The sequence below is a fragment of the Sphingomonas faeni genome (assembly GCF_023195535.1).
Classification (GTDB): Bacteria; Pseudomonadota; Alphaproteobacteria; order Sphingomonadales; family Sphingomonadaceae; genus Sphingomonas; species Sphingomonas faeni_B.
The window spans coordinates 171,213-259,643 of the sequence record NZ_JALPNF010000005.1 but is presented as its reverse complement, the minus strand read 5'-3'; the positions used below and the strand labels follow the sequence as shown (position 1 = coordinate 259,643).

At 66.3% G+C, this 88,431-nt stretch carries 69 protein-coding genes; 27 read left to right on the top strand and 42 right to left on the bottom strand.

The annotated features are described in order from the left end of the window. Window positions 1-51: 51 nt before the first annotated feature. The 6 genes from SPHN_RS12175 to SPHN_RS12150 form a co-directional block, all read right to left on the bottom strand. The gene (locus SPHN_RS12175) at window positions 52-2,193 is read right to left on the bottom strand and encodes a TonB-dependent receptor (RefSeq protein WP_248523665.1); all 2,142 of its coding nucleotides are present in this window, start codon (window positions 2,191-2,193) and stop codon (window positions 52-54) included. 159 nt (window positions 2,194-2,352) lie between these two features. Next, window positions 2,353-3,450: a LuxR C-terminal-related transcriptional regulator gene (locus tag SPHN_RS12170; RefSeq protein WP_248523663.1), complete on the bottom strand. Its 1,098-nt coding sequence runs from the start codon at window positions 3,448-3,450 to the stop codon at window positions 2,353-2,355. A 442-nt stretch (window positions 3,451-3,892) separates the two neighbouring features. Next, entirely contained in the window at window positions 3,893-5,224 is a 1,332-nt protein-coding gene (locus tag SPHN_RS12165) for an MFS transporter (protein ID WP_248523661.1), read from the bottom strand. Window positions 5,225-5,408: 184 nt separating this feature from the next. Beyond that, window positions 5,409-7,223 (bottom strand): alpha-amylase family glycosyl hydrolase, encoded by a 1,815-nt coding sequence (locus tag SPHN_RS12160; protein ID WP_248523659.1) that lies wholly within the window; start codon window positions 7,221-7,223, stop codon window positions 5,409-5,411. A gap of 14 nt (window positions 7,224-7,237) precedes the next feature. Beyond that, window positions 7,238-9,739 (bottom strand): TonB-dependent receptor domain-containing protein, encoded by a 2,502-nt coding sequence (locus SPHN_RS12155; protein ID WP_248523657.1) that lies wholly within the window; start codon window positions 9,737-9,739, stop codon window positions 7,238-7,240. Window positions 9,740-9,837: 98 nt separating this feature from the next. Further along, window positions 9,838-10,821, bottom strand: coding sequence for a LacI family DNA-binding transcriptional regulator (locus tag SPHN_RS12150; RefSeq protein WP_248523655.1), 984 nt, complete (start codon window positions 10,819-10,821; stop codon window positions 9,838-9,840). A 540-nt stretch (window positions 10,822-11,361) separates the two neighbouring features. Between SPHN_RS12150 and SPHN_RS12145 the strand changes: the two genes are divergently transcribed. From SPHN_RS12145 to SPHN_RS12135, 3 genes are read left to right on the top strand one after another with little or no spacing between them, the layout of a single operon-like run. After that, the gene (locus tag SPHN_RS12145; protein WP_248523653.1) at window positions 11,362-13,119 is read left to right on the top strand and encodes a type I secretion system permease/ATPase; all 1,758 of its coding nucleotides are present in this window, start codon (window positions 11,362-11,364) and stop codon (window positions 13,117-13,119) included. Further along, entirely contained in the window at window positions 13,116-14,489 is a 1,374-nt protein-coding gene (locus tag SPHN_RS12140) for an HlyD family type I secretion periplasmic adaptor subunit (RefSeq protein WP_248523651.1), read from the top strand. Before SPHN_RS12145 ends, SPHN_RS12140 begins: the two co-directional genes overlap by 4 nt. Then, the gene (locus SPHN_RS12135; RefSeq protein ID WP_248523649.1) at window positions 14,479-16,080 is read left to right on the top strand and encodes a TolC family outer membrane protein; all 1,602 of its coding nucleotides are present in this window, start codon (window positions 14,479-14,481) and stop codon (window positions 16,078-16,080) included. The genes SPHN_RS12140 and SPHN_RS12135 overlap by 11 nt, the downstream gene beginning before the upstream one ends. A 30-nt stretch (window positions 16,081-16,110) precedes the next feature. Here the strand turns inward: SPHN_RS12135 and pelF are convergent, their stop codons facing one another. The 18 genes from pelF to SPHN_RS12045 all read right to left on the bottom strand — a co-directional run bounded on the left by pelF (window position 16,111) and on the right by SPHN_RS12045 (window position 43,395). Continuing rightward, window positions 16,111-17,622, bottom strand: coding sequence for a GT4 family glycosyltransferase PelF (gene pelF, locus SPHN_RS12130; protein ID WP_248523647.1), 1,512 nt, complete (start codon window positions 17,620-17,622; stop codon window positions 16,111-16,113). Next, window positions 17,619-18,533: a hypothetical protein gene (locus SPHN_RS12125; protein WP_248523645.1), complete on the bottom strand. Its 915-nt coding sequence runs from the start codon at window positions 18,531-18,533 to the stop codon at window positions 17,619-17,621. Before SPHN_RS12125 ends, pelF begins: the two co-directional genes overlap by 4 nt. Further along, the gene (locus tag SPHN_RS12120) at window positions 18,530-19,498 is read right to left on the bottom strand and encodes a hypothetical protein (protein WP_248523643.1); all 969 of its coding nucleotides are present in this window, start codon (window positions 19,496-19,498) and stop codon (window positions 18,530-18,532) included. The genes SPHN_RS12125 and SPHN_RS12120 overlap by 4 nt, the downstream gene beginning before the upstream one ends. Continuing rightward, on the bottom strand, window positions 19,495-20,970 hold the full coding sequence (locus tag SPHN_RS12115) for a hypothetical protein (protein WP_248523641.1): 1,476 nt from the start codon (window positions 20,968-20,970) through the stop codon (window positions 19,495-19,497). Before SPHN_RS12115 ends, SPHN_RS12120 begins: the two co-directional genes overlap by 4 nt. Continuing rightward, window positions 20,967-22,688 carry a tetratricopeptide repeat protein gene (locus SPHN_RS12110; protein ID WP_248523640.1) on the bottom strand — a complete coding sequence of 574 codons (1,722 nt, stop codon included), beginning with the start codon at window positions 22,686-22,688 and terminating at the stop codon, window positions 20,967-20,969. Before SPHN_RS12110 ends, SPHN_RS12115 begins: the two co-directional genes overlap by 4 nt. Then, a complete protein-coding gene (locus SPHN_RS12105) occupies window positions 22,685-23,563 on the bottom strand; it encodes an endo alpha-1,4 polygalactosaminidase (protein WP_248523638.1) in 879 nt (292 codons plus the stop codon). The genes SPHN_RS12110 and SPHN_RS12105 overlap by 4 nt, the downstream gene beginning before the upstream one ends. A 14-nt stretch (window positions 23,564-23,577) precedes the next feature. After that, entirely contained in the window at window positions 23,578-24,975 is a 1,398-nt protein-coding gene (gene pelG / locus SPHN_RS12100) for an exopolysaccharide Pel transporter PelG (RefSeq protein ID WP_282580548.1), read from the bottom strand. A gap of 24 nt (window positions 24,976-24,999) precedes the next feature. After that, complete coding sequence (locus SPHN_RS12095; protein WP_248523635.1) at window positions 25,000-28,395, bottom strand: M10 family metallopeptidase C-terminal domain-containing protein; 3,396 nt, start codon at window positions 28,393-28,395, stop codon at window positions 25,000-25,002. 325 nt (window positions 28,396-28,720) lie between these two features. Beyond that, on the bottom strand, window positions 28,721-30,541 hold the full coding sequence (locus tag SPHN_RS12090; protein WP_248523633.1) for a carboxypeptidase regulatory-like domain-containing protein: 1,821 nt from the start codon (window positions 30,539-30,541) through the stop codon (window positions 28,721-28,723). Then, window positions 30,538-32,637: a DUF4175 domain-containing protein gene (locus SPHN_RS12085; protein WP_248523631.1), complete on the bottom strand. Its 2,100-nt coding sequence runs from the start codon at window positions 32,635-32,637 to the stop codon at window positions 30,538-30,540. The genes SPHN_RS12090 and SPHN_RS12085 overlap by 4 nt, the downstream gene beginning before the upstream one ends. Beyond that, window positions 32,634-33,761, bottom strand: a complete 1,128-nt coding sequence (locus SPHN_RS12080; RefSeq protein ID WP_248523629.1) for a BatA domain-containing protein — start codon at window positions 33,759-33,761, stop codon at window positions 32,634-32,636. Before SPHN_RS12080 ends, SPHN_RS12085 begins: the two co-directional genes overlap by 4 nt. Continuing rightward, entirely contained in the window at window positions 33,758-34,672 is a 915-nt protein-coding gene (locus tag SPHN_RS12075) for a DUF58 domain-containing protein (RefSeq protein WP_248523627.1), read from the bottom strand. Before SPHN_RS12075 ends, SPHN_RS12080 begins: the two co-directional genes overlap by 4 nt. Beyond that, window positions 34,665-35,681 carry an AAA family ATPase gene (locus tag SPHN_RS12070; RefSeq protein WP_432715087.1) on the bottom strand — a complete coding sequence of 339 codons (1,017 nt, stop codon included), beginning with the start codon at window positions 35,679-35,681 and terminating at the stop codon, window positions 34,665-34,667. The genes SPHN_RS12075 and SPHN_RS12070 overlap by 8 nt, the downstream gene beginning before the upstream one ends. A gap of 34 nt (window positions 35,682-35,715) precedes the next feature. Beyond that, window positions 35,716-36,414 carry a DUF4159 domain-containing protein gene (locus tag SPHN_RS12065; RefSeq protein ID WP_248523623.1) on the bottom strand — a complete coding sequence of 233 codons (699 nt, stop codon included), beginning with the start codon at window positions 36,412-36,414 and terminating at the stop codon, window positions 35,716-35,718. Window positions 36,415-36,487: 73 nt separating this feature from the next. Further along, window positions 36,488-37,822: a TldD/PmbA family protein gene (locus SPHN_RS12060; RefSeq protein WP_248523621.1), complete on the bottom strand. Its 1,335-nt coding sequence runs from the start codon at window positions 37,820-37,822 to the stop codon at window positions 36,488-36,490. Window positions 37,823-37,837: 15 nt separating this feature from the next. Beyond that, window positions 37,838-39,472, bottom strand: a complete 1,635-nt coding sequence (locus SPHN_RS12055; RefSeq protein WP_248523619.1) for a TldD/PmbA family protein — start codon at window positions 39,470-39,472, stop codon at window positions 37,838-37,840. Between the two features lie 284 nt (window positions 39,473-39,756). After that, window positions 39,757-41,562 (bottom strand): DUF885 domain-containing protein, encoded by a 1,806-nt coding sequence (locus SPHN_RS12050; RefSeq protein ID WP_248523618.1) that lies wholly within the window; start codon window positions 41,560-41,562, stop codon window positions 39,757-39,759. Between the two features lie 240 nt (window positions 41,563-41,802). Beyond that, window positions 41,803-43,395, bottom strand: a complete 1,593-nt coding sequence (locus tag SPHN_RS12045) for a L,D-transpeptidase family protein (RefSeq protein ID WP_248523616.1) — start codon at window positions 43,393-43,395, stop codon at window positions 41,803-41,805. A 334-nt stretch (window positions 43,396-43,729) separates the two neighbouring features. Between SPHN_RS12045 and SPHN_RS12040 the strand changes: the two genes are divergently transcribed. Beyond that, a complete protein-coding gene (locus tag SPHN_RS12040) occupies window positions 43,730-45,160 on the top strand; it encodes a L,D-transpeptidase family protein (protein ID WP_248523614.1) in 1,431 nt (476 codons plus the stop codon). 158 nt (window positions 45,161-45,318) lie between these two features. On the opposite strand, the gene SPHN_RS12035 is transcribed toward SPHN_RS12040, so the two are convergent. Beyond that, complete coding sequence (locus tag SPHN_RS12035; protein WP_248523612.1) at window positions 45,319-45,837, bottom strand: hypothetical protein; 519 nt, start codon at window positions 45,835-45,837, stop codon at window positions 45,319-45,321. A 402-nt stretch (window positions 45,838-46,239) separates the two neighbouring features. Between SPHN_RS12035 and SPHN_RS12030 the strand changes: the two genes are divergently transcribed. After that, window positions 46,240-47,817: a hypothetical protein gene (locus SPHN_RS12030; protein WP_248523610.1), complete on the top strand. Its 1,578-nt coding sequence runs from the start codon at window positions 46,240-46,242 to the stop codon at window positions 47,815-47,817. A 179-nt stretch (window positions 47,818-47,996) separates the two neighbouring features. Here SPHN_RS12030 and SPHN_RS12025 read toward each other — a convergent pair whose 3' ends face one another. The 4 genes from SPHN_RS12025 to glpK all read right to left on the bottom strand — a co-directional run bounded on the left by SPHN_RS12025 (window position 47,997) and on the right by glpK (window position 52,011). Continuing rightward, window positions 47,997-48,770 (bottom strand): metallophosphoesterase family protein, encoded by a 774-nt coding sequence (locus SPHN_RS12025; protein WP_282580547.1) that lies wholly within the window; start codon window positions 48,768-48,770, stop codon window positions 47,997-47,999. Then, a complete protein-coding gene (locus tag SPHN_RS12020) occupies window positions 48,770-49,579 on the bottom strand; it encodes a hypothetical protein (RefSeq protein WP_248523606.1) in 810 nt (269 codons plus the stop codon). The genes SPHN_RS12025 and SPHN_RS12020 overlap by 1 nt, the downstream gene beginning before the upstream one ends. 480 nt (window positions 49,580-50,059) lie before the next feature. Continuing rightward, complete coding sequence (locus SPHN_RS12015; protein ID WP_248523604.1) at window positions 50,060-50,398, bottom strand: hypothetical protein; 339 nt, start codon at window positions 50,396-50,398, stop codon at window positions 50,060-50,062. A 125-nt stretch (window positions 50,399-50,523) separates the two neighbouring features. Next, complete coding sequence (gene glpK, locus SPHN_RS12010) at window positions 50,524-52,011, bottom strand: glycerol kinase GlpK (RefSeq protein ID WP_248523602.1); 1,488 nt, start codon at window positions 52,009-52,011, stop codon at window positions 50,524-50,526. A 252-nt stretch (window positions 52,012-52,263) separates the two neighbouring features. Here glpK and SPHN_RS12005 point away from each other — a divergent pair, with 252 nt between their 5' ends. From SPHN_RS12005 to SPHN_RS11995, 3 genes are all read left to right on the top strand, one after another. Then, window positions 52,264-52,854, top strand: coding sequence for a cell wall hydrolase (locus SPHN_RS12005; RefSeq protein ID WP_248523600.1), 591 nt, complete (start codon window positions 52,264-52,266; stop codon window positions 52,852-52,854). Window positions 52,855-52,918: 64 nt separating this feature from the next. After that, entirely contained in the window at window positions 52,919-53,488 is a 570-nt protein-coding gene (locus SPHN_RS12000; RefSeq protein WP_248523598.1) for a septal ring lytic transglycosylase RlpA family protein, read from the top strand. Window positions 53,489-53,829: 341 nt separating this feature from the next. Next, window positions 53,830-54,816, top strand: coding sequence for an AraC family transcriptional regulator (locus tag SPHN_RS11995; protein WP_248523596.1), 987 nt, complete (start codon window positions 53,830-53,832; stop codon window positions 54,814-54,816). A 10-nt stretch (window positions 54,817-54,826) separates the two neighbouring features. On the opposite strand, the gene SPHN_RS11990 is transcribed toward SPHN_RS11995, so the two are convergent. From SPHN_RS11990 to SPHN_RS11955, 8 genes are all read right to left on the bottom strand, one after another. After that, window positions 54,827-55,591 (bottom strand): FliA/WhiG family RNA polymerase sigma factor, encoded by a 765-nt coding sequence (locus tag SPHN_RS11990; RefSeq protein ID WP_248523594.1) that lies wholly within the window; start codon window positions 55,589-55,591, stop codon window positions 54,827-54,829. Next, window positions 55,588-57,648 (bottom strand): flagellar biosynthesis protein FlhA, encoded by a 2,061-nt coding sequence (gene flhA, locus SPHN_RS11985; RefSeq protein WP_248523592.1) that lies wholly within the window; start codon window positions 57,646-57,648, stop codon window positions 55,588-55,590. Before flhA ends, SPHN_RS11990 begins: the two co-directional genes overlap by 4 nt. Before the next feature lie 3 nt (window positions 57,649-57,651). Then, window positions 57,652-58,497, bottom strand: coding sequence for a lytic transglycosylase domain-containing protein (locus SPHN_RS11980; protein ID WP_248523590.1), 846 nt, complete (start codon window positions 58,495-58,497; stop codon window positions 57,652-57,654). Window positions 58,498-58,734: 237 nt separating this feature from the next. After that, window positions 58,735-59,052, bottom strand: coding sequence for a flagellar protein FlgN (locus tag SPHN_RS11975; protein ID WP_187504363.1), 318 nt, complete (start codon window positions 59,050-59,052; stop codon window positions 58,735-58,737). Continuing rightward, window positions 59,039-59,353: a flagellar biosynthesis anti-sigma factor FlgM gene (gene flgM, locus SPHN_RS11970; protein WP_248523588.1), complete on the bottom strand. Its 315-nt coding sequence runs from the start codon at window positions 59,351-59,353 to the stop codon at window positions 59,039-59,041. The genes SPHN_RS11975 and flgM overlap by 14 nt, the downstream gene beginning before the upstream one ends. Before the next feature lie 99 nt (window positions 59,354-59,452). Next, window positions 59,453-59,947 (bottom strand): flagella basal body P-ring formation protein FlgA, encoded by a 495-nt coding sequence (locus tag SPHN_RS11965; RefSeq protein WP_248523586.1) that lies wholly within the window; start codon window positions 59,945-59,947, stop codon window positions 59,453-59,455. Further along, complete coding sequence (locus SPHN_RS11960) at window positions 59,944-60,465, bottom strand: hypothetical protein (RefSeq protein WP_248523584.1); 522 nt, start codon at window positions 60,463-60,465, stop codon at window positions 59,944-59,946. The genes SPHN_RS11965 and SPHN_RS11960 overlap by 4 nt, the downstream gene beginning before the upstream one ends. Beyond that, entirely contained in the window at window positions 60,462-61,136 is a 675-nt protein-coding gene (locus SPHN_RS11955; RefSeq protein WP_248523582.1) for a motility protein A, read from the bottom strand. Before SPHN_RS11955 ends, SPHN_RS11960 begins: the two co-directional genes overlap by 4 nt. Before the next feature lie 410 nt (window positions 61,137-61,546). Here SPHN_RS11955 and SPHN_RS11950 point away from each other — a divergent pair, with 410 nt between their 5' ends. From SPHN_RS11950 to SPHN_RS11890, 13 genes are all read left to right on the top strand, one after another. Continuing rightward, window positions 61,547-61,885 (top strand): flagellar basal body rod protein FlgB, encoded by a 339-nt coding sequence (locus SPHN_RS11950; RefSeq protein WP_332797311.1) that lies wholly within the window; start codon window positions 61,547-61,549, stop codon window positions 61,883-61,885. 1 nt (window position 61,886) lies between these two features. Next, window positions 61,887-62,297 carry a flagellar basal body rod protein FlgC gene (gene flgC, locus SPHN_RS11945; RefSeq protein ID WP_056485088.1) on the top strand — a complete coding sequence of 137 codons (411 nt, stop codon included), beginning with the start codon at window positions 61,887-61,889 and terminating at the stop codon, window positions 62,295-62,297. A gap of 2 nt (window positions 62,298-62,299) precedes the next feature. Further along, window positions 62,300-62,986 carry a flagellar hook assembly protein FlgD gene (locus SPHN_RS11940; RefSeq protein ID WP_248523578.1) on the top strand — a complete coding sequence of 229 codons (687 nt, stop codon included), beginning with the start codon at window positions 62,300-62,302 and terminating at the stop codon, window positions 62,984-62,986. A gap of 30 nt (window positions 62,987-63,016) precedes the next feature. After that, a complete protein-coding gene (locus SPHN_RS11935; RefSeq protein ID WP_248523576.1) occupies window positions 63,017-64,288 on the top strand; it encodes a flagellar hook protein FlgE in 1,272 nt (423 codons plus the stop codon). 26 nt (window positions 64,289-64,314) lie between these two features. Then, on the top strand, window positions 64,315-65,067 hold the full coding sequence (gene flgF / locus SPHN_RS11930) for a flagellar basal-body rod protein FlgF (RefSeq protein ID WP_248523574.1): 753 nt from the start codon (window positions 64,315-64,317) through the stop codon (window positions 65,065-65,067). A 13-nt stretch (window positions 65,068-65,080) separates the two neighbouring features. After that, the gene (flgG, locus tag SPHN_RS11925) at window positions 65,081-65,869 is read left to right on the top strand and encodes a flagellar basal-body rod protein FlgG (RefSeq protein WP_187504693.1); all 789 of its coding nucleotides are present in this window, start codon (window positions 65,081-65,083) and stop codon (window positions 65,867-65,869) included. 14 nt (window positions 65,870-65,883) lie between these two features. Then, the gene (locus SPHN_RS11920) at window positions 65,884-66,567 is read left to right on the top strand and encodes a flagellar basal body L-ring protein FlgH (RefSeq protein WP_248523572.1); all 684 of its coding nucleotides are present in this window, start codon (window positions 65,884-65,886) and stop codon (window positions 66,565-66,567) included. 239 nt (window positions 66,568-66,806) lie between these two features. Then, window positions 66,807-67,913, top strand: a complete 1,107-nt coding sequence (locus SPHN_RS11915; protein WP_432715084.1) for a flagellar basal body P-ring protein FlgI — start codon at window positions 66,807-66,809, stop codon at window positions 67,911-67,913. Then, window positions 67,910-68,272 carry a rod-binding protein gene (locus tag SPHN_RS11910; RefSeq protein WP_432715083.1) on the top strand — a complete coding sequence of 121 codons (363 nt, stop codon included), beginning with the start codon at window positions 67,910-67,912 and terminating at the stop codon, window positions 68,270-68,272. The genes SPHN_RS11915 and SPHN_RS11910 overlap by 4 nt, the downstream gene beginning before the upstream one ends. Then, window positions 68,269-69,615, top strand: a complete 1,347-nt coding sequence (gene flgK, locus SPHN_RS11905; RefSeq protein WP_248523570.1) for a flagellar hook-associated protein FlgK — start codon at window positions 68,269-68,271, stop codon at window positions 69,613-69,615. The genes SPHN_RS11910 and flgK overlap by 4 nt, the downstream gene beginning before the upstream one ends. A 5-nt stretch (window positions 69,616-69,620) precedes the next feature. Beyond that, window positions 69,621-70,541, top strand: a complete 921-nt coding sequence (locus SPHN_RS11900; protein ID WP_248523568.1) for a flagellin — start codon at window positions 69,621-69,623, stop codon at window positions 70,539-70,541. A 122-nt stretch (window positions 70,542-70,663) separates the two neighbouring features. Beyond that, window positions 70,664-71,527 (top strand): flagellar motor stator protein MotA, encoded by an 864-nt coding sequence (gene motA, locus SPHN_RS11895; protein WP_187504688.1) that lies wholly within the window; start codon window positions 70,664-70,666, stop codon window positions 71,525-71,527. A gap of 15 nt (window positions 71,528-71,542) precedes the next feature. Then, window positions 71,543-72,445: a flagellar motor protein MotB gene (locus SPHN_RS11890; RefSeq protein ID WP_248523566.1), complete on the top strand. Its 903-nt coding sequence runs from the start codon at window positions 71,543-71,545 to the stop codon at window positions 72,443-72,445. A 106-nt stretch (window positions 72,446-72,551) separates the two neighbouring features. Here SPHN_RS11890 and SPHN_RS11885 read toward each other — a convergent pair whose 3' ends face one another. After that, window positions 72,552-73,052: a MucR family transcriptional regulator gene (locus SPHN_RS11885; RefSeq protein ID WP_248523564.1), complete on the bottom strand. Its 501-nt coding sequence runs from the start codon at window positions 73,050-73,052 to the stop codon at window positions 72,552-72,554. 283 nt (window positions 73,053-73,335) lie between these two features. Here SPHN_RS11885 and SPHN_RS11880 point away from each other — a divergent pair, with 283 nt between their 5' ends. Continuing rightward, window positions 73,336-75,648, top strand: coding sequence for a glycoside hydrolase family 3 C-terminal domain-containing protein (locus tag SPHN_RS11880; RefSeq protein ID WP_248523562.1), 2,313 nt, complete (start codon window positions 73,336-73,338; stop codon window positions 75,646-75,648). Window positions 75,649-75,826: 178 nt separating this feature from the next. On the opposite strand, the gene SPHN_RS11875 is transcribed toward SPHN_RS11880, so the two are convergent. The 3 genes from SPHN_RS11875 to SPHN_RS11865 form a co-directional block, all read right to left on the bottom strand. Then, entirely contained in the window at window positions 75,827-76,912 is a 1,086-nt protein-coding gene (locus SPHN_RS11875; RefSeq protein WP_248523560.1) for a sialidase family protein, read from the bottom strand. Window positions 76,913-76,918: 6 nt separating this feature from the next. Further along, complete coding sequence (locus tag SPHN_RS11870; RefSeq protein WP_248523558.1) at window positions 76,919-78,733, bottom strand: DUF885 domain-containing protein; 1,815 nt, start codon at window positions 78,731-78,733, stop codon at window positions 76,919-76,921. A 422-nt stretch (window positions 78,734-79,155) separates the two neighbouring features. Then, window positions 79,156-80,229, bottom strand: a complete 1,074-nt coding sequence (locus tag SPHN_RS11865; RefSeq protein ID WP_282580546.1) for a mannose-1-phosphate guanylyltransferase/mannose-6-phosphate isomerase — start codon at window positions 80,227-80,229, stop codon at window positions 79,156-79,158. A 156-nt stretch (window positions 80,230-80,385) separates the two neighbouring features. Here SPHN_RS11865 and SPHN_RS11860 point away from each other — a divergent pair, with 156 nt between their 5' ends. From SPHN_RS11860 to SPHN_RS11840, 5 genes are all read left to right on the top strand, one after another. After that, entirely contained in the window at window positions 80,386-81,774 is a 1,389-nt protein-coding gene (locus tag SPHN_RS11860; protein WP_248523556.1) for a TIGR03013 family XrtA/PEP-CTERM system glycosyltransferase, read from the top strand. A 19-nt stretch (window positions 81,775-81,793) separates the two neighbouring features. Then, a complete protein-coding gene (gene prsK / locus SPHN_RS11855; protein ID WP_248523554.1) occupies window positions 81,794-83,833 on the top strand; it encodes an XrtA/PEP-CTERM system histidine kinase PrsK in 2,040 nt (679 codons plus the stop codon). Further along, on the top strand, window positions 83,830-85,224 hold the full coding sequence (prsR, locus tag SPHN_RS11850) for a PEP-CTERM-box response regulator transcription factor (protein ID WP_248523552.1): 1,395 nt from the start codon (window positions 83,830-83,832) through the stop codon (window positions 85,222-85,224). Before prsK ends, prsR begins: the two co-directional genes overlap by 4 nt. Further along, window positions 85,217-87,217 (top strand): tetratricopeptide repeat protein, encoded by a 2,001-nt coding sequence (locus SPHN_RS11845; RefSeq protein WP_248523550.1) that lies wholly within the window; start codon window positions 85,217-85,219, stop codon window positions 87,215-87,217. Before prsR ends, SPHN_RS11845 begins: the two co-directional genes overlap by 8 nt. 92 nt (window positions 87,218-87,309) lie before the next feature. Then, window positions 87,310-88,113 carry an ATP-binding protein gene (locus SPHN_RS11840; RefSeq protein WP_248523548.1) on the top strand — a complete coding sequence of 268 codons (804 nt, stop codon included), beginning with the start codon at window positions 87,310-87,312 and terminating at the stop codon, window positions 88,111-88,113. 69 nt (window positions 88,114-88,182) lie between these two features. Here the strand turns inward: SPHN_RS11840 and SPHN_RS11835 are convergent, their stop codons facing one another. Further along, window positions 88,183-88,431: a hypothetical protein gene (locus tag SPHN_RS11835; RefSeq protein ID WP_248523546.1), complete on the bottom strand. Its 249-nt coding sequence runs from the start codon at window positions 88,429-88,431 to the stop codon at window positions 88,183-88,185.

The window sequence follows — 88,431 nt, the reverse complement described above, 5'->3', positions numbered from 1 at the left end:
GCTGCTCGAGCCTATCGGCAACATCCCGCCTGCCGAAGCCGAACACCAATATTATGCTGCCGCAGACAACATCGATATGGCGGCGTGACTCACAACCCAAGGCCTCCGGCAGACCCGGGGCGGTTCAGTCGGGCCCTGCGTATCGCTGTAGTAGGTAACGTAATCGGTATTGCCGACGTTCTGAACGCTCAGCATCACGCGGCCTACCGATAGCTCATAGGCGACATACGCGTCGAACAGCCGATAACCGACGAAGTCGTTGGCGATCGGCTGTCCCTCGAAGCGGCGGGACAGGTAATAGCGGCCCTGGACACGCGCACTGAAACGGCCGCGGCTGTAATCCAGGTTGAGGTTCAGGCGATCCGGCGAGATGTTGGCGCCGTCCAGATCGGCATCGAGAATGCCATCGGCGTTGGTGTCGGTGCGCCCGTTGAGATGGCTGAAACCGGTGCCGACCTTCAGGCCGGGCAGCGGGGTGCGAACAGCGAGGTTCAGTTCCAGACCCTCGATGTCGATCGGCTGTCGTGCAACGTTGAAGAAGCCATCGCTGCTGCGGACGAGCACCTGACCCAGATCGCTCGACGACCAATAATAGGTCGCGCTGGCGTCCAGCGGCCCTTGGTTCACTTCGACGCCGATCTCGCGGTTGTTCGAGATCACGGGGGTCAGATCGAGAAAGTCGGCGATCCGGACATTAGGCTGGCTGATACCGCGCAGGACACGACCAATATCGGCGATCGTGTAGCCCTCGGCATAGCTGCCATAGGTGCGGATACCCTTGACCGGCTCCAGCACGAAACCGCCGTTCCACAGCGCGCGGTTGAAGGATGGCTTGCCGCCGATAACGGCCCGAGAACCGGCACTCGCAAGCGTCGTATAGTCGGGGATATCGAGCCGCACGGTCTCGTACCGCACCCCTCCTGCGACCCTGACGATGCCGTCGAACAGTTTGAGGTTGGCCTGGCCGAACGGCGCGAGGCTGCGAAAATCCGTCCGCGGCACCCAGGTGCGGCCGGTCTGCATCAGATCCTGCTTGGTGCGATCGATCAGCGCGTCGAATCCGGCGGTCAGCGTCAGCGCCTCGAGCCCCGATACCGCGCGTTCATAGCTGATCTTGCCACCGAGCTTGCGCGAGACGTTGCGCGACTGGTCGAACAGCGTGCCGACCGGAGCGATCCTTGCATCCTGGAAGGTCGCGAGGATACCGCCGGCGAACGTGTCGCTGGTCCGGTTGTAGAAGCCCTGGAGCGTGAACGCCCCGCCCATCAGATTGCCGTCGGTCAGCGATGCCGATACCATCTCCGCCAGGCCGGTAGAGGGTTGGCCGGGCGTCTCCCCTTTCCGGCTGGTGGCAGGGATGCCCAGCGTCCGGTTGCCATCGACCGCGACATAGTGGGTGTTGCCTGCCAGCTTGAAGCGGTTGGCGATCACCTCGAACCGGGCGGTGTCGGACAGATCGACGCCGACCCGGCCAAAGAAGGCCAGGCTGTCCGTATCCTGAATTTCGCTCTGATTGCCGTCGAGGCCGATGCGCCGTCCGCGGCCATCGACGAAGACGCCACGCCGCTCGAAGGCGATGCCGCCGGTCGCGTCGAACCGGCCGCTGCGCATGTTGACCAGGCCGGCGACCTTCCCGCCGAGCGATGATCCTGCGAAATCGCCGCCGCTGTTACCCTGAAGCAGCGTGCGGCCGCTCCAGCCGTTTTGCGTCGGTGCGCTCGCGGTGACCTGGTTCACGACGCCGCCGGTCGCGCCAATGCCCTGCAGCGCGTTGGAGCCGTAGATCACTTCGATCCGGTCGATGAAGAAGGGGTCGATGGTATAGCCGTTGCGCGCGCCGTCGCGGATCGGCGTGCTCTGCGGAATGCCGTTGATCGCATAGAGTGGCGAGCGACCACGCAGCGTTTCGCCGAAGCCGGTGATCTTTTCACGTGTGGGCGAGAAGGCCGGCAGCAGCGCCGATATCGCGTCGACGACCGAGCCGGAGACCGCGACCTGACGCGACAGTGTCTCGCGGTCGATCACGTCCACGGTCAGGGGCAGGGCGCTGGCCGGCAGGTTCGTGCGCGCAGCCGTGACTACGATATCTTTCCGCCGGGGGTCGTCCGCGCCATCGCCGGCCTGTATCTCCTGTGCGCTCGCTATGCCTGTCGCCATGACACTGGCGGCGATCATGCCCAATGCGATCTTCATTCTATTCCCCTTTGCGGAGGCGGTAGAAGCAGATCTCCATAATTGCAATCGGTTCGCAATAGCAGATGACTTGCGCAGTTAGGGCCTGATCATCGCCGGCACCACAGTAATGAACATCTTTTCGAACGCGTCGAGCCACCGAAGCGGAGGGCGGCTTACCTACGGTAGCGCAGGACGAGCCGCCCCACCGTCAAACCCGCGGGCACGGCCCCAGGCGGCCGCGGCCACCCTTCGGTTTACGCCAATCTTGCTATAGACGCGGGCAACGTGATTGCGGACGGTGTTGCCGCTGACGTTCAGCGCACGGGCCATCGTCTTGTCGTCCATTCCCTCACAGATCAGTGTGAGTACCTCGCGCTCGCGCGCCGTGAGGTCGTTCAGTCCGGATCGAGCGCTGCCGTGCGATGGTTCGGACCGAAGCGTCAGATTGTCCAATATCGCATGGCTGAGCCACTTAGATTCCGACATCGTAGCTTCGATCGCGGCAGCCAGATTGCGTTCGTCAATCCGACGATTGGTGACGTCGTGAAACGTCCATAGGGTATAGGTCTGCTGGGCAAGCGTGACGTTGGCGTGTGAGACGTGGCATTCCAAGAGTTGTCCGCTCTTGGCGCGGACGAAGCCGGACGCGATCCCCGATGGCCAGATATCGATGTCGTCGATCGAACGACCAACCAAATCGTCCGACAGACACCCGATCAGCGAGCAGAGGCTTTCGTTTGCCATGCTCACCGAGTTATCGGCCGCATCGACGATCATCATACACGCCGACGAGTTCGCGAATGCAGCTTCGACGCTCGTTCGATATTGATCGTGGCGCCGTTCGGTCTCCTGCCACGCGTCTATATCGGTAAGGGCGAACAGCATACAGGGTTGGCCGGCGACGGTCACGGGCTGGCCTGTCACGATCACGCGCCGGCTTGTTTTGTCAGGCATCGTCAGGTTCGCGGGGGTCTGCGGTATCGTTTGCGCATTGACGAGCGCGCTTTTCACCAGGTCGCAGTTCACGACATTTTTGAAGATGTCGCGCTCGTACACGGATCGGTGCAGCCAATCGTCTTCCAAGCTGCTGGTGAGCGCGAGGAAACTACGATTGACCATGACATAGCGGAGGCTGCGCACGCTGCAGACGATGGCAGGCGCCGGGTTCGACTCGATGGTGCATTGAAGGCGGGTGGTGCGATCAGGCGCGGTCCACACGGTTTCCGTAAGGGCGTGGCGGGGTCGTGTGAAGATATCCAGGCAGTCGTTCGTCATTGTCGTTCCTCGTCGCGACGAAGATACGGTTCATTTGTTCGATAGATGAATGACAAAATCGTCATTAAAGGACTGACCCATTTTGATACTGGAAGTACGTACAGATCCCGCACATGTTGGACAGATTACGATGTAGGTCATGGTTGCTTGCTCAATGCCAATCCGATTGAGTCAGGTGTATATCTCATTCGAAATGGGCGTAAGCAATGGGTAATCTTGCTGCTCTGACATAGGATGCAGAAAGAATTTGTTTTTCTGTTGTGCAACACAAATACTTCAGCGTGTCGATATGAGTGAATGATCGTATGTTGTGGGTCGGACTGCGGTTGCTTGTAAGGCAAATTGAAGGAGATTGTACCGGTATAACACAACGGGAAAGCCGGTAGTATTTTCGCGGCCGATGCTAGTTATTCGGTTCCTGCGCCGCTTGCTGGCTATTTTCCTATGCTGTCGGTTTCGCGCGAGGATGACTCATCGTGACCCGGGTCGTCGCAACGGCGCCGAGGATCATCAACGCACCGCCGAGATACAGGATGTTGCGCGGTTCTCCGCCCAGCAGCGAGTGGTAGAACAGCGGCACGGTCAGGCTCTCGATGATCATCGGGATGACGATGAACATGTTGAAGATGCCCATATAGACGCCGTTGCGCTCGGGCGGGATCATGTCGATCAGCATGACGTACGGATTGCCCATCATGCTCGCCCAGCCGATGCCGATGCCCAGCATCGCGACGAACAATGCCGCCTCGGTGCGAAGGCCCGGGATGGCCAGCATCGCCACGCCCGACGCGAGCAGGCACGCGGCGTGTGCGCTCTTGGCTCCCCAGCGGCGTGCCAGCGGGACCAGTGCGATCGCCGCGACGAACGCGACGGCGTTGTAGAACGCGCCGAGCTGGCCGACCGTCAGCACGGTATCGCGGAACGCTTCGCTCTTGGCATCGGTCGCGCCGTGCAGCGACCGCGCGACGGCGAAAGTGATGAACTGCCAATAGGCGAACATCGCATACCATTGGCACAGCATCGCCAGCGCCAGCTGCCGCATCGGCCGCGGCATCTCGACCAGCGCGGTCTTGAGGTCGCGCAGCGTGCCACCGAGCGTCAGCGGCTCCTTCGCCAGCCGCGCCTGCTCTTTGGCGAGCAGCGGCAGTTCGGGGACGCGGACGACCGACCAGACGATCGTCGCGAGCGACAGCACCGCACCGATCAGGAACGCGATCCGCGTAATGTCTGGGATCCCGTTGCCGTCCACGGCGTCCTTGTTGAAGCCGATCCACACCAGCAACGACGGCGCCAGGTACGAGAGCGTCTGCGCAAGGCCGGTGAAGGCGGACTGCGTCAGGAAGCCGGCGGCGCGCTGATCGTCGGGCAGGCGGTCGCCGACATAGGCGCGGTACGGCTCCATCGTCACGTTGTTGGCCGCATCGAGCACCCACAACAGGCTGGCGGCAACCCACAGTGTCGGGCTGTACGGCATCGCCAGCAGGCACAGGCTGCACAGCACCGCGCCGATCAGGAAATAGGGGGTGCGGCGGCCGATCCGGGTCGAGGTCCGATCGCTCATCGCACCGATCAGCGGCTGGATCAGCAGCCCGGTCATCGGCCCGGCGAGCCACAGCAGCGGCAGGCTCGCCTCGTCCGCGCCGAGATAGCCATAGATCGGCGCCATGTTGGCCTGTTGCAGCCCGAACGAGAATTGCAGCCCGAGGAACCCGAGGTTCATCTCGATGAGGCGCATCAGCGATAGGCGGGGCTTGGTCATGCGGCCGAGGTTCATCAAAATGCCCCTTGTACGAGCTGGTCCGGCGCGAACCGATCGATCCTCCCCCGCCAGGGGGAGGTGGCTGGCACCTGCCAGACGGAGGGGGAGGACACGAAACAGCGGTTCCTCCTTACCTCCCCCTCCGTCAGGCTATGCCTGCCACCTCCCCCTTGCGGGGGAGGATTGCGAAATTGCACGCTCATGCTAGGCGACCTGCCCAGACGACGCCCCAGGGTCTTACCGTCAGCGTGGGACCGCAAAGCTGTCCCGACAGGCGATCCTGCCAGCCCGCCAAGCCATCGACTTGCAATGCAGCGTCGGAGAAGTTCAGGTACACGCGGTCGCTGCCACAGCCGATTGCGAGCAGGGCAGGAGAGCCCGAAGCGATCGCGCTCGGCGACCCCGCACCGCCACTCGCGATCCGCGCCGCCCGCAGCGCTTCCAGATCGCCACCGATCCGCCGCGCGGCCGAGCCATCGAGCGCCGTCCAATCCATGTCCGGCCTATGCAGCCAGCGCCCTTCATGCGCGCGCTCCGGATCGCTCAGATAACTCGTATCGTTCAGCAGCCCAGCCTCGTCGCCCATATAGGTCGTCGCCAGCCCGCCACTCGCGATCGACAGCGCATTGAGCAGCGCGATCCGCCGAAACGCCATCTCACGCGCATCGTCGTCCGCCGCCGCTTCGAGCCCAGCCAGCGACGCCATCGTCCCGTTCGAGCCATGCAGCACCGACCCGTCGGACTGGAACGGCGCACCCCGCGCCCAGCTGCCGTCGCCGCCTTCGAGGAACCGCGCCGCCACCTTCAACCGCGCGACCGGGTCCGGATCGATGCCGGCAAGATCGCCGATCACCGCGCCCCAGCCGATATCGTCGTGACACCGCGCATAGCTCAGCCAGTTGGCGCCGCGCGGCAGGCCGCCGCTCGCCTCGACGATCGCGTGGGGCAGGGTGGTGGACTGCTCGGCCAACGCGACCCAGCCCGCCACCATCAGCGAATTATTGTAGACCAGATGGCATTCGGGCTCGAACCCGCCATCCCAGTCGCTGCCCTCGTCGGCCCCGAAATACGGCGGCACCAGCGCGGTCGGGACGATCGCCTCCGCCTTCAGCAACGTCGTCGGCGCGACGATGTCGAGTGCAGCCCTGAGCGCGCGGACGATGAAATGCGCCTCCGGACGGTTGCGGCAATCGGTGCCGAGCTGCTTCCACAGGAACGCGATCGAATCGAGCCGGAACGCTTCGAAACCGTGGTTCGCCAGCCGCAGCATCGTATCGACGATCGCCAGTATGACCTCGGGATTGGACCAGTTCAGATCCCATTGGAACGGGTAGAAGGTCGTCCAGACCTGCCCGCCCATTGCCGGCACGTTGGTGAAGTTGCCCGGCGCCGTGGTCGGGAACACCTCGGGTAATGCGGTCTCGTACGCCTGAGCCTCGTCCTCGCTCAGCACGTGATAGAAAGCGCGATAATGCGGATCGCCGGCGAGCGCCGCCTTAGCCCAGGCGTGATCATCCGCCGTATGGTTGAGCGCAAGATCGACGCACAGGCTGATCCGCCCCTCGCGCAGCCGCGCGGCAAGCCGCTCGACATCGCCCATCGTCCCCAGCCGCGGCTCGATCGCGAGATAATCCGCGACCGCGAAACCGCCGTCGCTGTCGCCCTCGCGCGCCTTCAGCAGCGCGAGCAAATGAAGATAGCGGACCCCGAGCGATTCGAGATGGTCGACCCGGTCGATCAGCCCGCCGACCGTGCCGGCGAACCGGTCGACATAGGTCGAATAGCCCAGCATGTCGGGCGCGACGAACCAGTCGGGGTCGGCCAGCCGCGCTTCGTCCAGCGCGGCCATCGCGTCCGGCCGTTCGCTCGCCCGGTCGCGGAGGATCGTCTCCATCCGCGGCCAGAGCGCCGCCAGCCGATCGCTGCCGTACAGCCGTTCGAGCTGGCGTTTGAGTAGGGGGGCGAGCGCTTCCAGACGGTGCTCGGTGGAGGTCCCAGTCGAAGATTTGGTCACGCTCACCCGCCCGATCAGAAGCCGACGCGGACCGCGGCGGAGATCGTCCGGCCGGTGATCGAGCGCGCACGGACGATGCCGTTGGTCGGGATCGCGCCTTCCTCGGCCTCGGTGATGCCCTTCACGTCGAACAGGTTGTTGCCGTTGACCGACAGCGTGACGTTCTCCGCCGGGCGTACCGAGACGAACGCGTTGACCTGCGTATAACCGGGCATCTTCAGCACGTTGTTGTCCTGCGCGAAGCTGTCGGTGGTGCCGATCACGTTCGCGCCGACGGTAAGCCGGCCGACATCGACCTGCGGGGTCGCCTGGAAGATGAACTTGGCCTGGCGACGTGGGCGATTGCCTTCGACCGCGGGGTTGAGCACGTCCTTGGTGATCTCCGCATCGGTGTACGTCCCGCCCGCCGACAGCGAGAACGGTCCGCGTGCGATCCGGCCCTCGAGCTCGACGCCCTTGGCTTCATATTCGCGGTTGAAGAAGCGCTGCGTCGTCGCCTCGAAATTCTGCTCCTCGGTTTGTGCCCAGAAGCCGGTGGCGTAGAGCGAAATGCCGTTCTGGCGGAACTTGAAACCGCCTTCGAGCTGGCGGACGAAATCGACCGCGGCGCCTTCGTCGGTCAGCCCGCCCGTCGTCGTGTTGATCGACGGGCCGAACAACAGACGATCGGCATTGGCGCGTCCGCCGCGGCTATAGCGGGCGAACACCGCGGTGCTGTCGGTCAGGCGATAGTTCGCGCCGCCCGAATAGGACAGGTAATCGTAATTATAGTTGAGCGGCGACCGGACGTTGGGGATCACCGCGACCTGGCGCTCGGCGGCCGAGATCACGCCGTCGCCGTTGATGTCGAAGGTCGTGATGCCGCTGCCGAAGCCTGCGCCCAGATCGGCGCCGGCGACGCTGCCGCGGGCCCGACCGAAATCATAGCGCAGCGAGCCGTCGATGTTGAACCGGCCGATCTCCAGACCGAGCTGCGCGAACGGGGCATAGGTCGTGTAGTCGAGATCGTACGACCGGCGGCAGCAATTGCCGAAGCCGCTCGCCGAATAGCCGGGGACGCCGTTCTGCGTGACCGGAACGCCCGCCGCGGTGCGGATGTCGACCAGTTCCGAACGGCCGTCATCGGCGACGGTCTGGACGAACGAGTTCCACAGCCAGTCGCTCTTGATGTCCTGGCGCGAGGCATAGAAGCCGCCGGTGATCGCCAGCGTCCCCGAACCGAGTGGGACGGACCCGTTGAGGCGGATGTCGTTGGTGATGTTGTTGAGGCTCTTCAGGTCGACGTCGAACAGCACGACGTTCGCGAGCAGGCCGTTGCCGTTGAGCGACGCCGGGTTGGTGATCCGCTGGCCGTTTTGCGATCCGCTGGCGTAGAACAGCTGTGCGCCGGCACCACCGAGGCCGTTGGCGATCGTCTGCGCGGAATCCACGGCGGACGGGAAGGGCGAGGTGAAGCCGCCCGAGATATCCGAATAGCGGAACCGCTCGACGATGTTCCAGCCGTCGGCGACCGGGATCTGCGTCTCGAGGCCTGCCGAATAGACGACGGGATGCTGGCCGTCGCGGATCGAGCGCGTGACGAGCTTGTTGTCGCCGTCGAGCGTCTGCACGGTGCGGATGTTGCCGCTGTGCAGCGTGCCGTTGTTGATCGAGAAATTGGGGAGGTTGCTGTAGGTCGGGTCGCTGTTCGTGCCGCTCACCTGCACCGGGTTCGGGAGATAGCCGATCGCGCGGTCGTCGAGATACTTGCCGTACAGCCGGACATAGCCGCCATTGCCGAACGACTTGGTGATGTTCGCCTTGAACTGGCCGCCCTTGACGCCGTCATAGCCGACCTGCCGCTGGCCGTCGCCGATCCGGTAGAAGCCGCCGAAATGATAGGTGAGGGTGTCGGACAGCTTGCCGCCCTGGTCGAAATCGACGCGGAATTCGCGGTAGTCGAGCCCGCTGGTCAGCTGGAACGCGCCGCCTTCCTGCTCGCCGGTCTTCGAGATGAAGTTGATGACGCCGCCGGGCGAGTTCGACGCGAAGGTCGAGGCCGAGCCGCCGCGCACCGACTCGATCGTCCGCACGTTGAAATCGGCGCGCAGGAAATTGTCCGCGTTGCCGAAGGTGATGTCGCCGAACTCGAGGATCGGCAGGCCATCTTCCTGCAACTGGAGGAACTTCGAGCCGCCCGATGCGACCGGTAGGCCGCGGACCGAGATGTTCGCGTTGCCGTCGCCGCCCGAGGCCTCGACGCGGATGCCGGGCAGGTTGCGGAGCAGCTCGCCCGAGGTGCGCGGTGCGAGCTGGACCAGCGCATCCGAATTGATCGAGCTGGTGGTAATCGAGGTGTTCAGCCGGTTGGTGCCGCGCGCGACCGCGGTCACGACGATGTCGTCCTGCGGTGCGTCAGCCGGAGCGCCGGCAGGGGCGGCAGCCGGATCGACCTGCGGATCGGCGGTCTGCGCCGAAGCCATGGTTGTGAACGAAGCGGCGGCGATGCCAGCCAGCAAAACGTGACGTACTTTCATGCGATCCTCCCTGCGGGCCGGCTTTCTGTGAAGCCGAGAATCGCCTCCTACGATTCCTGCAATCGATTGCAACAAGTTTTCACAATCGATTGCAGGATTCATCCGGACTGTCGCGGAATCAACACAGGTGGCACGATCGCGGACTCGGCCGGCTCCCCGGCGATCCGCTTCAGCAGGCGGTCGACCATCAGTTCGGCACCGATCGCCAGGTCCTGGCGGATCGTCGTCAGCGAGGGCGAGGTATGCGCGGCAAGCGTCACGTCGTCATAGCCGACCACCGCAGTCGTGCCGGGAATGTCGATCCCGGCCTCGGCCAGCGCGCGCAGCACGCTCATCGCGGCAACGTCCGATGCGGCGAAGATCGCATCGGGAACGGCACCACGCGCGAGATGCTCCGCCACCGCGGCATTAACCGCTTCGGGCATCATCGGCGTCGCCAGCACGTCATGCGGCACGCCTGCATCGTGCGCCGCCGCCGCGAACCCGGCCAGCCGGTCCGCGAATTCGGGCGGGGCAGGGTCGCCGACGAACAGGAGCCGCTGACGGCCCTGCGCGATCAAATGCTCCGCCGCCATCCGCCCCCCCGCGACATTGTCCGATCCGATCGTCAGATGATGCTGGCCGGGGCGATGCGCGCCCCACACGACCAGCGGACGATAGCGTTGCGCGACCCGCTCGATCACGCCGAACTGGTCCGACTGCCCGACCAGCAACAGCCCGTCGATCCGCCCACTGTCGACCACGCGCTCCAGCCAGTCGTCGGCATCGGGAATGACCCGCGACAACAGGATGTCATAGCCGCGCTCGACCAGCAGATCGGCGAGGAACCCGAGCAGCGACAGGAAGAACGGGTCGGTCAGGTGCTGCGTCTTCGCGTGGCCGAGCGGCAGGACCAAGCCGATCGCGCCGGTGCTCTTCAGCCGCAGGTTGCGCGCGAGCTGGTTGGGCCGCACGTCATGCTCGCGCGCCAGCGCTCGGATGCGCTCGCGGGTCCCTGTATTGACGGAAGGATGCCCAGCCAAGGCGCGCGAAACCGTCGCAGTCGAAACACCCGCAAGAGCGGCTAGGTCGGCGAGTTTCATTGTTTGGGAATCCACGTCGATACAGTTGATGGGCACCTCGTACGGTCAGCGCCCGAATGCCGCAATTGCGAGAGACATGGCGCGCGTCGTGCCTGACGGTCGATTTGTCACTGAAGGCTGGCGGGCCGTAGAAGATTGCAGAGTAATCGGTGTACCGAGCGTTGCGCGCTGTCGATCGGTCGCGCCGGATCGTGAAGTCGAAGAGAAATTTGCCGTCCGGCGAGCGTTGGGCTGCAAAGTGGCCGCAAGCGACGTTTGTCGACCGCGCCAAGGCGAAAACTTTCGCTATCCGTCGAGATACCACAAGGTTCGCGTATCTCTCAATCGTGGCAGAGATGAATGAGCGCCTGAATTTGGGAGGCGGGCAACAACCGGCCGGCAAACGACGACCGTTTCTTTGATCCGCGGTGTAATGTCGGATGGACCGATGACGTCGGATGGACGGATGACGTCGAAGGCGCCGTGCTGCTGGCGAACGTGCTGACGGTCGCAAGTGCCGGAGAAACCCTTCGTTTAAACTTTCGCCGCTAAGCAGACGTCATGCCGACGTTCTCTTCAGCGCCCACGACGGCACGGTCCGATCACCGCCAGAATGCCTTGGCTGGCGCCGTGCGGGGTTGTCGCCGCCACCTGCTGTTCGCGGCGCTGTTCTCGGGGCTGGTCAACATCCTTTACCTCGTGCCGTCGATTTTCATGCTGCAGGTCTATGACCGCGTCGTGCCGACGCGCGGTGGCGCGACGCTGTTGCTGCTGACGTTGATCCTGGTGCTCGCGCTGGTCGTGTTCGCGATCCTCGATGCGGTCCGAATGCGGTTGCTGTTACGCGCGAGCATGCGGCTCGAGCGTCGGGCGGCGCCCGGCATATTGCTGCGGATTCTCGGCACTGACGGCGCGACGATCGGGCAGCGCAGCCAGGCTATGCGCGATTTCGATACGGTGCGGGGTACGCTGACCGGGCCCACGATCATCGCGCTGTTCGATGCGCCCTGGGCACCGATCTATATCGGCATCGCGTTTCTGCTTCACCCTTGGATCGGCGTGCTGGCGCTGCTCAGCGCGCTGCTGCTCGGCGGGATCGCGATCCTCAGCGACAAAGTGACCGCCGGTGCTGCCCGCGACACGCACGCGCGCGCCGTGCTGGCGGCGCGCGAACAGGACGTGTCGATTCACGGATCGGAAGTCGCCCGCGTCATGGGGATGCGCAATGCGCTGATCACCCGGCACCTGCTGGAGCGCGCCGAACTCGTCCGCCGCCAGTCCGCACTTGCCGGTACATCGGGGCAGTTTCTCGCGGTCACCAAGTTCCTGCGCCTTTTGCTCCAATCGCTCGCGCTGGCGCTCGGGGCTCTGCTGGCGATCCGGCAGGATATTTCGGGCGGTGCGATCTTCGCTGCCTCGCTGTTGCTCGGGCGTGCGCTGCAGCCTGTCGAACAGATCCTCGGCGCGATGAAGCCGCTCGCCGCTGCGCGCAACGCGTACCGCGATCTCGATGCGTTCTGTGCGATGCCGGGGCCGTCGATCGATGCGACGACGCTCCCCGCGCCGATCGGTCGGATCGACGTCCGCGGCGTTACCGTGCGCGCGGAAGGCAGCGACCGTGCGCTGCTGACGGACATCAGTTTCGCGGTCGCGCCGGGCGAGATCGTCGCGCTGGTCGGTCCGAGCGGTGCGGGCAAGTCGACCTTGCTGCGCGTGCTGTCGGGGGCGCTGTCGCCGGATACGGGCGAGGTCCGGATCGACGGTGCGAACCTGTCGGACTGGAACCGCGAGCAACTTGGCCGCCACGTCGGCTATATGCCGCAATCGCCGTCGCTGTTCCCGACTTCGGTCCACACCAACATCTCGCGGTTCCAGTCGGTATTGGCGGGCGAGAGCGAACAGCTTGACGCGGCGGTGGTAGAGGCGGCGCAGGTGGCGGGCGCACATGAGGTGATCCTCGGCCTGCCGCAGGGCTATGCGACGATGCTCGGCATGGCGGACGGATCGGGGCTGTCGGCCGGGCAGAACCAGTCGGTCGCGTTGGCGCGCGCGTTGTTCGGCACGCCGACGATCCTGTTCCTCGACGAGCCCAATGCGCATCTCGACAGCGATGGCGAAGCGCGGCTGGTGACGACGCTGGCAGCACTGCGCGCGCGCGGGGCGACCGTGATCGTGTCGACGCATCGGACCGGGCTGCTTCAGGTGGTCGACAAGATCATGGTGCTGCGTGGTGGCACGGTCCAGCTGTTCGACGAACGGGCGAAGGTGGTGCGTCCTGCCAACGTCGCGCCCGCGGCTGCGACCGGAGGCGCACGATGATTCCCGCCGAACTGGCCAGCCCGGTACCCGCCGCGGGCGGCGCAAGCCTTGCCGATCGCCTGCGCCTCGATGATTCTCCGCGTCATGCAATTCTCATCGGTGGACTGGTCGCGATCCTGTTCTTCGTGGTCGGGCTCGGCTGGGCGGCGTTCGCGCGGCTCGATGCAGCGGCAGCGGGTGAGGGGCAGGTGGTCGTCGCCGGCAATCGCCAGACCGTCCAGCACCGTGAGGGCGGGATCGTCGCGGCGATGGCGGTCCGCGACGGCCAGCACGTCCGCGCCGGGGAAATCCTGTTTCGGCTCGAAGGCGCGGAAGTCACCGCGAGCGAGCGCGCGCTCGCCGCCAGTGTCATCGACCTCCAGGCGCAACGCGCGCGGCTCGAAGCGGACGTCCGCGGCGGCGCGATCGTCTGGCCCGCCGAGTTTGCGTCCGCGCAGGGAGATGATCTGCGCCTCATCGAGCGGGCGAAGTCGCTCCAGATCGCACAACGCACGGCGCGTTCGGCAGCGCTCGCCGCCAACGGTGCGGTGTTCCGCCAGCAGGCGGCGACCGTCGCGCAACAGACGGCCGGCTTCAACGCACAGGCTCAGGCAACCGCCCGCCAGCGCGCATCGCTCCGCCAACAGCTCGAGAGCACACGTGCACTTGCCGACCAGGGCTATGTCTCGCGCAATACCGTGCGGGCGATCGAGCGCTCGATCCAGCAGCTCGAGGGGACCGATGCGGACTATGTCTCGCGCTCGGCGGCGGCACGCGAGCAGATCGGCCAGACGCAGGCGGAGGGTGTCCAGACTCGCCGCAAATATGTCGAGGACAGCGCGACGCTGCTCCGCGACACGCAGTTCCAGTTGAACGAGGTGATACCCAAATTCGCCGCCGCGCGCGAACAGCTGGCGCGCACGATCATCCGTGCGCCGGTGACGGGCCGTGTGGTTGGCCTGCGCGTCTTCTCCGTGGGGGGCGTGATTCAGCCGGGTCAGGCGATCCTCGACATCGTCCCCGACGCCGCGCCTTTGGTGGTCCGCGCGAACTTCTCGCCAGGCGACATCGACGGCGTGTTCGCTGGTCGCGAAGCCGAGGTGAAGTTCCTGTCGCTGCACGAACGCGACCTGCCGATCCTGCTCGGTACGGTCCGGACAGTGTCCGCGGATTCGCTCCGTGACGAGCAGACCGGCCACAGCTATTTCAGCGCCGAGATCACCGTGCCGCGCGACCAGATCGCCAAGATCGAGGCGGTGCGCGGCCGCGATACCGGAATCCGCGCGGGCGTGCCGGTCACCGTCCTCGTCAAGCTGCGCTCGCGTACCGCCCTCGATTATCTCCTCGATCCGTTGACCGAGGCTTTTTCACGGTCTCTTCATGAACGCTGATATTCTTCGCCTCGCTGCTGCGGTGGTGCTGTCGCCGACCGCCGCAGCGGTTGCGCAGACGGCCCCGGAAGCGCAGTCCGCGGCGCCCGAAACGCTGGGTCAGGCGATTGCCGACGCCTACCGCAGCAATCCGTCGCTGGAGGGGCAACGCGCGCAGCTTCGCGCGCTGGACGAGCAGATCGTCCAGGCGGGGGCGGCGTATAGACTGACCGCGGGCGTCACCATGACGCTGCAATACCAGTCGCAGGACCAGCGCGGTGTGCTCGGCGATTTCGATACGGCGCGGGGCCGCACGGTCGGCGCATCGCTGACCGCCTCGCAGATCCTGCTCAACGGCGGGCGCACTGCGGCGCAGGTGTCCGCAGCGGAGGCGACCGTGCTGGCGGGACGCGAACGGCTGCGCGAAGCGGAAAACGCGATCCTGCTCGAAGTCGTCGATGCGTTCGTGTCGGTGCGGCGCGACCAGGCACTGGTGGCGATCCAGCAGCGCTCGCTCGACTCCTACGGACGGCAGGTCACGCAGGCGATCGCGCGTGAACGCGGTGGCGACCTGACCCGTACCGACATCGCGCAGGCACAGGCCCAACGCGAGATCATCCGCGCGCAACTGGCGCAGGCGACCGTTAACCTTCAGGCGAGCCGGGGGCGGTTCGCGGCCGTGGTCGGGCGTAATCCGGGCACGTTGCTCGTGCCGCCGACGCTGCCCGGCCTGCCGCACTCGCTCGATGCGGCATTCGCGGTGGTCGAGAAGGAGAGCCCGAGCCTGTGGCAGGCGATCCTGGCGACCAAGGCGGGCGACGCGAGGATCGCTGCACAACGCGCCGAGCGCGCGCCGATCGTCGCGCTGTCGGGCAGCTATGGCTATGCGAGTCCGTATTCTTATCGCCTGCGCGATGCCGGGGCGCAGGCGACCGGCGGGGTCACGCTGACGATGCCGCTGCTGACCGGCGGCGTGATCGGATCGCGCGTCCGCGCCGCAGTCGCCGAACGCCAGCAGCTCGGGTTCGAGGTCGAGACGGCGCGGCGTGCCGCACTTGCCAACGCACAGAACGCCTGGAACCAGGCGGTCGCCGGCGGCGAGCAGATGGCGGCGGGTCGCCTCGCGACCGAGGCGGCGGAGTCGGCGCTAACCGGCGTCCAGCGTGGCTTCGCCGAGGGGTTTCGCTCCAATTTCGAGGTGCTGGATTCGGAGCAGCGGCTGCTGACCGCGCAACTCGTCTTCGTCAACGCGACATACGGCGCCTATGCGGCGGAAGCGCGCCTGCTCGCGACGCTTGGACGCCTTGAAGCGGCAGCGATCGACCACGCTGTGCCGAGCTATGATCCTGCGCAGAACACGCAGCGCGTGCGGGCAAGGACGTTCGGGCCGTTCGATCCGGTCCTCGCACCGATCGACCGCGCGCAGGTTCCGAGTGCCGCGGCCCGACCTGCACCGCAGCTTGCGCCCGCGACCGACGCCAGGATCAGGCCGGCGCTGTTACAGGCGTTGCCCGGACCGGTCGGCACGGCCTTGCCGATCGAAAGCCCGCCGGTGCTGGCCGGACCAGCGGCGAGCGACCTGACCGATATGGTGGTGACCGGCGGGACCTGAGCTGGCGGTCATGTCGCCAAGCCAACGCACCTACCGCGCGATCAACGACTCGTAGAGATCGGCATAGGCGCCGATGATCGTGTCGTGATCATAATCGCGCCGTACGCGCTCGCGCATCGTCTCGCCCATGGCCGATCGCATCGCCGGATCGCCGGCGATCGCCAGGATCCCCGCGGCCGTCGCGGCCGGATTGACCAGCGGCGTGATGATACCGCCATGCCCCGCGTCCGCGCCGCCGCGCCCTTCGATCATCTCGCGGCAGCTGCCGACATCGGGTGCCACCACCGGGATTCCGCACGCGCCGCCCTCCAGGATCACCAGCGGCTGCGCTTCCGACAGGCTGGTGAGCACGAGCAGGTCGATCTTGGCCATCCAGTCCTCGATCCGCACGCGCCCGGCAAAGCGGAAGACCGACGACAATTCCAGGTCCTCGACCAGTCGCGTGCATTCGACGGCATATTCGGGATCCTCGTCCTCGGGGCCGAGCACGACGAAGCGGATGTCGGGACGTTCGGCATGTGCGATCGCGGCGGCGCGAATGAACGTCTTGACGTCCTTGATAGGGACCACCCGGCCAAGCAGCGCGACCAGCGGATGCGCTATATCGCGCTGGTCCGGCAGGGCCGCGAAACGCTTCGAATCGATGCCGTTCGGAATCACGCGGACGCGGTCGGCGGTTGCCCCCAGCCGGCGCTGGACCGCCGTATTCTCGCCGTACAATGCGACGATCGGATCGCAGCTGTCGTAGCAGGCGGTGGCATAGCTGGTGAACGCGCGCACCCACAGGTCGCGCAGGTCGCGGACGCTGCGTTCCAGTTCCAGCCCGGTGTCGACCTGGTCGCCGATCCAGTCCGCCATCATCACTTCGATCTGACGTTCAAGCAGGTAGATTCCGTGCTCGGTGATGAACGCCGGGCGCCCGGTCTGGCGCGCGGCGCGGGCGGCGAGCAGGCCGGCGAAACCGGTCGAGATCGTGTGGTACGCTTTCGCCCGCGGCAACGGCGTTGTCAGGACTGCGAGCAGCCCGCCGAGCAGCACCCGCATCGCCCAGAAATAATGATGGAACGACGCCTTGGGCAACATCGCCTGGTAATGGCGCTTGAGCCGCGCAAACACTGCGGGATGCGACAGGATATCGCCGGGCGCGAGCGGCCGGGCGTTGCGGCCGATCATGTCGATCAGCGTCGCAAGCCGGTCCGCGCCACCGATCGCGACGAACGCGACGAGTGCGTCGGCGATCGGCACCGCGATCCGGTCGGGAATCGCGCGCGGTATGGCAGGCTCGGGGGCCAAGCCGATCTCGACCACCGCGACGACGTTCGGCGGCGGCGTAAGCTGGAACGGGAGGAGTCCGGCGCCCGGCTTGATCGCGGCAATCACGAACCGGACGTCGGGCAGGTGGGTGATCAGATCCTGCAACCAGCCGGATACGCCGCCAATCACATAGGGATAGGCGCCCTCGACGATCAGGCAGATGTCGGCGTCGGGGATGTCCGGCGACACCGGGCGGGACCGTTCGGGCAGTGCCGAAGGCTGGATCATGCCGCCGCTCCCGTCAGCCACCAGGCGGCCAGCGTCGTCGCACCGCGATGTGTCGGTTCCATTGCAGCATCGTTCCGCTGCGACGCAGCCTCGATCGCCGTCGCCATCCGGTCGATCGCCGTGTAATCGCCTGCGGCCCACAGTGCTTCCATCAGCAACGCATCGCGCGTTCCAGAGCGAGGATCGTCCGTCCTGAAGGGGACTGCGGCCACCATCGTCGCAACCGCGTCCTCGCGAAGGTGGAGACGCTGCGAATCGGACAACAGCACATCCGAGCGGGCATGGTCCCCGAGGAGCCTGGCCAGTTCCGTCGCGGCGTCCGGGTCGGTGCCATCGGCAATCCGCGCCGACAGCCGCGCGCGTGCCAGCACCAGGTTCTCCGCGACCCGCGCCGATGCCGCTGCCGCCAGTGCACGGATCGTCTGGTCGCCATCGGTCAATGCCAGCGCGATGAGCGGCGACAGAGCCGGCTCGAACGATCGCACCACGGTTTCCAGCGCACGCCGCCGCTCGGCCACCGCACCGTGACGCATGATCGTAACCAGTGAACTCAGCGTATCCGGCGTCGCATGATGAACCCGCCCGTCGAGCATCCGAGCCACCGCCAGGCGCGCGCCACGCTGCGCGGAACGCCCGGCGACCGGACCGAACATCTCGTCGTCGCTGCGCAGCCGGCTGAGTCGAGACGGGCCTTCGAACAGCACCGCGACGAGCAGCCCCGGTGGCCCCAACACGCCGAGCATCGCCGCCGCAAAGTTGGTCGCCGCACCGCTGCGAAGCCACAGGGTAAACCCAAGCACGCTGAACACGACATGCGCCGCAAGCCCCCACCCGGCCGCAATGTCGGACATCCAGCATGCCGTCAGCACCAGCGTCTCGAGAACCGAAAGCGCGACGAGACGCCGCGTCATGCGACCAGCCCGGCGGATCTCACCGGTCGCTGCGTCACGTGCGCCCTATCGGCCAGCAGCGGCGTCAACCACGTGACGATCTCGGCGAGTTCGGCGGTACGGCTGGCGTTCAACGTGTCGAACGGCAATGCGTGGAGGACCAGGCAACCAACGACTTCGCCGGTCTTGCGATCGGGCAACGCGATCGCGGCGACGCCGATACCGTCGAGCACCTGCCGGTCGCTGCGCCTGGCGACGTGCAATATCCCGGGTTGGCGTTGCGCCCGCTCCATCAGCGCCGCCGGCAGCGTGTCGCGGCGCCCTGCGGTGACCGGCCCGCGGATCCACGCGCGTGCTTCGTTGCCGGTAACCCGGTAGCAGGTGAAGTCTGGAGTCCGCGCGGCGAGGGCGATCAGTTCGCCGATCGCGGCACGTCGTGCGGTCGGGTCCTGCGAACACAGCCGCGTTGCCGTATCGATCGCATGGCCCACGGTATGCGCTTCGGTCGCGATCTGAACCTGCAACTGGCGGTTGGTCTGCGACAATGTGGCGAACGCTTCGGTCAGGCGAGCCAGGTTGCGTGTCGCGACACGACCGCGCTTTTCCAGCCGATCGTGCCGTCCGGTCCGCGCGATCGTCACTTCTCCGATCACGCCGGCGACGACGAACCACATCAGCGGCTGCAGCGACAGGTGAAACAGATGGTCGAGGTAATCGCGCTCGCCCGGGTCGTCGTGAACATGCGTGAGCCACAGTGCCGATGCGATGGCGGCGGCGAGGACACCGGGGCCGGTGCCATAGGCGAGCGACAGGGTCAGCACCGGCAGCCAATACGGGTTGGGCTGGACGCGCGCGAAGCCGGTTCCGCCCGTCAGCCACAAGTCGAGCGCGATTAGCGCGGCAAAGGCGATCGCCATCTCCGCGGCAAGGCACGCGCGGCGGCGCCACCGGGTCCGCCACTTGGGCGCATGGTCGTCGTGCGTCACTGCGTATTCCCAAGGCTGCGCGTCAGCAGCGCCCGTGCGTAAAGCTGGCGGCCCGCAAAACCGGGACGTGCTATCGAGGTGATGCCGCCGCTGCCCTCGACCCGCCACGCGACCGCGATCGGGGCCGCGATGCCAAGGCTGGCGGTTGGGCCGTCGCCGCCGAACCGGTCGACGGTCCAGCCGGCCAGCGCGGTCATCTGCACCGTGCCGAGCGCACCGCTGACCAGCCCCTGGACGGTATGGTTCTCCCGCGTGGCGAGCGGAATGAGGGCGAGCTCGCCAACGCCCATCTGCATCCGCTGGACATATTCCGCCTCGAACCGATAGGTCAGGCCGAGTGCGGGAAACTGGCGTCGGATCAGGTAATCCAGCCCTCCGTTCGCGACGATGGTGTCGCTAGCGCCGCGGCTGCCGGCAAGTCCGTAACGGTTCGCGCCGACATCCGCCTGCGCGGCCAGCCCCGGTGTCAGGCGATAGGTGACGCCGATCAACGCGCGCGAGAGATACCCGCCAGCCAGGACCTGCGCCGGGGTCGAGTAGTCCGGCATGTGCCGGGTCAGCGTCACGCGGAACTGTGCGTCGGCGGACCCTGCGACGGCCTTCGCACCGCCCCCGGTAACGCCGTTGTCGAGCGCGGCCGAGGCGAGCAGCTGCACGCGGACCGCGCCGTCGAACGCCGCTGCCAGCGAGGCATCGACCACGGTGTCGCCTGTTCGCACGGTCTGTACGTCCGTGCCGACACGACTGGCGACATGGCGGAGGCCACCACCGACGACGAGGGTGTCGGCGACCGCCGCGTCGATTCGCGCGGCGAACTCGGCCTGCGACAGGTCGCTGCCGTCGCGCGCGGTGAGGCCGATGCTTGCCGTTCCTGGTGCGGCGGCGATCGCACGTCGTGCGGTCAGGTCGTCCGCCGCGAGCGCACGGTAATCGCGTGCCGCCCCGCGCACGTCGCCATCGGCAAGTCGCGTGTCGGCGAGCATCCGGGCGGCACGCCGGTCGGTAGGATAGCGTTTCGCCAAGGCCGTTGCTGCGCGCCGTGCTTGCCCCGAATATCCGGCTGCGGCGTCAGCCTCGATTGCGGTCAGCGCGGCATCGGACGCGATGTCATCCACGTTTTCGGCGAGCGCGTCGTTCGAAGCCGGCGGTGAGAAGGTGAGCGCGACGGCCGGGCCCGCCTGCCGCCACGTCATCGTCCAGCCGGTGGCGGGACGCAGCACGAGGCTGTCGTCGTTCCAGCGCAGATCGCCGATCGCATCGCCCGCGGCGTCACGGAACGCGGCGATGCGGTCGGGCGTCACCGGCCTGTCGAACCGCGCGACCAGTTCTCCGTCGCGCTCGTCGATGCGGACGACGGCATCGTCGGGCCAGGCGAGCACGGCCTCGGGTACGACGATCCTGGTGTCTGCGAAGACGGTGCGGGGAACGGTCAGCGCCGGCGCGTCCGTCAGGTAGAGGAGCAGCGCGATCATTGCGCCAATACCGTTCGCGCACGTCCGGCCTGGCCCTGCGCGATCAGCAGGCGCGCGTGCAGCGCGGCGAGCGACCGATCGCGCGGCGTTTCGGCGCGCAGCGTCTCGACCAGTGCGACGGCTTCGGTCCGGCGACCGAGCTTTTCGAGTATGTCCACACGGATCTTGCTGTCCGCGGGCGTCTGGGCGAGCGCGCGGTCCAGCCATGGGCGTGCCGCACGGTCTCCCCCGATCCGTGCCTGCACGTCGGCCATCAGCCGCAGCGCGGGCAGATCGGTCGGTGCCGTCTCCAGATACTCGTCGAGCCATTTGGCGGCGCCCTTCGCATCGCCCGCGTTCCACGCCGTCCAGGCAAGGTCGAGCTGATCGCGTGGCGCGGCGATCCCCGACGCGACGCGACGTTTCGCGATCGCCGCCGCTTGTGCCGGTTCGATCCTGGCGGGGGCCGCAGCGGACAGCGCCCCGACCTGCGCCGGATCGAGCGCGCGACCGTCCAGCATCGATGTCAGCACCGCGCGACCGGCGGCATCATTGCCAGCCGTGCGGGCCAGCGACAGCCGCATCAGCATCACGTCGGTCTGGCTCGCGAGCGGATGCCGCGACAGGAACGCTAGCGCCTCGCCCGGCCGGTCGCGCTCGGCATAACGCGCCAGCCACGCGTGTTGCTGGGTCGCGTTGCCCCGCAGGCTCTGCTGTTTCAGCCAGGCGAGATCGTCGGATTCCGGCCGCGGACCCATCAAGTACAGCGCGCGCTGTGCCACCGGCGCGGTCGGTGGCTGCCCGGCCGCCGCCCGCCGTAGCACTGCCATGGCATCGGCACGGAAACCCGCCGCGAGAAGCCGTTCCGCCGCCCGCTCGGGTTGCGCGCCCGCCGCGGCCGCGCGCGCCAGCAACTCTGTCCGAAGACCCTCGCGGTCGCCTGCCGCAGTAAGGATCGCCTCGCGCGCCGCCGGACGCTGCTCGACAGGCAAATCGTCGACGGCCCTCAAGCCCGCTGCGCTATCCTTCGCGCGTGCCGCGACCCGGATCGCCAGCCAGGGATCCACCGCACGCCAGTTCGCGGTCGTCGCCTTGTCGAGCAGCGCGATCTGGTCATTGCGGCCAGCTTTGTCGGCGCGCCTGGCCAGATCTAGCGCCAGCGCGGCATCGGGCGGCGGCACGACGTGGTTCGCCGCGGCCACGATCACGAGGTCGGGCCGATCGATCGCATAGGCGGCGGCGATGATATCCGCAGCCGGCACCGATCTCCGCGTCTGCACCGCCTGCGCGACGAGCGTCGATGCATCCGCGGTCCGCCCGGTTTGGCGAAGAAGATCGACACGTAACCGCCACGTCGCCGCAGCTTGGCCATCGGGCCGTGCCGCAAGATAGTCGAGAGCCACGGCCGGCCGCTTCGCGGCGACCAGATCATGGGCGACCTGCAACGTCGAGACCGCCTGCCCCTCGGCGATCAGCTGCGTGGTCAGCGCGGCGAGCGTCGCTGCATCGGTGGTCGCGATCTGCGCCGCGATCGCCGGATGCGCGGGTGGCAGCACCGGCGGCGATACCGGCGCCATGGGCATCGAACTGCTCGCCACCGGCACAGGCTGTGCGCGACGCTCGGCGTGAAGGATCTCGCGGTCGTTCGGCAACAGCATCGGCCCGCCCGCGAGAAGACCGAGTCCGGCGAGGGCAGGCAGGACGATCGCGAGCCGTCCGCGTCGACGGTCGATCCTCACCCGGCTGGTTCCGGTCTCAGTCGGTCGAGCGCCAGCGTCGCGACATAGGGGCTGAACCCCGCCGCGCGTTCGCGCGCATACAGCCCGGCAACCTGCTTCGTATCGGCCGGATCCCAGTAATCGAGCGTCGTCAGCGTCAGCGCCGGGTTTCGCGCCTGAGCCGCGCGCAGGCGACCGGCTTGCCACGCCCAGTCCGAATCGCTGAGCAATTCATACCGTTTGGTGGTGAAGTTCCACCGCGACGCCATCGCCTCGCCGAGCAGGTAATCGATCTTCGGCGCGACCTCGGGCAGCAATGCGTATCCACGGTTGAGCATGATGCGGATCTTCGGGAAGCGCGCCCGTACGGCGGCGATCAGCGATACGCCTGCCGCTACCATGCCCGTATTGGCCGCCGGATCCTGCCGTTCCATCGCTTCGGCGTTATCGATCGTATCGATGAAGATTCCGTCATAGCCGAGCGCCAGGATCGCTGGGACGAGCCGGTCGAGCACTGCCGCGCGCCACGCCGGATGACGCAGGTCGGCGAGCCGCGCGTCGGGCCAGTTGGGATTGGCGGCCCTGAGCGCGCCGGCCTTTTCGAGCTCGGCGAAATACGGCCGGCTGCGCTCGACTTCCCCGAAGCTGACATAGCCGAGCAGAATGCTGCCGCGGCCGCGCAGTGGTGCGATCGGGCGGGCGTGATGCGGCTCCAGCACGAGCAGCGCGCACGCCCTCGCCAAGACGGGATCGGTCGTTGCGCCGTAATCGACACCCCAACGCAGCGCCGTGTTCGCGCGCGGCTTGGCGGCGGCATCCGACCGCGACCGGACGCCGAGCGTCAGGGCCGTTGCACCCAGCGCCAGCACCCGCTGGAGGATCGTCCGGCGCCGCATATCCGTCATTCCCGTCACAACAGACGCCCTCCATGCCCCACCACCGAGGGATTGTTGCCGACGAACAGCAGATAGGTGAGGTTGACCGTGGCTTCGGCGACCAGCGCCATGCCGACCGACGCACCGACCACCGCGCCGGCCATATAGCCCCACCCGAACGCGGCAAACCCCGCATCCCATTGCAGCAGCGTCGCGACGCCGCTGCCGATCGCGAAGGTGGTCCAGGTCAGCAGGACCCGCCCGAACAGGTCGTAATAGGCCAGCACGACGGTCGTCGCGATCACCACGAGGTGGAAGACGGTGCCGAGCGAGGTCTGGCGGAACGCGAAGATCGCCCGAGCGTCCGCGCCTATCAGTTCGAACAGCGGTACCGCAAAGACCCAGGCGAGCGCCGCGACGAGCGCCTGCACGAGCAGCATGATCCGCAGCCCGTCGAACAACGTCCGCACGAGGTCGCCGCGCGCTTCCTCGATCCGTTGCAGAGTCGACGTGCCGGTACACCGGACGATCATGTCGCCGAACGCGCGATCGAACCGCGTCTCGGTGACGATCAGCAACAGCGTCAGGCCGGGCACCATCGTCAGCAGCCCGAGAAAGCTGCCCTGGTCGTTGATCGGATTGAGCCGCAACAGGCCGATCGCGCGGATGCTGTCGGGACCGGTCCACAACAGCCATTTGTCGATCCAGATCGCGGCGACCCCGGCAACGCCTGCTGCAGCGACGATCCACGCAAGCCGGGGCGCCATTGCATCACGTGTCGGTAAGACGGGCGGGGCGGAGAAGTGTCGACGGATCACCACCATGATCGCGGCCAGCGTCAGGCCGATACCGCCGGCGATGACCGCGAGCAACGTGACGACGTCGGGCTTCGGCAAGATCCACAATGTCAGCGTCGAACAGCCGATGCCGAGCAGATAGGCGAGGGGGATGGCGCGGTAACGGCGCAGCGCGGTGAGCAGGGGCGCGGCGATCCAGACCTGTGTGAGCCAGGCGAGGATCAGGGTCGCGAGCGCGGCTTCACCAAGCGGAAGCCCGGCGAGGTATCCGAACACGGTGGCGCCGACGGCCAGCGCGATCGCGCCGCCCACGGCGAGTGCGACCAGCATGATCCCCGACACGCCGCCCGCATCGCGTGCGAAGATCCGATCCGCCACCATCCGCGTCGCGAGGACGCCCACCGGCGCGGCCGCCAGTGCGGACAGGCTGAACGCATAGACCAGGATCGTCTGGACGGTCCGCGCGCCGCGCGCACCGAGATGCGCGCCCGACCAGTGGTTGAGCATCGCCATCGCGACCGCGGTGATCAGCCACGGCCCGGCGCTGATCACCGTACCGAACGCAGCGGCGCCGACGATCCCGCCGACGCCGCCCTCACGCGCGGTTTTCGCCAATTGGAAGCCTATGCCCGCCATAACACTGCCGGCCTATGCCGCGGACTACATGAAGAAATCGTTCGCACTCAGGACATGATGGCCGGTCAGTGCGATCGAGAAATCGGCACCCGAACCGCTGTCGGTGTTGCCCTCGACGACCGTGAATTCCTTCCCGCCGATCATCTGGTAGCTGTAGCGTAGCTGCCCCGGTGCGGTGAACTTTCCGGTCGTGCCGATGAAGCTGAACGCCTGATCGCCGCGTGCGAACAGCGAACTGTTCGCATCGATCATCGACAGGTCGATCTTGTCCTGCCCGACGATGAAGTCGGTGATGACGTCGCGCGACGACGACGCCAGGCTGTCGCCCTTCACCTCGAAGCGGAAGATGTCCGCGCCGGCGCCGCCGGTCATAGTGTCCATGTCGTCGCCGCCGACCAGGATGTCGTTGCCGTCCCCGCCATTGAGCACGTCCTTGCCGTTGCCACCGATCAACGTGTCGTTACCCGCACCGCCGTTGAGCGTGTCGTTGCCAAGCCCGCCGGTCAGCTTGTCGTTGCCGCCGAGCCCGTTGAGCACGTCGTTGCCCCAGCCGCCGTCGAGCACGTCCTGCTCGCCCGTGCCGTTGATCGTCTCGGAGAACATCGTGCCCGTCTTGGTGATGCCGATCACGTCGGTGACGCCGATCGTCAGCGTCTGCGTGTCGATCGCGCCGCGCGCGTCGGTCGCGACCACGGTGACGCCGTAGATATTGTCACGGTTGGCATCGGTCGGCGCTTCGTAATCGGGCGCGGTGACGAACTTGAGCACGCCGGTGGTCGCGTCGATCGTGAAGTTCGCGCCGTCGCTGCCCGCACCGATCGAATATTTGATCGAATCGCCCCAGACGATGTTCGCGTCGGTCGCGGTGATCGTGGTCAGCGCGGTGCCGTTCTCGGCGATCGTCAGCGCGCCGGTCGTGCCGCCGCCGAACGAGGTCAGCACCGGATCGACATTGGCCTGGTGGCCGATCTTGACGTCGTGCACGCCGATCGCGCCGAGATCGATCGTCAGGATCTCGCCGATCTGGCTGGCGATCGTGCCGCCGCTCAGCGTCGTCCAGTCGGTACCCGGTGCCTTGAGATCGACGGTGACCTTGCCTTCGCCCTCGACCGTGAACGCCAGGTCGCGGCCATCGCCGCTCAGCGTCGTCAGCGTCGCGCGCATCGGCAGCGCAGTGATGTGCGTCACGTCGTCGGCGACCGCGCCCATCGTGATCGCATAGGTGCCGCCCGCCTTGGGCAGGAACACCGTGTCCGCGTCATAGGCGTACCAGTTGGCGACACCTTTAATCACCTGGCCGCTGCTCTGGCCATCGACGTCGAGCGAAAAGGTGCCAGTGGTCGCGCCGACCGTCGCGGTGATCGTGTTGCCGACCACGCTGGACGTGATCGTCGCGTTCTGGAACGCGCTGACCCGGCCCGCCAGATCGGCGAGCGTCACGAACTCGACGCCGGCGGCGGCGGCCTGCGCGATGAAGGTCGTGAACATCTGCTTGGTATACAGGCTGGTCGCGCCGTCGGCGGCCCACATCGTCGGGCCGTAGTCGTGCCACGGCCACACGATCACGGGCGCGTCGGCATTGGCGGTCAGCGCGCCGAATTCCTTCGCCCAGATCGCGCTTGCCTCGGCGACGGTCTTCTTCTGGAACTCGATCAGCGAGAAGTCGAACGACGTGTTCGGCGCGATATACACCTTGTCGTCGGTCGCGTTCTGCGGCGTCATATAGCCGAGTGCGTTGGGATACCCCGCGCCGACGCCCGAATAGCCGCCGCTGAGATACGTCACGTATTTCAGGATTTCCTGGCTCGTCGCGATCTGCTCGGGTGCGCCTGGTACCGCAGCGCCACCGACCGTCACGGTCTTGCCGAGATACGCGCTCAGCTGCTTTTCGAGTTCCGCCCGCGACTGGCCGAACTCGAACGCGATCTGCGCGTCGGTCAGCAGGTTGGTGTCCTCGGGGTGCGTGTAGCTGTGCGAGCCGACTTCGTTGCCGGCATCGAGCAGCGCCTTGTAGACCGGCAGCGAGACCGCCCAGTCGGTCGCCTGGCCATTCGCCGCGTCGTTGCCGATGTTGACGTAATAGCTGCCGACGAAATTATAGTTGGTCTTCCATTCGGTCAGGATCGGCATCAGCTTGTCGTAGATGCCGGGCGCGGTGCCGGCCGGATTGACCTCGTCGGTCTGCTGGCTCTGGTCCATGTCGACGCGCGACGCGAACAGCCCGGTCTGGCGGGTCATCTGCAACCCGACCGACAGGCCGTTGCCGTGCACCGAATAATCGATCGCCTTCTGCAGCAGATTGTCGTCGGCCATCACCGCTTCGCTCGAGAACAGCACGTTGCGCCCGCCGGTCTGCGTCGCGATCGCGGCGGCATAGGTCTGGCCGTTGACGGTTTCGGTCGCGATCGTCGTGCCGGTGCCGCTGACGCTGGTGAACGCATTCCAGCCGATGCCGGTATATTGGCGGATGACCTGGCCGTCGGTGTAGCCGTCGAGCACGAGGTTCGATGCGTCGCTCGCCTTGACGGTGACGTCGGCGGGGAAGCCGCCGGTCACGCGCGTCGCGTCGAACAACAGCTTCATCCGCGAGTAGGAATCGCCCGCGAGCGCCGCATTGTCGGCACCGTTGGTCATGAACTCGCCGGCTGCGACCAGGCCGATGCCGAACTGCTTGGTCGCCTGCTCCAGCGTCTGTGCGATCAGGTCGGCCTTGCCGGCCTCGACGTTGCGGAACGACGGGAAGACGATCGTGTCGTATTTCGCGAGCGTCGCCAGATTGGTCAGGTCGCCCTCGGTCAGGATGTCGAACGGCACGCCGGCCTGCATCGCCTGGCTCTGCGCGGCCATGAACAGCTGCGAATAGGCGGTCTTGCTGAAATAGGCGTTGGCGGTCGAATCGGACCAGACGATCGCGATCCGCTGCGCGGGGTCGGCGACCACGCCGGTGTCGTTGAAGACGGTGAAGGCGGGGGCCGAGTAATTGCCCGGCAGGAACGCGGTGTCGTTGACGTCGTAGATCGTGTCGATCGCCTGCGGATTGCCGATCGCCGCCTTGGGCACCTTGAACTCGACGGTGGTGCGATCCGCCGACCACGCCGCCTGCAGGCCGCTGGCGATCAGCGTCTCCCCCGCCGCACCGCTGTACAGCGAGACGGTACCGTCGGCGGCGAAGTTCACGTTGTATTCCGCGCCCCCCGCAAACCCGAACACCTGGTAGCCGGTGGTCGCGTTGCGATCGGTGTTGAGCCACGCGGTGGTGTTCGCGCCGATCGCGGTGGGGGCGGTCATCGCGAACGCGAAGTCGGCGCCGTCGCTGCGCGCATAGATCGCGTACCCGTCGCCAAGGCCGCGGTCGATCCGGTCACCGGCGGCCCATTCGTTCAGGTTGCCGTCAAGCATTACCGGTGTTGCGTTCGCCATCATTCGTCCCCGTTTCCGCCCTGGGCTTCATGAGGGCGCTAAGGCTGCCCTTTCACGAAGCACGGCCGCTCCGTAGCGAATATAACCGCCCCTTCGAACAGCTTAGATGCCGGGTTTGCAGCCGACTTGTATCAACGCGGCACGGGATGGCTGTGACGATACCGGTAGCCATGGCGGGCTTTTCGCGGAGGCCGAATTGGAGGAACGGTCGTCGTCGGGACGATGCCGGGGGTAAAGCAATGCGAGCGCCATGAACGAGTGACCGAAGCTGGCGAGCAGCGAACGCGCTTGGAGCGTCCGCGAGTGGGTCACATCGCACATCACGCTACCGGCTGTGTCTCGATGGCTGCATGTCAGTTCGGCCGATCCGCGCGCGTTCGAGCCACCAGAGCAACCCGGCGACGATGAGCCAGCCGATGAACCACGGCCAGGATGGTCCGCGGCTGTCCGCGGCGTTCCTCACGCGCGCACCACTGTCGTCGCCAGCCAGGCGCAGTGTCGCGTCGCGTCGATCGATCGCGCGGACGCCGGGCACCGCGTCGGCGGGATAGACGTAGAAGGGGCGTGCCGCCGTGCCTGAGACGCGATGCCAGCCGGCAATGGTCGGCCAATAGCCTGCGCATCCGGCCGCGCCGGTCGCGGGATCGACCAGTGCCCGGCCTGCGACGCCCTGGGGATCGGTAACGACGATCGAGCCTGCGCCGCAGATCGTCGTGCGCTGGCTCGCGAACGCGGGCGTTTCGATCTGCGCCACCGGACCGGTCTGGCGACGCGCGACGTTGGAGGCGAGGTCGCTCCAGAGTTCGGCCTGGAGGTCGCCGTGACCGCTGGTGACCAGCGCGAAGCTGTCCTGGAGGCTGATCAGCGCGACCTTCCCGCGTCCGCTCGCGCGCGATGCCGCGACGACCGTGCCGCCGATGTCGCGAAGGACCGGTGTGCCGCCCACGATCGTCACCGCCTGTCGCGTGAGCACCGGCACCGTGTCGCGCGCGCCGGCCATCGAGGCGGGGGCGTCCTGCGTCCCCGGACCGCGGCGGGCGGCGAGCGCTTCGTCATTGGGCGCGCTGGCACGCAACGTCACCGGCGCAACGTCGGCCGTACCGCGTGCGGTCAGCCCGAGAACCTGCCAGCCGCGTGGTACCGGCCCGGTTATCCGCACGATCAGCCCCATGCCGCCCCGTACTGCCGCCGCGACCGCCTGCCGCCCGCCTGCGCCGAGCCCGTCCCAGGCGCGATCGTCGAGGATCATCGCATCGATCTTCGCGAGCGCCGCTATCGACAGGTCGGGCGGCGTGTCGGCGAGCGAGGCGCCACCACCCACGCCAACCCGGACCTGTGGCGCCAGCGCCGCATCGGTCGCCCAGCGGCGAAGATATTTCACTTCCGGGCCCGGCGCGCCGGCCAGGATCAGCACGCGCGATCGCGGCGACGCGGCGATCCAGACCGGGACCGCGGCCTCCTCGACCAGCGTGCGGGACGGGTCGCGCAGACGCAGGGTGAAGAGCGCCGTTCCCGCAGCCCGTACGGTACCGGAAAGCGCGATCTCGCCGCTCGGCCCGATCGGTTGCGTGTCGACGATCCGCGATGCCGGATCGAGCAGCTCGGCCGTCCCGCCGCCTAGCGCTCCGGCGCGGCCCGTCACCGCGAACCGTGCGCCGGCCGCGACCGATGCGGGCGGTCGCAGCGCGATCAGGCCGCGTGGCTCGCCTGTCGGTTCGAAGCGCAGCATGCGTCCTGCGGTCTCTTGCCGATCGCGCGGTTCAAGGCCGGAACCGACGATCCGCAACACGCCGACCTCGGGATATCGCCGGAGCGCGGTGCCGAGATCGGGCAGCCGCTCGGCACCCGCCACGCCCGATGCCTCGGGCAATGCGATCAGCCGCTCGTCCGCTCCGGTCGCGATGAGACGGGGCGCCTTGGCCGTCGCTATGACGAGCGTGCCGGTCGTCTTGCCGGCCATCGCGGGGGGGAACAGCGTACAGTAGAGCAACCCGCCAGCGATCGGCTGCAGCGCCAGCAACGCAGCCAGTCGCCAGCGTCGTGCGCGTGACGATGCGGGGGCACGGCGTTGCCAGAGGAAAAGCCGTATCCAGCCAAGCAGGACCGCGAGCGTCAGGATGGCGGTAACGCTTTGTGCGAGGGTCATGGCAGCGCGTCCAGATACCGGCGGCCGATCGCGTCGCCGGCGTGGCGGCGAGTCAGGCCGGGCGCCGGCCTCGGCAGCGCGCTCCACAACGTGCCGCGCAGTTTCTCGCGACAGGCGGCGCAGGCCGGATCGCGACGCAGCGTATCGATCGCGGCGGCCAGCGCGAGCGGATCGGGCACGCGCGCTTGGTTGGCGCGGAGCCAGCGCGCCAACGCGTCGAGCCCCCCCGCGTCGTTGCGCGCGTCGAGTGCGGCCCAGATCGCGGAGGCCGTCGCGTCGACCGGGGCCGCCGCGGTCGACGCGAGCCCGCGCGCGGCCATGTCGGCGCGGTCTCCCGTCAGCCTGCGCGCGAGATCGACCGGGGGCAGCTGCGATCCGGTGCGTGCGAGGAAGATACGGGTCGCCTGCTGGACCTGCTTGATGAAGCGCAGCGCCTTGTACGCGAACGGCAGCGCACGTCTGGGTTCGCTGAGGCGGAGCGCGGTCTCGGACTGGCGCATGTTGTCGAGCGCTTGTCGCAACGTCGCCCGCGTACCGGGATCGAGCAGCGTCGCAGCTTCGGATTCGTCATGCGTGTGGCCGTAGGTTTCGACGATCGCGCTGTCCTGGCCGAACTGCGGCGCTGCCGTGGGGGGCTCGCCCGCATGCTGGTCTGCGGTCGGGGCAGTGCCGTCTTCCGCGTCGCTGGTGGGCATCGCGGCGGTCGCGCCACCGCCGACCTCCTCGCCCATGAACTGGCCATAGCGCATGCGTAACAGGCGCTGGTCGTCGGCGATCGTGTTCGAGCGCGCGAGGAAGCGGTCGGGCGCTGGGCGTGGACGCTCGGCGAGCAACGCCTCGGCATCGATGATGACTTGTCGTTGGCTGCTGAAATAGGCCGGCATCGTGCGGCGGGTCATCGCTTCGAGCCCACTCTCGGCACCGCTGGCGGGCGGACGGCGGAGGATCACGCCGGGGCCGACGACGCGGTGCGGCGAAGGCATGCGGGCGTCGGCGACGGTGAGCTGTGCAACCAGATCGCCGGGTTCGGTGAAGCCGGCTCCGCCAAGCGCGATGGTCGTGGCGAAGATGCGGCGGCGCGGGTCGCCGGTGGCACGAACCGGCACGATGCGCTCGCTGAAGCGGACATTCTCGCCCTCGCCCTGCGCAACGACGATGCGGAGCGACGCGACCGGTTGCACGCCGTAATCGTCCGATGCCTCGAATGTCAGCGACCAGCTGCGCTGACCTGGCGACATCTGGACGAGCGTCTCGGCGGGCGAGACGAGGCGGATGCGCGGCGGCTGGTCGACGACCATGTCGATGCGGTGGAGCGGCGGTACGGGTTGGCCACCCTGCGCGACCACGCGGTAGAGGAACGCCCGGTCCGCGATGCGGGTGGCTGTCCATGTCGCGCTGGACCGTGTGAGCGGGGTCCGTGTCCCGTCGAGGACGACGAGCGACGCAGCAACCGGATCGGGCGTGAACGCGAGCGTCCATTCGAGCCGCGACCCCGCCGGTACGCGCGCGTCGAGCGTGCCGAGCGCGCGCGCGGGAAGGCCGGTATAGGCGGGCGGGACGATCGTCAGGCGCTGTGCCCTCAGCGCGGGAATGCCGGGTCTCGCCGCGCCCTCATTGGCCGGCGACAGCGGACCGCCGGGCGTGTTTCGGTCGGGCCAGAGCGCGATCGCGGCGATCGCGGCGGCTGCGACGATCCACAGCGCGATCGCCATTCGGTGCGATCGGGCGCGATACAGGTCGGGCGCAGGTTCGGCGGCCAGCCTCGCCGCTACCCGGGCGCGTTGCAGGCGTTGAAACGACGTCAGCGCGGCCGGATCGGCGAAGAGCAGGTCGCTACTGTCCTCGGCGTCGCGTCGCGCGGCATCGATCGCGGCGATCAGCCAGCGGCGGTCGTAGCGGCGCGCGCGGCTACGGGCGATCAGGACGATCGCGATGGCGCCGAGCAACGCCAACCCGACGCTCGTCGCCGTGCCGGCCAGGCGCCAACCCAATGCCGCGATGACGAGCACGATCGGCGTGCCGAGCAGCAGGTCGTCGCGGATCGATCGCGTCCGTGCGGGCTTGGCCCACTCGGTCACCGGCGTCTCGAGGCTCATGGTGCGATCGCCCGCCTCGCGCGGGTCGCGAGCCAGCGCTCGACCAGCCACGCGGCGGCGATGGCGAGTGCGAACCAGGGTCGCAGATCGCGCGACTGGCTTGCCGGGGGCATCCCGCCGGGCAGTGGCCGGTACGCACTCGCCGCGACGCGCGCTGGTGGTGGCGCAGGCGCGAGCAGGTGCGCGAGGGTCTTCGGGAAGTCGGGCTCTATCAGCGCGGGCATCGCGATCGGGTCGAGCGATCGCAGCAGTCGCAGGACGTGGCCCTTGCCCTGCGCCCGCGCTTCGACCAGCGGCGCGCCGGTTTCGTCCTGCCATGCGGGGACGGTGGGGGCTGCCGCGATCACCGTATCGCTGCCGACGAGTGCGGTGCCGCCTTGCGCGATCCAGCGCTCGACGGTGGCGGGCAGGGGACCGCGTGCCAGCCAGATCAGCGCCGTTGTCCTCGGCGGAAGCGCGCGCCCAAGATCGCCGACGTCGATGGCGAGATCGAGCGCACCGGTTGCCGCCCGGATGTAGCGGGCGCCTGTCGTATGCGCGGTATCGGTGCGCAGGGCGACGCGAAGCGGTGACGGCACGGGTCTGCTCGCTGCCATCGCGCCGGGCACGACCTGCCAGCGGACCCGATGCGACACGCGCGGACGTTCGGCATCCGCGCCGTCGAGCGTCGTGGGGACGACGACGGTAAGCGGCGCCGCCGCCGCGGTCTGGGTGTCGAGTTGGCGGATCAGGCTGCCGATCGGAGCCGCGCCTTGCGGAGCGGGTGTGTCGATCGCGGGGAAGCCGGGTGCGAGCCATATCGCGCGCGCCTTCGCGTCGCGGGCCACGGTCGCCGGCGCGATGCCCGGGGCGACTGCAACTACGGGCGTCGCATCCTGCGTGTTCAGGAGCGCCGGTCTGGCGAGAAAGACTGCCAGCAGCACGAGCAACAGGATGCGGACCGCCAACAACGGCAGTTCGTCGAACTTCGGCCGGTGGCGCGGCCGTGGTTTCTGACGCAGCCAGCGCAGCGCGGCAAAGTCAGTCGGGCGTTGCTCCGTCCGGCGCGCCAAGTGGAGGACCAGCGGGAGCAGGACCGCACCGAGCGCGGCGAGGCCAAGCGGCAGCAGCAGCGTCGGTGTCATTCCCCGCCCGCCCGGTTGCCGGTGCGGCTGAACAACCGCTGCAACGGCGTGTCGAGCGGCTGGTCCAGGACGAGCTCGGCGTGGCGGACGCCGGCCGCATCGAGCGCGGCGTGGAGTCCCGCCTGGGCTGCGCCGAAGCGGTCGAGATAGTCGGTACGCAGGGCGGCACCGTCGCCGAGCAATTCCTCGCCCGTCTCGGGGTCGCGAAACCGGTAGCCGCCGTCATAGTCGAAATCGCGCTCGCCGACGGTCAGGATCTGGATCCCGATCACTTCGCGCCCCGCCGCCGACAGGCGACGTGCGAGATCGAGGCAGGCAGGATCGAACCAGTCCGACAGGATGACGACCAGATCGCGCTGCCCGATGCGTTCCCACAGCGGCGCCAACGCGGGTTCTTCGGGAAAGCCGCCGCTCGCCGCCAATCCGTGGAGGTCGAGGTGGAGGCGGTCGCGGTGTCGCGTGCCACTCGCCGGGCGGGTCAAGGCGAGACCCGTATCGCGTAACGCGGCGAACGCGAACCGGTCGCCTTGCGCCAACGCCAGTTCGGCCAGCGCTGCGGTCAGGCTCTTGCCCGCATCGAGTCGCGAGAAACTGGCGCGGCGCGTGTCGGATTGCGCCATCGACGCGCTAGCATCGAGCAGGATCCATAGTGCGACGGGGCTTTCCCGCTCGGCCTCGCGGACGAAGAACCGGTCCGACCGCGCGTAGAGTTTCCAGTCGATCTGGCGCGGTTCGTCGCCGAATTCATAGGGTCGGTATTGTGCGAATTCGAGGCCGGTGCCGCGGCTGTGGCTGGCATGCAGACCGATGCCGCGATCCCCCACCGCACGGCGGGCGACCAACGACAGCCCTTTCAACCTGTGCCGGACGTCGGCCGGTATGAGGACGGGCGGTATCAGCGTTTCAGGCACCCGGTCCTCTCACCGCGCCAACGAGCCGGGCAACGACCTGGTCCGGGCTGACACCCTCGGCCTCGGCGGCGAACGACAGGATCAGGCGGTGGCGCAACACCGGTGCGGCGAGCGCCAGGATGTCGTCGCGGGTTGCGGCCAGCCGCCCCTGGAGCAGCGCACGCGCCTTGGCGGCGAGCACCAGCGACTGGCCGGCGCGCGGCCCCGCACCCCAGCGGACATAAGTGCGGATCGCGTCCGGCATGCCCTCGCCCGGCCGGCTCGCACGGACGATCCGCGTGATCCAGTCGAGCAGGTCTTCGCTCAGATGCACGTCGCGCACCCAGCGGCGCAGCACCAGCACGTCCTGCGCGCCGAGCACGCGCGGCACCTTGGCGGTGCGGCTGCCGGTGGTCTGCGCGATGATCGCGCGCTCCTCCGCCTCGGTCGGATAGTCGACGCGGACGTGAAGCAGGAACCGGTCGAGCTGCGCCTCGGGCAGCGGATAGGTGCCGGCCTGCTCGATCGGGTTCTGCGTCGCCAGCACGAAGAACGGATCGGGCAGCGTGTAGGTGGTGCCGCCATAGCTGACGGTGCGCTCCTGCATCGCCTCCAGCAGCGCGGCCTGCGTCTTTGGCGGCGTGCGGTTGAGTTCGTCGGCGAGCAGCAAATTGGTGAAGATCGGCCCCTGCTGGAAGCGAAAATGGCGCTTGCCGGTGCCGTGATCCTCTTCGAGCAATTCGGTGCCGAGAATGTCGCTCGGCATCAGGTCGGGCGTGAACTGGACGCGGCGGAAATCGAGTTCCAGCGCCTCGCCGAGCGACCGCACCAGCAGCGTCTTGCCGAGACCGGGAACGCCTTCCATCAAACAGTGCCCGCCGGCGATCAGCGCGATCAGCAATTGTTCGACCACCGCCTCCTGACCGACAATCGCCTGGCCGATCGCAGCGCGAAGATCGTCGAGCTTGGCCAGTTGCGCGGCGATCTCGGTCTCGGTGATGTCGGTTGGAGCCATGTCGGTGCGGGTCATATCGGTCATCGGGGCATACTCGAGCAGGTCGGTGTCAGACGGTCAGCGCATACATGACGATGTTGACGCCGAACTTGGTGTTGTCCTGCGCGAGAAAGCGCTTGTTGCGCCAGTCGTAATCCCATTCGCACCCGTAATCCTTGTTGCTGTAGAGCAGGCCGAGCCGGCCATCGATGGTGATGCCCTTGAGATAATCATGGACGAGGTCGTCCCCCCAGCCGTTCAGCTCGAACGTCGTCGCCGGCGGGCCGGTGAATTTGAAGAAGCTCGTGTAGATCGGATGCTTCGGCGGCAGCTTCTGCAGCGCGCGGGGACCGAAGATCTTGGTCATCTGGCGTTCGAAGGACTGCGCGAACAGGCCGTCGATATCGTGATTGCAATCGTCGACCAGCACGAAGCCGCCGCTGCGGACATAGCGTTCGAAGTTGCGCCGTTCGTCGGCCGAAAAATCGACCAGCTTGTGTCCGGCCATGTAGCAGAATGGCGCGGTCAGCATTTTCGGGTCCGCGAGCGCGACGACCCGTTCCTTCGGGTCGACGCGCACGTTTGTGTAATCGATCAGCGAGGTGATGATGTTGGACGGCATCCGCTGGTCGACATCCCAGTCGCCCGATTGATAGCGGAGGCGCGTGAACCAGAAATCATAGGCGCCGGCGGCGGTCGCTGCGCGCGGGAGCACCGCGCTGGCAAGGCCCGCACCCATCAGGCTGAGGAAGTCCTGGCGCGTCATCATGCCGCGCGGTCCGGCCGTATCACGCCACCACCCCGGCCGTTGCCGGAGTGGTGCAGTCGAGGGCCGGGTAGGATCAAACCGCGTCCGACAGCGAGGTGAAGGTGAAGTCGCGTAGTTTCATCGGCGGGATCATCATCACCAGCGAACTCTCGTCGCCCGCCACGCGAACCGGTTTGCCGAGCTCGTCGATGTTGTTGAGCATGATCACCGGGCTCTCGTTGAAGCGGAAGTTCTTCACCGGATATTTGATCTCGCCATTCTCGATGTAGAACGTCCCGTCGCGCGTCAGGCCGGTCAGCAGCACCGTCTGCGGATCGACCATGCGGATATACCAGGTCCGCGATACCAGGATCCCGCGCTCGGTGCCGCGGATCAGATCGGCGGTCGACTTGGTGCCGCCCGCCATCAGCAGATTGCCCGGCGATCCGACTGCGCGCTTGCCCTGCTTCTGCGCCCAGTAGCGCGAATAGTTGAGGTTGACGATCTTGCCGTCCTTGATGATAGGCATCGCCTCGCGCGGGAGACCCTCTTCGTCCCACGGCATCACCGCGGCGCCGGGCGCCCAGGGGTCGGCGGTGAAGTTGACGCGCGGATCATACACCTGCTCACCGACCTTGTTGCCGCCGCCCTTCTTCGACAGGAAGCTGCGCCCCTCGTCTGCCTGGCGTGCATCGAAGAAGTTCATCATGAAGCTGATGAGCCCCGCCGCTGCCGCGGGTTCGAGGATGACGGTATATTTGCCAGGTTCCAGCGCGCGCGCGTCGACTGAAGCCGAGGCCTTGCGGATGCCGGTGCGGATATCGGTGGAGGCGCTGAACGCGGACGAGTCCTGCAGGCTGCGGCCGACCCAGCCCGAGCCGCGACCATCCTCGGAGCGGACCGTGCACGTGTAATCCATCGACGACGCGCGCTGGTAGCCGAAATTGCCCTTGGAATTGGCGAACGCGACATAGCTCTGGCCGTCCTGCAGGAAGCCGGCGGCAATCAGTTTCTCGGCCTTGCACGCGGTGATCGAATCGCCGGCCACCTTCGCGCGATATTCCGGATCGATCGCGGCGGTCGCGGCGCTGAACGTCGGCGACGGCTTGTAGACCTGCTTGGCGACGGCGGGCACGAACTCGGGGTTCTCGGGTGCGAGCCGGGCTAGGTCTTCGGCGCGGCGTACGACGCGTTCGAGCGAGGCGTCGTCGAACTGGTTGATCGTCGCGGTGCCGACGCGCTTGCCGAACGCGACCTGCACGGCGAGATCCGAATTGGTGATCACGCCGCTGGTCGAGATGTTGTTCAGCGCGAACCGGATGTTGCCGTCGATCGAACCCGTCAGCTGCGCGGTGCATTCGTCGGCCTTCGACAGCGCGACGACCTTGGTGAGGATGGCGCGCGCCTGCTCTTCGGTGAGGATGCTCATGACCTGTATCTCCTATCAGCCGAGCGAGCGGGCGGTGTTGATGACGTTGATGCCGTTGAAGCGCGCGGTCGAGGAGCCGTGGCTCACCGTCGACACCTGGCTCGGCTGGCCCTTGCCGTCGAAGAACGAGCCACCCATCCGGTAGTCGCTGGCGTCGCACACGCCGACGCACGCGTTCCAGAATTCCGGGGTGCGGATCTGGTAGGCGACGTCCTCGATCTGCTGCGTGATCTTGCCGTTCTTGATCTCGTAGAACAGCTGCCCGCCGAACTGCGCGTTGTAGCGCTGCTGGTCGATCGAGAAGCTGCCGTCGCCGATGATGTAGATGCCGTTCTCGACACCGCCGATCATGTCGGCGACGCTTTGCTTCTTCTTGCCGGCTTCAAGGCTGACGTTGGGCATGCGCTGGAACTGCACGCTGGCCCAGTTGTCGGCATAGCAGCACCCGTCCGAGGCGGACTTGCCGAGGATGTGCGCCTGATCGCGGATCGCCTCCAGGTCGACGAGCTTGCCGTCGCGGATCAGATCCCATTTCTTGGTCTTCACGCCCTCGTCGTCGAAACCGACCGCGCCGAGGCTGCCATATTGCGTCTTGTCGGCGACGATCGAGACCTCGGGGCTGCCATATTGGTAGCGCTGTTTGACCTTGTCGAGCGTCACGAACGAGGTGCCCGCATAGTTGGCTTCGTAGCCGAGCACGCGGTCGAGCTCGAGCGGGTGGCCGACCGATTCATGGATCGTCAGCCACGTGTGCGAAGGATCGAGGACCAGGTCGTATTTGCCGGGCTTGACGGTCGGTGCCTTCAGCTTGGCCTGCGCCTGCTTGGCGGCGGCGATCGCGTCTTCCTTCATGTCGTAGGACAGGCCGTAGTTCACGACTCCGTTGGGCGACACGAACTTGCCCGAGGCGGCACCGTCGAGATACTCGAACCCCATCCCCATCGGAGCGGACAGGCCTTCGCGGGTGCGGAACTTGCCGGTCGCCTTGTCGATCGCGGTGACGGTCAGCGGCGCCCAGATGCGATGGACGTCCTGGTCGATGTACGATCCGTCGGTCGAGGCGAAATATTTCTGCTCGTTGACCAGGAACAGGATCGAATTGACGAAGCTCGCGCCTGCGTCCGTTGCAGCGGCATTGACGCCGAGCAGCAGGTCGACCTTCTCCTTCAGCGGCACCGCCATCGCGTTCTTCTTGACGGGGGTGCGCCACGACACCTCGCCGACGCCGGGCGTCGGCGCCAGCTGGACCGGTGCGGTCTGCGACTTGGCGTTGGCCTTGGCGATCGCGGTGGCGAGCTTGGCGGCGTTGGCGACCGCATCGACGGTCATCTCGTTGGTGGCGGAGAAGCCCCAGGCACCGTTGGCGATGACGCGGACGCCGACCCCCGTCGATTCGGTGCTGACGACGTTCTCGACGTTCTTTTCACGGGTGATGACGAACTGGCGAAGGTACCGGCCGACGCGAACGTCGCAATAGCTCGCCCCGGCGCTCTTGGCGGCATTCAGCGCGGCATCGGCGAGGCGCTTCTTCACGGCGACGTCGATAGTGGAGACCAGCTCCTCGGCAGCGATCGCGCGCCCGAGAAAGCCCGGCAGCACGCCGCCGCCCAATGCCAAGCCACTTGCGGCTAGGAAATCCCGTCTATGCAACGCCGTTCCCCCAATATTGCCCGCGAGTGTCCTCTGCGTGGCATTGTCCCTTATCCCGGTGACGACGATCGCGTTTCGATCGTAACCTGTCCGACGGGTGGATCATCGCGCGCGTTTCGCCATCCGTCAACACGGTGTTTTACCGAACTGCTACAGTCGGCGTGGCGATCCTGCTCGGCCGAAAACACCCCGTCCGCGACGGTAGCGCGTTTGCAAAAAGACTGTCCCTTGACGCTTTGTTGGTGCTCCCGATCCTTGATCCAATCAGGCCCGATCCTCGCCCGCTAACCCATCCGCTCGCGCGCGACCTTCTCCAGGACCGTCAGCGGCATCGCGCCCATCGTCAGCACGCGGTGGAACTGCTTCGGGTCCCAATCGGCGCCGGCCTTCGTCTTCGCTTCATCGCGCAGGCGGACCCAGACGGTATGACCGATCTTGTAGCTGCAGGCCTGTCCCGGCCAGACCGTATAGCGGTCGATCTCGCCCTGGCTGCGCCCCCGGGCGATGCCGGTGGTGGCGATCAAATAGTCCGTTGCCTTCTCCCGGCTCCAGCGCTTGGCGTGCATGCCCGAATCGACCACCAGGCGCGTGGCGCGAAACAGCAGCGACTGGAGATAGCCGACCTGGCCGAGCGGGTTTCCATCGTACACGCCCATCTCGTCGGCAAGCTGTTCGGCGTAGAGCGCCCAGCCTTCGGAATAGCCGGAATAGAAGCCGCGGCGGCGGATGAGCGGGATGTCCTGGCTTTCCAGCGCCGACATGACCTGGAGATGATGGCCCGGAATCGCTTCGTGATAGCTCAGCGTCGCCAAGCCGAACTTGGGTCGGTCGAACGTATCGCGCAGGTTGATGAAGTAGATCGCCGATCGCGACCCGTCGAGCGAGGCGGACTGATAATAGCCACCCGGCGCGCCGGCCTGGATCGCCTCTGGAACGCGGCGAACCTCGACCGGCGCCTTGGGCAGAACCGCGAACTGCTCGGGCAGGCGCTTCGCCATCGCCGCGATCTGCGCACGGAGCTGCTCTAGCAACGCCTCGCGACCCGCATCGGTGTTGGGATAGAGCTGGTCGGGCCGCTTGTTGAGCGCGACCAGACGCTCGCCGACGCTCCCTTGCGTCAGGCCCTGCGTCTTCAGGATGCCGTCGATGCGCGCGCCGATTTCCGCGACCTGCGACAGGCCCAGCTTGTGGATCTCGTCTCCGGTCAGTTCCACCGTGGTCGCGGCACTCGCCGCGGCGGCGTAATACGCGTCGCCGTCCGGCAGGCGCCAGACGCCCGCGTCGTGCGTCGCCTTGCCGCGCAATTCGGTCACCAGCGCGCGCTGCCGATCGAGCGCGGGAAACACCCGTTCGCGCATCAGTGCCGCGACCGCCTGGCCGCGCTCGGGCGGCAAACCGGCTGCCTTCAGCTTGGCGGCCAGGTCGGTCGCCGGGCCGGTCAGGTCGGGCGCCTTGTCTCGCACCGACGCCAGCTGTTTCAACGTGGTGTCGAGGATATAGTCCGGCGCGAACACGCCCTTTCCGGCATCCTCGCGCTGGCGCTCGGTTTCGGCATCGATCGCGCCGGCAAAAGCTGCCACGCGGGCGACATAGGCATCCGCGTCGGCGGCGCTTTTCACGGCATGCTGGTTGGCCAGGAAGTCGGGAACGTCGCGATAGGCGCCGCTCAACTGGGTCAGCACATAGGGCGCGTACCGACCCGCACTGGCACCGTAAGCGAAGCGCTGCCCCGCAATCATGCGGTCCAGGCTATACTGGACGACGTCGTAATCGATCTTTGCCGCGTCGCCCAGCGCTTCGCGCGACACCGTCTTCAGCGCAGCCAGTTCGGTCTTCGCCCGCGCGAACTGGCGCAACTCGCCGGCGCGCGAGGCATCGCCGAGCTTTGATTTAAGTCCGATCCGCGCGCCGGTGTCGAGACCGAGCGAGGTCGCCTGTTCCGGGCTGTCGTCCAGCCGGGCGTAAAAGAACCTGTCGAGCAAAGCGCGCAGTTTCGCGTCGTCGCGACCGATCGCGGCCCGCGCGATCGCTGGCAGGGCCATCAGGGCGGAGGCAAGGCCGGCGGACGTGATAAAGTGGCGACGATGCATGAACGCTCCAGACCGAAAAAATACGCGCGCCAGTGGCGGTACATCCAAGGTTTGAAGGCCTTGAGCGGTTTTGTCGAGCATGCCCGGGGACGAGCCCGTCAAACCAGATGCACCGACCGGTAATCCGACGCGGATAGGGCGAGCGAATTCCCGTCCGCGCAAGCCCTCAGTCCGTTTCGCTACTTCGACCCGTCGCCTGCGGTGATCCGGCTGGTGGTGCATGATGTCGCAGGACAGGACTCATGGACCGACGTCGATCGCCCCGGCCTCTGCACGCCGCGCCGAGGCTTTGGAGAAGCCGAGCCGTTCCGCGATCGGATCGTTCCACCCATAGGGGTCGGTGCGAAATGCCACCGCGCCGTCGTCGCCCACATAGACGTTGTGATAGAGAAGCCGGACCGGGATGCGCGTCGGCAACGGGACGAAGGTCGTCTCGCCCGTCGCCTGCGCGGTTTGCCAGGCGTCGACGACCCCTTGGTCTTCCGCCAGCATCTGCGCGAAACCCAGTGCGTCCTCGACCCGTACGCAACCATGACTGAGGTGCCGTTGGCTGCGCTCGAACAACGCCGGCGCCGATGTGTCATGCAGGTAGATCGCCTGGTCGTTCGCCATGTCGAACTTGACGAGGCCGAGCGCATTGTCGGTCCCCGGTTGCTGGACGATCCAGCCGTCCTTCAAAACCATGTTGTGCGCCAGCAGATAGTCTTCGCCGACGTTCGCCATCTCGCCGTTCTGGATCGATTTCGGCACGGTCCAGGTTGGATTGGCAACGAGCCTGAAGATCGGGGATGAAAGTGCCGGGGTCTCATGCCCTGGCTCGCCGACCACGACCTTGCGCGAGTCCCTCAACGCGCCATCGCGGTAGTACCGAAGCTGTGCCGCGGCGGTGTTGACGTCGATCCTGGTCGCGGGGGACGTACGTGCCAGCCAGCGGCGCCGTTCGAGCGCGACTGCAAGCGAACGGGCACGATCCCCGGCGCCGAGATTCAGCACTTTCAGCGTTTCCGGACCCACCACACCATCCGCGGCGATACCATAGTCTGTCTGCAAGCCCTTCAGCGCATCGGCGACAGCCTGGGTGTAGAGCAGGGGTGTGGGGTATCGGGATGGCGGCACCTGCACCGTGTCGACGGCCGCGCCGTTTGCCACGAGATATCCGCTCTCCGTCAGTTGATCGACAATGGCCGGTACCCGATCATCCCTGTCGCCGACCCTGATGACGCCCCCCGATAGCGTCGGGGCAGCCCCTTCGCGTGATGCAGCCTGGCTGAAGTTGCGATACGCGTCGGACAACGCACGATATTCCGCGTCCTGCGGTGCCAGCGACTCAAACCATTCGGTCAAACTTCCCGCCTCAAGTGCGGCCCCGAGACCAGCCGGGACGTCCGTTTTCGGGCGGGGAAGGGTATAAACCTCGTACAGCGACGCGGGATCGACACGGCCATTGGCAAGCGCGTCCGCATAATCGAGCGCGGCCTGCGAAAGCGCGACATCCGCTTTTGCCGCGTCTACATCTTCGGGATTGGCGACCTCGAACGAAAGGCGATCGAGGCCATGGCGGCTTCGATCAGCGAGCGCCGCCTCAAAAGCCGCGATATTATCTGCGGACCATAACGCCCGCCATTTTGCCTTGGCGTACAGCGTCCGAAGCTTGGTGTTGGCGACCTCCTGTTCGGGGATCACGACAGCGGTGTCCGCCGGTTGACCTGCCCGACTTGGAGGGGCCGGACTTGCCGCAGCGGGACTTGCAGGGACGTCTTGAGCGTGAACTGGTGCATTCGCCAGCGTGAGTAGCAAGGGTAGCGTGCGTAAGCTTTTTGTCTTGAACGGCATTTTCTATGAACGAGCGAACACGCAATGTGGCTCAGTGCAAAACGCACCACCTTTGTAATTCACGCGCCAAGGTTTGCATCTGGGTTCGCTGTCGAGCGACGGCGAGATACCGAAACAGCGCGGGCAGCACCGATGCTTACGTCGACGAAGCCGTATGTGCATAGGAACCTGCTCCACCTCGATGCCACCATGGCGGCGCTCGTCCGCAACGGATTGTCGTACCGAGTGAACCGTTCATCGGATCGTCATCGTTTGGCGTCCATCTCGACACACCTCGGTCCAGCCGAAGTCGGCGGGTCGGCCAGCTGGCCGTCCGTGTTTGTGGGAGTAACGTGTGCGTTCGATATCGGGAAAAGTGCTCGCCTTGGGCCTGTTGCTGCCAGCGTGCAGCGTGAACGTCGTGCCGGACCAGAACGCGACGTCCGCCGTCGACACAACGGCCATGCCCGCTCAGTGGAACGACACGACTAAGGGGCAATTGCGCAAGGCCATCGACGCACGCGCGGCGCATGGTCTCGATCATATCGATTTTGGTGCAGCCTCCGGACCGACCGTCGATTTCACCCGGCAGGCGCTGCGTTTTGCGAATGCGCTTGCGCGCGGCGCGACGGATCCGACCAAGCTTTATGCCGTCTATACCGTGCCGCGACCGGAACCGGATCTCAAGGCAGGACTGGCGACGGCGCTGCAGGCGGGCGACCTGACCGGATGGTTGGACAGCCTCGCTCCACGCGATGCCAACTACAGCAAGTTGTCGGAGGCCTACCTCAAGCTGAGGCAGCAGCCGGGGGCGCCGACCGTAGACATTTTGGGCACTGGCAAGGCGATCGAACCTGGCGCCACGGACCCGCGCCTGCCGGCAATCGCGCGTGAATTAGCCGTCTTGGAGTATCTCGATATCGATGCCGTGCGGGGCGATCGCTACGAGCCGGCGATAGTCGCGGCGGTGCGTCGGATGCAGGCGGATTACGCGATGAAGCCCGACGGCATCATCGGCAGCGAGGCGCTCGCCATCCTCAACATGTCGGATGTCGATCGATCGCGGGCGATCGCCGTCGCGATGGAGCGATTGCGGTGGCTGGAACGCACACCTCCGGCAACGCGCATCGACGTCAACCTCGCTGCGGCACAGCTCACCTATTGGAAAGACGGCAAGATCTTCGACAGGCGCAAGGTCATCGTCGGCGAGCCGGATACGGAGACTCCCCAACTGGGCTCGCCGATCTTCAGACTGGTGGCCAACCCGACCTGGACGATACCCCGTTCGATCCAGAAAAAGGAGATCGCCAAGAAGGGGGCAGGGTATCTCAAGGCGAATAATATGGTCTGGAAAGATGGCTGGATCGTGCAGCAACCCGGTCCGAAAAATTCGCTCGGCTTGGTGAAGTTCGACATGCAGAACGACCATGCGATCTACCTGCACGACACGCCCGCCAAATCGGTGTTCGGCATGGTGCAGCGTCAGCGTAGCCACGGCTGTGTACGTGTCGACGACGCGCTCGGCTTCGCCGAAATGCTGGCGAAGGACGGGGACGTGCTGGAGCAATGGCATCAAGCGCGGGCGACGGGCAAGGAGACGTTCGTCAAGCTGCCGCGGCAGATTCCCGTTCGTATGTTGTACCAGACGGTGTTGTTCGACGACGCGGGCGAACCGATCATACGAAACGACCCCTATGGATGGGACGACCGCGTTGGATCGGCTCTGGGGTTCAAGGCAGGCAAGGCGCTACGCGTCCAAAGCGGCGCTGCCGACGTCGGTCCTTAAGGGTCGCATGCGTAAAAGTGCGAAACCCGATTAGCGCTGACTATCGCGCATCGTGAACGAGGTGACGAGAAAATCAGCGATCGGACCGCTGGCTGATCCGCTGGCGAGAGGCTGCATCTGCGCGTGCCTCCCGCCAGCATGATTTCAGCTACCCGCGGTTATGCGACCGCGACCTTCGTACGGGTCGCGCTGTGGCCGCCCGAGCGGTGCAGGATGTCGGCTGCGGCATCGGGGCTCACGCTTGCCGCGCTGGTATCGACCGACACGAACACGCCACCCTCTTTGATGCGGCCTTCGTAATAGCTGGCATCGACGCGGCTGACGCCGTGGTCGGTCATCACCTTTTCCAGACCACCGACAGCGCCGCCCAGCGCTGCGCCGGTAACGGCCGCGGCCGGGATCGCGGCCGATGCAATTGCCCCGGCGGCCACCAGCGGGCCGACGCCAGGGATTGCGAGCGCGGCGATACCGAGCAGCGTGCCGATACCCGCGCCGGCTGCAACCTTGCCGACGAACTCTTGCGTGTCGCCGTTGCCGTCGGTCGTGGTGTTCTTGCCGTCGAGTTGGGCGACGATGGAGATGGCGCTGTCGGAAACGCCTGCGCTGCGAAGCTCGGACACGGCACGCTCTGCGTCGGCGTGGTTATCAAATACGGCGGATACCAGGTTCGTGCTCATCATCAATCCAGTCGAGGACAGGGGTTGCAGATGAACCTATAAGTTGCGGCGCAACCCTATCGTTCCGGGAAATATAGGTTACCGGCTTGGCAACCTAGATTATCACCGTCGTCGCGAACTGGTCGCCATCCCACAGCAAGCACCGCCGCTGCGCGTCTGCCTGGAACTGGTCTTAGCTCGCGCTTCGGCGTTCCGGCCAAGCATAATCAGGGCCCGGACCTTCGCGATAGCAAGCAGTCGGGCTGCGCTGCAATTCCCCCAAGGCCGTCAACGGAGCGTGCCCCCGGAAGCGCTTACATGCACATTTTACCAAGGGTTAACTCCGCAGCGCTAATTCGGAAATTGTAAGCGATTTACGGCCGCGGCGAGGAACCTGGTTCCATGGCAAGATAGGTGTGTTTCATGATTGCCTTGGATCACGAGAAAGCTTTTGGGGACCTCGGTACCTGCGTAAAACTGCCCGATTTAGACCGTAGGCAAATACTCGCATTTCTCTCCAGCGCCCCTATTTTCGCGTTAGCAGGCTGTGGTGGCAGCGACGCCGCGCCCGCAACGGACAGTATAACGGTCCTGCCGACACCTGCCCCCACAACGGTTGTCGTTCCGGTCCCTGCACCACAGGTTCCGGCGTCAACGACTGCACCGACGAACGCGTTATCCAGCCTGTTTTCTGCGCAGTCGCCTTGGAACTCTACGCCGATTAATCCGGTGCTTGGCAGAGACACGCTGCCGAATGCGAAGCAGACGCCTTGGATCGAAGAATCGGCCTATTCGTCAAAGATATTTCGCGCAGTGGCCAACGATGGCGCAATGACGATTACCGCCGACGATATTGCCAACCAGCTTGAAGCCGGTGCCGTGACGATCCCGCGGTTTCCAGCAGCGACCCTGCCGGCTACCGGTCAGGACGGCCATTGCGAGATTTTAGATACGATCGACGGTACGCTTCACAGCTTTTACCAACTACGTCAGACTGCGGGTAATTGGCGTGCAGGTAAGTATGCGCGGACATCGTGGAAGGAGAGCGGCTGGGGCACAGTAACCCATCCGGATAACGTTCGGGCTGCGGGCTGCTCGACGGCCGGTGGCCTGCTGCTTGCGTCCGAACTCGGTCTCGAAATCGTGCCGCACGCCCTTGCGATCGGGATGGACAAGAACGCATTCATTCCAGGACCTATCTGGCCTGCCACACTCGAAGATTACACGGCCGCAACCACGTACAAGGGTGTCGTAGGGGCGGATTTCCCAATGGGCGCGCTCCTCATGCTGCCGTCCGACTTCGATGCGGAGGCGCTGGGCCTGCCGGAATCGAGAGCGATTGCTCGGACGCTGAAGAAGTATGGCGGATATATAGTCGACGCGACGGTTGGCTCGATGAACTTTTACGCGGAAATCGGAAGCGGCTGGAACAAGAGCATGGTCGCCGGTAAATATACGGCCGAATTCAATCCAGACATGCAGGCGATCAAGGCCGCCATGCGTCAGGTCGTCTCACAGAGTGGCTATCTAGACCGCGATGGCAGGCTCTTCACGCCGACGCCGCTACGCGCAATGAACTTGTTGTCGATGCGCGGTCCCTGGCAGGGTTACAACGGCTCAAAGGCGTTCGGCCGGTACGACGCGGCCGCCAACCTATACCAAGCCGAGGCAACCGCCGACGCAAGAACCATTCGCCAGCTTCTCTACACGCATGACGAGAATGATACTGACCGCTTCAAATGGAAGAAGCAGAGTTGGAACCTGAACCCAGAACCGGGGGTGCAATACAATATCCGTGCGATCGGCGAAGGGAATGTCACGGCTACGATTTTCGTGAAAAAGAGCGATTACAAAGCCGACTACGGCACGACCGGAAAGCTGTCACCGGGTCAGTCGACGTCCTTCACTTGGCCTACCGATCCCGGGACTGCGACCGAGGTTTATATGGACAAGCCCGCAGGCGCCGCTGCGAGCATTCGCTTGGAGCTGATCAAAGCCTGACCTGACGCGCCGCGGATCCTGGGATGTAGGTCTCTAGGCTCTCACCCTTGCGGTCTACCGCTCGCCCAAGATACCGGGATGCGGTCTTCGACATGGACCACTGATATGCTCAGGTTCCGACGGTTCGAGGTCGGCGGTGCCCCAGGGCCCGGCGTGTGAAGCCGATAAATCCGTCCGCGTCAGTCTGCACGGTTCACCGACAGGAACGTCACGGCCCTGTCCTCGAGCCTTGCGCACGTCAGCACACCGGTTTCATAGGCCCCGGTATCGACACCGATCCGATTGGCCAGATGCTCCGGGCTGCTGCCTACCCAGGTATGACCATGGACCACGATCTTCTCATGGCGGTCTGATGAACCCAGGAACTCGTCTCGGATCCACAGCAGGTCGGCTTCGGATTGATTGGCCAGCGGCCTGCCTGGCACGATACCGGCATGCACGAAGGCATAATCGCCAACGGTCAGCATAAGATCGAGCTGCTCGAGAAAGCGTAGATGCGCGACCGGCATGCGTTCGAGCAGATCGTCTCGCGCGCGCAAATGCTCCAGAGCGGCGGCCTCGGGCGACGGCGGTTCGACCCCATAGGACTGCAGCGTTTCCGCGCCACCGAACCGCAACCAGTCGCGCGTCTGCCCGGGATCGCGAACATAATCGAGCATCACGGCCTCGTGATTGCCCTTGAGAAAGCGCACATCATACGGGGCATGACGCTTGAGCCAGCACAGCGCGTCGAGGACGCGCGCTGTGTCGGGGCCGCGATCGACATAGTCCCCGCAAAAGATCAGGATTGGGGTCGCCGTGTCGCTTTTTGCTGCGACGTCCTGCGCGATCTTCGCCAGCAGCGCACGCAACAGGTCGTAGCAGCCATGGATGTCACCGATGGCATAGACTAGCTGGACGTCGACACCACCAACGGACCGCGGCGTGACCGGGGACGTGTTCGCCGTCGACATCACCAATCGCTCCCGGCCGAGCGCTGCTCGTCGATGAGATCGAGAAGCTGCAGCCGCAAGTCGCGATAGCTGTCCAGCGTGTCGTCCGGGCGGTCGGTTGCGCGTCGCTGCACGTTCGTCCAGCGCCCCTGGATGCGCGCCAAGGCGTTCCTGTCGACACCGGCACGACGCGCCGCGTTATAGGTTGCGCGAAGCTGACGATGCGCCGCCAACAGGCTTGGGCGCAGGCACCATGCGCGCTCCTCGTCTTGCAGGTCGTCACAGCTGTTCGCCAACGGCGGCGCGCGGCCGGCGTCGGATCGCGTACGCGACACGGCGGGCTCGACGCGACGCTCGGTTTTGCGAAGAGGGGGCGGTGCCGGTCCAACCGATGCTGCCGACGAGGGCAGGGCGGGCGGCGTTGCGGGCGCCGTATCCGAAGTCGCCTGCGCCGTATCGACGGCTCCGACATCGACGGTTCCGACATCGACGGTTCCGACGGGGGAAGGCGGGATGGCGGCGCTCTTTTGCACGGGCAGGGTTTTCCGAGCCGCCGTCGTCGCGATCGGCTGATTTGGAGACACGTCGCCTACGAACAGCGCCACGCCGGCGGATGCGCCCGCCAGCGCAAATACGCCAAGGCCCAGGAGGGTCGGCACAAACCATCGCCGCCGCCGAGCCGGCACCGTCTTGACGATGTCGGTCTGAACTCTGCCGGTCGCTGGAGGCGTACCGCGGCGGTTCGCGAAAATTGCGTCGAGATCGTGCGCCACGTCGGCCCGTCGGGTGGCCGACAGCGGGTCTCGCGCCTCGTGGGGATGCTCCATCATTTCCTCGTCGTCGGTCGATGTCCAGTTGGCCGCCGTATTGCCGCACCGATATGAACGGAGCGCTAATCCCGGCTCGACTTCGTTTTAGCCGATTACGTCGTCAGCCCAGGCCTTTACGGACGCGCTTCGAAAGACGGCTCGCGATGAACATGATGCAACCCACGGCGAGCGATCCTCCCCATATTATGAGGACGATGGTAAGTGCGATCTTCAACATGTCTATTCTCCTGGATGGGAGACTATCCGGAAGGGTCGACACGCCGCCTGAACATGGTTGTTATGCGGAGTTCAGGGTCATCGCTAAGGTTGGGTTTCGCCGACATTCCGAATGGTGCCACCCGCGGGCCCGCTGATAAGGCCGCTCGGTCGCACTGGCCGAGTGGCAGTCGGCCAAGGGACAAGATCCACCACGTCACAATCTACCCATGAGGGTAGCTTCGGCGCGCACCCATGCGCGCGATCACCGCGTCGAGACGATCGTCAGCGCTGTTTCTTTGTCGTGCTCGCGGTGAAGTCCGGGTCCTTGTTCGCGACCCAATCGACGAACTTGCGCACTGCGGCATGTGCAAGGATGCTTTCGACGTCCATCCCATAGCGCTGAAGCTCGGAATTGGTAAAATTGGCCGTCAACGTCTGCTGGCAGATCGGATGCATGGGGACGACATCGCGGCCGCCCCGGCTTTTGGGAACGGGATGATGCCAGACGATGGTCTCGCCGGTCGGCCGGCCGCAAAGCCAGCATTGTACCGCGACGGCCGGCACCGGATCTCCACGATCCGGATCGTCATAGGGGCCGTGTCTCGAATGCTTGCGCGCCATGTGTCCAACCAAATTCCTGATCCCGCTATGGTCTTTAGCGATCGAACAGGAATTTTACAGCGCGGTCGGCGTCGACCGGGTCTGGCGGGGCCGCATCATCGCGGCGGGCCAACGGCGGTGACCGGTCAGGATTTCGTCCTGGCGCTCGTCCGATCGATCGCCTCCTGCCACCCCGCCATCAGGAGCGTGCGTGCGTCGGCGGTTATCGCCGGGTTGAACACGCGGTCCTCTTTCCACGCATTGGCGATGTCGTCGGGACCGTTCCAGACTCCGATCGCCATGCCGGCGAGAAACGCCGCACCCGCCGCCGTCGTTTCGATATTTGCGGGCCGAACGACGTCGGTATCGAGCATGTCCGCGAGAAACTGGCAGAACCAGTCGTTCGCCGCCATGCCGCCGTCGACACGGATCTGGCGGGCGTCGCGCGCACCATCGGCGACCATCGCGTTCATCAAATCGGCGGTCTGGTAGGCGACCGATTCGAGCGCGGCGCGGGCGATGTGCGATCCGGTCGCGGCGAAGGTGAGCCCGGTGATGCTCGCGCGCGCGTCGGGGTCCCAGTGCGGTGCGCCGAGGCCGACGAACGCCGGCACCATGTAGACGCCGTCGTTCCCGTCGAGCTTGGTCGCCATGTCGTTTGTGTCGGACGCCTGATTGATCAGGCCGAGCCCGTCGCGCAGCCACTTCACCGCCGCGCCCGCAACGAAGATCGAGCCTTCGAGCGCATAGGTGATCTCGCCGTCGAGCTGATAGGCGATCGTGGTGAGCATGCCGTTCTTGCTGGTCACCGCGTCCTTGCCGGTGTTGAGCAGCACGAAGCAGCCGGTGCCGTAGGTCGACTTGGCGTCGCCGCGCTGAAAACAGGCCTGGCCTACAATCGCCGCTTGCTGGTCGCCCGCCATCCCGCCGATCGGCACGGACGTGCCGAGTAGGTCGGCAGTGGTCTCGCCGAAGATCGTGCTGTTGTTCTTGACCTCGGGCAACAGGCTTTCCGGGATGTCCAGCATCCGCAGCATGTCGGTGTCCCATGCGCCCTTGTGGATGTCGAACAGCAACGTGCGCGAGGCGTTCGACGCGTCGGTCGCATGAACCTTGCCGCCGGTCAGCCGCCAGAGGAGGAAGCTGTCGATCGTGCCGAAGGCAAGTTCGCCCTTGTCGGCGCGGGCCCGGACACCGTCGACATTGTCGAGGATCCATTTGAGCTTGGTACCCGAGAAATAGGGATCGAGGATCAGCCCGGTCCGCTCGCGTACCAGCGGTTCGTTGCCGTCCGCCTTCAGGTGCGCGCAGAGCCTGGCGGTACGGCGATCCTGCCAGACGATCGCGTTGTGGACGGGCTTGCCGGTCTTGCGGTCCCATACCACCACCGTCTCGCGCTGGTTGGTGATGCCGATCGCGGCAACCTTGCCGCCGTCCGCTTCAGCCGCCTCTTTCAAGGTTGCGACGGTGTCGCGCCAGATGTCCTCCGGGTCATGCTCGACCCAGCCCGATTGCGGATAATGCTGGGCGAATTCGCGGCGTACCGTCTGGCGGGGGACGCCGTCGGTGCCGAACGTCATGCTGCGGGTCGAAGTCGTGCCCTGGTCGATCGCCAGGATGATGGTGTCGGTCACGCTTGCCCTCCTCGACTATTATGGCCAGCGACAGGGCCGTTGCGCAATGGCAAACGCTTGAACGACCGGAGTTGCCCGTAACGCGTAGTGCATCCGCGGTCTCGACAGCGCGCCTAACGTCGGGGCTACCCGGTTGGCCTGAGCCAGCTTCCTCGATACACAGGCGGAATGACGAAGCGACGCGCTAAATCCTCGCCTTCGCGCTCGCGGGGGCGAGGAACGCGGCGGACCCCGTCATCTGAACATTGGCTGTTGCTGCTCGGTGTCGTCGTCCTGGGCGCAGCGATCTTCGGCTCGCTCACCGACCTGCCATGGTCGGCGGCGACTCGAGACCAGCGACGGCCGCAACGCCTGACGATGGCGCAGGCCCGGGCATCTAATGCGCTGGTCCCGATTGCGACGCGGAAGCGCCGCTTCGCGGGGCGGTTCCGTTTCAAGGGTGGCCCCGCCGCGCGGGAGCAGGCGACCGAATGCCTCGCGACGGTCGCGCTGTACGAAGCCGGCAACGATCGCGACGGGCAGCGCGCGGTGATCCAGGTCGTCCTCAACCGTGTCGGCGCGCCGGGATTTCCCAAGACCGTGTGCGGCGTCGTGTATCAGGGCGCGAACCGCAAGACCGGGTGCCAGTTCTCCTTCTCCTGTGACGGATCGCAATTGCGCCGGCCCGAGCATGATGGATGGGCACAGGCAAGGCGCGCTGCTCGTCGCGCCCTGAGCGGGTATGTCTACGCGCCGGTCGGTCGGGCGACGCACTACCACACCGACTGGATGGTGCCGTATTGGCGAGCGTCGCTGGTCAAGGTCGCGACGGTCGATTCGCATATCTTCTATCAACGGCGATGACGCTGCGGTCGTCGTGTCGCCGCTGCGATGGTACATAAGACGTGACGGTCAGACAGGATCCGACATGCTGAAGGTTTCGATATCCCGCCTCCTCGCTACGGGGCTGCTGCTGGTGATGATAACGGGATGCGCCGGTGGCAAGTTTCGGCCAGTCAGCGATACGCCCGTCAAGCTCGGTGCCCCCTATCGCGTCCGGGGAACGACCTTCGTGCCCGCCGCCGACGCGCGATACGACGTGCTCGGATATGCCAGTTGGTACGGATCGGAATCCGGCAATCGCACGGCGAACGGCGAACGCTTCCGTCCCGATTGGGTCACGGCGGCGCATACGACGCTGCCTTTGCCGACCTATGTCGAGGTCACCGCGCTCGATACCGGGCGACGGATCATCGTACGGATCAACGATCGAGGGCCGTTTGCCGGTCGCGCGCGCATAATCGACCTGTCTCGGGGGGCTGCGACCCGCCTCGGTATCCGGGCCGCCGGTCCTGCTGCCGTTCGCGTGCGCCGCGTCGAACCGACCGAGGCCGATCGCGCGCGCCTGCGCAAGGGAAAGCCCGCAGTGACGCTGCCGCCGGTTTCCGACCGCGAACGGCTCGACCTACGATCGCAACTCACTGCCGCCGGTTTCTGATATGGCGTGTCCTGGCGTTGTCGTTCGGCGTGCGAAGTTCTTCCTGCGGCAGTGCAGCAAGACAAAAGACGTTGATTTCAAGCAGTCATGCGAACGAATCTGGCGATGCCCAAGATAGGTGTTGTAACGATGGCGTATCTAATCTTTCGCACCTGCCGCATAGAGGTGTTGTCAGAGGCTTCCGAGGGGGCGGCTTCGTGTGGTCGTGGGGGGAGATGCACTGTATTTTCTCCATAATAGGGTTGCCAAGTGCTTGACCTGCGGGTTTTTAATTGCCCGTCGTGTGGCACCGTGCGAACCGCACATCATGAGGTTCTACAACTTATGCTAAGGCCGGGCGCATGAAGGCGGCACAATTCGGCGGCGGAGCGCACAAGCATGGTGTGCCCGCATCGATGTTCGACATGCCCGCTGGGCTCCATGTCCGCTACGAGGCGCCGGATCGAGCGCTCGCCGAATGCATAACCGGTTATGCGATCTATGCGGCGGAAGACCGGGCCGCGATGGTCAACTGGTATCTGCCGTCGCCCCCGATGCTTTCGATCGTGCTCGATGCCGGTCCGATCACCGTTTCCCTGGGCAATCATCGGTTCGGGCCCCTCGATCCGGTCAGTCTTTATGGACCGACCAGTCGCGCATTCCGAACGGTGACTCATGGCGGGATCGCCGTGGGGATCGGCATAAGTGCGCTTGGCTGGGCCCGTATGACGCAGCGCCATGCGGGCGATTTTCATAATCGCGTCGTCCCGGCGAGTGCGTTGCTCGGCGCAGATTTCGTGGAACGGCTGCGTGAGGGGCTCGACGTTCTGGACGACGAGACATCGATCAAGCCGTTGCTCGACGACATGCTTGCACCATTGTTTGCGACCTCGAACCCGCGCGAGCGCCTGATCCGGGCCTTCACCGCGCTGACGATTACCGATGGCGTGGTCGAAATGAAGGATGTTGCCGAGCGCCTGGAGGTGCCGACCCACGAATTGCGGCGCGTGGCGACGCGGTATTTCGGCATGCCGCCCAAGATGTTGCTGCGCCGTGCGCGGTTCCTGCGGTCGTTCATCGGGTTGATCCGCGACGGGGGGCTTGGAGATTATTCGCAGATAGACAGCAGCTATTTCGACGCGTCACATTTTCTGCGTGATGCCGGGACGTTTCTCGGCACTACGCCGCGGCGCTTCCTGGCCGCCGAAACGATCTTCCTCCAGGCGAGCCTGCGCGCGCGGCTGATGGTCCTTGGTGCTCCCACCGCGACGCTGCACGACGGCGTGCCCCGGATACGCGTGTCTCACCCCCACCGCGACGACGACCTCCGCGTTCAGCCCGAACTCTAGCGCCGCGCTCTCAAGCCGCGCGGGCCAGAGCCTTCTTCAACTTTGCGTGCGCCGACGCTTTTATCTGGCAGACCCGTGCCGAGCCTACGCCGAAGACTTCGCCGATCTCTTCGAGATTGAGTTCCTCGACATAGTAAAGCTGAATCACTTGCGCTTCGCGTTCGGGGAGTGCGGTGATCGCCTTGATCAGGGCTTCGCGCATGTCGCTGTCGGCGAGTTGCTCGAACGCGTCGGGCGTGTCGTCGGCGAACCACGGCAGGTCGTCGGCGTACATCTCGTCGATCGAGTCGAAGCGGAGCGCATCGGCGGTGACGTAGTCGGTGCGGAGTTTCTCGATCGTCACGCCGATATGCTCTGCGATCATGTCTTCTCCGGGTGCCTTGCCCGTGCGGGCGGTCAGCGTCGAGATCGCCTCGGCATATTGGCGGCGGCGACGCATCGCGCCGCGCGTGCTCGTTGCCTGGCGGCGCAGTTCGTCGATCATGCTGCCGCGCAGGCGCGTGATCAGGTAGGTCTTGAACGGCATCCCCCGCTCGTCGAAATTCGCGGCGGCCTCGACCAGCGCGACCAGGCCGACCTGGATCAGATCCTCGACCTCGACGCTGCTGCTCATGCTGCCATGGACGTGCCACGCGATCCGGCGGACCAGCGGGAGGTGCTGTTTCACGAGCTGGTCCACGTCGCCGCCAGGGCGTTGATGCGGGCGGTAGGTGAGCGGCTGGCCCGTGAAAGGCTGGGCATCGGCGAAGGCGCCGCGCATCGGGAGCGCGCTCATGCCGCGAGCGCCTGCTGGGACGCGCCGATCACCGCGACGACCTCGACCGCCTTTTCCTCGGGCACCTCGAAGAACGACAGCACCGGCGTATCTGGCAGGCAGGTCCGCACCAGCTTGCGAATGGCGATCCGGATGGCCGGCTGGACGACCAGCGCGAACGGTTTCGCCTCGGCGATCAGCGGTTCGGCGGCGCGTTGCAGCGCCTCGACGATGCGGCGGCCGAGATCGGGTTCGATGACGTGGCGGCGCGATTGATCGGCGCGTATCGCCTGGCCGAGCAGACCTTCCAATTGACCCTCCAACGTCATGACGCGCAGCGGTTCGCGCACGCCGCACAGTTTCTGGATGATGAGCGCGCCGAGCTCAGGACGGATCGTCTCGATGAGCTCCTCGGCATCCTGCGTGCGCTGCGCCGCGACCGCGATGGCCCCGGCGATGCGACGGAATTCCTTGAGCGGGACGTGCTCCGCGAGCAGTCCCTTGAGGACCTGAGTGAGCGTCGTGATCGGCAGCGGTGCGAGCGCGGCGACAAGCTGTGCAGCACGCTCCTTCAGGCCGTCGAGCAGCGCCTGGACTTCGTCCTGGCCGAGCAGCTCGGACGCGTTCTGGCCGAGCAGGTGGTTGAGGTGCGTCGCCATCACGGTGCCGGGATCGACCACGAGATAGCCCGCTCCGGTCGCGGCATCGGCGTCGCTCGCATCGACCCAGGTCGCGTCGAGCCCGAAGGTGGGGTCCTTGACCTTCTTGCCGAACAGGTCGCCGAATGCTTGGCCGGTGTCGAGCGCGAGCATCTCGTCGGGCGACACGGTGTCCTCGCCGACGACGACGCCGTTGACGAGGATGCGGTAGACGTAGGGCGCCAAATTGATGTCGTCGCGGACGCGGACCTGCGGCACGACGAAGCCGAGTTCCTTCGACAGCTGGCGGCGGACGCCGGTGATCCGGCTCATCAGCGGCGACCCGCGACGCTCGTCGGCGAGCGGCACCAGGCCGTAGCCGATGTCGAGATTGACCTGCATCCCGTCGGTGACTTCCTCCCAGCCGATCTTCGACTGGTCGATCGTCTCGACGGGCACGACCACGACGGGGGCGGGGCGCAGTTCGATCTGGCGCAGTTTCCACGCGGCGAACCCGGCGATCGCGGCGGCGGGCAGGATCACCATGTGCGGCATGCCGGGCAAAATGCCGAGCAGCGCGAGGATGACCGCGACCGGCGTCCAGGTGCGGGGCGACCCGAACTGGCCGCCGATCTGGCCGGCAAGGTCCTTGTCGGAGGTGACGCGGGTGACGATCGAGGCGGCGGCGATCGACAGCATCAGGCTCGGCAGCTGCGCGACGAGCGCGTCGCCGATCGCGAGCAGGATGTAGTTGTGCGCCGCATCGGCGATCGTCATGCCGTGGCTGACGGGCCCGAGGATCAGGCCGCCGATGATGTTGGCGGCGAGGATCAGCATCGCCGCAACCGCATCGCCCTTCACGAACTTCGACGAACCATCCATCGAGCCGTAGAAATCGGCCTCGGTCGAGACTTCGACGCGGCGCGCCTTGGCTTCGTCGGGGGTGATCAGGCCGGCGTTGAGGTCGGCGTCGATCGCCATCTGCTTGCCGGGCAGCGCGTCGAGCGTGAAGCGCGCGCTGACTTCGGACACGCGGCCGGCGCCCTTGGTGACGACGATCATGTTGATGATCATCAGGATCGCGAAGACGAAGATGCCGACGACGTAATCGCCGCCGATCAGGAACGTGCCGAACGCCTCGATGACGTGGCCCGCCGCGGCCTCGCCCTCATGGCCGTGGACCAGCACGATGCGGGTGGAGGCTACGTTCAGGCCGAGACGGAACAGCGTGGCGAACAGGAGGACGGTCGGGAAGGCGGAGAAATCGAGCGGTTTCTGCGCGTTGAGCGCGACCATCAGCACGGCCAAGCTGATCGCGATGTTCGCCACGAAGAAGATGTCGAGCATGAACGCCGGGATCGGCACGACCATGACGAGCACGAGCAGCAGGATCGCGAGCGGCAGGACCGATGCCCTGGCGTTGGAGAGGATGCGGTTCATCGCTTAGCCGCCCAACCGTGCGAGCATCATGTACGCGAGCCGCGCGGTGTCGGGGGTCGGGCGGAGGATGCTGGCGGCGGCCTGCGTTGTCCGGCCCGTGAACTTGCCCATCGCCGTCGTGGCCCAGGCAAGTGCGTCTTCGGCGCTTTCGTTGCTGCCGGTGATGACCGTGCTGCCCCCCAGTTCGAGCGCCTGCGACGCGAAGTTGGTGGGCGTTGCGGTGGCGCTTGCCCCTGCGGCGGCGCCACCGAGCTTGTCGGCGAACCGGTCGTAGATCGCCGAGAGCGTGCGCGGCTGGTTGTTCGAATCGTAGAAGACATTGTGGTTCGCGCGCGCGGCGGCGGGGAACAGCGCGGCGCCGCTCGCCTGCGGGTTGGCCTGCATCGTCTTCAGGAACTTGGTCGCGCCGCCGAGGCCCATGAAATGCGCCATGTAGAGATCGGTGCCCGACGCGGGGCGGTTCAACGTGCCTTCGAGCGAGGCCTTGTTGTCCGAGGCATATTCGGCGGCCATCAGCGAGGCGGCGTTTGGATCGTTGCGCAGCGCGAGGATCGCCGCCTTGGTGCCGGCGTCGCCGACCGAGAGACGGCCGCTCGACGACTGGCCGATGCTGTTCGCGGCCCAGGCCATGCCGTGCTCGGCACCATGCTTCTTGACGACCGAGAGCCAGCTCTGTTCGATGAACTGATAGAGGCCGGATGCGCTCGACGTGCCGGCCTTGGCATTGGCGTTGAGCCCGCTCTCGAGCTTCGCCTGGCCCAGCAGATAATCGAAATCCACGCCCGTCTTGCTGCTCGCAAGCGCGATCGCGGACTGGATCCGGCCGGTAGTGATAGGATTGACGGTCATGCCCGTGTGCGGTGCCCCTGGTTCAGGGGATACTCAGCAAGGGGCGTGCCAGTTTCGACTTTGGGGCTCTGATCCCAAGATCGGCGATACGGCGCTTTCTCGGAGCCCCGTCCCAAAATTCCGTCACCCCAGCGAAAGCTGGGGTCTCCCGCGGCAAGGATGCGCCCTATCACGGGGATACCCCAGCTTTCGCTGGGGTGACGGTCATTCTGTGAGCCGTGTCAGGCGGTCACGCTGTTACGCGTACGCCGCCCTCAGCCCCGGCCGATACCCGGCAACGGCACCGTCGCCGGTCAGGGTTTGCAGGCGGCGGCGGACATTTGCCGCCATCAAATTGGTGTAGATCCGGCACGTCTCGTTGAGCCGGTTCGCCTCGTCGGCCAGCTCGCGGATCTCGGTGCCCGCCGGCCCGGTGCCGAGCGTCGCGATCTGTTCGATCCCGGCGAGCTTGTCCGCCGTCGCGCGCTCCAGGCTGGCGACGTCGTTCGATTTCAGCGCGGCGATCTCCGCGTGGAGCGCGTCGATCACGCGGATCAGGGCATCACGCCTTGTCATTCGAAGTCCAGTCCAGGCGGAACGCCATCAGCCGATCGGCGATGGTCGCGGGGAGGATCGGGAAATTGCCGCTGGCGATCGCCTTCTTGATCTCGGCGACGCGCGACGCATTGACCGGCGCGGCGGATGCCATCGACTTGGCGAGTCCGATCGACTCCGGCGGCACCGAAGCCTGCGCCTGGGGCTGTACCGGGCTCTGTACGACCATTGTCTGAACGGGCGTCGTCGGCGTCGCGGCGGCGACGCGCGCGACGGAACGATCTCCTGCTACTGACGGCTTCGCACCGATCGAGTCCACCATGTCCGCATCCTTTGGTTTGCGATGACAACAGGAGGAACGGCAGCATGGCGAAAAGCTTTAGCGAAATTAATCTGTCTGCCGAATTTAGTTCGACCAACCCTAGTTCGACCAACCGGGCAGCGTCGCACGGCCCGCCTCGACGGCGATCGCCTGGACCGGCGTGCGCGTCGCGTCGACCTTGACCATGAAGCGGCCGCCGGGGGCTGCGTCGCCCATCGCGACGCCCTCGCGGCTGATCGAGAAGCCCTCGGTGCCGGCCTCGATCACGATCGGATCGCCGCGCTTGATGACCGGTGCGGCCTTGGCGACGGGAACGAACGACGCGGCGATCGCGGCGGGGGCGTTCGCCGGCCGGATGACCGGCACGAAGATCCGCCACGCAGGGCCGGCGCAGGAGACGACGACCGCATCATGCTGCTCCGTGCGCCACGACAGCGACACCGTCGGACAGGTCGCGAGGCGCAGTCGCGCGTCGACCGGCGTGCGCGCGCCACCCTCGGCGCCGGTCGGGCGGCCGGTAAAGGCGGCGACCGAGCGATCGAGCGCGGCGGTATCCTGGAAGCTGGCGGCGACGAGCAGGAGCGGGAGGATCATGGGGTTGTCCTAAGCGGTTCGCCGACAAAGGCGACGGAGACGATGGCGGCGCGGCGGCCGGGTTTGGTGGCGGTGACGATCGCGACCCGCGCCGGTGCGACCGCGGCGAGCGCGGCGGCGACGGTACGCGCACGGTCGGCGGCGAGGATCGCGGCGCTACCGGTCACGCGGTCGATATCGGCGGGCGTGCCGTCGGTCGAGCCGGTGACGGTGAGCATCACGCGGGGATCCCGCGCGGCCTCGCGCGCCCAGGCGACCAGCGCGCCGGGCGTGGTCGGCAGGATCGCCGAGCCGGGCGCGAAATCGAGGATACCGGCGGCGGCGACGGGCATCGGCGCGGGCTCCGCATCGTTCGCGCCGAAGCCTTGGCGGATGCCCTTGGCGAGGTCCTTTCCGCCGATATGGTGGGTCGCCTGCAGCAGCACGAGGAAGCCGACCAGCAACAGCGCGAGGTCGGCGAGCGTGATCAGCCAGAGCGGTTTGCCGGTCGGCGCGTCGGGGTATTCGCTGGCGTTCATGCGACGGTGGCCAGACTTGGGGCAGGATGGGGTGCGACATATCCGCGCGGCGTCTCGCGTTCGGCGAGCGCCACGAGCGGCGCTTCGATCCGGGCGCGTTCGAACGCTTCGTTGCGGCCTTGTGCGCGCAGGCGGTTGGCGATCGGCATGAAGAGCAGGTTGGCGAATAGTGCGCCGTACAGCGTGGCGAGCAGTGCCACCGCCATCGCGCCGCCGATCGCGCCGGGATCGCTCATCGTCGCGAACATCTGCGCGAGGCCGATCAGCGTGCCGACCATGCCCATCGCGGGGGCGACCTCTGCCGCGCCGGCCCAGACGTCGGCGGCGGCGACGTGGCGCTCTATGCGGGCGCGCCGGCGATGCTGGACGAGCGTCGCGACGTCGGTGGCCGAGGCGCCGTCGACGATCGCGGCGATGCCCGCGGCGACGTCCCTGTCGGTGATGACCGAGCGATCGAGGGCCATCACGCCGTGACGCTTGGCGATGCGCGCGAGCGCGGTGATCTGCTGGAGCAACGGATCGGCATCGAACCGGCCGCGGGCGAGCGTCGTCACCGCAACGAGCGCGCGACCGAGATCGCGGAAGGGGGTGCGGAGGACGACCGCCAGCACCGTGCCGCCACCGACGATGGCGAGTGCTGCAGGATCGAGGAGTTGGGCGAGCGTGATCATGTGCGTGGGGCGATGCAAGGGGTGTGCCGGATTGTGGCGGCGCCCTTTACCGTGCCGGATATGAGCGCGTCCGAAACGGCACCACCCCGGCGAAGGCCGGGGTGGCGGAGAAAGCCAGCGACAGCCCTCGCTTCCTTGTTCTGCCGCGAAGGCGGGAGCCCAGGCTGGGTCCCCGCCTTCGCGGGGAAACATAGTGGGAGTGCGAGACAGAAGTTCGGTTTGCCGCCCTTGACGATTTAACCGGCAACGTACTTGCCGCTCACCCCTGCAACACCGGCAACCGCTTGCCGTTCGCCCTGCCGCCCCCTTGCCGCCACCCGGCAAAACGCCATCCGCCACCCTAACCGCCAAAACTGGCACGGCCATTGCTTATGTCCGGTTGCGCAATTGGTGCGCCAGGAGACGGGCTTGTGTCAGGCGACACGCTTTTCGGAGTTCATGGGGCGGCACTCGAGGTGCGCTCGCAGCGCATGGGTGTGCTGGCGTCGAACATCGCCAACGCGTCGACGCCCGGTTTCAAGGCGCGCGACATCGATTTCCAGGCGGCGCTCGCCGCGGTCGAGCACGATGGCGGCACCGATGCGGCAACCAAATACCGCATTCCGACGCAGACCTCGATGGACGGCAACACCGTCGAGCTGAGCCAGGAGCAGACCGCGTTCGCCGAGAACGCCGTCCAGTATCAGACGACGCTGTCGTTCCTGAACGGGCGGATCGGCCAGATCACCCGCGCGCTGAAGGGGGAATAAGATGTCCAACCAGCCCATGACGATCTTTCAGGTCGCCGGCCGCGCGATGTCCGCGCAGCTCGTCCGGATGAACACGACCGCGTCGAACCTCGCCAATGCCGGCGGCACCGCCGGGTCCGCGGAGGCCGCGTACAAGACGATGAAGCCGGTCTTTCGCACCAGCTTCGATGCGGCCAGCGGCATGTCGACGGTCGACGTCGAGCGCGTCGTCACCGCCGGCGAAGCGCCGACCAAGCGCTACGATCCCGACAATCCGATGGCCGACAAGGATGGCAACATCTTCGAGGCGGCGGTCGATGAAACCCGCGAGATGGTCGACATGATGGAGACCGCCCGCAGCTACCAGAACAACATCGAAGTGATGAACACGGCCAAGTCGCTCATCATCGATACCCTCAAGCTAGGTCGCTGATCATGGCATCCTCCTTCGATACCACGCTGTCCAACATCGGCATCACGCGCTCTTCGACCGCGGCCGCGCCGAAGACCACGACGGCCGCCGAGTCGGGCACGCTCAACCAGAACGACTTCCTGAAGCTGATGACCGCGCAGATGCAGAACCAGGATCCGTTCAACCCGGTCGACAACACCCAGATGGTCGCCCAGATGGCGCAGTTCTCTTCGCTCGCCGGCATCTCCGAGATGAACACGACGATGAAGGCGATCTCCGACAAGCTCGGCGCGACCAGCGCCAGCGATGCGATGGGGTATGTCGGCAAGACCGTCCTGACCGAGGGCAGCACCGCGTACGGGCGTACCGGTGGCGGGATCGCGGGTTCGGTCGAACTGGCGGGTGCCGCGACCGGCGTCAACGTCACGATCAGCGATATGAACGGCGTCGCGCTGAAGACCATGCCGCTCGGCGCGCAGGCCAAGGGCACCGTCGGCTACGACTGGGACGGCAAGGATTCGACCGGTGCGGACGCCGGCAGCGGCCCGTTCACGGTCAGCATCAACGCCCAGAACAACGGCACCGCGGTGGCCGCGACGGGGCTGGTCTGGGCACCCGTCCAGTCGGTCTCGACCACCACCGGTACCACCATCCTCATCCTTCCCGGGATCGGCGAAGTGCCGGTCAGCGCAGTCCGCCAGATCGGCTGATCGCACCCTCGATTTCAAGGAGTTAAACGCATGTCCTTCTACACTTCGCTTTCCGGCCTCCAGGCATCGCAGACCGAGATGTCGACGATCTCGCACAATCTGGCGAACGTCTCGACCAACGGCTTCAAGAAGAGCCGCACCGATTTCGCCGACGTGATCGCCTCCAGCGTGTCGGTCGCGCCGTCGCAGCAGGTCGGCTCGGGCGTGATGGTCAAGGGTAACCGCCAGCAGTTCGCGCAAGGCAATCTGATCCAGTCGGCGAACGCGCTCGATCTCGCCGTATCGGGCGACGGCTTCTTCGTGGTGAAGCCCGAGACCGGCTCGTCGCAGGTCAGCTTCACGCGCAACGGCGGCTTTCTGGTCGATGCGGACCGCTTCGTCGTCGATTCGAACGGCAGCCACCTCCAGGTCTATCCGGTCGACGGATCGGGCAGCGTCGTCGCCACCGGGCTCCAGTCGGCGATCAGCCTGCAGCTGCCCGAGACGAGCGGCACGGCGGCACCGACCAAGGCGGTCACGCTGGGCGTCAACCTCAACGCCAGCTCGAAAGTGCCGACCACGGCCACGTTCGATCGCTTCGATCCGTCGAGCTACAACCAGTCGGCGCAGACCACCGTCTACGACGCGTCGGGCAACGCGATGACGCTGACCAATTATTTCAAGCGCACCTCGGTATCGACCGACGCGACCACGCCGAGCACGTGGGAAGTCCACAGCTTCGTCGGCGACCAGGAACTGTTGAGCGGCGGCGTCGCGGGGGCGACGATGACGTTCGACGGAACCGGCAAGCTGACCGACCCGACCGCACCGATCGCGTATGACGAGTTCACCACGGCCGGTTCGGCGACCCCGCAGCAGATCTCCTTCAGCTTCGGCGGCGACGCGACCACGCAGAAGGCGAGCGCGTTTGCGGTGAACTCGCGGACGCAGGACGGCAAGGCGGTCGGCCAGATCCAGGGCGTGACGATCGACGAGAAGGGCATCGTCAAGGCGAGCTTCTCGAACGGCGACACGCAGGCGCTCGGCCAGGTGATGCTCGCCAACTTCTCCAATCCCGAGGGCCTGCGCCAGCTCGGCAACAGCTATTGGTCGTCGACCGGCGTGTCGGGCGAGGCGAAGCTCGGCGAGGCGGGCTCGAACGGGTTCGGCAACCTGATGTCGGGCACGATCGAGCGGTCGAACGTCGACATCACCGAGGAACTGGTCAGCCTGATCGCGGCACAGCGCAATTTCCAGGCGAATTCGAAGGCCCTGGATACCGCCAGCCAGATCTCGCAGACCATCTTCAACATCCGCAGCTGATCGATAGCGGGGCGGGGGGAACCTGAATGGACAAGCTGGTCTACACCGCGGCGACGGGCCTGCGCGCGCACATGGCGGCGCAGGCGGCGATCGCCAACAATATGGCGAACGCGTCGACGACCGGTTTTCGCGCCGACCGCGTGGTGTTCGACCGGCTCGACCTGAAGGGCGACGGCACTACGATCGAGGCGCGCGCGCCGACCTCGGAAGAGGTCACCGACGCCGATCGTGCGCCGGGTGCGATCCAGCTGACCGGGCGTCCGCTCGACGTCGCGATCACCGGCACCACCGCGTGGCTGGCGGTGCAGGCGTCGGACGGTTCGGAAGCCTATACCCGCCGTGGCGATCTGGAGGTTGCGCCGTCGGGCGTGCTCCAGACCGGCGACGGGCACCCGGTGATCGGCTCGGGGGGGCCGATCACCCTGCCGCCCTACCAGTCGCTGTCGATCTCCGCCGACGGGACGATCTCGATCATCCCGCAGGGCGGCGACGCGCAGAACCCGCAGGTGATCGACAAGCTCAAGCTCGCCGACACCAAGGGGTCGGACACCGTCAAGGGTCTCGACAACCTGCTGCGCGTGAAGGGCGGGGGGACGCTGCCCGAGGATCTCGATGCGAAGGTGCAGGGCGGCGCGATCGAGGGATCGAACGTCAACATGACGCAGGCGCTGGTCGACATGATCGAGAACCAGCGCAGTTACGAAGTCCAGGCCAACATGTTGAAGTCCGCCAAGGACATGGATGAAAGCGGTGCATCGCTGATGCGCCTGCCGAGCTAGAAGGAACCGACGAATGTCATCCGCAGCCATGCATATCGCGCGTACCGGGCTCGACGCCCAGGATACCCGCATGCGCGTCATCTCGAACAACCTTGCCAACGTGAACACGACGGGCTTCAAGAAGGACCGTGCGGCGTTCGAGGCGCTCGCCTATCAGGTCGTCACGACGCCCGGTACGCAGAGCACCGCGGAGACCAAATACGCGACCGGGCTCAACCTCGGCACCGGCGTCCGGCTCCAGGGCACGGCGCGGATCGACACGCAGGGCGCGATGCAGACGACCGGCAACAGCCTCGATCTCGCGCTCGACGGCGACGGCTATTTCCAGGTGCAGATGCCCGGCGGCACGCTCGGCTATACCCGCGCCGGCAATTTCTCGCGCTCGGCGGAAGGCCTGCTGGTCACCAGCGAGGGCTATCAGCTGCAACCCGGCATCACCGTGCCCGAGGGCACGACCGCGATCACGATCGGTTCGGACGGTACCGTGTCGGCGACCGTGCCCGGCCAGACCGAGGCGACGCAGATCGGCCAGATCCAGGTCGCCAGCTTCCCGAACGGTGCAGGGCTCCAGGCGACCGGCGACAACTACCTCGTCGAGACCGCGGCCAGCGGCGCGGCCAATGTCGGCATCGCCGGGCAGGACGGCCGCGGCAACATCAAGCAGGGCATGCTCGAAGCGTCGAACGTCAACGTCGTCGAGGAACTCGTCGACATGATCGAGACGCAGCGCGCGTACGAGGTCAATTCGAAGATGATCTCGGCGACCGACGACATGCTCAAATACGTCAACCAGAACATCTGATCGCGGAGCGCAGCATGATCCGCTTATCCTTCATTTCGCTTATCGCCATCGCGGCGATCGCCGGCCCGACGTCGGCGGATGCCAGCATCTTCGGCAAGAAGGTGCCGCCCGAGGATTTCTCGGTCGCGCGGCCGTTGCCGGTCCAGCCGGTCCCGGTCGTCGCCACAGGCTCGATCTTCCAGGCGCAGGATGGCTACGCCGCGCTGTACGAAGGCTGGCGCGCGCGGAAGGTCGGCGATCCGCTGACGATCGTGCTGGTCGAGCGGACCGCCGCGTCGAAGTCGTCGGGGTCGAAGCTCGACAGCAACGGCGGGGCGAGCATCACGCCGCCGACCACCGGCGCGCTCAACCTGTTCAGCAAGAGCGATGCCTCGATCAGCGGCGGGCGCAATTTCAACGGCACGGGGGCCGCCGACCAGGCGAACTCGCTTTCGGGCGAGGTCAGCGTGACCGTCGCCGCAGTTTATCCCAACGGCACGATGCTGGTGCAGGGCCAGAAGCGTGTCACGCTCAACCGCGGCGACGAGTTCCTGAAGATCAAGGGTCTGGTCCGCACCGCTGATGTCGACGCCAACAACCGCGTGCTGTCGACCCGCGTGGCCGACGCGCAGATCTCGTACACCGGCAAGGGCGACGTCGCCCGCGCCGGCCGCCAGGGGTGGCTCGGCCGCTTCTTCTCCGTCGTCAGCCCGTTTTGATGCGCAATCACCAGCCGTTCGTCCTGAGTAGAGACCGAGTAGCGCCGAAGGCGCGTATCGAGGGCTCGTATCGAAGGACAGGTTGGCGCGCGGAACCCATGCTTCGATACGGTGAGCTGGTGAACATGCCCCCGGCATGTTCAGGATCTTCCGGGGGAAGATCCGACCAGCTCATCTCGATACGCCGCTGCGCGCCTACTCGGTCGCTACTCAGCACGAACGGTAAAGGACTAAAGACCGTGTTTCGTTTATTCGCAGGTCTCCTCGCCACTCTCCTCGCATCGCTCTTGATCGCCGCGCCGGCCTCGGCCGACCGGATCAAGGATCTTGGCGGGTTCCAGGGTATCCGGTCGAACCAGCTGACCGGCTACGGCATCGTCGTGGGTCTCCCCGGCACGGGCGACGACAATCTCGAATACACCGTGCAGTCGCTCAAAGCCGTCGCGTCGCGCTTCGGCCTGCAACTGCCGCCGTCCGCGAACCCGGGCATGAAGAACGCCGCCGTCGTGATGATCACCGCCGAACTGCCGCCGTTCGCCAAGCCCGGCCAGCGGCTCGACATCACCGTCGCGTCGATGGGCAAGGCCAAGTCGCTGCGCGGCGGCAGCCTGATCATGACGCCGCTGCTCGGCGCGGATAACCAGATCTACGCGATGGCGCAGGGCAACCTCGCGGTCGGCGGCCTGGGCGCAGAAGGTGCGGACGGGTCGAAGATCGTCGTCAACGTACCCTCGACCGGTCGCATCCCCGAAGGCGCCACCGTCGAACGCGCGGTCGCGACCGGGTTCGACAGCGCACCGACGCTCACCTTCAACCTCGCCCGCGCCGATTTCACCACCGCGCAGAATGTCGCCGGCGCGATCAACTCGAAGCTCGGCTTCGGCAGCGCGCAGGCGATCGACGCGGTCTCGGTAGCGGTGCGCGCGCCGTTCGGTGCCGATATCCGCGCCACGCTGATGTCGACGATCGAGAATCTCGACGTCGTCTCCGCCGAGCCGTCCGCCAAGGTGATCGTCAACGCGCGCACCGGCACCGTCGTCATCAATTCCGCGGTCCGGGTCGGCCCTGCGGCGATCACGCACGGCAAGATGACGGTGCGGATCGACGAGAAGCCGCAGGTCAGCCAGCCGGCCCCGTTCAGCGGCGGCCAGACCGTCGTCACCCCGAACAGCGCCGTCGCGGTCGAGGAGGAGCGTCGCCCGATGTTCCTGCTGAACCCCGGCCCCCGGCTTGCCGACATCGTCAAGGCGGTCAACGCGATCGGCGCATCGCCGGCCGACCTTGTCGCGATCCTCGAGGCGCTGAAGGAAGCCGGCGCGCTCAAGGCCGAGTTGATCGTCCTGTGAGCCCGCTCAACGCACCCGCCACGTTGACGACCACGCCGACGGCCACGCCGACGACTGGGCCAACCACCGGCATCTCGACCGACACGAGCCGCCTCAAGTCGAAGGACAATCTCGACAAGGCGGGCCAGCAGTTCGAGGCGGTCTTCACCGGCATGATGCTCAAGAGCATGCGTCAGGCGAAGTTGAGCGATCCGCTGTTCGATTCGAAGGCGATCGATACCTTCACCGATATGCAGGACGGTCTGGTCGCGAAGTCGATGGCCGAGCACACGCCGCTCGGCATCGGCAAGGCGATGACCGATTTCCTGGCAAAGTCTCAATCCGATCTTAACGAACCCACGGCAGGTTCGCCGCCATGAGCGATCTCCTCTCGATCGGCGCCTCGGGCGTTCGCGCCTACCAGACCGCGCTGTCGACGGTGTCGGAGAACATCGCGAACACAGGGACGGTCGGCTACACCCGGCGGACGACGACGCTCGCCGAGGTCTCGTCGGTCAATGGCGGGATCAACGCGCGCAACTCGGCGACCGGCAGTGGCGTGGTCGTGGTCGGCGTCGGCCGCAGCGCCGATGCGTATCGATCGCAGGCGGTCCGCTCCGCGGGCACCGACCTCGGCAAGACCGAAACGAGCGTCGCGTGGATGAGCCGGATCGAAGCCTCGCTCGGCGACAACAAGCTCGGCGACCGGCTCACCAGTTTTTTCGGTTCCGCGCAGACCTTGTCCGCCGACCCCACCTCGGTACCGGCACGCGCGGTGATGCTCGAAGCGGCGAAGACTGCGGCGGAGGCCTTTGCCGCGACCGGCAAGGCGCTGGATACCGCCGCGACCGAACTCGATTCGTCCGCAACGCAGGCGGTCCAGTCGCTCAATGCGCTCGGCACCGCGCTCGCCAAGGTCAATGACGGGCTCGCGCGCACGCAGCCGGGTTCGTCGAGCGCGGCACAGCTCGCCGATCAGCGCGACCAGCTGCTCGACCAGATGAGCACGCTGACCGATGTCAGCACGGCATTCGACGATCTCGGGCGCGCGACGGTGCGGCTCGGCAGCGCGACCGGCACGGTATTCGTGGCGGGTAACGAAAGCGGGCAGGCGTCGTTCGCCCGCAACGACGAAGGCGCGGTGCAGTTCGCGGTGACGCGCGGCGGCGTCACGTCCGACCTGTCGCCGACGGGCGGTGCGCTTGCCGGGATGGCCGACGGCGCGCAGCGGATCGCCGCGGCGCGCGAATCGCTCAACGGCATCGCCAGCGACTTCACCGCCCAGGTCAACGCGGTTCAGGCGCAGGGACGCGACCTCGACGGCAATCCGGGTGCCGCGTTGTTCGCGACCGGCACCAGCCCGACCGACATCTCCGTTTCGCTGACCGATCCGCGCGGGATCGCCGCCGCCGGCGCTACCGGCGGTATGCGCGATGCCTCCAATCTGTCGGCATTGCAGGCGGTCCGCACCAGCGGCGGCTTCGAGACGCGGACCACCATGCTCGTCGCCGGCAACGCCGCCGCGCTCGAACAGCGCAAGACGGTCGCCGATGCGCAAGGCGCGATCCGCGATGGCGCGGTCGCGTCGCTTGCGTCCGCCTCGGGTGTCGACCTCGATAGCGAAGCGGTCGACCTGCTGCGCTTCCAGCAGGCCTATCAGGCGTCGAGCCGCGTGATCCAGACCGCGCGCGACACGTTCCAGACCATCCTCGATCTACGGTAAAGCCCATGCAGATCGCCACCAGCCTCTTCTACGATCGTGCCGCGAGCACGATGACGTCACTCACCGGCAGGGCGGATGCGTTGCAGACCCAGATCGCGACGACCAAGCGCTTTTCCGCGCCGTCGCAGGACAGCGTCGCCTATCAGCGGCTCGCAACGCTCGCGCGCGATACCGCCGACGACAAGGCGTATGTGGCCAATCTCGGCACCGCCACGTCGGTGCTGAAGCAGGGCGATACGAGCCTCAGCGCGATCAGCGACCAGCTCCAGACCGCGAACACCCTCGTGACGCAGGCGCGTAACGGCACGCTCAACGCGACAAACCGCAAAGCCATCGGCGAACAGCTCGCCGGGATCGTCGCGACTCTCACCGGCCTCGCCAATGGCAAGGACACACGCGGGCAGGCCCTGTTCGGCGGTGGCGACGGCACGACGGCGGTTGCCACCGACGGCAGCTACGCGCTTGCCTCCAAGCCGGTGTCGGGTATCCCGATCGGCGACGGCCAGAGCGTGCAGGCGAACGAGACCGCGGCACGGGTCTTCACGGTCGGTGGCACGACGCGGCCCGATGGCAGCATCGAGGGCGGTACCAACACGCTGGCGATGCTCGCCGCGATCGCGACCGCACTGCAATCGGATGATTTCACGCCGGATGCGCTCGATACGTCGCTGGCCGACATCAGCGCGGCATCGGATCAGGTGTCGACCGTCCAGGCCTCGCTCGGTGCGCGCGCGGCGCGGGTCGATCTGGAGACGTCGCGGCTGAAGGATACCGGCGTCGACCGCGAAGCGACCCGCTCTGCGCTGGAAGATACCGATATTCCGACCGCGGTGGTCGAGCTGCAGAAGACGATGACGATCCTGTCGGCGACGCAGGCGAGCTTTTCGAAGCTCTCCTCGCTCTCGCTGTTCGATTATCTTCGCTGACGTTTCGACGACTGATATTTTTTAGGCAGGGCGCGGCGTCTGGTAACCGGTTGGCTACTAAATCCGGTTAATTCTCTGGCTACGTACCTGCCATTGTCGGCCCAGGGGGAATTTCCAGCACCATGTTTCCGGTCATCGGCATCGTCGTCCTCCTCGTCATGGTGTTCGGAGGATTCGCCTTTACGGGTGGCGCGCTCGGCCCCGTTCTGGAGGCGATCCCGCACGAAATGCTGATCATCGGCGGCGCCGCCGCCGGCGCGCTGATCATCGGCAATTCGGGCAAGGAACTCAAAGCGCTCGGCGCTGGCCTCGGCAAGGTCTTCAAGGGGCCCAAATACAAGAAGCAGGACTATCTCGACGTCATCTTCCTGGTCAGCAAGTTGATGAAGATGCTCCGGATGGACGGGCCGATCGCGCTCGAGCCGCATGTCGAGGACCCGCAATCCTCGGCGATCTTCGCGGAATATCCAAAGCTCCTTAAAGACCACGCCCTCATCGACCTGATCGCCGATACGCTGCGCTTGGTGGTGGTGTCGTCGGGGACGCTCGACGTGCACGCGGTGGAGGAGGTGATGGACCAGTCGATCAAGACGCATCACCACGAGGAGGAAAGCGCGCATGGGACGCTGACCAGCCTCGCTGATGCCTTGCCGGCGCTGGGCATCGTCGCGGCGGTGCTGGGCGTGGTCAAGACAATGGGTTCGATCGACAAGCCGCCGTCGATCCTCGGCTCGATGATCGGTTCGGCGCTGGTCGGCACGTTCATGGGCGTGCTGCTCGCGTACGGCATGGTCGCGCCGCTCGCCAACCGGTTGCGGCAGGTGCTCGACGCCGATGCGGCGATCTACGGCGTGGTCAAGCAGATCATCATCGCCTCGCTGCACGGTCATCCGCAGCCGCTGGTGATCGAGGCTGCCCGCTCGGGCATCGCGCACAAGAACCAGCCAGGCTTCGCCGAAGTCTTCGACGGTCTTCGCGGCAAGTAGGGGGCGGCAGACAGCATGGCCCGCGCGCCCCACGGCAACATCCAGCCACCGAAGATCATCGTAAAGAAGATCTATATCGAGGGGCATGGCGGCCATCACGGCGGCGCCTGGAAGGTCGCCTATGCCGATTTCGTGACCGCGATGATGGCGTTCTTCCTGTTGTTGTGGATCCTCGGTGCGACCACCGAAAAGCAACGCAAGGGCATCGCCGATTATTTCGCCCCCACGTTGATCGACACGCGCTCGCTGGGGATCGGCGGCGGCGCGCTGTTCGGGGGCGAATCGATCCTCGACAAGAACAAGATCGGTCCGAAGGCGGGCCAGACGAGCATGGCGCAGATCGCGATTCCCGATGCGGGCAAGGGCGGTCCGTCGATCGGGACCGGCGAGCAGGGATCGATCAAGAACCGCCAGGCGCTCGCCAGCGAGGATCGCAAGAATTTCGAGGCGATGCGCAAGCGCGTGCTGAGCCAGATCCAGGGATCGGCCAAGCTCTCGCGGCTGGCCAGTCATGTGCGGTTCGTGCGGACCCAGGACGGCATGCGGATCGACCTGGTCGACGACGCCGATTATTCGATGTTCGCGCTGGGAACGACCGCGCTCGATCCGCAGGCCAGCGAGCTGATCGGCATGATCGCGGGCTCGATTTCGGGCATGCAGAACCCGATCATGATCCGTGGGCATACCGACAGCGTGCCGTATGGCGATCCGCGGGCGATGAACAACTGGATGCTGGCATCGGGCCGTGCCGAGGCGACGCGTCGCCGACTATTGTCGGGCGGCACGCCGGAAGCGCGGTTCGAACGGATCGAAGGGGTGGCCGACCGCGAGCCGCTGATCGTCAAGGACCCGCACGATCCGCGCAACCGTCGCGTCGCGATCACGCTGCTGTATCGCCGCGGTTCGTTCGGCAAGTAACCCGTTCCCCCGGGAAAACTGCAGCATGCATGAAGAAGGGACCGACGCTCGGCGGCGCCGGTCCCTTTTCGCTGGTGCCACACATCATTGCTGATGCGCGCCGGGCTTATTCGGCGGCGGTAGTGTCCGTCTTGCGCTTACGCGTGGTTGCGGCGGGTGCAGGCGCTGCATCGGCTTTGCGCGCGCCGGGCTTGCGACCCAGGCCGATCTTCTTCGCCATCGCGCGACGGCTTTCCGAATAATTCTCGGCCACCATCGGATAGTCGGGCTTGAGGCTATAGCGTTCGCGATATTCGGCGGGCGTCATGCCGTGCGTGGCCAAATGGCGGCGCAAGGTCTTGTATGACTTGCCGTCGATCATCGAAATGATGTGATCCTTCGACGCCAGCGACTTTCGGACGGACACGGCCGGCGTGTATTCAGCGACTGCTTCGACCGACGGCGATTCGGTGGTAGCACCCAGCAGTGCCGCGACGGTGTCATGCATCTTGCCGAGAAAGGCAGGAACGTCATCGGCAGAGCTACGCGTATTAGGATTGCCAAGCCAAGCAATGGTCAGCTCAGTCGCAAGTTCGACGGCGCTCAGGTCGGTGGTATCTTCGGCCATGTTCAACTCCATTGACTGACGTCGCCGTAACAACGTGCGGGACTGGGTTCAACCGCTTGCGGAACAATTACACCGCAATTTTTGTAAAAACGTGCATGAGGAGATACGGTTTACATCACAAAGTCCCCTGCAATTGCTTTAGATTAAATCGCTTGCCCGGAAACGATTGCCTGGAAACGATGGCTTTGACGGAGATCGCCGTCCTGTTCGCCAGCGCCCTCTATGCGACGGCTTCGGCAGGCCGTATCCGACGTACACATTAGTCAGAAAAAAAGAGGGTTTCATGATCGCATCTCGGACCAAGGCCATTCTTGCACGTCTCCTTGCGGGCTCGGTCGTGATGAGTGTCGGCTTTGCAGCGCCCGCTATGGCGCAGACCACCAACAATGCGCCCGGTGCAGCGGCGGCGCGGACCGAGGCGCCCAAGGCACGGCTGTGGATGAATACCGCGCTGAACGCCGACGCACGGGTCGAGCTCATCCTCAAGGAGATGACGCTCGACGAGAAGCTGCAGCTGACTTTCGGCTATTTCGCGACCAATGCCGATTGGTTGAAGACGCCGGTCAAGAACTGGGTCTATCCGAAGGACGGCCTTCCCGCGTCCGCCGGGATCGTGCCCGGTATCCCGCGGCTCGGCATCCCGAACCAGTGGCAGACCGATGCCGGTGTCGGCGTCGCCAGCCAGCGCGGGCCGACGCCGCGCCTGCGCACCTCGCTGCCGTCGGGCATCGCGACCGCGGCGACCTGGAACCCGGAACTGGCGCAGGCCGGTGGCGCGATGATCGGCAGGGAGGCGTTCCTGTCGGGCTTCAACGTGCAACTCGCCGGCGGCATGAATCTCACGCGCGAGCCGCGCAACGGGCGCAACTTCGAATATGGCGGCGAGGATCCGTTGCTGGCGGGCGTGATCACCGGGCACGAGATCAAGGGCATCCAGTCGCAGCACGTCGTCTCGACGATGAAGCACTACGCCTTCAACGGGCAGGAGACGAACCGCTTCACGATGGACCACAGGATCGGCGAACAGGCCGCGCGACAGTCCGACCTGCTCGCGTTCGAGATCGCCAACGAGGTCGGCCAGCCGGGCTCGGTGATGTGCTCCTACAACCGAGTGAACGGCCATTATGCGTGCGAGAACGACTGGCTCTTGAACAAGGTGCTTAAGCGCGACTGGGGCTTCAAGGGCTATGTCATGTCCGACTGGGGGGCGGTGCACTCGACCAGCGAGGCGGCCAATGCCGGGCTCGACCAGCAGTCCGGCTGGGCGTTCGATCGCTCGGCGTACTTTGCGGATGCCCTGCGCGAGGCGGTCAACAACGGCCATGTCAGCGAAGCGCGCGCGACCGATATGGCGCGCCGCGTGCTCTGGGGAATGGTCTCGGTGGGCGCGTTCGACACGGTCGTGGCGGGCGACCAGGCGACCAGGATCGACTATTCCGCCCACGCCGCGGTGACGCGCGCGGACGCGGAAGAGGGCATCGTCCTGCTCAAGAACAGCGCCGGCCTCCTACCCCTCGCCAAGTCGGCCAAGTCGATCCTGTTGATCGGCGCACATGCCGATGTCGGCGTGCTGTCGGGCGGTGGTTCGAGCCAGGTCTATTCGCACAACGCGCCGACCAACGGCCTGATCGTGCCCGACGAATTCCCTAGCGGTTTTCCCGGTCCCAAGACCTATCACGCGTCGTCGCCGATGAAGGCGTTGCAGGCGCGAACCGGCGCGACCGTGACGTATCTCGACGGCAAGGACGTCAAGGCCGCAGCCGCAGCGGCACGCAAGGCGGATGTCGTCGTGGTGTTCGGCGAGCAGTGGACCGGCGAGTCGTTCGATGTTCCCGACCTGAACCTCCCCGACAATCAGAACGCGCTGATCGACGCGGTCGCGCGTGCGAACACGAAGACGGTGGTCGTGCTCGAAACCGGCGGTCCGGTGGTGATGCCGTGGCTCGGCAAGGTCGGCGCGGTGCTGGAGGCGTGGTATCCGGGCACGGCGGGCGGCGAGGCGATCGCGCGCGTGTTGACCGGCGAGGTCAACCCGTCGGGGCATCTGCCCGCGACCTTCCCCGCCTCGCTCGCGCAGACCCCGCGGCCCAAGCTGGAGGGCGATCCGAAGCTCGACCGCGACGCGCATCCGATGGGCAATTACGACATCGAGGGTGCGGCGGTCGGCTATAAATGGTTCGACAAGACCGGCGCCAAGCCGCTGTTCCCGTTCGGCTACGGCCTGTCCTACACCAACTTCGCGATAACCGGCCTGACCGCGGCGACGGCGGGCAAGGGCATCAAGGCCGACTTCACCGTCCAGAACACCGGGTCGGTGCAAGGCAAGGCAGTCGCGCAGGTTTACGTATCTGGCGCAGGCTGGGAAGCGCCCAAGCGGCTCGGCGCCTTCCGCAAGGTCGATCTCGCCCCCGGCAAGAGCCAGACCGTATCGGTCACGATCGATCCGCGCCTGCTCGCGACGTTCGACGTCGCCAGCGGCGGGTGGAAGATCGCTGGCGGCGACTACAAGGTCATGCTCGCAACGTCCGCTGCGGACATCGTCCAGACCGCAACGGTCCGTGTGGCCGCGCAGACGCTCGACGCCAAGGGACGCTAAACGGGTCCGGGGTTTTGTGCGGCTAAGCGCGAACCCCAGGACGAAATACGTGTCTCCCCGCGAAGGCGGGGATCCAGACTGGGCTCCCGCCTTCGCGGGAGAACAAGGATATGGTGGCGTACGATTGTAGGCCCCAAACTGAAACTCGAGACGTCCTGAATCTCGCGTTCCGTCCGGATCAGCGCAGCCGGCGCGGGTCTACGACGACGTATTTGATGTGCTTGCGATCATAGGTGTAGGTAATCCGGACCAGCCCGTCGCGAGTCTGGATCACCGCGGGATAGGCATAGCCGTCGGGCAGCGGCTTGCTTTCCAGCGTCAGCACCTGATGCCAGCGCACACCATCGTCCGACAGTGCGAGATTGAGCGGCCAGCGCGGTCCGTCGCCGGGGCGGTCGGGCCAATGACCGCTATGATTGTACACGATCAGCTGTCGCCCATCGCGCAGCGTCACCGCATCGGTCCCGGCATTGGGGTTGGGAAGGTCGATCGCAGCCAGTGGCGACCAGGTCCGACCGGTATCCTTCGACCAACTCATCGCCAGCGCACCCTGACGCGTGCGGGCGATCAGTTCGAGCCGCCCGTCGGGATAGGACAGCACGCTGGGCTGGATCGCCTCGATATGCATCGGCGAGGGGATCGGCGGCTCGACCGTCCAATGCGCGCCGCGATCGGTGCTGCGTTCCATGCGGAGCGACCAGCGATTGGACTCCGCGGTGCCTTCTTCGCGGCTCGATGGTGCAAGCCAACTGCCGTCGCGCAGCACGACGGGCTTGTTCTTGATCGGGCCGAGGACGCCATCGGACAGGCGCTCCGGCTTGCTCCAGCTACGGCCGTCGTCGGTCGAGCGGATCATCATCCCCCACCAGTCGCGCGGGTTCGGCCCGACCTTGTAGAACAGGCGCAGGTCGCCCGGGGCAGGCTGGAACAGGACGGGGTTCCATGTCGGAAGATGGCGACCATCGGCGCCGATGCCCGCCGCCACCGGTTCGGGCGCACTCCATCCGCTGTCCCCGCCGCTGATGCTACGCGACGTCCAGATGCGGACGTCGGCATTGCCTTCGCCCGATCCGGCGAACCAGGCCGCCATCAAGGTGCCGTCGGCGAGCTGCACGATCGTCGACGCGTGCGCCTGCGGATAGGGGGCGTGCGCGTCGATCAGTTCGGCCTTGAGGATGGCATCCGAGGCGGATGGCTGCGGGGCATTGCCGGGAGCACCAGCCCCCGACAGCATCGCGGCCAGCCCGATGATTGCCACTTTCATGAGCATTTACGCGCGCCCGCGAATGGCCGCGATCCGCTCGTCGACGCGGCGTTCCAGGATCGTCAGCGGCATCGCGCCCTCCTTCAGGATGTCGTGGAACTGCTTCAGGTCGAACCGGTCGCCCAGTGCCGCCTTCGCCTTCAGCCGCGCGCGCGTCCATGCCATGTGGCCGACCTTGTAGCTGCACGCCTGGCCGGCCTGCGTGCAATAGCGCTCGACCTCGCGCAGCGTCCTTGGCCGCGCAAAGCCAGTCGTCGCTACCATGTAGTCGGTCGCCTTCTCGCGGCTCCACTGCTTCGCGTGAATGCCGGTATCGACCACCAGTCGCGTCGCGCGGAACAGGAACGATTGGAGATACCCGGCACGCTCCAGCGGCGACGCATACGCGCCGAGTTCGTCCGCCAGCTGCTCGGCATACAGCGCCCAGCCTTCCGAATAGGCCGAGAAGAAGCCGATCTTCCTGAGGGTCGGGATATCCCTCGATTCCTGCGCGAGGCTGATCTGGAGGTGATGCCCCGGTACGCCCTCGTGATAGGTGAGCGAGGGCAGCGTGTATTTCGGCCAGTCGCCGACGTCCTTCAGATTGACGAAGTAGATCGCCGGGCGGCTGCCGTCGAGCGAAGCGCGGTTGTAATAGCCGTTCGAGGCGCCGTCCTGAATCTCCACCGGCACCGCACGGATTTCGAGCGGCTGCGTCGGCACCTCCGAGAACGCCTGGGGCAGCTTGGCATACATCGCTTTCACGCTGTCGTTGAGCCCCGCGATCAGCTCGGTGCGACCCGCCGCGGTGTTCGCATAGAGCTGATCGGGCATGACGTTCAGCTTGGCGAGCCGCTCGCCGACCGTGCCGGTCGTGAACCCTTGCGACTTCAGAATCGTATCGAGCTGCGCGGTGATCTCGGCGACCTGCGCGAGGCCGATGCGGTGGACCTCGTCGGGGCTCATCGTCGTCGTCGTCGCCTGGTTCAGCGCCATCGCGTAGATCGCGTCGCCGTTCGGCACGCGCCAGATCCCGTCGCCCGGCTTGGTGGTCGGCTTCAACCGCTCGATCAGCGCGATCTGGCGGTCGAGCGCGGGATAGACCTTCTCGTCGACGATCTTTGAAGCACGCGCCTGCCAGTCGCCGCCGATGCCCTTCGCCGCAGCGCGCTTAACGAGCGACTGGACGATGCTCGATGTCGCCGCCGGCTGACCGCGCAGCTTCCGCATTTGGCCCAGCGTCAGGTCGAGCGACCAAGCGGGGGCGAGCAGGCCACGCGCGGCTTCCACCTGCTGCATCGCGCTTTCCTGGTCGAGCACCGTGCCGAACTGGTCGAGCCGCGACAGATACGCCTCCGCGTCGGGCATCGCGTTGATCGTGTGTGCGGTGTTGAGGAAATCGGGCACCTGGAAATAGGCGCCGCCCTGCTGGAAGATCCGGTAGGGGCGGATCGGGCTGTCCATGCCGAATTTCTCGGGCGCGGCGATCTGCGTGTTCAGCGAATAGCGCACCACTTCGAGGTTCAGCTTGGCCGCCGGCGACAGGCCCGCGCCGTCATAGCGCGCAAGGCTCGCGATCGACGCCTTGGTCTCGGCAACGTCGCGTGCGCGCTTTTCGGGCGTCCGCGGCGAGAGCTGGCTCTTGAGGCCGGCGAGCGGTCCCTTGTCGAGGCCGAGCGAGGTCGCAAGCTCGGGCGACCGCGCGACGCTCTTCTGGAAGATCCGCTCGAACTCCGCATTGAGCGCGGTGTCGCCGGTCGACTGCGCGAACACGCTGGACGGCAACACGGTGGTGGCGAGCGCGGCGACACTCCCCGATGCGAGGAACTGGCGACGATCCATGACGAACTCTCCCTTTAACTGGCGCGTATCTTCGCGGATCGGGACGCGAACCGCCAGAGCCGAACCGACACCTAATCGACACAGACCGAAGCGAGACCACCGAAGCCAGCGGAACTACGACTGCGATCATAGGTTAGACAGGAGAACCCAGCGGTGTCTCCATCCCCCCAGGGACCCGCCGGGTATCGTATGCGTAGGTGAGGTTGAAGTGCGAAACGAGACAACCAGGCGTGGAGCCGACGCACGATTGCACGCCATCGGCGAGACTCTCCGTTCGTCCTGGCAGACGCCGACCGATACGATGATCACCGACGATATTCCGGTGTTGCTGACGCGTTTGTCGCAGGTCCAAAGCCGCAAAAAGCGCTAGGAGCTTCGGTCCGGGCGCCCCGCAACGCGCCCGAACCCTGAAGCGTAAACCGTCAGTTCGCCGGGACGGCCTTCATGGCCTCGATCAATTTCTTGACCTCCTGGCTGCGACCACGCGGCATGATCAGCACGTCGTTGCCGCTCGCAACCACGATCAGATCCTCGACACCCACAAGCGAAATCCGGATGCCGTCGCTGCGGACGAAGCATTGTTTCGTGTCGATCGCCAGAACCGCGCCGTCGCCCTGGCTGCGATGGGCATTGCCCTTTTCGTCGACGTCGCTGATCGCGTGCAACGCGTCCCAGCTGCCGACGTCGTTCCAGCCCATCGCGACCGGCACGACCGCGACCCGGTCCGCCTTCTCCATCACGGCGTAATCGATCGAATCGTCCGGCGAGGCGGCAAAAGCAGCCGCGTCGGGATAGATCCGCGTGCCCTCGGTCCGCGCCTTGTCCATCGCTTCGCGCGTCGCGATCAGGATGCCGGGATTGAACTGCGCCAGCGCCTCCAGATACGCATCCGCCTGGAAGAGGAAGATCCCGCCGTTCCAGGCGTGATCGCCGCTGGCGAGCATCGACTGCGCCTTGTCGAGCGGCGGCTTCTCGACGAACCGCGCGACGCGGTTGACGCCGGGCTGAAGTTCGTCGCCGATCTGGATCCAGCCATAGCCGATCTCGGGCGCGTCGGGTGCGATCCCGAAGGTGACGAGCCAGCCCTGCGTGACGAGCGGCATCGCCGCCTCGATGGCCGCATGGAACGCCGCGATATCGCCAATGACGTGATCCGAGGGCATCACCAGCAACGCGTCGCCGCCACCACCCGCGGCGATTGCCGCGAGCGCGATCGCCGGCGCGGTGTTGCGACCGGCCGGCTCGAGGATCAGCGCCTGCGGCGTCGCCCCGGCATCGGCCAATTGCTGCTCGACCAGATCGGCGTGGCGCGCATTGGCGACGACGATCGGCGCGGCATAACGCTCGCCCCGGGCACGGCCTGCCGTCAACTGTAACATCGTCTCGTTCGCCGTCAGCGCCAGCATCTGCTTGGGCATTTCGGGGCGGGACATCGGCCATAGGCGCGTGCCGGAACCACCAGAAAGTATCACGGGAACGATCGTACGTACGGTCATGGAGCCTCCTGCCCGATGCGCTATAGTGACGGGCCAAGGTTCGCAATCGCCGAGTGGCCCAAGCGGTTGCACGGTCTTCAGCCTTTTTTGGGGAATTGCTGCCAATCTGTGGGTGGCGTCGGTGCTTTTGCGGATGAGCGTCGGGAACGGTGGACGATGATACGGCTCTTCAAGCACTACGTGCCCCATGTGGTCCTGATGCTCGGCCTGGTCGATCTGGTCCTGCTTATCATGTCTGCGGAGATCGGCTGGGTCGTCCGCGCAAACCAGATCGGCATGCAGGTCGAGCCGATGCACACGCGTATCGCCCAATTGCTGACCTTCGCGATCGCCCTGCAAGTGTCGCTGGTCGCGGTCGGCGCGTATGGCGTCGCGTCGTTCCTGTCGTTGCGCTTCGCCGCCGCGCGGCTCGCGGTCGCATTGTCGCTCGGCGTGATGTTCCTCTCGTTGATCTTCTTTCTGGTGCCGCCGCTCGCCCTGTGGCGGTCCAACCTGTTATACTCGACCGTCATCGCAACCGTGTTGCTGGTCACCGTTCGCGCGCTGCTCGGCAAGACGCTGGGCGGCGAAACGTTCAAGCGGCGGATCGTCGTGCTGGGCGCGGGCGTGCGTGCTGCACGGATCCAGAGCCTGTCCGCACAGCCCGGCATCAATTTCGTCGTCGCCAGATTCGTCCTGATGGGCGAAGCCGAGCCGGCCGTTCAGGGCGCGCTGCCGCGGGGCGAAATTCCCAACCTCGCGACCTATATCGTCGACCAGAACGCCAGCGAGGTCGTGCTCGCGCTCGACGAGCGCCGCAATGCGTTGCCGATGAAGGATCTGCTTCGCGTCCGTACCACGGGCGTGCAGGTGAGTGAGATATCGAGCTTTCTCGAACGCGAAACCGGCCGCATCGATCTCAAGAGCGTCAATCCGTCCTGGCTGATTTTTTCCGACGGGTTCGCATCGAGCCGGATGCTGTCGAGCGTCTTCAAGCGCGCGTTCGACATCATCGCCAGCGGGCTGCTGCTGACGGTAACCCTGCCGATCATCCTGGTCACCGCGATCGCGATCAAGCTCGAGTCCAAGGGCCCCGCCTTCTACCGCCAGCGTCGGGTCGGTCTCTACGGCGAAGGGTTCGATATCCTGAAACTGCGCTCGATGCGGCAGGACGCCGAAGTGTTGGGCAAGGCGGTGTGGGCCGCCGAGGACGATCCGCGGATCACCCGTATCGGCCGGTTCATCCGCAAAGTCCGGATCGACGAACTGCCGCAGACCTGGACCGTGCTGAAGGGGGAGATGAGCTTTGTCGGCCCACGCCCCGAACGGCCGCAATTCGTCGAACAGCTCGACGAGCAGCTGCCATTCTACGCCGAGCGCCACATGGTCAAACCGGGCATCACCGGCTGGGCGCAGATCAACTACCCTTACGGCGCGTCGATCGAGGATGCCCGGCACAAGCTCGAATACGACCTCTATTATGCAAAGAACTATTCGCCGTTTCTGGACATGCTGATCCTGTTGCAGACCCTCCGCGTCGTGCTCTGGCCGGCGGGGGCACGATGAGCGTAGCGGTGCTCCCGACATGATCACGACGCTGGTGCTTTGGAGTCACGCGCTGGCGGCGCTGTCGTTCGGCGCCTTGGCGCTGGCGCAGGTGCGACGACCCAGCGGGCAATGGCCGCATGCCGCGTTCGTCATCGCGCTCGCGGCGACCAGCCTGTGGGCGCTCGCGGTCGCCGGCATCGATACGCGCGATGTTGCGACGCGGATCGTTATCAGTGCGCGCGACATCGCGTGGCTCGGCTTCATGCTCGCGCTCGTCCGGCGCGATCGTGCCGGCAATTATGCGCTCGGTGCCGTGTATTTCGTGGTCATGGCGCTTGCCGGAACCGCCGCGTTGCTTGCGATCGCCGGCCGGATGGGGCTCGACGCCGAGGCGTTGCGCGCAGTCGAGACCGCCCGAACGGTGTTCCGGATGATGAGCGCGGTCAGCGGCCTGGTGCTCATTCACCACCTGTACCAGGCGGCACCCCCCTCGCGGGGCGGCATCCGCCTCGTCGTGCTCGCGCTTGCCGCGATGTGGGGCGTCGACCTGTTCGTCTCCGCCGGCGTGTATTTCGCGATGCCCTGGATCCCGGTGTCGATCCTGGTGCGCGGCGTGGTGATGACCGGCGTCGCGGCGCTGCTGGTCGTCGGGGTGCATCGCAGTGGCGACTGGACGCTCGCCTTGTCGCGGCCGATCACGGCGCGCGCGCTGTCCGCGGTGGCCTTGATCGTCTACGCCGGCCTTACCGCACTCGCGACCAGCATCGCCGCCAGTTATGCAGGATCCTATGTCCGCGTCGCACAGACCGCGATCGTGTTCGGCGCAACCGCCGCCGCGCTGACGCTGCTTTCGACCCCGTGGCTGCGTGCCTGGACCAAAGTGAAGGTCGCCAAGCATCTCTTTCGTCACCGCTATGACTATCGTGCGGAATGGCAACGTTTTACCGACACGCTGGGCAAACCGGCTGTCGGCGCCGACTCGCTCCATGCCCGTGTCGTAAAGTCGGTTGCCGACCTGACCGACTCGCCGGGCGGGCTTTTGCTGGTCCATGACGGCGCCTCGCTTGGACCCGGCGCGACATGGAACTGGTTTTGTGCCGCCACCGGTCCTCAGGATGAAACGCTGGCCCGGTTTCTCGCCGGTGATGCGCGGATCGTCGAACTGGACCGTGTGCGCGCAGGCACCGCGCCGCCAGCCGATATAGCCAGCGTTCCCGCCTGGCTCCACGACTGCCCGGACGCCTGGGCGATCGTGCCGCTCATGCATGGTGGCACGCTGGCCGGCGCGATCGTGCTTGCCCGCCCGCCGGTCGACCGGGCGCTCGACTGGGAGGATTTCGACCTGCTCCGGGTGGCCGGACGGCAGGCGGCGAGCTATCTTGCCGAGGATCGCGCGCATGCGGCACTGGCCGATGCGGCGCGGTTCGACGAGTTCAACCGCCGCTTCGCGTTCATCCTTCACGATATCAAGAATCTTGTCAGCCAATTGACCCTGGTCGCGCGCAACGCCGAGCGACACGCCGACAACCCCGAATTTCGCATCGACATGGTTGCTACCCTCAAGGATTCGTCAGACCGCATGAACGCGTTGCTCGCCCGCCTCTCGCAGCACGGCCCCGTCCGCGGCGAACCGCTCCAACCGGTCGAGGTTGCGGCGATCGTCGAGCGCGTCGCGACCAGTCGGCGCGGCCAGCACCCGATCGCCGCCCGCGCTGCGCCGATCCTCGCGCTTGGTCATGCGGCGCGTCTTGAGCAGGTGCTCGGTCATCTCGTCCAGAACGCCATCGAAGCCAGCGGCGCCGACGACCCCGTCCTGATCTCGGTCGAACCGGTCGGTGACCGTATCGCGATCGACGTCATCGACCACGGTGTTGGAATGGCGCCGGGCTTCGTGCGCGACCAGTTGTTCCGCCCTTTCGTATCCTCGAAACCGACCGGCTTCGGTATCGGTGCCTTCGAAGCGCAACAACTCGTCCACGCGATGGGCGGTGCGCTGGAGGTCGTCAGCCGCGAAGGTGAGGGGACCCGGTTCCGCGTCCTGCTTCCCGCGATCGCGTCGCTGGAAGCGGCAGCGTGAGCGGCGGCCCGAGTGGCGGCCCGAGTGGCGGCCCGAGTGGCAGCGTACGGCCGGTTCTCCTGATCGTCGAGGACGACGCCGGGCTTCAGCGTCAGCTTCGCTGGGCCTATGAAGGGTATGAGATCGTGGTCGCAAGCGATCGGACGCAGGCGCTCGATGCGATCCGCGCGCATGAGCCCGCGGTCGTCACGCTCGACCTCGGCCTGCCGCCCGATCCGGACGGGGTCACCGAAGGGTTTGCCACCCTGCGCGATATTCTTGCGATGAAGCCCGATACGAAGGTGATCGTGGCGTCGGGACACGGCGCACGCGAAAGCGCGTTGCAGGCGATCGCCGACGGCGCCTGGGATTTCTACGCCAAGCCGATCGATATCGACGCGCTCGGCCTGATCGTCAGCCGTGCGTTTCATGTCCATGCGCTGGAGACCGAGAACCGCCGCCTCGCCGCGCGGATCGAAGCGGGCGGGTTCGGCGGTCTGATCAGCGCCTCCCCCGAGATGGCGGCGGTGACGCGCACGCTGGAGCGGGTCGCACCTGCCAACGTATCGGTGATGCTGCTGGGCGCCAGCGGCACCGGCAAGGAACTGCTCGCGCGCGGGCTGCATGACGCGTCGCCGCGGTCGCGGGGCAATTTCGTCGCGATCAACTGCGCGGCGATCCCCGAGACCCTGCTCGAAAGCGAGCTGTTCGGTCACGAGAAAGGCGCGTTCACGGGGGCGGTAAAGACCACCGAGGGCAAGATCGAACAGGCTGCCGGCGGCACGCTGTTCCTCGACGAAATCGGCGACGTGCCGCTCGCGCTCCAGGTGAAGCTGTTGCGGTTCCTGCAGGAGCGCGTGATCGAACGCGTCGGCGGGCGGAAAGCGATCCCGGTGGACACGCGGATCGTCTGTGCGACGCACCAGAATGTCGACGCGATGGTCGCCGACGGTCGGTTCCGCGAGGACCTGTATTACCGCCTTGCCGAGATCGTCGTGCGAATTCCGGCGCTGGCCGACCGGACCGGCGACGCGGTATTGCTCGCGCGCCACTTCGTCACGCGCTACGCCGCGTCGATGAACCCCGTCGTCACCGGCCTTGCTCCCGACGCGCGCGCTGCGATCGATGGCTGGGGCTGGCCGGGCAATGTCCGCGAACTGGAGAACCGGATCAAGCGCGCGGTGATCATGGCCGACGGCAAGCTCGTCACCGCGATCGATCTGGATCTGGACGCGAACGCAGACGAGGCGGTTTCGCTCAACCTGCGCGCGGCCCGCGAACTCGCCGATCGCAAAGCGATCCGCCAGGCACTGGCAAGAACCGACGGCAACATATCGAGCGCGTCGCGGCTGCTCGGGATCAGCCGGCCGACGCTGTACGACTTGCTGAAAAGCTACGATCTTCATGCGTGAGGCGACCTATCCTTTGTTGCGACGGCGCAAGCGGCGGCGACGGTTCAAACTGCCTGCGATGATGGCCAGCAGCCGAGCACGCGTTCTCGCGATCGCAACGCTGTGCCTGATCGTCGTCGCGATCGGCGTCTCGATCGCGATGCGATCGCCGCGGCCGGATGCGCGACGGTCGCTTGCGGATAGCCTGGCGACACTGGGCGCCGGCAATTACAGCGCAGCACGCAGCAACGCGCAGGCGGCGATCGCGGCGCAACCGAACTGGGCGATCGCGCATGCCGTGTTGGCGCGTGCGTACCTCGAACTCGGCGAGGGGCTGGCCGCGGAAGCCGAACTCTCGCGCGCGGAAAACGCCGGATTGCCGGCGAGCCGCCTGTATCAACTGCGCGCGCATGCCAGCCTGTTGCAAGGCGATCCGGACGCTGCGCTCGATCAAGCTGCCGACGCATCGCCGCGCTATGCAGCGTATGCCGCGCGCATCGTCGCGCGGGCGCTTGCCGCACAGGGCAAGACCGTCGAGGCACGTGCAGCCCTGGAGGGGCTGGTCGCCCGCGCGCCGGACGATGCGGCAGCCTGGACCGATCTCGGCCGGCTTCGCCTGACCATCGGCGATGTCGGTGGCGCAGCCGTTGCGGCGACGCGGGCCGTTGCATTGGCCTCGCGCGATCCCGCGGCCCTGACGTTGCAGGGTGAAGTGATTCGCAGTCGTTACGGCCTGATCGCGGCGTTGCCATGGTTCGAGCAGGCGTTGACGCGCGATGCCTATTATCATCCCGCGCTGATCGAATATGCGGCGACCCTCGGCGATGCGGGGCGCAATGTCGAAATGCTTGCCGTCACGCGTCGTGCGCTGCTGGCCCGGCCCGGCAGTCCTCAGGCGTTGTATCTGCAGGCGGCGCTTGCCGCGCGCGTGGGCCGGATCGATCTTGCCCGCTCACTTCTGAGAGGCGCGCGTGGCGCGGCCAACGGGCTTCCCGGAACCCTGTTGCTGTCCGGCAGCCTCGACTACGCGCAGGGCAAGTTCGAGCAGGCGGCGACGACATGGCGGCAGCTCGTCGGTATCCAGCCGCTGAACATCGCCGCACGGCGGCTGCTCGGTGCGGCGTTGCTTCGGTCGGGCGATCCGCGCGGCGCGCTCGGCATGCTGCGGCCGATCGGTGAGCGTGCCGACGCGGACACCTACTCCCTGACGCTGATCGCGCGGGCGTTCGAAGCCGTCGGCGATCGTACGTCTGCGTTGCCGTTCCTCGATCGTGCGGCCGCAGGACCCGTCGCGCCGGCTTCGGCGTTCGCGACCGACGCGGCGATCGGCGCATTGGTGGCAGAGGCGGCGACCGCGCCGGGCGATCCCACCTACGCGCTAGGCGTGATCCGCGGACAGATCGCCCAGCGCGACACCGCTGGCGCGATCGCACGTGCCCGGTCACTCGTCGCGGCGGCGGCCGGTGCGCCGGCCGCGCATCTTGCGCTGGGCGATGCGCTCGTCGCCACCGGACGATACGCCGAAGCGGCGCCGGTTTTCGCACGCGCCGCGGATCTGTCGTTCGACGAACCGACGATGCTTCGCCTGATCGATGCCCTGAGTCGGGCCGGTCGAGCCAAGGACGCGGCGACTGCGTTGGCGCTATACCTGTCGCAAAATCCGCAAAGCCTGGCGGGGCAACGCGTGCTCGGGCACTGGCAGGTCGCGGCGGGCGACTGGGATTCCGCGATCGCGACGCTGGAGGGTATCCGACGCCGGATCGGTAACCGCGATGGCGGAGTCCTTGGCGACCTCGCGCTCGCCTACGCAGGAAGCGACGATGGCGCGATCGCGGTCCGTTATGGCCGTGCCGCCTATCTGTTGTCGCCGATGAGCGCGGTCGCCGCCGATGCCTATGGCATCGCGCTTTCGGCAAACGGTGACGATGATGGGGCCCGGCAAATGCTGACCAAGGCCAATCGCCTCGCACCCGGCGACACGGTGATCGCGGGGCATCTTCGTCAACTGGGGTAGATGCCACCGACCAGCCTGATGCTGGCTAAGGTACTGGCTACGGTACTGGCTGGGCGCTTGTCACGACCGGATCACGCGGCCAAGAGCATGCCATGACCGACCCGCTGGACCGTATCGCCGCTGCGCTCGAACGCCTTTCGCCGCCGCCATCGCCGCCGGTCGATCTGCGCGCTCACCCGGCCTATGTCTGGCGTGACGGTGCGCTGGTAGCGGCGCGTGGGTTCGCGCCGCTACCCCTCGACAGGCTGATAGGGATTGATCGGCAGAAGACGTCGCTGGCCGCCAACCTCGACCGTCTCGCCAAGGGACATGCCGCGCAGGACGTGCTGCTATGGGGTGCGCGCGGCACGGGCAAGTCTGCGCTCGTAAAAAGCGCGATCGCCGCGATCCAGGCGGGTGACGGTAATCTCGCGCTGGTCGAAATTGCGGCGCTCGATAGCCTGTCGACGCTGTTTGCGATGCTCGCGACCATCGATCGTGCGTTCGCGGTGTTTATCGACGATCTCGGTTTCGACGTACCTGCCGACGCGCGCGCGCTGCGATCGGTCTTGGAAGGGGGCGCCGAACCGCGACCTGCCAACGTGCGCCTGCTGGTAACCGCGAACCGCCGGCATCTCGCGCCACGCGATATCGCCGAACAGGAAAGTGCGATCAATCCGCGCGATTCCGCAGACGATCATCTGGCCTTGGCCGACCGATTCGGTCTGAGCCTTGGATTTCATGCGATGGATCAGGAAACGTATCTTGCGATCGTCGCGACCTATGCAGCGCTTTACGATCTGAGTTTCGAGCCGGGCGACGCCATCGGCTGGGCGACGCGACGTGGCAGCCGTTCGGGCCGGGTCGCGTGGCAGTATGTCATCGATCTCGCGGGGCGGATGGGAAAGAGCGTTTAAGTCGCCCGCTTTCCAAATGATTTCCGGCCGAACGAACGGGCCGGCGCCGAGGCGCCGGCCCTGACAACCTTAGTTGCTGTCCGAATCGTCGTTGTTGTCGTCCTTGACGATCGCGATGACGCCGATCGCTGCAACGCCTGCTGCGATCAGGATGGCGAAGATGCCGCCGCCGCCGCCGCCCAGTTCGCTCTTACCGGCGGTTGCCGACCCGACGCGTGCGTTCGCGACCGACAGGCTCGCAGGAGCAGCCGATGCCGCAACCGAGGTGGTCATCATTGCGACAGCAAGTGCGCTGCCGGTAAGGGCCTTGAGCTTCAT

Excerpts from the sequence above, each read along its gene's own strand:
- SPHN_RS12150 (WP_248523655.1), bottom strand. The coding sequence starts at position 10,821 with ATGAAACTCGCCGACCTAGCCGCTCTTGCGGGTGTTTCGACTGCGACG.
- SPHN_RS11965 (WP_248523586.1), bottom strand. The coding sequence starts at position 59,947 with ATGATCCTCCCGCTCCTGCTCGTCGCCGCCAGCTTCCAGGATACCGCC.
- SPHN_RS12070 (WP_432715087.1), bottom strand. The coding sequence starts at position 35,681 with ATGACCCGCACCGACATGGCTCCAACCGACATCACCGAGACCGAGATC.
- SPHN_RS11990 (WP_248523594.1), bottom strand. The coding sequence starts at position 55,591 with ATGAGCGCGCTCCCGATGCGCGGCGCCTTCGCCGATGCCCAGCCTTTC.
- flgG (WP_187504693.1), top strand. The coding sequence starts at position 65,081 with ATGTCATCCGCAGCCATGCATATCGCGCGTACCGGGCTCGACGCCCAG.
- SPHN_RS12170 (WP_248523663.1), bottom strand. The coding sequence starts at position 3,450 with ATGACGAACGACTGCCTGGATATCTTCACACGACCCCGCCACGCCCTT.
- SPHN_RS12000 (WP_248523598.1), top strand. The coding sequence starts at position 52,919 with ATGCTGAAGGTTTCGATATCCCGCCTCCTCGCTACGGGGCTGCTGCTG.
- SPHN_RS12015 (WP_248523604.1), bottom strand. The coding sequence starts at position 50,398 with ATGGCGCGCAAGCATTCGAGACACGGCCCCTATGACGATCCGGATCGT.
- SPHN_RS12115 (WP_248523641.1), bottom strand. The coding sequence starts at position 20,970 with ATGATCGCGCTGCTCCTCTACCTGACGGACGCGCCGGCGCTGACCGTT.
- SPHN_RS12085 (WP_248523631.1), bottom strand. The coding sequence starts at position 32,637 with ATGAGCCTCGAGACGCCGGTGACCGAGTGGGCCAAGCCCGCACGGACG.
- SPHN_RS12165 (WP_248523661.1), bottom strand. The coding sequence starts at position 5,224 with ATGAACCTCGGCCGCATGACCAAGCCCCGCCTATCGCTGATGCGCCTC.
- SPHN_RS12125 (WP_248523645.1), bottom strand. The coding sequence starts at position 18,533 with ATGACGCGGCGTCTCGTCGCGCTTTCGGTTCTCGAGACGCTGGTGCTG.
- SPHN_RS12095 (WP_248523635.1), bottom strand. The coding sequence starts at position 28,395 with ATGGCGAACGCAACACCGGTAATGCTTGACGGCAACCTGAACGAATGG.
- SPHN_RS11845 (WP_248523550.1), top strand. The coding sequence starts at position 85,217 with ATGCGTGAGGCGACCTATCCTTTGTTGCGACGGCGCAAGCGGCGGCGA.
- SPHN_RS11935 (WP_248523576.1), top strand. The coding sequence starts at position 63,017 with ATGTCCTTCTACACTTCGCTTTCCGGCCTCCAGGCATCGCAGACCGAG.
- SPHN_RS11995 (WP_248523596.1), top strand. The coding sequence starts at position 53,830 with ATGAAGGCGGCACAATTCGGCGGCGGAGCGCACAAGCATGGTGTGCCC.
- flgM (WP_248523588.1), bottom strand. The coding sequence starts at position 59,353 with ATGGTGGACTCGATCGGTGCGAAGCCGTCAGTAGCAGGAGATCGTTCC.
- flgK (WP_248523570.1), top strand. The coding sequence starts at position 68,269 with ATGAGCGATCTCCTCTCGATCGGCGCCTCGGGCGTTCGCGCCTACCAG.
- SPHN_RS11840 (WP_248523548.1), top strand. The coding sequence starts at position 87,310 with ATGACCGACCCGCTGGACCGTATCGCCGCTGCGCTCGAACGCCTTTCG.
- prsK (WP_248523554.1), top strand. The coding sequence starts at position 81,794 with ATGATCACGACGCTGGTGCTTTGGAGTCACGCGCTGGCGGCGCTGTCG.
- SPHN_RS12140 (WP_248523651.1), top strand. The coding sequence starts at position 13,116 with ATGATTCCCGCCGAACTGGCCAGCCCGGTACCCGCCGCGGGCGGCGCA.
- pelG (WP_282580548.1), bottom strand. The coding sequence starts at position 24,975 with ATGGCGGGCATAGGCTTCCAATTGGCGAAAACCGCGCGTGAGGGCGGC.
- SPHN_RS12030 (WP_248523610.1), top strand. The coding sequence starts at position 46,240 with ATGATTGCCTTGGATCACGAGAAAGCTTTTGGGGACCTCGGTACCTGC.
- SPHN_RS11980 (WP_248523590.1), bottom strand. The coding sequence starts at position 58,497 with ATGACCGTCAATCCTATCACTACCGGCCGGATCCAGTCCGCGATCGCG.
- SPHN_RS11890 (WP_248523566.1), top strand. The coding sequence starts at position 71,543 with ATGGCCCGCGCGCCCCACGGCAACATCCAGCCACCGAAGATCATCGTA.
- SPHN_RS11865 (WP_282580546.1), bottom strand. The coding sequence starts at position 80,229 with ATGACCGTACGTACGATCGTTCCCGTGATACTTTCTGGTGGTTCCGGC.
- SPHN_RS11960 (WP_248523584.1), bottom strand. The coding sequence starts at position 60,465 with ATGAACGCCAGCGAATACCCCGACGCGCCGACCGGCAAACCGCTCTGG.
- flgF (WP_248523574.1), top strand. The coding sequence starts at position 64,315 with ATGGACAAGCTGGTCTACACCGCGGCGACGGGCCTGCGCGCGCACATG.
- SPHN_RS12045 (WP_248523616.1), bottom strand. The coding sequence starts at position 43,395 with ATGCCGTTCAAGACAAAAAGCTTACGCACGCTACCCTTGCTACTCACG.
- SPHN_RS11875 (WP_248523560.1), bottom strand. The coding sequence starts at position 76,912 with ATGAAAGTGGCAATCATCGGGCTGGCCGCGATGCTGTCGGGGGCTGGT.
- SPHN_RS12080 (WP_248523629.1), bottom strand. The coding sequence starts at position 33,761 with ATGACACCGACGCTGCTGCTGCCGCTTGGCCTCGCCGCGCTCGGTGCG.
- SPHN_RS11880 (WP_248523562.1), top strand. The coding sequence starts at position 73,336 with ATGATCGCATCTCGGACCAAGGCCATTCTTGCACGTCTCCTTGCGGGC.
- SPHN_RS12050 (WP_248523618.1), bottom strand. The coding sequence starts at position 41,562 with ATGCATCGTCGCCACTTTATCACGTCCGCCGGCCTTGCCTCCGCCCTG.
- pelF (WP_248523647.1), bottom strand. The coding sequence starts at position 17,622 with ATGATCCAGCCTTCGGCACTGCCCGAACGGTCCCGCCCGGTGTCGCCG.
- SPHN_RS11900 (WP_248523568.1), top strand. The coding sequence starts at position 69,621 with ATGCAGATCGCCACCAGCCTCTTCTACGATCGTGCCGCGAGCACGATG.
- SPHN_RS12175 (WP_248523665.1), bottom strand. The coding sequence starts at position 2,193 with ATGAAGATCGCATTGGGCATGATCGCCGCCAGTGTCATGGCGACAGGC.
- motA (WP_187504688.1), top strand. The coding sequence starts at position 70,664 with ATGTTTCCGGTCATCGGCATCGTCGTCCTCCTCGTCATGGTGTTCGGA.
- SPHN_RS12020 (WP_248523606.1), bottom strand. The coding sequence starts at position 49,579 with ATGATGGAGCATCCCCACGAGGCGCGAGACCCGCTGTCGGCCACCCGA.
- SPHN_RS12060 (WP_248523621.1), bottom strand. The coding sequence starts at position 37,822 with ATGAGCATCCTCACCGAAGAGCAGGCGCGCGCCATCCTCACCAAGGTC.
- SPHN_RS11885 (WP_248523564.1), bottom strand. The coding sequence starts at position 73,052 with ATGGCCGAAGATACCACCGACCTGAGCGCCGTCGAACTTGCGACTGAG.
- SPHN_RS11835 (WP_248523546.1), bottom strand. The coding sequence starts at position 88,431 with ATGAAGCTCAAGGCCCTTACCGGCAGCGCACTTGCTGTCGCAATGATG.
- SPHN_RS12035 (WP_248523612.1), bottom strand. The coding sequence starts at position 45,837 with ATGAGCACGAACCTGGTATCCGCCGTATTTGATAACCACGCCGACGCA.
- flhA (WP_248523592.1), bottom strand. The coding sequence starts at position 57,648 with ATGAACCGCATCCTCTCCAACGCCAGGGCATCGGTCCTGCCGCTCGCG.
- SPHN_RS11920 (WP_248523572.1), top strand. The coding sequence starts at position 65,884 with ATGATCCGCTTATCCTTCATTTCGCTTATCGCCATCGCGGCGATCGCC.
- SPHN_RS12025 (WP_282580547.1), bottom strand. The coding sequence starts at position 48,770 with ATGTCGACGGCGAACACGTCCCCGGTCACGCCGCGGTCCGTTGGTGGT.
- SPHN_RS11940 (WP_248523578.1), top strand. The coding sequence starts at position 62,300 with ATGGCATCCTCCTTCGATACCACGCTGTCCAACATCGGCATCACGCGC.
- SPHN_RS11870 (WP_248523558.1), bottom strand. The coding sequence starts at position 78,733 with ATGGATCGTCGCCAGTTCCTCGCATCGGGGAGTGTCGCCGCGCTCGCC.
- SPHN_RS12090 (WP_248523633.1), bottom strand. The coding sequence starts at position 30,541 with ATGACCCTCGCACAAAGCGTTACCGCCATCCTGACGCTCGCGGTCCTG.
- SPHN_RS12155 (WP_248523657.1), bottom strand. The coding sequence starts at position 9,739 with ATGAAAGTACGTCACGTTTTGCTGGCTGGCATCGCCGCCGCTTCGTTC.
- SPHN_RS12105 (WP_248523638.1), bottom strand. The coding sequence starts at position 23,563 with ATGCGGCGCCGGACGATCCTCCAGCGGGTGCTGGCGCTGGGTGCAACG.
- SPHN_RS12065 (WP_248523623.1), bottom strand. The coding sequence starts at position 36,414 with ATGATGACGCGCCAGGACTTCCTCAGCCTGATGGGTGCGGGCCTTGCC.
- SPHN_RS12145 (WP_248523653.1), top strand. The coding sequence starts at position 11,362 with ATGCCGACGTTCTCTTCAGCGCCCACGACGGCACGGTCCGATCACCGC.
- flgC (WP_056485088.1), top strand. The coding sequence starts at position 61,887 with ATGTCCAACCAGCCCATGACGATCTTTCAGGTCGCCGGCCGCGCGATG.
- SPHN_RS11955 (WP_248523582.1), bottom strand. The coding sequence starts at position 61,136 with ATGATCACGCTCGCCCAACTCCTCGATCCTGCAGCACTCGCCATCGTC.
- SPHN_RS12135 (WP_248523649.1), top strand. The coding sequence starts at position 14,479 with ATGAACGCTGATATTCTTCGCCTCGCTGCTGCGGTGGTGCTGTCGCCG.
- SPHN_RS11975 (WP_187504363.1), bottom strand. The coding sequence starts at position 59,052 with ATGACAAGGCGTGATGCCCTGATCCGCGTGATCGACGCGCTCCACGCG.
- SPHN_RS11860 (WP_248523556.1), top strand. The coding sequence starts at position 80,386 with ATGATACGGCTCTTCAAGCACTACGTGCCCCATGTGGTCCTGATGCTC.